The sequence below is a fragment of the Calyptranema fuscum S582 genome, from assembly GCF_055793305.1.
Map to the genome: position 1 here is coordinate 1 of NZ_JBSLYH010000030.1, position 100,574 is coordinate 100,574.

78 protein-coding genes and 2 pseudogenes are annotated in these 100,574 nt (G+C 48.4%); 42 read left to right on the forward strand and 38 right to left on the reverse strand.

Going from position 1 to position 100,574, the window contains the following annotated elements; genetic code table 11:
• On the forward strand, positions 1-2,600 hold a 2,600-nt coding region (locus ACR6Z4_RS19375; RefSeq protein WP_479718959.1), incomplete at its 5' end, for an ATP-binding protein.
• Positions 2,601-2,621: 21 nt separating this feature from the next.
• On the opposite strand, the gene ACR6Z4_RS19380 is transcribed toward ACR6Z4_RS19375, so the two are convergent.
• Positions 2,622-2,987 (reverse strand): response regulator transcription factor, encoded by a 366-nt coding sequence (locus ACR6Z4_RS19380; RefSeq protein ID WP_479718960.1) that lies wholly within the window; start codon positions 2,985-2,987, stop codon positions 2,622-2,624.
• A 980-nt stretch (positions 2,988-3,967) separates the two neighbouring features.
• Between ACR6Z4_RS19380 and ACR6Z4_RS19385 the strand changes: the two genes are divergently transcribed.
• Positions 3,968-4,522 carry a protoglobin domain-containing protein gene (locus ACR6Z4_RS19385; protein ID WP_479718961.1) on the forward strand — a complete coding sequence of 185 codons (555 nt, stop codon included), beginning with the start codon at positions 3,968-3,970 and terminating at the stop codon, positions 4,520-4,522.
• Between the two features lie 6 nt (positions 4,523-4,528).
• Positions 4,529-4,756 carry a hypothetical protein gene (locus ACR6Z4_RS19390; protein ID WP_479718962.1) on the forward strand — a complete coding sequence of 76 codons (228 nt, stop codon included), beginning with the start codon at positions 4,529-4,531 and terminating at the stop codon, positions 4,754-4,756.
• Here ACR6Z4_RS19390 and ACR6Z4_RS19395 read toward each other — a convergent pair.
• Complete coding sequence (locus ACR6Z4_RS19395; protein ID WP_479718963.1) at positions 4,739-4,891, reverse strand: hypothetical protein; 153 nt, start codon at positions 4,889-4,891, stop codon at positions 4,739-4,741. The two genes, ACR6Z4_RS19390 and ACR6Z4_RS19395, sit on opposite strands and share 18 nt — an antisense overlap.
• Before the next feature lie 52 nt (positions 4,892-4,943).
• On the opposite strand from ACR6Z4_RS19395, the gene ACR6Z4_RS19400 reads away from it, so the two are divergent.
• The 9 genes from ACR6Z4_RS19400 to ACR6Z4_RS19440 all read left to right on the forward strand — a co-directional run bounded on the left by ACR6Z4_RS19400 (position 4,944) and on the right by ACR6Z4_RS19440 (position 12,511).
• Positions 4,944-5,315, forward strand: a complete 372-nt coding sequence (locus tag ACR6Z4_RS19400; RefSeq protein WP_479718964.1) for a roadblock/LC7 domain-containing protein — start codon at positions 4,944-4,946, stop codon at positions 5,313-5,315.
• Positions 5,316-5,564: 249 nt separating this feature from the next.
• Positions 5,565-6,125, forward strand: coding sequence for a GTP-binding protein (locus ACR6Z4_RS19405; protein ID WP_479718965.1), 561 nt, complete (start codon positions 5,565-5,567; stop codon positions 6,123-6,125).
• Between the two features lie 66 nt (positions 6,126-6,191).
• Positions 6,192-7,067: a DUF4388 domain-containing protein gene (locus ACR6Z4_RS19410; RefSeq protein ID WP_479718966.1), complete on the forward strand. Its 876-nt coding sequence runs from the start codon at positions 6,192-6,194 to the stop codon at positions 7,065-7,067.
• A gap of 7 nt (positions 7,068-7,074) precedes the next feature.
• On the forward strand, positions 7,075-7,284 hold the full coding sequence (locus ACR6Z4_RS19415; protein WP_479718967.1) for a hypothetical protein: 210 nt from the start codon (positions 7,075-7,077) through the stop codon (positions 7,282-7,284).
• 172 nt (positions 7,285-7,456) lie between these two features.
• Positions 7,457-7,861 carry a bacteriohemerythrin gene (locus ACR6Z4_RS19420; protein ID WP_479718968.1) on the forward strand — a complete coding sequence of 135 codons (405 nt, stop codon included), beginning with the start codon at positions 7,457-7,459 and terminating at the stop codon, positions 7,859-7,861.
• 325 nt (positions 7,862-8,186) lie between these two features.
• On the forward strand, positions 8,187-8,774 hold the full coding sequence (locus ACR6Z4_RS19425; protein WP_479718969.1) for a DUF4129 domain-containing protein: 588 nt from the start codon (positions 8,187-8,189) through the stop codon (positions 8,772-8,774).
• Positions 8,771-9,910, forward strand: a complete 1,140-nt coding sequence (locus ACR6Z4_RS19430) for a DUF4350 domain-containing protein (RefSeq protein ID WP_479718970.1) — start codon at positions 8,771-8,773, stop codon at positions 9,908-9,910. Before ACR6Z4_RS19425 ends, ACR6Z4_RS19430 begins: the two co-directional genes overlap by 4 nt.
• A 20-nt stretch (positions 9,911-9,930) precedes the next feature.
• The gene (locus tag ACR6Z4_RS19435; RefSeq protein WP_479718971.1) at positions 9,931-10,881 is read left to right on the forward strand and encodes an AAA family ATPase; all 951 of its coding nucleotides are present in this window, start codon (positions 9,931-9,933) and stop codon (positions 10,879-10,881) included.
• Positions 10,882-11,191: 310 nt separating this feature from the next.
• Positions 11,192-12,511, forward strand: a complete 1,320-nt coding sequence (locus ACR6Z4_RS19440; RefSeq protein WP_479718972.1) for a DUF58 domain-containing protein — start codon at positions 11,192-11,194, stop codon at positions 12,509-12,511.
• A gap of 288 nt (positions 12,512-12,799) precedes the next feature.
• On the opposite strand, the gene ACR6Z4_RS19445 is transcribed toward ACR6Z4_RS19440, so the two are convergent.
• The 4 genes from ACR6Z4_RS19445 to ACR6Z4_RS19460 all read right to left on the reverse strand — a co-directional run bounded on the left by ACR6Z4_RS19445 (position 12,800) and on the right by ACR6Z4_RS19460 (position 19,549).
• A complete protein-coding gene (locus ACR6Z4_RS19445; RefSeq protein ID WP_479718973.1) occupies positions 12,800-15,214 on the reverse strand; it encodes a transglycosylase domain-containing protein in 2,415 nt (804 codons plus the stop codon).
• A gap of 480 nt (positions 15,215-15,694) precedes the next feature.
• The gene (locus tag ACR6Z4_RS19450; RefSeq protein ID WP_479718974.1) at positions 15,695-17,704 is read right to left on the reverse strand and encodes an amylo-alpha-1,6-glucosidase; all 2,010 of its coding nucleotides are present in this window, start codon (positions 17,702-17,704) and stop codon (positions 15,695-15,697) included.
• Positions 17,705-18,190: 486 nt separating this feature from the next.
• Positions 18,191-18,760 (reverse strand): sugar O-acetyltransferase, encoded by a 570-nt coding sequence (locus ACR6Z4_RS19455; protein ID WP_479718975.1) that lies wholly within the window; start codon positions 18,758-18,760, stop codon positions 18,191-18,193.
• A gap of 612 nt (positions 18,761-19,372) precedes the next feature.
• Complete coding sequence (locus ACR6Z4_RS19460) at positions 19,373-19,549, reverse strand: hypothetical protein (protein ID WP_479718976.1); 177 nt, start codon at positions 19,547-19,549, stop codon at positions 19,373-19,375.
• A gap of 382 nt (positions 19,550-19,931) precedes the next feature.
• Between ACR6Z4_RS19460 and galE the strand changes: the two genes are divergently transcribed.
• Entirely contained in the window at positions 19,932-20,954 is a 1,023-nt protein-coding gene (galE, locus tag ACR6Z4_RS19465) for a UDP-glucose 4-epimerase GalE (RefSeq protein WP_479718977.1), read from the forward strand.
• Between the two features lie 271 nt (positions 20,955-21,225).
• Here the strand turns inward: galE and ACR6Z4_RS19470 are convergent, their stop codons facing one another.
• Positions 21,226-22,140 (reverse strand): MBL fold metallo-hydrolase, encoded by a 915-nt coding sequence (locus ACR6Z4_RS19470; RefSeq protein ID WP_479718978.1) that lies wholly within the window; start codon positions 22,138-22,140, stop codon positions 21,226-21,228.
• A gap of 1,035 nt (positions 22,141-23,175) precedes the next feature.
• Between ACR6Z4_RS19470 and ACR6Z4_RS19475 the strand changes: the two genes are divergently transcribed.
• From ACR6Z4_RS19475 to ACR6Z4_RS19495, 5 genes are all read left to right on the forward strand, one after another.
• A complete protein-coding gene (locus ACR6Z4_RS19475) occupies positions 23,176-23,937 on the forward strand; it encodes a DUF3865 domain-containing protein (protein ID WP_479718979.1) in 762 nt (253 codons plus the stop codon).
• Positions 23,938-24,122: 185 nt separating this feature from the next.
• Positions 24,123-25,235: an aromatic ring-hydroxylating oxygenase subunit alpha gene (locus ACR6Z4_RS19480; RefSeq protein ID WP_479718980.1), complete on the forward strand. Its 1,113-nt coding sequence runs from the start codon at positions 24,123-24,125 to the stop codon at positions 25,233-25,235.
• 294 nt (positions 25,236-25,529) lie between these two features.
• Entirely contained in the window at positions 25,530-27,671 is a 2,142-nt protein-coding gene (locus ACR6Z4_RS19485; protein WP_479718981.1) for a pentapeptide repeat-containing protein, read from the forward strand.
• Positions 27,672-28,181: 510 nt separating this feature from the next.
• The gene (locus ACR6Z4_RS19490) at positions 28,182-29,198 is read left to right on the forward strand and encodes a fatty acid desaturase family protein (RefSeq protein WP_479718982.1); all 1,017 of its coding nucleotides are present in this window, start codon (positions 28,182-28,184) and stop codon (positions 29,196-29,198) included.
• Positions 29,199-29,456: 258 nt separating this feature from the next.
• The gene (locus tag ACR6Z4_RS19495) at positions 29,457-30,764 is read left to right on the forward strand and encodes a tetratricopeptide repeat protein (RefSeq protein ID WP_479718983.1); all 1,308 of its coding nucleotides are present in this window, start codon (positions 29,457-29,459) and stop codon (positions 30,762-30,764) included.
• 303 nt (positions 30,765-31,067) lie between these two features.
• On the opposite strand, the gene ACR6Z4_RS19500 is transcribed toward ACR6Z4_RS19495, so the two are convergent.
• Entirely contained in the window at positions 31,068-31,313 is a 246-nt protein-coding gene (locus ACR6Z4_RS19500) for a hypothetical protein (RefSeq protein ID WP_479718984.1), read from the reverse strand.
• A gap of 682 nt (positions 31,314-31,995) precedes the next feature.
• Here ACR6Z4_RS19500 and ACR6Z4_RS19505 point away from each other — a divergent pair.
• Complete coding sequence (locus ACR6Z4_RS19505; RefSeq protein ID WP_479718985.1) at positions 31,996-33,051, forward strand: ABC transporter substrate-binding protein; 1,056 nt, start codon at positions 31,996-31,998, stop codon at positions 33,049-33,051.
• 525 nt (positions 33,052-33,576) lie between these two features.
• Here the strand turns inward: ACR6Z4_RS19505 and ACR6Z4_RS19510 are convergent.
• The gene (locus ACR6Z4_RS19510; RefSeq protein ID WP_479718986.1) at positions 33,577-33,819 is read right to left on the reverse strand and encodes a DUF6761 family protein; all 243 of its coding nucleotides are present in this window, start codon (positions 33,817-33,819) and stop codon (positions 33,577-33,579) included.
• 507 nt (positions 33,820-34,326) lie between these two features.
• Between ACR6Z4_RS19510 and ACR6Z4_RS19515 the strand changes: the two genes are divergently transcribed.
• Both ACR6Z4_RS19515 and ACR6Z4_RS19520 read left to right on the forward strand, forming a co-directional pair.
• Positions 34,327-35,274: an isopenicillin N synthase family dioxygenase gene (locus tag ACR6Z4_RS19515; RefSeq protein ID WP_479718987.1), complete on the forward strand. Its 948-nt coding sequence runs from the start codon at positions 34,327-34,329 to the stop codon at positions 35,272-35,274.
• Positions 35,275-35,354: 80 nt separating this feature from the next.
• Complete coding sequence (locus ACR6Z4_RS19520) at positions 35,355-35,999, forward strand: hypothetical protein (protein WP_479718988.1); 645 nt, start codon at positions 35,355-35,357, stop codon at positions 35,997-35,999.
• Positions 36,000-36,089: 90 nt separating this feature from the next.
• Here ACR6Z4_RS19520 and ACR6Z4_RS19525 read toward each other — a convergent pair whose 3' ends face one another.
• The gene (locus tag ACR6Z4_RS19525; RefSeq protein ID WP_479718989.1) at positions 36,090-37,787 is read right to left on the reverse strand and encodes a pentapeptide repeat-containing protein; all 1,698 of its coding nucleotides are present in this window, start codon (positions 37,785-37,787) and stop codon (positions 36,090-36,092) included.
• Positions 37,788-38,586: 799 nt separating this feature from the next.
• Here ACR6Z4_RS19525 and ACR6Z4_RS19530 point away from each other — a divergent pair.
• On the forward strand, positions 38,587-38,721 hold the full coding sequence (locus ACR6Z4_RS19530) for a hypothetical protein (RefSeq protein WP_479718990.1): 135 nt from the start codon (positions 38,587-38,589) through the stop codon (positions 38,719-38,721).
• 12 nt (positions 38,722-38,733) lie between these two features.
• Here ACR6Z4_RS19530 and groL read toward each other — a convergent pair whose 3' ends face one another.
• The 3 genes from groL to speA all read right to left on the reverse strand — a co-directional run bounded on the left by groL (position 38,734) and on the right by speA (position 43,586).
• Positions 38,734-40,371, reverse strand: a complete 1,638-nt coding sequence (gene groL, locus ACR6Z4_RS19535; protein ID WP_479718991.1) for a chaperonin GroEL — start codon at positions 40,369-40,371, stop codon at positions 38,734-38,736.
• A gap of 170 nt (positions 40,372-40,541) precedes the next feature.
• Positions 40,542-40,853, reverse strand: coding sequence for a co-chaperone GroES (gene groES, locus ACR6Z4_RS19540; RefSeq protein WP_479718992.1), 312 nt, complete (start codon positions 40,851-40,853; stop codon positions 40,542-40,544).
• Positions 40,854-41,540: 687 nt separating this feature from the next.
• Positions 41,541-43,586, reverse strand: a complete 2,046-nt coding sequence (gene speA, locus ACR6Z4_RS19545; protein ID WP_479718993.1) for a biosynthetic arginine decarboxylase — start codon at positions 43,584-43,586, stop codon at positions 41,541-41,543.
• Between the two features lie 116 nt (positions 43,587-43,702).
• Here speA and ndk point away from each other — a divergent pair, with 116 nt between their 5' ends.
• On the forward strand, positions 43,703-44,152 hold the full coding sequence (gene ndk / locus ACR6Z4_RS19550) for a nucleoside-diphosphate kinase (protein ID WP_479718994.1): 450 nt from the start codon (positions 43,703-43,705) through the stop codon (positions 44,150-44,152).
• Positions 44,153-44,516: 364 nt separating this feature from the next.
• Here ndk and ACR6Z4_RS19555 read toward each other — a convergent pair whose 3' ends face one another.
• Complete coding sequence (locus ACR6Z4_RS19555) at positions 44,517-45,296, reverse strand: TerC family protein (RefSeq protein ID WP_479718995.1); 780 nt, start codon at positions 45,294-45,296, stop codon at positions 44,517-44,519.
• 707 nt (positions 45,297-46,003) lie between these two features.
• On the opposite strand from ACR6Z4_RS19555, the gene ACR6Z4_RS19560 reads away from it, so the two are divergent.
• Positions 46,004-46,882, forward strand: a complete 879-nt coding sequence (locus tag ACR6Z4_RS19560) for a hypothetical protein (RefSeq protein WP_479718996.1) — start codon at positions 46,004-46,006, stop codon at positions 46,880-46,882.
• Between the two features lie 299 nt (positions 46,883-47,181).
• On the opposite strand, the gene ACR6Z4_RS19565 is transcribed toward ACR6Z4_RS19560, so the two are convergent.
• From ACR6Z4_RS19565 to ACR6Z4_RS19575, 3 genes are all read right to left on the reverse strand, one after another.
• Positions 47,182-48,558 carry a pentapeptide repeat-containing protein gene (locus tag ACR6Z4_RS19565; protein WP_479718997.1) on the reverse strand — a complete coding sequence of 459 codons (1,377 nt, stop codon included), beginning with the start codon at positions 48,556-48,558 and terminating at the stop codon, positions 47,182-47,184.
• 393 nt (positions 48,559-48,951) lie between these two features.
• Positions 48,952-49,155, reverse strand: coding sequence for a hypothetical protein (locus ACR6Z4_RS19570; RefSeq protein ID WP_479718998.1), 204 nt, complete (start codon positions 49,153-49,155; stop codon positions 48,952-48,954).
• A 17-nt stretch (positions 49,156-49,172) separates the two neighbouring features.
• Entirely contained in the window at positions 49,173-49,487 is a 315-nt protein-coding gene (locus tag ACR6Z4_RS19575) for a hypothetical protein (protein ID WP_479718999.1), read from the reverse strand.
• A gap of 153 nt (positions 49,488-49,640) precedes the next feature.
• Here ACR6Z4_RS19575 and ACR6Z4_RS19580 point away from each other — a divergent pair, with 153 nt between their 5' ends.
• Positions 49,641-51,260: a hypothetical protein gene (locus ACR6Z4_RS19580; protein ID WP_479719000.1), complete on the forward strand. Its 1,620-nt coding sequence runs from the start codon at positions 49,641-49,643 to the stop codon at positions 51,258-51,260.
• Positions 51,261-52,030: 770 nt separating this feature from the next.
• On the forward strand, positions 52,031-52,609 hold the full coding sequence (locus ACR6Z4_RS19585) for a DUF4347 domain-containing protein (protein WP_479719001.1): 579 nt from the start codon (positions 52,031-52,033) through the stop codon (positions 52,607-52,609).
• 179 nt (positions 52,610-52,788) lie between these two features.
• Here ACR6Z4_RS19585 and ACR6Z4_RS19590 read toward each other — a convergent pair whose 3' ends face one another.
• Positions 52,789-53,946 (reverse strand): histidine kinase, encoded by a 1,158-nt coding sequence (locus ACR6Z4_RS19590; RefSeq protein ID WP_479719002.1) that lies wholly within the window; start codon positions 53,944-53,946, stop codon positions 52,789-52,791.
• 673 nt (positions 53,947-54,619) lie between these two features.
• On the opposite strand from ACR6Z4_RS19590, the gene ACR6Z4_RS19595 reads away from it, so the two are divergent.
• The 3 genes from ACR6Z4_RS19595 to ACR6Z4_RS19605 all read left to right on the forward strand — a co-directional run bounded on the left by ACR6Z4_RS19595 (position 54,620) and on the right by ACR6Z4_RS19605 (position 58,012).
• Positions 54,620-55,807, forward strand: coding sequence for a glycosyltransferase family 4 protein (locus tag ACR6Z4_RS19595; RefSeq protein WP_479719003.1), 1,188 nt, complete (start codon positions 54,620-54,622; stop codon positions 55,805-55,807).
• Positions 55,808-55,869: 62 nt separating this feature from the next.
• The gene (locus ACR6Z4_RS19600) at positions 55,870-56,190 is read left to right on the forward strand and encodes an acylphosphatase (RefSeq protein ID WP_479719004.1); all 321 of its coding nucleotides are present in this window, start codon (positions 55,870-55,872) and stop codon (positions 56,188-56,190) included.
• A 550-nt stretch (positions 56,191-56,740) separates the two neighbouring features.
• The gene (locus ACR6Z4_RS19605) at positions 56,741-58,012 is read left to right on the forward strand and encodes a glycosyltransferase family 4 protein (RefSeq protein ID WP_479719005.1); all 1,272 of its coding nucleotides are present in this window, start codon (positions 56,741-56,743) and stop codon (positions 58,010-58,012) included.
• A gap of 259 nt (positions 58,013-58,271) precedes the next feature.
• Here ACR6Z4_RS19605 and secA read toward each other — a convergent pair whose 3' ends face one another.
• Complete coding sequence (gene secA / locus ACR6Z4_RS19610) at positions 58,272-61,085, reverse strand: preprotein translocase subunit SecA (protein WP_479719006.1); 2,814 nt, start codon at positions 61,083-61,085, stop codon at positions 58,272-58,274.
• Positions 61,086-61,876: 791 nt separating this feature from the next.
• On the opposite strand from secA, the gene ACR6Z4_RS19615 reads away from it, so the two are divergent.
• Positions 61,877-62,749 carry an MBL fold metallo-hydrolase gene (locus tag ACR6Z4_RS19615; protein WP_479719007.1) on the forward strand — a complete coding sequence of 291 codons (873 nt, stop codon included), beginning with the start codon at positions 61,877-61,879 and terminating at the stop codon, positions 62,747-62,749.
• A 487-nt stretch (positions 62,750-63,236) separates the two neighbouring features.
• Here ACR6Z4_RS19615 and ACR6Z4_RS19620 read toward each other — a convergent pair whose 3' ends face one another.
• Entirely contained in the window at positions 63,237-63,422 is a 186-nt protein-coding gene (locus ACR6Z4_RS19620) for a hypothetical protein (protein WP_479719008.1), read from the reverse strand.
• Positions 63,423-63,581: 159 nt separating this feature from the next.
• On the opposite strand from ACR6Z4_RS19620, the gene ACR6Z4_RS19625 reads away from it, so the two are divergent.
• Positions 63,582-64,484 carry a metallophosphoesterase gene (locus tag ACR6Z4_RS19625; protein ID WP_479719009.1) on the forward strand — a complete coding sequence of 301 codons (903 nt, stop codon included), beginning with the start codon at positions 63,582-63,584 and terminating at the stop codon, positions 64,482-64,484.
• A gap of 311 nt (positions 64,485-64,795) precedes the next feature.
• Here ACR6Z4_RS19625 and ACR6Z4_RS19630 read toward each other — a convergent pair whose 3' ends face one another.
• A complete protein-coding gene (locus ACR6Z4_RS19630; protein ID WP_479719010.1) occupies positions 64,796-66,106 on the reverse strand; it encodes a HetZ-related protein in 1,311 nt (436 codons plus the stop codon).
• 565 nt (positions 66,107-66,671) lie between these two features.
• Positions 66,672-67,352, reverse strand: a complete 681-nt coding sequence (locus tag ACR6Z4_RS19635; protein WP_479719011.1) for an L-threonylcarbamoyladenylate synthase — start codon at positions 67,350-67,352, stop codon at positions 66,672-66,674.
• 558 nt (positions 67,353-67,910) lie between these two features.
• Here ACR6Z4_RS19635 and larC point away from each other — a divergent pair.
• A complete protein-coding gene (gene larC, locus ACR6Z4_RS19640; protein WP_479719012.1) occupies positions 67,911-69,434 on the forward strand; it encodes a nickel pincer cofactor biosynthesis protein LarC in 1,524 nt (507 codons plus the stop codon).
• A gap of 159 nt (positions 69,435-69,593) precedes the next feature.
• Here the strand turns inward: larC and ACR6Z4_RS19645 are convergent, their stop codons facing one another.
• The 6 genes from ACR6Z4_RS19645 to thiL form a co-directional block, all read right to left on the reverse strand.
• Positions 69,594-70,043, reverse strand: a complete 450-nt coding sequence (locus ACR6Z4_RS19645) for an ATP-binding protein (RefSeq protein ID WP_479719013.1) — start codon at positions 70,041-70,043, stop codon at positions 69,594-69,596.
• Positions 70,044-70,555: 512 nt separating this feature from the next.
• The gene (locus tag ACR6Z4_RS19650) at positions 70,556-71,200 is read right to left on the reverse strand and encodes a PEP-CTERM sorting domain-containing protein (protein ID WP_479719014.1); all 645 of its coding nucleotides are present in this window, start codon (positions 71,198-71,200) and stop codon (positions 70,556-70,558) included.
• A 158-nt stretch (positions 71,201-71,358) separates the two neighbouring features.
• Complete coding sequence (locus ACR6Z4_RS19655; RefSeq protein WP_479719015.1) at positions 71,359-71,538, reverse strand: hypothetical protein; 180 nt, start codon at positions 71,536-71,538, stop codon at positions 71,359-71,361.
• Positions 71,539-72,503: 965 nt separating this feature from the next.
• Entirely contained in the window at positions 72,504-73,166 is a 663-nt protein-coding gene (gene nblB, locus ACR6Z4_RS19660) for a phycobilisome degradation protein NblB (protein WP_479719016.1), read from the reverse strand.
• Between the two features lie 49 nt (positions 73,167-73,215).
• Positions 73,216-73,680 carry a CBS domain-containing protein gene (locus ACR6Z4_RS19665; protein WP_479719017.1) on the reverse strand — a complete coding sequence of 155 codons (465 nt, stop codon included), beginning with the start codon at positions 73,678-73,680 and terminating at the stop codon, positions 73,216-73,218.
• Positions 73,681-74,063: 383 nt separating this feature from the next.
• Positions 74,064-75,122 (reverse strand): thiamine-phosphate kinase, encoded by a 1,059-nt coding sequence (gene thiL / locus ACR6Z4_RS19670; RefSeq protein ID WP_479719018.1) that lies wholly within the window; start codon positions 75,120-75,122, stop codon positions 74,064-74,066.
• Positions 75,123-75,243: 121 nt separating this feature from the next.
• Between thiL and clpP the strand changes: the two are divergent.
• Positions 75,244-75,855: pseudogene (gene clpP, locus ACR6Z4_RS19675) on the forward strand (ATP-dependent Clp endopeptidase proteolytic subunit ClpP); the annotation flags it as partial.
• Positions 75,856-76,147: 292 nt separating this feature from the next.
• Here the strand turns inward: clpP and ACR6Z4_RS19680 are convergent.
• Positions 76,148-77,407: a GTP cyclohydrolase II gene (locus ACR6Z4_RS19680; RefSeq protein WP_479719019.1), complete on the reverse strand. Its 1,260-nt coding sequence runs from the start codon at positions 77,405-77,407 to the stop codon at positions 76,148-76,150.
• Positions 77,408-78,152: 745 nt separating this feature from the next.
• On the opposite strand from ACR6Z4_RS19680, the gene upp reads away from it, so the two are divergent.
• The 3 genes from upp (at position 78,153) to ACR6Z4_RS19695 (ending at position 81,790) form a co-directional block, all read left to right on the forward strand.
• The gene (gene upp / locus ACR6Z4_RS19685; protein WP_479719020.1) at positions 78,153-78,788 is read left to right on the forward strand and encodes a uracil phosphoribosyltransferase; all 636 of its coding nucleotides are present in this window, start codon (positions 78,153-78,155) and stop codon (positions 78,786-78,788) included.
• 39 nt (positions 78,789-78,827) lie between these two features.
• On the forward strand, positions 78,828-80,114 hold the full coding sequence (locus ACR6Z4_RS19690) for a URC4/urg3 family protein (protein ID WP_479719021.1): 1,287 nt from the start codon (positions 78,828-78,830) through the stop codon (positions 80,112-80,114).
• A gap of 308 nt (positions 80,115-80,422) precedes the next feature.
• Positions 80,423-81,790 (forward strand): NAD(P)/FAD-dependent oxidoreductase, encoded by a 1,368-nt coding sequence (locus ACR6Z4_RS19695; RefSeq protein WP_479719022.1) that lies wholly within the window; start codon positions 80,423-80,425, stop codon positions 81,788-81,790.
• A gap of 179 nt (positions 81,791-81,969) precedes the next feature.
• On the opposite strand, the gene ACR6Z4_RS19700 is transcribed toward ACR6Z4_RS19695, so the two are convergent.
• Positions 81,970-83,556 carry a DICT sensory domain-containing protein gene (locus ACR6Z4_RS19700; protein WP_479719023.1) on the reverse strand — a complete coding sequence of 529 codons (1,587 nt, stop codon included), beginning with the start codon at positions 83,554-83,556 and terminating at the stop codon, positions 81,970-81,972.
• Between the two features lie 590 nt (positions 83,557-84,146).
• On the opposite strand from ACR6Z4_RS19700, the gene ACR6Z4_RS19705 reads away from it, so the two are divergent.
• From ACR6Z4_RS19705 to ACR6Z4_RS19720, 4 genes are all read left to right on the forward strand, one after another.
• Positions 84,147-84,407, forward strand: coding sequence for a Precorrin-3B methylase (locus ACR6Z4_RS19705; RefSeq protein WP_479719024.1), 261 nt, complete (start codon positions 84,147-84,149; stop codon positions 84,405-84,407).
• A gap of 311 nt (positions 84,408-84,718) precedes the next feature.
• Positions 84,719-87,004, forward strand: coding sequence for a CapA family protein (locus ACR6Z4_RS19710; RefSeq protein ID WP_479719025.1), 2,286 nt, complete (start codon positions 84,719-84,721; stop codon positions 87,002-87,004).
• Positions 87,005-87,113: 109 nt separating this feature from the next.
• Positions 87,114-89,054: a hypothetical protein gene (locus ACR6Z4_RS19715; protein ID WP_479719026.1), complete on the forward strand. Its 1,941-nt coding sequence runs from the start codon at positions 87,114-87,116 to the stop codon at positions 89,052-89,054.
• A 36-nt stretch (positions 89,055-89,090) separates the two neighbouring features.
• A complete protein-coding gene (locus ACR6Z4_RS19720) occupies positions 89,091-90,953 on the forward strand; it encodes a DUF3685 domain-containing protein (protein ID WP_479719027.1) in 1,863 nt (620 codons plus the stop codon).
• 264 nt (positions 90,954-91,217) lie between these two features.
• On the opposite strand, the gene grxD is transcribed toward ACR6Z4_RS19720, so the two are convergent.
• The 3 genes from grxD to ACR6Z4_RS19735 all read right to left on the reverse strand — a co-directional run bounded on the left by grxD (position 91,218) and on the right by ACR6Z4_RS19735 (position 92,908).
• A complete protein-coding gene (grxD, locus tag ACR6Z4_RS19725; protein ID WP_479719028.1) occupies positions 91,218-91,541 on the reverse strand; it encodes a Grx4 family monothiol glutaredoxin in 324 nt (107 codons plus the stop codon).
• A 90-nt stretch (positions 91,542-91,631) separates the two neighbouring features.
• Positions 91,632-91,895 carry a BolA family protein gene (locus ACR6Z4_RS19730; RefSeq protein WP_479719029.1) on the reverse strand — a complete coding sequence of 88 codons (264 nt, stop codon included), beginning with the start codon at positions 91,893-91,895 and terminating at the stop codon, positions 91,632-91,634.
• 362 nt (positions 91,896-92,257) lie between these two features.
• Entirely contained in the window at positions 92,258-92,908 is a 651-nt protein-coding gene (locus tag ACR6Z4_RS19735; protein WP_479719030.1) for a hypothetical protein, read from the reverse strand.
• Positions 92,909-93,065: 157 nt separating this feature from the next.
• On the opposite strand from ACR6Z4_RS19735, the gene ACR6Z4_RS19740 reads away from it, so the two are divergent.
• The gene (locus tag ACR6Z4_RS19740; protein ID WP_479719031.1) at positions 93,066-95,183 is read left to right on the forward strand and encodes a S8 family serine peptidase; all 2,118 of its coding nucleotides are present in this window, start codon (positions 93,066-93,068) and stop codon (positions 95,181-95,183) included.
• Positions 95,184-95,264: 81 nt separating this feature from the next.
• On the opposite strand, the gene ACR6Z4_RS19745 is transcribed toward ACR6Z4_RS19740, so the two are convergent.
• The 5 genes from ACR6Z4_RS19745 to serA form a co-directional block, all read right to left on the reverse strand.
• A complete protein-coding gene (locus tag ACR6Z4_RS19745; RefSeq protein ID WP_479719032.1) occupies positions 95,265-95,519 on the reverse strand; it encodes a SemiSWEET transporter in 255 nt (84 codons plus the stop codon).
• 33 nt (positions 95,520-95,552) lie between these two features.
• Complete coding sequence (locus ACR6Z4_RS19750; RefSeq protein ID WP_479719033.1) at positions 95,553-96,260, reverse strand: DUF502 domain-containing protein; 708 nt, start codon at positions 96,258-96,260, stop codon at positions 95,553-95,555.
• Positions 96,261-96,839: 579 nt separating this feature from the next.
• Entirely contained in the window at positions 96,840-97,736 is an 897-nt protein-coding gene (gene prmA, locus ACR6Z4_RS19755; protein WP_479719034.1) for a 50S ribosomal protein L11 methyltransferase, read from the reverse strand.
• Positions 97,737-97,800: 64 nt separating this feature from the next.
• Positions 97,801-97,923, reverse strand: coding sequence for a hypothetical protein (locus ACR6Z4_RS19760; protein ID WP_479719035.1), 123 nt, complete (start codon positions 97,921-97,923; stop codon positions 97,801-97,803).
• A gap of 143 nt (positions 97,924-98,066) precedes the next feature.
• Positions 98,067-99,653 carry a phosphoglycerate dehydrogenase gene (serA, locus tag ACR6Z4_RS19765; protein ID WP_479719036.1) on the reverse strand — a complete coding sequence of 529 codons (1,587 nt, stop codon included), beginning with the start codon at positions 99,651-99,653 and terminating at the stop codon, positions 98,067-98,069.
• A gap of 518 nt (positions 99,654-100,171) precedes the next feature.
• Here serA and ACR6Z4_RS19770 point away from each other — a divergent pair.
• A pseudogene (locus tag ACR6Z4_RS19770) lies at positions 100,172-100,574 on the forward strand (hypothetical protein); the annotation flags it as partial.

Sequence of the window (100,574 nt, forward strand, 5' to 3'; positions counted from 1 at the left end):
CTTCGAAAGGAGCAGCGGTCGTTGCCATTCCGATTACCTGCCTTGTGACGACGTTGATGGCATTTGCTCTCTTACAACAACAGCTGAATCAGGCTGAACGGTGGGTTACACATACACAAGAAGTTCAGCTAACTGCCGAACGGATTTCCCATACATTGAGCGATGTAAATATCGGAATTAAAGGTTATTTCGCAACTCAAGAACTGGAATTTTTGCAGCTTTATTATCAGTCACTCTCTAATTTGCCGGATTCCTTAAAAGAATTGTCATTTTTAGTGGATGACAACCCAACTCAAACTGCAAGATTACAAAAGATCAAAACTTTAGTTGAACAAGAACTGGCGATCGCCCATCAAATTGTGCAGATAGATAGAACTCTGGAGCCGTCTATAAATGCAGCTCAACTGAATGAATTGCTCAAACGAAATCAAATAGAAACTGAAGTCATCCGACAACAATTAAATGATTTCATTCAGAGTGAAAACCAACTCTTGCGGCAACGCAATTACACCGTCCAAAGCTACAAAAAAATCGCTACATTTGTTTTCTGGCTAGCCGGGCTAATTGGTGTTGCGGGAGGTTTTATCGCACATCGTCTCTATAGTGTTGGTATTGTTCGCCGGATACAACACTTGCAAATCAATGCCTATCGCTTAGCCGAAGGACAACCGTTACTAGATTTATCGGCTGAAGAAGATGAAATCAGCCAACTGGATCGCGCGCTTCACATGACTGCCGAACAAATTGTGAAACGAGAAAGGCAACTCCACCATGCCAACCGTTTACTCGAAGAAGCTGCCAAGAAAGAAAAAGCGCTGATTACTAATTCTCTTGATACGATTTGCTCTATCAATGCAGAGGGTCAGTTTGTCGATGTCAGCCCTGCCTGTTTTAAGCTTTGGGGATATGAGGTTGAAGAATTAATTGGTCGCCGCTACATGGATCTGGTTGTGCCTGAAGATCTGGAAAAAAGTCTGGCTGCGGCATCCGATGTTATTGCAGGCAAAGCTGTTTCAAGCTTTGAGAATCGCTATCGCCGGAAGGATGGGACAGATGTCGATTTGATGTGGTCTGCCATCTGGTCGGAGCCTGAGCAGCTAATATTTTGTGTAGCGCGAGATATCACAGAACGAAAAGAAGTCGAACAACTTAAAAATGAATTTATTTCTACTGTCAATCACGAGTTACGAACGCCGCTCACTAGTTTACGAGGGTTTACTGAATTATTACTTCGAAAAAAATTATCTCCTGAGAAACAACAGAAGTATCTAACCATTATTTTTAATGAAACACTACGACTAACCAATCTGATTAATGACTTTCTTGATATTCAACGGATTGAGTCAGGCAGTCAAACGTATTACTTTGAGGCAATTGATATTTCATCCCTGTTGCACGAAGTTGTTTTGTTGTTTGCTCCCAACCATCGGCAACATGCTTTTGATGTAGATATACCTGCGTCACTACCTCTGGTTCGGGCAGATGCCGATCGCATTCGTCAGGTATTGTCTAATCTGATTTCCAATGCTGTGAAGTATTCTCCTGACTCTGGCAAAATTCAAGTTTCTGTCTGTGAGCAGGAAGAAGACATCCAAGTTCGTGTGACCGATGAAGGGATTGGAATTCCGGCAACCGCAATCGCGCAATTGTTTACCAAGTTCTATCGAGCGGATAATGCGACAACTCGTAAAATCGGCGGAACAGGGTTGGGGCTTTCTCTGGTAAAAGCGATCGTTGAAGCCCATAGCGGTACGATTACGGTAGAAAGTGAACCTGGTGTAGGTAGTACATTTTCCTTTACCTTACCCAAAGCTCAATTGCCAACTTTTATCGATTTTCAAGAGCGATCGCCAACTCAATCACTCGATATTTTGATTGTCGAAGATGATTCGAGTTTTGCCCAACTCTTGCAAGATCAATTGGAAGCGATCGGTTTAACCACACATGTTACAGCGCATGCAGAAGAAGCCCTCAAAGTCTTGGAACAGGTTTTACCTCGTTCAATCATTTTAGATATTCATCTGGCAGGAGATATGGATGGGTGGGATTTTTTGATTGCTCTCAGGAGCCGTAGCAATCCCAAAATATTTTCCATCCCTGTAATGGTAATTACACTGTCAACAGAACCCAACCTTCGAGGACTGGCCTTTAAGGGTGCAGATTACTTACCTAAGTCCATTTCTTTTGATTTATTGTCCCACACTATCTCATATCACTTGTCTGATCTATCGGGTAAGACCATATTAATCGCCGATGATAATGCCGATTTTCGCCACCAGGTCATTGAAGGGTTTGCTTGTGACGGTAATTTAAGTTTTGTGGAAGCTGAAAATGGCAGGCAAGCCCTAGCACTCATGTCTGAGGAAATGCCCGATTTACTGATCCTTGATTTGCTCATGCCTGATTTAGATGGTTTTGAAGTCATTAAACAACTAAGAATGAACAAATCAGCTTTGGACTTACCTGTTCTGGTTGTCACAGGAGCCAGTTTATCGGTTGATGAAAAGAAATATTTGAAAGATCGAATGGCTCTGTTAGTTCATAAGGAAAAGGCGAATGTGGAAACCCTAATCCAAATGATTGTCCAAACTTTGGTTTAGCACTTTCAAGTGAGCCCTGTTTTAGGTAAGTAATTTTTCAACCAATAGGGTCAGATCTGTCAGACTAAAGGGCTTGATGAGGTAGGAGCTAACTCCAAATTTTTTGCCTAACACAATGTCTGACTGCTGAGTCTTTGCCGTCAGCATGATGATGGGGCGATCGCTAAACGTAGGATGGGCACGCAGGATCTTGCAAACAGCGATACCATCTAACTTTGGCATCATATAATCCAGGAGAAACAAATCAGGTTCGACTTGCTCGATTAAATCTAAAACCTGCTGACCATCCTCTGCCTCATAAATTTCATACCCCTCATCTTCAATCGCACTTCTTACCAATAACCGTAGTTGAGGCTCATCATCAGCAATCAAAACAACTTTCGCCATTATTATTCCCCCGTTGCACCAATTCTCTAAAGACTGTGGGAAACATAGCAATCCTGAATGGATTACAAGAGATGCACCCTGTCGGGGTGCACCTCTTGCAACCCGCTTATCTTACAACTCATTTAAGACTGCTATAGCAATCCTATTTGATCTGTGAAAATGATCCGGTGTGAAAGCGCCCGCCCTTCGGGCGGGCGCTTTCACACCGGATTTAGGATCGCTATATAGCATGATGCCAACTTCTTTAAATCGATAACCAATATTAAATAGCAAATCTCAAAGAGCCTGTGCCGTAGGGTAAGCAAAATACGGAGATCCGTTTACGCCTTAATGCGCAAAGCACTTCGCTCATTTGACGAATTACATCAGACAAAATACCCTAAATCTCCTTTAAACCAACTTTAAAGTCGAATTTTTAAGGAAGTTATAGCAAATCATCAGTAGATTTACGACTCCAAAAAAGCGTTCGCAGAGTTTTTTGGTTAATAAAAATGAAATCAACCTCTGATCCGACCTAAAAAAGTTAACGGTTCCGTCAGAGAATGGACGCTGAAAAAACAACAAAAAGTAAATACGTCTTAATCTTTCAACATGAAGATATGTTGAGTTTCGCAATCAAGATATATAAACAATAGTGTGATTGTTATACCGTGGGCGTGTTTGCTCGTCCTGTCTGTAGCAATTTGTTGCTCCAGGCTGGGCGTTGGGGATCAGTCAATGCGTTTATGTTCCTTAAAGAAAGTGTCTCTAATTTGATGCGTTTGTCTTAAAAATCTGCTCACTCAGTCTGTGGAGTTTTAGCAAGGTGGTATGACATTATTCGCAAAACTTGATCACAAAACCGGACTGTTTTCAGCCATTCAACCATGAAAGCTGATTTTAGGTATTCATCCCATACTGAAGCCGTCTATAGGTTGCTACAAATAGGCTAAGCAAACAAGCGAACACGCAACTAAATCTTTACTAAGGAGCTTAAACCTATGGCGTTAGAACCGCATACATTCATGTCTAAGATGGCGAAGCGAATCGATTTTAGTGCTGAAGACAAATCTCTTTTACAAGCTAATGCAGATTGGGGTTTGCAAATTGCATCAGAGATGGCAGATCACTTTTACGGCTATTTAGGGCGTGATGAAGAAATGAGTGCGATTCTCAATGCTTCTGAAGGACGAATTCATCGTTTGCATGAAACGTTTATCAAATGGTTTCATGAAATGTTTACTGGCATTGATGCTTGGAATAATAATTATGCTGATTGTCGCTGGAAAATCGGTCTGATTCATGTTCGCATTGGTATTGGACCTCAACATGTTGTGCCTGCAATGGCAATTGTCGTTCAAGAAATGAGTCGGCGATCGCAAACGGATGGTAAACCGGAAGCTCTCCGCGATGCCCTCAGTAAAATTTGTATGATTGATCTAGCCTTTATCGAGCAAGCCTATATCGAAGTTTCTTCAGCCGCCGTATTGCGGGAAACCGGCTGGACAGAGGGCTTGTTTAGACGCTTGATCTCATCGGGTGCAGGAGCCATGTAAGGGGTCATGCCTATTTCTCATCTTGCATCCCTGAAGCAGCCCGTTTGTCCACAGTTAACCGTTTTTTGTAGCCGTCCTTATTTTCAAGACTTTGTTGCTGGAGTTGAAGCAGAACTCAAAGAGAGACTCACCGAACTGTCTGCTATTGCAAGTAGTCGAGCCAACGCAGACATTACCAAAAATTTATGTGATCTGGCATTTCATTCTTTACTAGAGTCACAGAAACCCATCTAGCGATCGCAATCCTCCTTTTTGTTCAGCCAAATCGCATGAAGCAGGTAGAGAAAGCTTCATTGCCGTCTGGAAAAAAAGTATCCGTGACCGGGCAAGCGTCAGGCGAATTAAAAAGTGATAGCTCACATGACTCATCTCGCATTACTTGTTTCGCATTACTCACTCGTATTCTAAGAAGGAAATTCAAATGGCAATTAGCACTGAAAAACTGAGTAGCATCCTGCAAAACTTCGTCACCTCTACCAATGATGTGCAAGGTGCAGCACTGGTAACACCCGATGGTTTACCATTGGCTGCCAGCATTCCGGGTGGAATGGACGAAGAACGGGTGTCTGCTATGTCTGCGGCAATGTTATCCCTGGGAGAGCGCATTGGCTCCGAATTGGCTAGAGGCAGCATTGACCGAATTTTTGTAGAAGGAGATAAGGGCTATGGTATTTTGACCAGTTGTGGCGAAGATGCCGTATTTTTGGTACTTGCTAATCAATCTGCGAAACAGGGTTTACTGATGCTAGAGATCAAACGGGCTCTTTCTGAACTCAAGCAGATTTTGGCTTAACCCATAAGCTTCTATCCCAAACTATTCATGCGTAGCCACTCAACTTCTATCGTAAGGCTCCTTGCAAGACGGGTTCACGTAAAACTCCTGTTTATCAAAGGCAATCTTACTGAATCAAAGAGGTATTAAGCCCATTCATCGCGTTACTAATTTCAGGGATATTTTGGTATTTGAAAGCTTCACTTTCATCTTCCACTACATTCCGTTATTGAAAACGCCCATCCATTAATAATTACTGAGTGAAGCTCAATGGAAATTATGCGTTTGGTCGTGACTGGACCTGTAGGAGCCGGAAAATCTACCTTTATTCGTACCATCAGTGAGATTGAAGTTGTCGATACCGATCGCTGTGCCACCGATGAAACCCAGCTACTCAAAAAGAAAACAACTGTTGCTTTTGATTTCGGGCGTTTGCAATTTGGTCCACACATGGCACTGCATCTCTATGGCACCCCCGGTCAATCTCGATTTGATTTTATGTGGGATATTTTGATTCGCAAAGCCCATGCCTATGTTTTGTTAGTTGCTGCCCATCGTCCTAGCGAGTTCCGCTATGCTCGACGCATCCTGACGTTTATGAAGCAGCGATCGCAAGTTCCCATGATTATTGGGTTAACCCATGTCGATTGTCCAGGTGCCTGGGAAGCGGTTAATGTCGGCGTTGCTTTAGGGTATCCTAATCCCTTTGACAGTCCCCCCATTGTCAGCGTCGATCCCAATGAAGCGGCTTCTGTTGCTCAAACTATTATTCACCTGATCGAACACTCTGCTCAAGAAAAGAAAGCTCAATGTAGTACGTTATATTCTTAGGGCTAAATCACTCGCTACTCACTCAACATTTTGTAAGTCATCGGTCGAATACAGGGAGATAAGGATATGACGATTACTGGATACTTGGCAGAGTTCTCTTTGGCAGAACTGTTTCAATTTTTAGAGCAAGGCAACAAGGTTGGGTTACTCAGCATTTGTAGTTTGGGAGATACTGATGCGGGAGACAGACACAATCACAACATTTGGTTTAACAGCGGTCGCATTGTAGCTGCCAGCAGCTTGCTTGATCACCAGGGGTTACTGCGGTTGATCAATCGCCGGGGGTGGTTGGGCGATCGCGCAGCATCTCGACTGGCACAGTCTTGTGCGACAGATACCCCCATGGGGTTGTGTCTCAAGTCTCAAGGTGTGTTGAATGCCGAGCAATTAAAGCTGTTGTTTTATGCCCAAGTTATGCAACAGGTGTGTGCCTTGTTTGCCCTCAAAGATGGCTGGTTTCAGTTTGATGCCAAAGCACCCTTGCCGATTGCAGAAATGACGGGGTTAAGTGCCCCTGCTACCGAAGTCACCCTGGCGGGACTTAGAGCCCTCAAAGATTGGTCTGCATTAGCGGATAAGTTGCCCGATCCAGCATCCGCATTAATCAGTGCCATTGATGGCAAACCGCAACTCCGCCTCAATCAGACCGAATGGCAAGTTTGGGAATATACAAGTGGCACCGTTTCGATCAGTGCGATCGCTAAACAACTTCAGCTACCGATTGATAAAGTGCAGCAGATTGCTTTTCGGTTAATGGTGTCGGGGTTGGCAGAAGAAATGCCATTGATTACCGAAGCACCGAAAATGTCAATTGATTTAGAAACCATGACAGAAACTGCCTCTCCTCAGAGCATGAGTCAAAGCACTGAAAATGCGGCGACGGCGCAAATGAGTCAATCATTTTTGCATAACCTTGTTGGCTTTTTGAAAGGGAAGGTTTAAATCGCCCATGTATGGATCAACCGTTGCCAGGGTGCTGCTAACTATTTTGGAATTGCTGGAGTTTCTCACAGAACCACTGATTCTGATCTTTGGAATTTGGCTAACATCTTACTGTTTGCTGATACAAGTTATGAACTATAACGTTTGGATGGCGACCTTGCTACCCATTGTATTAATTGTCGAGTTTACCAATCTGCCCAATCAATCGTCTAAATAAAATTATTAGTCCCAAAAGTAGTACGAATGAACGATACACCTCTGTACTACAGTTCAACGCGGTTATCCAAATCAGGGTGGTGAGACATAGCCCACAGGTAAGGATACAATCATGCGCCACGCTTACATCTCAAGCCGGACGCTAACCATAAACTTAGTAAGGAAGCTTAACTATGCAGCCATTTGTATGGGATGATTCACTCAGTACTGGTGTACGAATGATTGATACGCACCATAAAGAGTTAATTGCTGCAACTAATGATTTAGGTGAAGCAATCGAACATCAACAAGGCGCAACTGCGATCAAAAAGCTTTTAGTATTTCTTAAATACTATGCAGAATGGCATTTTGACCATGAAGAAAAATGTGCTGCAAAACATCAATGTCCGATCGCAGAAACAAACCAAAAAGCACATACCCACTTTATTGAAACATTTGGGAAATTGCATGATCAGTATCGCCAAAGCGATGCTAGCGAAGAAGTCGCTCGACAGATTTATCAGGAGCTGTGCGATTGGTTGGTAAGCCACATTCTCAAAATTGATACTCAAATTGGGCAGTGCATTCGATCGCATTAAATATAGAATCCATGACAGATGTAGAGGGTAGTATCTCCTGCACCTGCGATTCCAAAAACGAATTTATGTCCGAATAGAAACGGTTGTGAGAGCCGCACCCCTTCGGGGTGCGGCTCTCACAACCGTTTCTATATGAAGATGTGACCCATGATTCGTGAAAATGATCAGTTGTGAAAGCGACCGCCCTTTGGGCGGTCGCTTTCACAACTGACTTAGGATCGCTATATTCATATCCAAACTCGCTCATGCTATGAATAAAACAGCAAAGCTCCGATTATCATTGGGGTTAAGCTGACTGTGATTCAGCCCTATTGGTTCTCACCGGATGCCGAAAGCGTCATACCAAAAAACTAATTTAGACTGGCAATTGCAGCAGTTTGGGCGGCAGATCAACGAATGGATCGAGCTACAGTTTAGCAGTACCGATCCGGCGGAAAGACTTGATATGTCGCTTCCTCCGTGGTTACTCCAAACCTTATTTTGGGTCTTATTGATCGGTGTTTCGAGTTGGCTGCTCTGGCAATTGGTGCAGTTGCTCAGACCTTATATGTCTCAGTTTTCCAATCAACAGCGTAACTCTACCCAGCCAACGCGATCGCAACCCAAAAAGTCGATTACCGTATCAGAATGGCTACGGCGAGCCCAGGATTTGCAGCGACAGGGAAACTATGCGCAGGCGTGCCGAGTGCTATATATGGCAATGGTGCAACGCTTAAACGACACAAAACGGTTGCCCCATCAGCCCAGCCTGACCGATCGGGAATTTCTACAGCTTATCCAAACATTTCCTAAACCCAGTCCTTACCAAGTGCTGATCACCACCCATGAGCGCTTGTGTTTTAGTGATGCAGCCATTTCTGCCGAGATGTTTCAACGGTGTCAGCAGGCTTATCAGGAGATTGAAGCAGAATGACGATCAGCGATCGCCTACTCAGGTTCAACAATCCCTGGTTGCGCAATAGTGCGATCGCATTGGTCGCCCTCATCCTCATAACCCTATTTTTGGCACCCAATACCGAACGCGGAGTTGGTTCTACCTACAGCCGTGCCCCCGATGGGTATGGTGCCTGGTATGCCTTTATGCAAGACCAGGGCACACCTGTACAACGATGGCAACGTCCGATCGAGGATCTGTTCCAACCAGATCCGGCAACTGTCCAAAAACCGATCACCTTACTGCGAGTCTTTAGCACCCAAGTCTCACCCGTTTTGACAGCTGCCGAAAAAGACTGGCTCAGTCAGGGAAATCGTCTGGTGATAGTAGGGCTGGATGCCCCCGTCAGTAAAGCTAACTTCAGGACAACTCATGATACCGATGTTGGCATGGTCAAGGTCGAAACTCGGCGACGGCTTTCCGATCCAGATGGTGCCAAAACGCTTTTAGGAGATGACTTTGGAGCGATCGCCCAGCATATTCCTCAAGACAACGGTGCCGTCATTTACATTGTGCCTTACTATTTTGCTGCCAATGCGTATCAGGATGAACCTGGAAATTTCAAGTTTCTAGCGCAGATCGTCGCCCAAGATGGCACCGAACTGTGGGTTGATGAATATATTCACGGTTACACCCAACCCGATGACGACGACCAGTCCGATCCGTTAGCGGATCAGCAAAACTGGATTGGGTATCTAGCGAAAACTCCACTGCTGCTTGTCGCCATCCAACTCAGTCTCTTATTTACAGTAGTGTTGATTGCCGAAAATCAACGGTTGGGTTCCCCTGCACCGCTCACGACCCCTACGCCCAATAACAGTCGAGCCTATATAGATGCCCTGGCAACGGTTCTCCATAAAGCGGAGAGTAGCGAATTTGTTGTAGATCTGCTTGGCAAAGAAGAACAACTCCATATCCAAAAAGCTTTAGGCTTAGGTTCTAGCCTGCTCGAACCCCAACCCTTGCTAGACGCCTGGGTCAGACAAACAGGTCGCCCTGCCGCAGAATTAGAACAATTGCTACGTCCTTACTGGCGCAAGCAACGCATGAGTGAAACAGACCTGCTAGGCTGGATTGGGAAAATCCAGACCGTCCACCAACACCTGCCCCACTAACGTATTCATTACCCGTTGTTATGACAGAATCAAATCCTGTTTTTGGTCGTCTTACCCAAGCTCTCAATCAAGTCATTGTGGGGCAGTCTAGCCTGGTGCAGCAACTATTGGTTGCCCTGTTGTCGGGTGGTCATGTGATTGTCGAGGGGGTACCGGGTACGGGTAAAACGCTATTGGTTAAGGTTATGGCACGTCTGGTGCAAGCTGATTTTCGACGCATTCAGCTGACTCCCGATATTCTGCCTGCCGACATTTTGGGAACCAACATTTTTGACCTGAATAGTCGTAGCTTTACCCTCAAAAAAGGACCCATCTTCACTCAAATCTTGCTAGCGGACGAAATTAATCGCACTCCGCCCAAAACCCAGGCAGCTTTGCTCGAAGCCATGGAAGAACAGCAGGTGACGCTGGACGGGGAAAGTATGCCATTGTCGGATTTATTTTGGGTGATTGCGACGCAAAATTCACTCGAATTTGAAGGTACCTATCCCCTCCCCGAAGCTCAACTCGATCGCTTTTTATTCAAACTCCTGGTGGACTATCCTGATCCCACTGCCGAAAAACAAATGCTGTTAAATAGCCAATCTGGCTTTCAAGCAAAACGGCTCGATCTATCCAAACTCACCCCCTTGACCTCGGTCGAGCAAATTCTTCAGGCACGCCAACAGGTCAAGCAGATCACGGTAAAAGACAGCATTCTGGACTACATTCTGGATCTGGTTCACCGTACTCGTAAACATCCCGATTTATCTCTAGGTGCATCTCCGCGATCGGCTGTGGCATGGTTGCAAACCAGTAAAGCCTACGCGTGGCTTGCCGGACGCGATCACGTTATCCCAGATGATGTCAAAGCGATTGCTCCACCGTTGCTTCGCCATCGCCTTATCCTCCGACCGGAAGCTCAGTTAGATGGTGTGCGAATTGAATCCGTAATTAGTGCTTTGCTGAATCAGGTGGCAGTACCGAGGTAGGGGGAGTGGGGAGGTGAAGGGGTGAAGGGGTGAAGGGATGAAGGGGTGAAGGGGTGAAGGGGTGAAGGGGTGAAGGGGTGAAGGGAGTGGGGGAGGTGGGGGAGATGGGCGTTGCCGTGAGCGTAGTCGAACGGGAGATAGGGGAGATGAGGAGGTGAAGGGGTAAAGAGGTGAAGGGATGAAGGCAAACTAATGTTAGTAGGGGTTTGTCAGCAAAATATCCCTATTCGTAGGGTGTGTTAGGCGATCGCCGTAACGCATCTCAGGTATTTTATTTTCACGCAAGTTCCTTATCTATTAGCCTTTAACCATGATTCCGTCCCGTCGAGTTTACTGGCTACTATTGCTGGGTTTGGCGATCGCCCCTATCTCTGCGTGGGTGTTACAAGACAATGCCTATTTATATGCCATAGCAGCGGCGCTGGTGTTGTTTGATTGTTTTGTTTTAGCTTTAGCAGTGATCGATGGTATACGGGGTAAGGCATATCGGGTACAGGTTTCTCGCCATCCTTTGGAGCGATTATCGATTGGTCGAGATAACCCGGTAACTCTGTTGGTACAGGCAGGGCACTATCCAGCAGAGGTGATCATTTGCGATCGCTATCCTGTGGAGATGAGCGTTTCGACCAGTCAACTGCGAACAGTATTATCTGCCGACAGCACCGAGGAACTGACCTATACGATTCACCCAACGCAACGGGGCGAATTTCAGTGGGGCACTATTCAAGTGCGGCAACTCAGTCCCTGGGGTTTGGTTTGGAGCAACTGGACGATTCCGCAACACCAAACTGTTGCTGTCTATCCAGATCTATTGGGGTTACGCGCATTGTCGATCCGGCTGACGCTACAATCGGCGGGCAGTATGCGTCAGGCAAAACGATTGGGGATTGGCACTGAATTTACAGAATTGCGAGAATATGCCACTGGAGATGACCCACGGCTGATTGATTGGAAGGCAACGGCGCGGCGCAGTCGTCCGTTAATTCGGGTGTTAGAACCAGAGCAAGAGCAAACAATGATTATCTTGCTCGATCGAGGGCGTTTGATGACGGCTCAAGTGCAAGGACTAAAACGATTTGACTGGGGGCTGAATGCAACACTGTCGCTGGCATTGGCAGGGCTTAGTCGTGGCGATCGCGTTGGGGTTGCCGTTTTCGATCGCCAAATTCATACCTGGATTCCACCCGAACGCGGTCAACTCCAGTTACCCAAACTCCTGGAGCGTCTCACCCCCATTCAACCCGACTTGTTAGAACCCGACTATTTTGGTGCGATCACGACTCTGGTGAACCAACAAACCCGCAGAGCCCTGGTCGTAATGATTACCGATATTATTGATGTCACTGCCTCCGCAGAACTCCTGGCAGCATTGGGACGATTAACACCTCGCTATTTACCTTTCTGCGTCACCTTACGCGATCCAGAAATCGATCGCATTGCTCACAATCCTACTGAAGACGTTGCGTCTACGTATGCCCGCGCTGTTGCATTAGATTTAATAGCTCAGCGGCAGGAAGCCTTCGCCAAGTTAAAGCAAAAAGGTGCATTAGTACTGGATGCCCCTGCTAACCAGATCACAGAACAATTGGTCGATCAGTACCTGCGGCTGAAAGCCAGAGGATTACTGTAATACCAGTCCTCCAGAATCTCATACTCAATTTAAATTAACTTAGGGGAAGATATTTTTTGAGCGGCGCGCGCCGCGCGCCGCTCAAAAAATATCTTCCCTATTTGGTTTTTAAATCGGTGTCAGTACCAGCCTGATGCAATTTATTGGGACAAGATGATGTGTTGAAAAGTGGCGCTCCGCGCCACTTTTCAACACATCATCTTGTTTCAGATACCGTTTATGGTGAAAGGAGCAGCGCCCCCTTCACCCCTTTTTAAAAAGTTGAGACGCTGAAACGTAGGAAGTTGATTATCCTTCTGAGGGGGGTGGGGCTGGATCGGGTGGCGGTGGAGCCGCTGGGGGTGGAGCTGGGGCTGGGGGTGGCGGCGGTGGTGCGGGTTCCGGCGGCGGTGGGGGTGGTTCCGGTGGGGGTGGTGGGGCTGCATTTTCGGGTGGTGCAGCAGGTTCGTTATTGCCTGAGCCGCTATTGCCATTGCCCGACCCGTTGGAGTCGTCGTTGTTAGAACGGCTTCTAGGCTCATCCTCATTCGAAGGCGACGGTCTATTCTCTTCAGACCGCTCTTGGGACGAAGATGTCCCACGTTCTTCTTGACGTGAACTCGATGCAGAGGAAGCACTAACACGTCTAGGTCTGATGGGCTGTGCTTCAATGGAGCCTTCCCGACCTTGTAGACGTGGCATATCAGGAAATTCTTCAACCGGCATTCCTTCAACCGCCTGACTCATAAAGTCGTACCACGTCCGAGCCGCGGTGCTACTGGCTCCCCAGGTGGGTCGGCTGTCATCGTTGCCTAGCCAAACTCCTGTTACCACTTGAGGGATATAACCAATAAACCAGAGATCGCGGCGATGTTCGGATGTACCCGTTTTGCCTGCAACTTGTCTGCCACTCAGTCGGGCACGAGTTCCCGTTCCCCCTTGGACAACCCCCTGTAGCATGGAGGTCATAATGGCAGCCGTATCTTCGTCTACGGCACGCTCTGGCTTCGTGTCTGCCTCGTAGATGACTTCGCCGTAGCGGTTGAGGATGCGGACAATGCCGTGGGGTTTCACATGGTTGCCCCGGTTTGCCAACGTCCCATAAGCGCTAGTTATCTCTAGTAGGTTCACTTCTGATGCCCCTAATGCCATAGAGTAGGCGGGAACCAACTCAGATTCGATGCCCATGCGCTTTGCCATATCGATGACGGGTTGAAATCCGACATCAATTAGGGTCTTGACTGCCACAATATTGACTGATGAAACCAATGCATCTCGAATGCTAACAGTACCGCGATAGCCTCGCCCATAGTTTTGGGGTTCATAGCCATCGACAACAAATTTAGCATCGACATAGGTTTTGTTAGGAGAAAATCCTGCTGCGATCGCCGTTGTATAGACAAACGTCTTAAACGTTGAACCGGGCTGGCGTTGCGCCTGCACCACTCGGTTAAATTGACTTTCATTAAAGTCATTTCCACCGACCATTGCCTTAATTTCGCCCGTCCGCGGATCGATGGCAACTATCGCCGCCTGTTTGAAACTTTGACCCGGACCGTATTTTTCGATCGCGTTTCTGATCGTATCTTGAGCCAGTTGCTGCCATTTCAGATTCAACGTCGTTTCGACGGTCAACCCACCAATTTCGAGGTCTTCCGGCGAAATATGCTCTGGCAATTGTTGCTGGATGTAAGACGTAAAGTAAGGGACATCGCTGTATAAATTGCGAGGCTGGCTGGGCTTGAGCGTAATTGCTTCGGCGATCGCCCGATCCATTTCAGCCTGAGTAATGTACCCGACTTCCAACATCCGACTCAATACAATATTGCGCCGTTGGCGAGCCGCTTCCAGATCGACCAATGGCGAATACGCACTGGGGGCAGGTGGCATCCCCGCAATCATCGCCATTTCTGACAGGGTTAATTGATCAACGGGCTTACTGAAATAAATCCAGGCAGCATCTGCTACCCCATATGCCCCCGAACCTAGATACACCAGGTTGAGGTATCGCTCCAATACCTTGTCTTTGCTGAGATCTCGTTCGATTTTTTGGGCGAGCAAGGCTTCCCGCAATTTTCGTTCTAGACTGCGGTCTTGGTCTAAAAACACAATCCGAGCCAGCTGTTGGGTGATCGTACTGGCACCTTCTACCACTTCACCTGCGGTCAGGTTGGCGCGGATTGCCCGGACGATCGCGTAATAGTCAACCCCGTTATGCTCGTAGAACTTTTTATCTTCAGACGCAATAAATGCATCAATTAACTGATCTGGAATTTGATCAAGGTTTAACTTATCGCGTGTGGCTGGCCCCAACTGCTGCAAAATGGTGCCATCAGCAGCTTTGATCGTCAGGGTTCCATCCCGAACATAGGTCAACACTTCTGAGCTATCGGGCAGCTCACTTTCAACCCTATCAATCAGCCCAACCGTTGCAATAGTTCCACCAGCGGCGGCGGCACCAACACTAATAACGACCCAAGCCCACCACTGACGGTAGAGCGGGATCCATTGCGGTGGCTTTGCGGACTGGACGGGTTTTCCCTTTGTTTTGGCAGGTTGTGTCGTCTGTGGCTTGGGTAAAACCGTCTCAGCCCTGGTGGTATCAGAAGCAAGTGGCGACGGCTCTGAGCTAACAACGTCTGCTTTCTCAGAAGCAGGATTAGCCGACCGAGAAGCGTCCAACCCATGCGTTATGGTCTTGAGCTTAGAAAAAAAGTCTGTCACTTCAGCCCCTCACACACAAAAAGCCAAGCCATTGCATACTCCTAGCTTCGGGGTCAATCAGCCCAGATCTGAGATCTGGAATCTATCAACCAGGTTACAAACGTATCCAAAACTAGTGTCATCGTCAGGTCAGGAATAGTGATATTCCTTAATCGTTTCCTATCAAACCATCGGAACGGTCTACACCCTCAGTTGCGGAAATCTCAGTTGCCTGTCGATGAGCTTTGTTATTAACGAGGCGATCGCCTATGATCAATTCTCTCTGATTCTGAGCCTTTAGTAGAAGTCTAGAAACTCTTCCCCCAAAGGGATAGCTCCTCGACCTACTTGAATAGGCTCAGGGTGACAAAAGAATGGGATAACTACAGGTTTATTCAAATCGCGATCGCCGTAAACAAAGTTTTAGCAGATTTAGTTAAATAGCTTAAAACAAAGTAAAGCTTAGCGCACTCTCTCGTCAATTATCATTAGGTTTGCTTATCAATTTGATTCTGATAGTAGATGCCACACTCGCAGCACTTCAGCTACCGTCCATGCCTGGGCAAATGCACCTTTAGGTGTGATCGGTGAATCGCCATCAAAAATTTCGCTGAGATGACCGACACACGCTGCCTGGAGGTGCTGAGCCATAGGGTCTAAAAACGAACGAGCGATCGCGGTATTGTTATACACCCGGAGATGCGCCTGCACAAATGCACCCAACAGCCACCCCCAAACAGTGCCTTGATGGTAAGCACCATCTCGATGTAAGGGGTCACCGCTGTAGACCCCCCGGTACTGTGGGTCTCCTGGATCGAGCGATCGCAACCCATAGGAGGTGAGCAAGACGCGCCCACAGACATCGACGATGGCACGCCGTTGCTCTGGGGCTAGCAATGGAATGGCGTGTTGAATGCCAATGTTGGGAAGAGAGACGGCAAAAATTTGATTGGGTCTAAACGATGGATCATTGCCTGCCGGATCATCTAACACATCATAGCAATAGCCAACGGACGGATTCCAGAATCGATTAAACCCATTGACTGCCTGCTCTGCCATCTGCTTGTAATCGCCATCGGGTTGGTCTAAGAGGCGAGCAAATTGCGCCATAATCACCAGTGCGTTGTACCACAGGGCATTGACTTCGATTGGCTTGCCAATACGAGGGGTAATCACCCAGTCGCCGACTTTCGCATCCATCCAGGTGAGTTGCACATCGGGTTCTCCGGCATAGATGAGACCATCACTGGGGTCAAGCTGGATATTGTAACGAGTGCCGCGACGGTGCCAGTCAATTACCTCTTGCAACGCGGGGAATAGATCGTGAACTAAATCGCGATCGCCAGTAGCCGCGTGATATGCCCGAATGGCTTCGAAATACCAGAGGATCGCATCAACGGTGTTGTAGTGAGGTGTTTCTCCGGCATCGGGAAACAGGTTGGGTAGCATCCCTTGGTCTAAATAGCGAGCAAAGGTGCGCAAAATCGGTCGGGCGATTTCAGGTCGCCCTGTGACCAGGGTCAGACCGGGCAGGCTGATCATCGTGTCGCGCCCCCAATCCCCAAACCAGGGATAGCCAGCAATCACGGTTTTGCCGTCTGGTTCGTCTGCCAACGGACGATCCACAATAAATTGATCGGCAGCAAGTACCAGTTGCTGAATCCAAGCCGGGGCAGTTTCAGCCGTTTGTGGATGGTGCGATCGCCAGTGGTGTAATAGGGCATGTTCGTGCTGACGACGGGTCTCCAGGGAAGATTTGCTATCTAAGTTTGCATCTGCATGGGTGCTGGCAACAACGGTTAGCGATTCACCGGGTTCTAAAACAGCTTCGATCGTAGCCGCATGGAGATGATCTTCGCGATCGCTCAAGCCCCGCTCTCGTTCACACGACAACTCAAAGCCGTAATACCAGTCGCTTACGGCAGAAATTTTGCCCCAGTCAGTTAATAAATAAAACGGGGTGGCGTCTGGAAATGCAGTGATTTGAAGACCTTGCTCAACGGGGTGAATGTCCATATTCCACCCCATGGATTGCGTATTGTTGTGATGATCACGATAATTAACCAGAGCTTTCAGCTTTAACTGCAATGGTAATGTCGCTCGTTTCAGCGTATACGAAACGTAGGTCGTGTTGGCTCCTGGTTGCATCCAGATGCGTTTTTCAAGTAAAGCATCGGCACAAGCAAACGTCCAAACAGGCACCGTGCCTTCTAGGCGAAATTGTTCGATAGTTTGATACCCATAGGGGTCTACAATGTCGTCTGTCCAACGGTTGGCATACAGAGGATAGGCACGTTGGTTATAACGTACCGTTTCATCGAGCTTGGCAAGCATCAAAGTCCGCCCCAAAGGTGGCTTTAGTGCAGCAATGAGTAAGCCGTGATAGCGTCGGGTGAGCAACCCTGAAATCGTGCCACAGGCATACCCTCCGATACCATTGCTGACTAACCACTCTTTTGATTCAGCCGTGTGGAGATTGCCACAAATTTCTCGCCCAAATTCAATAGTCATATTTCTGTTGGATAACACGTGAATGTTGTGGATCACCCATGAAATAAAATCCGGGATATTTTCTAGAAAACGCAGTATTGCCGCGTTTTTAGAAATATAGTGCTACGCGTTCAGAACCAGGAGGGTAATAGTTTGAAAAACGGCACGGAGCAACGGTTTTCAAACTATTACCTGTCCTAAGGCGTGTTTTAAAATTCGCCAGGAGGGTTGTTTTTTCGTGCGCTTCGCGCACGAAAAAACAACTTTTAAAACAGACCCTAACATAATCGCGTAAAGCTATAAATCTTCGATTTTATTCAATCCACAATTCTGCTATTTATACCGGAGGTTTCTGAAACCAGCCTAAACGGCAACTGATGGCAACCTGAGGATCGTGGATTTAATAAAACCGGATTCTTGCGTAGGATGTGTTAGCGCAGCGTAATGCATCGATTCTGGGGCTTGTGATGCGTTACGGCGATCGCCTAACACATCCTACAAAAAACCTTAAGGCAGCTCTCGCAAAACCCGACAGGGATTTCCGACCGCAACCACATTGGCAGGAATATCTTTAGTGACCACACTACCTGCCCCAATGGTCGTATTATCACCAATGGTGACGCCGGGACAGATGATTACTCCGCCCCCTATCCAGACGTTGTTGCCGATGGTAATCGGGGCAGCCAATTCTCGACCTGTGAGCCGCACTGCCGGATCAACTGGGTGATAAGCCGTATAAATTTGCACATAGGGCGCACACATGACATTATCGCCAATCCGCACTTCGTTGCAATCTAAAATTACACCCCCAAAATTCATGTAGAAATTGTCACCGACGTAAATATTGCGCCCATAATCGCAATAAAACGTGGGAACAATTTGCGGATGGGCACCCACCTGCCCCAACAATTCCTGCAAAATGTGTTGCCGTTGCTCAGTTTCTTCTTCGGTTGTGGCATTGTACGTGCGTAAGAGCCGACAGGCAACTTGATGGTCGGCAACCAACTCGGCATCTGATGCCAGATAAAGCTGACCTGCCAGCATTTTTTGCTTTTCTGTTTGCATTGGAACATTCATGCCTAATTTTTTTCAACAGGTCTGCACGGTGTTTCCCTGATCTCTAGCTCAGGCGAGGCTGGTTTTGGGCGTGAATGTGAACAGGAAACCGAAGTTTTCCCACCCAAATTCATACCAGAATTCAGCCATATCTGGCTTAACGGGCGCAGAGAAAAAAAATCTACTTAGGATCGTAGATTGAATAAAACCCCAATTCTTTTTGAGAGAGCGACGGCTCCGCCGTCGCTCTCTCAAAAAGAATTACAGGTTATTTAATTTGTGATCCTTAAGACTTGTTGTACGGACGAACGACCGTTCGCCCCTGCCAACAATTTCAATATAGCGATCCTAAATCCGGTGTGAAAGCGCCCGCCCTTCGGGCGGGCGCTTTCACACCGAATCATTTTCACAGATCAAATAGGATTGCTATATTTGATCTAATTTAATTCATAATCCTTAATTAAAACCCAGGGGATCAGGTTGAGAAATGCAGCGTTGTTGCACGTTCCAACTTCATCAAAAAACTCTAGGGTTTGCTTTAAATGTTTTTCGTGCGCGAAGCGTATGAAAAAACAACTTTTAGCGAGTTTTTAAAACACGCCCCAGGTTGATGCGATTTGAAAGTCTTTGACTTTAATTCTCTAGATGGTTCCAGAAGTCGTCATTATCTTGTTCCTCTGATTTTGTCTCATCTGCTGGAGACGATGAACGATGGTCTAACTCAGTGTTTAATTCTGCTAACCGAGTAAAAAGTTCCTGTAGACGACGAGAAGACTTCCGCATCCCTTTCAGGTCTTTTGCAAGAGCCATATCAAAGCCTGGAGGTGCTTTCTCATTAAATCCTGCGGGATCTATAAATTCTTCGAGACGCGAACCAAGGCGCGATTCCATCAGTAGCCTCCCCTGAAAGCCTTGAATTTCTAAACCAACCAGTGTAGGTCAAATCTTTGAGAACTGCAAAGATTCACCTTGTTCATTCCATCAAGACACACCTTTAAACATAGCGCCAAATCGGCACCATATCATCCGCACGGCTTAATCCTGCCTCACACAGGTAAAGACTTGGCTAAAGTCGTTAAATTTTACGCGGGTTAGGTGACAGGGTTGAGGTCTCAACTGTTATAAATCGTTACAGCGGCAATTCTAATTGATAAAACGCAGTTCCACGGGTTTTAGTAGAGAGGATCTCTTGATGTCACAAGCAACGCTACAACCGCAACCAACCGTTAAACCAATTGTTTTAGTGACTGGAGGCGCAGGCTACATTGGTTCCCACGCCGTCTTAGCACTTCAGCAATCGGGATATCAGCCTCTGGTGCTCGATAACCTGGTTTATGGTCATCGAGATTTGGTAGAAGAGGTGCTAAACGTAGAACTAATTGTCGGTGATACGAGCGATCGCCTGTTATTAGACCAGATTTTTGCGACGCATAACATCGCCGCTGTCATGCACTTTGCCGCATATGCCTATGTGGGCGAGTCGGTTTCTGATCCCGCTAAGTATTATCACAACAATGTAGTTGGCACGCTGACGCTACTAGAGGCGATGCTGGCAGCCCAGGTCAAGACGTTCGTGTTTTCGTCAACCTGTGCCACCTATGGTGTCCCGAAAACAGTGCCGATCCCGGAAGATCACTCCCAGTTTCCGATCAACCCCTATGGCACCACAAAGCTCATGGTCGAACGAATCCTGACGGACTTTACGACGGCTTACGATTTTCGCTCGGTTTACTTTCGCTATTTCAACGCCGCAGGGGCTGATCCACAGGGGCAATTGGGCGAAGACCACAATCCTGAAACCCATTTGATTCCGTTAGTGTTGCAAGCGGCATTGGGCAAACGCGACTCTATTTCTGTTTTTGGAACCGATTACCCCACCCCTGATGGCACCTGCATTCGGGACTATATTCACGTCACCGATCTGGCAAAGGCGCATGTGTTAGGCGTCGATTATTTGCTCAAGGGCGGCAGCACAGACGTCTTTAACCTGGGTAATGGCAGTGGGTTTTCGGTAAAACAGGTGATTGAAGCAGCTCAGCAAGTGACGGGGCAACCCATTAAGGTTGTCGAGTGCGATCGCCGTCCGGGTGATCCACCGGCACTGGTGGGCAGTAGCGATAAAGCCAGACGTATTTTGGGTTGGCACCCTCAATATTCTGATCTCACTCAAATTTTGACTCATGCCTGGAACTGGCATCAAAAACGGCACGGCTAACGCTAGATCGTCACCATGGTCAGGCAGCCGGAATGATAATAGGTGGGAAAGCGCCATTCTGTGCCGCTTTCCCACTAGTATTACAAACACGAAATTTTGCAACATGGGGGTGGGGGCTGCGCCCCCAAGAGGGGGTTTCACCCCCTCCACCCCCTCTAAAACTTTTAAGTGGATGTACGAGTGGTCTATCAATCAAAAATTGACGGTTAAAACGGGTGATGTGCCGCGCGAAGCGCGGCACATCACCCGTCAGAAAATACTTGGCAAAGCACTAGTCTTCAAAGTAGCCATCGGGAATGCCATTGAAGATGATGTAATCGCTAAAGGCATGAATTCCAAACTGCCCATTAATTTCTGCGATCGCCTTTCGCACTGACTTTAACTGAGCAACGCTCATTTGCGGTGGTACTTCATTGGGTTGGTAGGTAGTCATGCGTTTGTAGTCTTTGCCAGGGGTGCGGGTCATTTCTACATGACACCCCATGACATGGCTAATGGGATGGGTTTCTGTAAACGCAATCAATCGCTCAATGCTATCTTGAAATGCCTGCCAATCCTGGATATACAATCGACCTGGATAAAAGATATCCCCTGTCACTAAAATGCCGGTGTAGGTATCGTAGATCGAGACTTCTGCCTCCTCATGTCCTGGACTGCCCATCACCTTGACGATGCGATCGCCCAGATCAAAATCAATGATTTCAGTTGGCCACTGGGTAAATCCATAAAAAGCCTGAGTGGCTTCCAGGCTTAACCCAACAATTTGAATGCCGGGGCGATCGCTAAATTGCGGATCTGCTTTGACGTGATCCTCATGCAAATGGGTATGGGCTACCACCAATTCATACTGCTCTCTGGGATGCTGGAGCAACCATTGGTCAATGATGCGATCGATCGTTGTTCGCAGGGGAAAAAACTCTGGTGATTCTGTTGCTCCTGTATCAATCAACAGGGCACGATCATTACCTAAAAACAAGTACATAAATGGGGCTTCAAAACTCACCGCTTTGTTTTGCCGCAAGATGTAGGTGTGCTCGTTGTAAGCATGAACTTGAATGTCTGGATCGGTATTGTGTTTGGCAGATATCGATCCATGAATCCACTGAACATTCAAACAGCCTGGAGCCAGATGATCCAAATGAAAATCAATCTGCTCTCGAAGGAGATTTGGAGTGGAGGGGGTCATAATCATAGCTGGGGGATAGAGGTAAATGGAGCTACGGGGGTAGTATCTATCGCATGACTTAGAGCCTATCCGAAACATTGATTGTTCGGCAGTCTTAGAAGTGTAGTGATTTTTTGTGGTGCGGGCGTCGCCCGCGCCACAAAAAATCATGACATGAATCCCACCGCCAATTGTTCGAATAGAGGCTTAAGAAGCATCATATCAGCGACTATTCCAGAAATCGTTAGTTATCGATATTGAACCAGGATTTGATCCCGAAATAGATGATGTTTTTGCAAACCCTAACTCAGATTTAAGCCAGTCTTTTGATAAGGTTTGCGATCGCTCTAATTGTCTTGAAAAAATGACATAGGAGTGTTTGGACGAACCTTGTTTTAGTCGGCAGACGATTTCAAATGGAATAGCATTAGCGAACTCTGTGGAAATATATTCTGTGCTTTTAATATCATTATATCGCGAATTTTCGATATTGCAATCCCGATAGTTACTTTTGCAAACTTCTTAGGATCCTTACAAAATTAAAAGCCACAACTTTTTTGGGAGAGTGCGGCGGAGCCGCACTCTCCCAAAAAAGTTAGTCAAATTATTTTTATGAGGATCCTTAGGATCTGCGAGTTGATAAAATCCCAATTTTGTTGTGCCTCGCCACGCTAGAGCAAAACCTCGGTTTTGCTGCATTGCTAGTCCCTGATTTTGGTGTGGACTTGGTGTTCAGGACTACAAACTGTCAATGCTCCAGTGCTTTTACAGAATATTTCTAAATCTATTTTGAAGTTTACATATATTTACGACTGTATCTTAAAGATTCAAAGAAGTTTAATTTGCTAAGTGCAAAACAGAGTGTGTTCAATATGGGTTACCTGGCTATCAGCAGGTCGTAAGTTGTCGTAAGTTGTCGTGAGTGTTCCCTGTGTTCGATTGGTTTTGATTCACGTTGAGTTCAAAACGTTAGTTCAAAACGTTAGTTCAAATTGCTATCCGGCGTTTTGACGCGATCAGCCTCAAGCAAATTAAATCAGTTGGAGAATTCAGGGTATGGACGAATTTCAGCATCTAGCCCAATCCCTCACAGACTCGATGCGGCATGACTATGCCGCTGTTAATGAGCGCAGAAATCCAGTCGCAGGCATCATGACTCGTGCCACCTTTGACCAGTTGGCTTATATTCTTCGGCAATATTCCATTTTCCCTAAAGCGATCGTTTTGTGGATGGAAGTCGCTCAACACCAAGTACTCGAAGCGAAATGGATGGATCTTGCCCATGCTCTGGCAGAAAATGTTGCCGACGAAATGGGCAAATATACAGATGGTATTTCTCACTACACCATTCTGGCAGAGGGCTTAGAGATGGGTTTAGGCATTCCCATCCAATCCGCAAACCCATCAGCAGCGACCGCAAAACTATTGACCACCATGGATACTATTTTTGCTCGGCAACCTGCCTGCGTCTTGGGAGCCATCTATGCGATCGAGGCAACATCCATTCCTGAGCTAACCCTGGTGATGCAAGTGCTGGAATTGGCGGTAGAAGGTGCCCTGCCTGAAAAACTTCACTATTTTTTCGATATGCATCTGAATCAATGGGAACCAAAGCATGAAGCAGAACTTAAAGTAAATATTGCCAAATACATTACCCCGAAAGATTTTGATGCTTTTGAATCAGGATTTAGAGCCGTTATGATGGCGATGGATAATTGGTGGAGTGATTTAGTTGCAGAGGCAATATTCTTTAGGAGTTTGTCTGGGTCTGGTGTCAAGCAACATTCACACCCAACGGTATTGATATCAAACTGTTAGGGTCTGCTTGAAAAGTTATTTTTTCGTGCGCGAAGCGCACGAAAAAATAACCTTCTTAGCGAGTTTTAAAACACGCCCCAGCACAGCAATTGTTAGGACGGCAAGATTGTGAAGGTGATGCGTTGCTGGTAGAAGCAATGCATTTGTCCCCAACGCCAGCAACGCTTTTTGGAGAGGGAAGTGAGATGATGGAAACGGTATTTGAATGTTCGGTAGTCGATGGTAATGAATCAGTTTTGATTAACAAACCGCAAGTAGGTTTATCTGGAGAGTGTTACTTTAGTGATGCTATTTTTACTCAAGAATTGCGATCGCTGTGGTGTAATACGTGGCAGATGGTGGGTCGAGAATCGGATGTGCCCCATCCAGGTGACTATCTGACCTGCACCGTGGGCAATCAGTCCTTATTTGTGATTCGGGATAACACCGGCAAATTGCTTGCTCTGCATAATGTTTGCCCTCATCGCAGTGCCCGCTTGCTGGAAGGGCAGGGTCATTGCGATCAACACATCCGTTGCCCCTATCATGCCTGGCGATTTGATTGGCAGGGCAATCTGCTGGGATTACCGCAAGCACAATCGTTTCCAGGGTTGGACAAAGCTAAGGTACATCTGCTCAATGCTCAAGTCGATACCTGGGGAGGCTTCATTTTTGTCAATCTAGCGACTGAGAGTGAGTCTCTAAAGATCTATTTAGCCGGGTTCTCAGCGTATTTAGAGCAATATGAACAGGATTGGGCAGCGTTGCAGAAAGTCGATCGCTGGGTTTATCAAGAGCCGGTGAATTGGAAATTCCCGATTGAAAATTATTTAGAGTGCTATCATTTGCCGATTGTGCATGGTAAAAGTTTGCCTTGCTTCAATCCTACTGATATCCACCAAACCCCAACAGGGCGACACTTTCAGATTTTTGTTCCGTTCTCAAAACAAGCATCGGTTGATGAAGCATCCGTTTTTGCAGGAGACCCTCACAGTTGGTCTTATCAGGGATTCATCTTCCCAAATTGGATGGTGAATACGGCGAAAGATAAGGTGTCTGTGTTTCGGGTGATGCCGCTAACTCCCACAACGACTCAGTTTGAAGTTTTTATGTATCAAACCCCAGCCCAGATGGCAGCTTTTCCCTATCATGCTGATGATTGTCGCCCGGAGTTTGATCGGTTGCTGCGAGAGGATTTTACTGCCGTGCGATCGCTTCAAGCCAACGTTCATTCCACTGCGTATGGGGTGCTACAACTGGCGGAGATTGAATTGGGTATTGCCCACTTTCATCAAGCCTGGTTTGAGTACATGCTGTAGCTTAGAATCACAAATTAATTAAAACCCGAAGATTTATGTTTGGAAGCGCGGCGGAGCCGCGCTTCCAAACATAAATCTTCGGGTTTATTAAATTCACAATCCTTAGTACCCCTTAAAACTATCGGACTCGGCGATACCGTCAGACTTCCGAGGTTTTCAAAACTTTGGAGGGCTTGGGGAGCGCAGTCATAGTCGCGTAAAGCTATAGTTTCTGCAAGAGAGAATTCCTGTGAAGTTGATGCTGGCAACACCCTAAAGAGTGATAGGGTTGGATTCGAGCGTTGGTGCGATCGCATGGTTCGATGGCTGATCTGTTGGTTGGCTCTGGTTTTGCTATGGCTGCCGCAACCCGCATGGGGGGCGCTGGCTCAAACAGAGCGAATTCCTTTAACCCTGTCCTTATTACAAGAGCGAATTAAATCGCCGATTCAAAGTGATGGCGTGCGAACGCTTGATCTAAAACGTATGGTGATTGATCTGCGGCCTGAAAATGGCGAATTTCGCAATCAGTTTTATCGCTTGGTGCAGGAGCAATTGCGCTCTAAATCAGCATTGGGGCTAGATCTAAGCTATTCCATTATTTTGGGTGATTGGCAGATTAGTGAATTGGGGTTACGTGCTCCCCTCTATGGGCAAACCCTTGCACCGTTGCTATCTGATGCGGAACAAGAACAGTTACAGCGCGATCGCCGCCGCTTGTCGCAACTCAGTCAACTCTCGCGATCGCTGCTGATCCAAACCCAACCTGTAACGCTACAACTGACGTTGTTTCGGGGACCCCTGCATCTAGTGCAAACGCGGTTTGAAGGGTTTAGCAACTTCACCCATGCGTTTTTCTTAGGACAAGTTGATGCTCAGGGGGCTACCTTTGCCCAGGATACCGATTGGTCTGAGTCGCGCTTTAGCCAGACCGTCAACTTTGCAGGAACGAGCTTTCGACGGGAAGCACGATTTCGTAATACGCTTTTCTTTAAAGCAGCCCGATTTAATCAAGCTCAATTTCAAGCCGCAGTCAATTTACAAAGTAGCGAATTTCGAGGCACTGCCAACTTCAGTCAGGCTCTTTTTCAACAAGCTGCCAATCTCAGTCGCATTCATTGGCAAGGCAATGCCGATTTTGCCCAAACCCGCTGGCAAGATCAAGCGATTTTTAACGCCAGTCAGTTTGCCCAATCTTTATTTCTCACCGAAGCTATATTTGAAAAATTAGTGACCTTTCGGCAGGTGCAGTTTGGTCAGCCGCTCAATTTACGGGGAGCCAATATTCTTGACCAGGCAGACTTTGGGGATGCCAGTTTTAGCAAAACTGCCTATTTGAATGTGGCTGGATTGCAATTTAGTGCCGAAAAATCGCGGATTTTGGGCAGTCCGGGGCAACTGGGGCAAGTCCTGTCTGTGCCAACCTTACAGGGCAATGAAACCTTGATTCGCAATCTGGTGCGCAACTTTCGCTTACAAGAACAAATCCCCGATGCGAATCAGCTGGAATATACCCGCGAAAAATTGCGATTTCGGCAACTGCAACAACACCTGACGGGGACTAATTTGAATACGGCATCCATTACGCGCCTGCGGCAGGTGGGTTTTTCTGAAGTGCAGGCACTGGCGATCGCCCAAATTCGGACACAGCAACCCTTTCGTAATCTGACCGATCTGCTGAAGCTGAATGGCGTTGATCTGGCAACGTATGTCAAAGTCAAAGATGCCGTTTTTGCCCAAACATCCTTGTCTACATCCGCCTGGTTGGGGGATGGTTTGCACTGGCTGAGTTTATCGCTATTGCTATCGTTAAGCCGCTATGGCACCAGTTTTGGGCTGGTATTTGGGGTGGGGTTGGTGGCGATCGCCTACTTTGGCGTCGTGTTTTGGCTGATCGATCGGTTTCGGCGGCTGCATCCCCAACCGATTATTCCGAAACCGGACGAAATGGTCTGGATGCTGGTGGGGTCTGGGTTATTGGCACTCTCGGGCATCTCTGCAATCTTTCGGACTGCCGAAAATCCCTGGTTGACGCTGATCTGTTTGGGGTTGGTAACGGTGCCGTTGCCTGCGATTTTGTTGGGGCGACTCTATCAACAAGGGCGGTATCACGACCTAATGAATGTCAGCTATTTTGTCGAAGACAGCAGTATGCGGCAGTTGCGCCTGTTGATTGGTCGATTGCCCAATATTCCTGGATTTCCGTTTTTTCGCGATCGCTACACCCCGATTTTGTGGGATCGGCGCTGGAGTTGGCTCAACTACCTCGACTTTAGTCTCAACAATTTGTTCAAGTTTGGTTTCAATGACATTCGCCTGCGAGACGAACACATCCCCGGACTGATCACCGCCCTTGCCTGGTATCAATGGAGTTTGGGGTTGTTATATCTGGCGCTGCTGTTGTGGACTCTATCGCGTACGATTCCGGGACTCAATCTATTAATTTATTTCAAGTAAGGAATTTGCGGTTGAACAACGTCCTTGTTTTGCTGGGGTGACAACGGTACGTTAGACCTCGGAGGTTTGAAACCTCCGAGGTCTTGGGGAGGGCATAGACCTAAGCACTAAATCTAAAACCCTGCGTCACAGCTTGATGCTGATAGATTTTGCCCTACCCTAATTGCGTCAGGCTATAGAGTTTGCCCACACCTAAAAGCAAATTCGGTAAGCTTAGAAATATAGCAATTCTCAAGTGCGTAACGCATAAGTTGTTGTGTGAGAGCCGCGCTCCGCGCGGCTCTCACACAACACTCGTGATCTATTCAAGCGTGAAGCGCGGTATAGTTGCTTTCCTAGCTGCCCATTCGGGGTGGAACTTACACCGTAACCCCTCTGTTTGGAAGCCATAGGCTGTGAGGGCAACTTAAACGTGACTGTCCGGATCAGCGTTTAGAGACGTCGTAGTGAATGCGTAATATCACCCATTGAATCTGTTGCATGGCGGTGAGGTCGTAAGGAGGACACGTCATGATGTCAGAAACTTTGACACAAGGGTTGCAAGCCGCAACCGCCGATTTGCGTCAGGTAAATCCTGGGATAGGTCTTTTTCGGTTTTGCAGCCTGGGGACGATTTTCCTCAGCCTCGTGGCGATCGCCTGGTCAAGTCATTCGATGCCAGTTTTTATCGGCATAACCGCGATCGCAGGTGTTTTTTATGCATTCTGGCTGATCTGCACCCATGATATGGTGCATTTCACCTTGACCGGATGGGCATGGTTTGAAACCGTGATGCCTCGACTGATCAGTTGGATGATGTTGTGGCCCTTTGGGTTGTATACCGAAGTTCATCGCTTACATCATGGCTGGAATGGCGTCGATCTGCGCGATCCAGAACGGCTGCAATGGACAATGGCAGACTATCAACAGGCATACCCGCTGCTGCGCTGGTATGTACGGCATCAGTGGATTGTTGATATTTTTCTGCTGGGAGGAATCGGGCTGATTCTTAAAACGTTTTACCAGGCGTTGCGCTTTCAGGCACTTGTGCCTCGCATCCGCTGGCAATTGTGGCTGGATGTGTTTGGGATGCTGGTGATCCAGGGTATCCTGGTGGCGATCGCCCTTCAGTTTGGTGAAATTGTACGGTATTTGCTGTTTTGGTTGGTGTTAGAACGCGTCATTGGCATGATTGCCCAAACCCGCGACCATCTAGAACACTACGCCCTATGGGGCAAAGCCAAAGGCGGCTACCAACTGACCCAACTCTATGCCTGTCGCAATCTCAAAACCAGTCCGCTGGTCGGTTGGCTCATGGGTGGGCTGAATTATCATGCCATTCACCATGCTTTTCCTGATATTCCGTTTAACCGTTTACCAGAAGCGTTTGAGCGAATTCAAGCTGTGTTACAAACCCACCACTTACCGCCAATGACATTGGGCAACGGGTATTTGCAAGAAACGGCTTATTACAGCCTTCATCCTTCGGTAATTGGAGACCCTGATTCGGAGGATGTCACGGGACGCGATCGCATGATCTCGATCTAATCATTAACCTGTCTATAGCAATCTGAAATGGTTTGTGAAAGTTGGGGCGGGCGAAGCCCGCCCCAACTTTCACAAACCATTTCACGAATCAAATAGGATCGCTATATAGGGCAGATGATGGCTGAGAGCCTCGCTTCGCGAGGCTCTCAGCCATCATCTGCCCTGTTTGGTTTTCAACAATGTATAAGTTATGGTGGGACAGATGTTTGTTGCAACACTATGAAGGGTCATTTTCGCAGCGTATTCTCCACCCTTGTTATGTCAGCCCTTGTTGGTTTTGGGGTTTCTATCCAGGTTGCGATCGCCCAAAGCCCGAGTCTACCACCCCCGTTGTCTGATTCAGAACGACAAGAGCTGGAGAGATTACGCCAAGAAAAACACATGCAAGAGTTGATCCAGGAAAGCTTGCGTAATGATGCCGGTATTCGCAAATTAGTTGCAGATGAAGTCGATCATGCCTTTGACTTCAATACCAATTTACTCAATGTGTTGATTACCGTCTTAACGCTAATGCCGATTTTTGTAGCATTAGCACTGATCTTGATGCGCCGCAGTGTGATCAATCAAGTTGCCGCCGAGGTCAGAACTCAACTACAGGATGAAGTAGAGAAGCAGCTATCAGAAGAAGTGCGCCACAGTGTGGTCGATAAACTGGTTTCTGAGACGATTCGCCGATTGCAAACTGATTTGGCGAAGCAATCCAGTCAAACCGTTTTAGAAATCAGACAACACATTGAACAATTGCAAAGCCAATTTGAAACCAAGCTAGCTGCACTACAACTTCAAACCGCTGAAGCGTTAGAACGGCAAGCTGAAAAAGCACAGCTGATTGAAGCCATCGACGAGTTGACCCCTTCCCCGGCACAAGAAGATTCTGTTTCATCCGATATTCAACGCCGGATTCAAGAACTCACCGAGCAACTGGAGCTGCTTAAGTCGGCTACCCCTCATCTGTTATTAACAGCCAGTGATTATTTTAAGCAAGGTGAAGCCTTTTATTTTGAAGGTCGTTACGAAGATGCCTTGCGTTCTTACGACGAAGCCATTCGCCTCAAACCCGATGATTCCACCACCTGGATCAATCGTGCCATTACCCTACGACGCATCGAACGGTTTGAAGAAGCGATCGCCTCTCATGACCGAGCTATCGAACTTGCACCAGACTATCCAAGGGTTTGGTATAGCAAGGGGTATACCCTCAGACGTTGCCAGCGGTATGCCGAAGCGATCGCCTGTTATGACCGTTCCATTGAGCTAGACCCCTGCGCCTATCGCAGCTGGGATAATCGTGGGAGTGCGTTTAAAGAAATGGGAGACTATGAAGCGGCGATCGACTCTTACGATCGTGCCATTCAGATTCAACCCACGTATGCCAATGTCTGGAACCATAAAGCCCGCTGTTATGCGCTGTGGGGAAAATTTAGTTTAGCGATCGACTGTCTCAAAAAATCAATTGAACTGAAACCCGATTATCAAACTTGCGCTTTAACCGAAACAGACTTTGACAGCCTTCGAGAAACGGAACTATTTCAAGAGCTAATCTTCAATTCACAGGCTAACTCATGACTTATAGCGTTGCTCACTTGGGTTAGGACGGGGTGCAGGGGTAAAACCCCTGCGTGGGGCGCCGCCCCACACCCCAACATCCTAACGTGACTATGTAAGGCTAAATAATTAATTAAGGAATCGAAAGTTATTAAGCGTTGCTGAATACAGAGATGAGCTGTGGCGATGCTAATAGTCCCCTAAATCCCCTAAATCCCCGATCCTAAGGATCAGGGATTTAGTAAAATTGAAGATCTATGTTTGGAAGCGCGGCGGAGCCGCGCTTCCAAACATAAACGTCCGGGGTTTAATTAATTTGTAATCCTAAGACACCATAGGTTCGGGGAACCTACTCGTTTGAGCAGCATTAGAAGGTACTAACGTCCAGCCTGCCTGTCTCAGCTTTTGATAAGTTGCCCAGCCTTTAGAACCCCCCGGCACTTTATAATCAGGAACGGCGTAGGGGCTAGAATTATAAGCTCTCCACGGCTCATGGGAGGCAAGGCGCAAGTGTAAAACTTTTTCGCCACTAGAGCCAAGCCTGGGTAGCCAACACATTTCTTTTTGCATGGGATGTCCCTCCCTTGATCGGGAAATCAGATAACTGTGAGCGATCGCCACTTCTCCGACTCATCTTTTCCGACTGATGTGGAAGAGGACGATTTAAAAACTAGTGTTGCAACGACTAAAGCTTGCAATGTGGGAGGTGGAGGCACTGCCTCACGCAGGGATTTTGCCCCTGCATCCCAGTGCAAAATTTTGGGTTGAGTCCACTAGCTAGTTTTAAACAACTTATTCAAAAACGAACGGATAGGATGTTTTATCTATTGGTTTGAGCACTCTGCACGGCAAAGCTCTCAAAACTCGTTATGCGTACATATTGGCAAACTCTAATAGATTTCTAAAAGTACCCTGGAAGGTACTTTTGTAGGCGATCGCCTCTGACTCCGGAAAGACATCCCCCCAACTTACAGCGCTTCGCGCCTGGATCTGTTTAGATTTTTTGTTGTGTGCCGCGCTCCGCAAGGCACACAACAAAAAATCTGTAGCTTATGCAATTGAAAATTGCTGTAAGACAACTCTGTAGCCGTATGCGTCTGTAATTCGGTTTGGGTGTTGCTGATTTGAGCTAAGGCGATTTCTAGAAAAGTTAGAGAATGCTGAGGTTCATTCCAGACACAATCGTTGGGCAGTAGACTATGAGCATCTGAGCTATTGCCCCCCCATCAGCAAGACCAAGAAGGAAAACCCTATGTGGCAGCGTCTTTTAATAGCGATTTTGATTGGTGTATGGAGTCTCACAGCCGCCTTTTTACCCACACCCGCAGCCCACGCAGCCGATTGCACATTAACGGCGATCGTGTGGGAAGGGTACACCGATGCATCGTTTGCTAAAGAATTTGAACAGCAAACGGGCTGTAGCATCAAAGCTACTTACGCCGGATCGAGTGACGAAATGTTCGCCAAGTTTCGTACAGGGGGCGGGCGCACCTATGATCTGATTTCAGCATCGGGTGACATTACCGAACGCTTGTATAAAGCCGGGTTAGTTCGCCCCATCGATACCAGCAAACTCAGCCATTACAGCACTATTTTTGAGTCGTTTCAGGGCGGAAAATGGAACACCTTTGAGGGTACGCCCTATGGTGTCACCTTTGCCTGGGGACCCAATGTGCTAATTTACAACACCAAAGCCGTTAAACCTGCACCCAGTTCTTGGGATATTCTGTTTGACCCAGACTATGCCGGAAAAATCGCCATTCCCGACAATCCCATGACGATCGCCGATGTCGCCCTCTGGCTAGGTAAATCTGACCCTTACGATTTAACCGAGAGCGACCTGGCAGAGGTCAAAACCAAACTTTTAGAACTGCGTCCCAACATTCGCAAATTTTGGACCACCGCTGGAGAACTAGCCAATTTATTCCAATCGGGTGAAGTGGTCATGGCGCACGCCTGGCCCCTCACCTACACCCAACTCAACAGCGAAGGGTATCCCATCGGCTCTGTTAATCCCAAGGGCAAGCTGACCGGATGGACGGACTCCTGGATGATTTCCAAAAATTCTCGCAATGCAGATGCCGCGTATAAATGGATCGACTTTATCCTCAGCGGCGACGGGCAGAAAGGGGTCATGGATGTGACAGGGTATTCTGGTGCAACCACACTCGGAGCAGAGGCGATCGGTACAGAACGCGCCCATGCCTTATTTATGGATGATCTCTCTCTGCACGCCCAGATCAATATGTGGCAAAGCGTCAAGAACTACGACCAATGGGTTCAACTCTGGAATGAAATTCGTAGTTAAGCTTCAAAGCACGTTTTAATCTAGTGGTCTGTCAATTAAGAATTGACGGTTAAAACGGGTAATGTGCTGCGCGAAGCGCAGCACATTACCCGTCAGAAAACAAGTGCTCTGTAGGGGCGCACCGCTGTGCGCCCTTACCCAAGAATTACGGGTTATTACAGCGCTTCGCGCTTAAATATGTTTAGATTTTTTGTTGTGTGCCGCGCGGAGCGCGGCACACAACAAAAAATCTGTGGCTTAATCAATTGAAAATGGCTATAAATCCATGATTCTAAGGAGGGGCACTGCTCTTCCACCCCATCCCTGACACAATCCAATGGGATTGCTATATTTTTCCAGAAAATAACCGCAGAGGGGCAGCACATTCGTGCTGCCCCTCTGCGGTTGTGAAGTAAATTTGTGAGATTGAAACGCAGGCTAAAATTCACACACTCTGGCGCTGGGGAAGCTCGAAGGGACACTTCCTTAAAGCAGGGCATTATTCTCTGCCCATGATGCCGCCAATACAGGGTAGATGCGACTGAATTAGCGATAGTCTGGCTCTGTCTGAGTCATGATGAAGCTGGAGGGGTCATATAGATAGCGGGTTGCCTCTTCTTCTAATCGGTGGATCTGAAAAGGCTCCATGACATTGCTATGACGGAGTGCAGCCAAATATCCATCGAGATAGAGGCGCAGTTCATCAAAGCGATAACCTCGATTCCACTGCTCATTCAGAGCGTCTGTGACTCTTTGGTAATAACGAATGGTTTGAGGGTCCAGAAGCATATGTAACAATCCTGCAATGTACTCACCAAACTTGACTCTAGTATTTGACTACAAGAATTTCGGGAGAATTTACCGAATAGCCAGTAGCAGTTCAATCAAGATGAATTTCTTACATTACTGTATTTGAGTCATCCACCTAGAGGATCGAAGGTCTGCTTTAGCTATTTTTCCCAAATTGCGGCTAGAAAGATGAAGCACGCGTAAATTTGCAATTAGGTTTTACGTAAATGCACCGCTACAGCGAACAGCGAACTCATGAAAGGAGTAAATAATTAGACTGCTAATTGACCAAAGAAGCTGGAGTAGCCAGTGTTACTAAATCCATACATTCGGGGAAATTGAACGTAAAAGTTTGGATACGTTCGGATAAGTTTATGTTGTTATACTTAACCTTACATTCATTGTAATTTCAAGAGGGTTTTAGTTTCTAGTCCTTGGGTTACATCGGCTGGTAACTCGACAGATAGTAACTCGACAGGTAACTTCCATCCGTGATTCCGACGCAATATGGTATCCCAGACCATCCCTGTGCTGAATTTGCACGATTTCTTAACCGACTCTGCTAAGCGCCAGCGAGCGTTTGTCACCACGATGGGAGCGGCACTACAAGACATTGGATTTTTTGCGCTGACGAATCACAACATTGATGCAGACTTAATTCGAGCAGCATATCGTGTATCTGAAGCTTTTTTTGCGTTGCCCACTGAGATCAAGCAACAGTACGAAGATCCGCAAAACAAAGGGCAGCGTGGGTTTACTCGGTTTGGTAAAGAACATGCCAAAGACCATCCTGTTGCCGACCTCAAAGAATTTTGGCACATAGGTCGAGAAATACCTGCCGATGCATCGGCAGAGCAGATGTGCCCTAATCTTTGGATGGCAGAAGTGCCCGAGTTTAAACCAATCATGACAGCACTGTATCAGCAACTGGAAGCCTGTGCCGCTGTGTTGCTCGAAGCATGTGCCCTGTATTTAGACCTACCAAGGTCATACTTGCGAGACATGATTGACAGGAGTGATACCTTGCTACGGGTTATTCACTATCCGCCCATTCCAGCAGAGGCACCCCCTGCCAGCCTGCGGGCAGCCGCCCACGAAGACATTAATTTAATTACTCTGTTATGTGAAGCAACTGCACCAGGACTGGAATTGAGGCAACGCGATCGCACCTGGTTGCCGATTCATGCCTTACCCGGTCAGATTATTGTCGATACGGGAGATATGTTGCAAAACCTGACCAATGGACTGCTCCGCAGCACGACCCATCGCGTGACCAATCCCACTAACGATCGCGATCGCCGGTTTTCGATGCCATTTTTTGTTCATCCGCGCAAAGAAGTTGATCTCACTCCCCTGCCCAACTGTGTAGCGAAAACCGGAGGTCAGCCGTGTTATCCTGCCTGGACAGCGGGTGACTATCTCAATCACCGTTTAAAAGAAATTGGTTTAGCATAGGCGATCGCCCAATCCTACTCATTCGGCTTTTGCCAACCGGCGATCGGCACAAAAAATAGTTATCGACGAATAATCAACTTATGGCTGCATCAGCACTATCCAAAAAAATTTCCACCCTAGCCCAAATTGCTCAAGAGCTACGACAGGGTCAGTACTTTAACATCACTCGCTTAACGAGCCTTAAAAGCCTTTGTGCCGAGCCAGAGGCAGCCAACCAATTTTGCTTTTATCTGGTTCAGATGACGCAGAAAAGAATGGCAGGGAAAACAAAACCAAGTCATCTTGACGAAGAAACCTGGATACATTGTCAGCAGATCGTTGATGAAGCGAGCCTTGACATAGAAAATTATTTAGCAGACCCTACCCCAGACCAGAAAAATTCATTGCGACAACTTTTTTCCCGAGTCAAAGACGTCAACAATAAGTACGAGAATCAGGCATGGGGTCCTGTGCGCATTATTCAAAGCAAAGAAGTGTTGTTGGTTGAAAATGCCTTAAATTGCATCCTCCGCCCTTCGGAATCAAGCTACTGGGGATATTATATTGCCAGAGAATATGCCGAATCCTACACCACAAGCCATGGCAGTGGCTTGACGCCAGGGTCAGCCCCCATGGTTGAAGAGATTGCTAACTTTTGGTGCCAATACCACTTTGGTAAACCTCTGAATGAGTGGTTGAATCAGCCGAAACGTAGGTCTAAACCCGTGTCTCAAGGCGATTGGTAAATAGTTCCGTATAGAAAAGAGGCGATCGCCCAATCCTACTCATTTGGCTTTTGCCAACCTGCGATCGCCTATATCTATGTCGAAATCAACTCACAGATCTCTAACTTCTGCACTTTCAGGGTGAATGGGTAAGGTTTTCTGGGAAGTTTTAGGCTGGATTTGTTCGATCGGAATATCCAACTTCTCAGAAAGCTCCAGAACATTGTTGGTAAAGTCTGTGGCAGTTGCGACAGCGCCACTGATTGCAATAGCAACAGCCAGTAAACCAGTAAGACGACGCTTAATTCGAGATGGTTGTCGCTTTTCAGGAGATCGAAGATCGTCTTCCAAATCATCCAAATGCATTTCAACTTCTTCGCGGTGTTCCACTGCAAAGGTTTGAGCTATGCTGCGAAGATTTTGAATGATCGTGCTAATTTCGTTGATATTTTGAGAATAGTCATAAAATATGTTGCCACTTTGAGTTGCATTATCTCCAATTACTACTCCAGCAAACTTGGAATGGCTAAAGTGAAGATTGTTGATTGTGGAACTTTGTTTTGATGGCAATAAAGAATCTGGATCGGTTGCAGCGACTTTCCCTTTATTAGTCAATTCCCAGGCTTTGCCATCATTAGTATTGCTAACACATTGTACGTACTCATTTTCCATCTCTTCCAAATAATATTTAACGATGTCATCAGGCAAACTTAGCTTTTGAGAAATCTTCTTGATAGTCTGAAGCCTTTGATTAATAGCTTGTAAGATCTTGATTTGATTGGGATGGAGCGTCACCGTAGGTTCCTCTACTCGAATGGGTCTACTCGCTAAAAGCTTTGTAATTTCTACAATGTTGATATTTTCGCGTTTATAGCCTTCGATTTCTTTATCTTTTGCGTGGAGTTCGGCTCGATATTGCGTTTCTATCCGTTGCAATTGGATTTCGTATTTTTGCAAAGCATTGCGCTCGATTTCGGCTTTGTTAAGCTTAGGAGAAACCGCAAGACGCACTTCAAATCCATTGCCTTTACGTTCAAATCCCTGAACGGTTAGGTTCTCGTCGCCATACTGGGTTTGCAATTCCTTAAATGAAGCGAGGAACGCTTTCCAGTCGATGCCATCGGCAAAGAATAGATCAACGGTGTCTAAAACTTTCTGGAACCGTTCAGTAAACTCTCCTGGCGCAAAGATCTTGTTTGGATCATGAGGGCGGCGATCTCCTTCTCCCTCCAAAAGAAAAATATAATTACAAATAACTTCGCTCAAATTTGTTGACGGGCTAATATTCCATTCTTGGATAGAGGCTCCAGTCAAATCAGCTTTATTAAAATTGGCTTCCAACGCGGATGCTCTAGTGAGATTAGAGTGTCTCAAGCAGGATTTTATAAATCGTGTTCTTATCAGGATAGAATGCCCAAGATAAGCATTACTCAAGTCTGCTTCAGTAAAGTCAGCATAAGTCAAATTGGCAGCAGGCAAAAAAGTATAGTTAAGTTTTGCCTTATTTAAATTAGCTCCATTTAAACGAATATCTGGAAGATGAGCGTAATTTAAGTTGGCTCCTTGAAGATTTGCTTTCTCACAATTTGCATTAGTGAGATCAGCGTGGCTGAGATCGATTTTACTAAGATCAGCTTGGACAAGACTAGCGTCCTTGAGGATAGTCTGGCGGAAATTCACCATGCTAAGGTTAGCGTGATTGAGATCTACACTACTGAGATCTGGATTAATAGTTGGATTTTCTTCTCTCCAGCGATTCCATGCGTCAATGCCTTGTCTCAAAATTGCCAGATGTTCATTGTTTGCCATCGCACTGCCTAATTTCTCTTCTGCACAAGCTTTTGTCTATTTTGGCTGAAAGCATGGGCAGCGTCACCGTATCCACGTTTATGTAGGGAGACATGGCATTTGCGCTGAGATTCACGGTTCCCAGCCCAGATCTTCGGGCAAATGCTACGCCCGTATAGCCATTTCCATGATTCAGCGATCGCATAGGAAAAAGGCGATCGCCCGTTGTTAGGGTAGGGGCGTGGCATTTGCGTTAAGATTCACGGTTCCTAGCCCAGATCTTCGAGCAAATGCTACGCCCGTACAGCCATTGCAATCATTTGGCGATCGCACAGGAAAAAGGCGATCGCCTATTGTTAGGGTAGGGGCGTGGCATTTGCGTTGAGATTCATGCTTCCCAGCCAAAATCTTCGGGCAAATGCTACGCCCGTACAGCCATTGCAATCATTTGGCGATCGCACAGGAAAAAGGCGATCGCCTGTTGTGTGGGTAGGGGCGTGGCATTTGCGTTGAGATTCATGCTTCCCAGCCCAGATCTTCGGGCAAATGCTACGCCCGTACAGCCATTGCAATCATTTGGCGATCGCACAGGAAAAAGGCGATCGCACAGAAAAAAGGCGATCGCCTATTGTTAGGGTAGGGGCGTGGCATTTGCGTTGAGATTCATGCTTCCCAGCCAAAATCTTCGGGCAAATGCTACGCCCGTACGGCTATTGCAATCATTCAGCGATCGCATAGAAAAAGGCGATCGCCCTGTGTTTGGGTAGGGGCGTGGCATTTGCGTTGAGCTTCACGGTTCCTAGCCAGAATCTTCGGGCAAATGCTACGCCCGTACAGCCATTGCAATCATTTGGCGATCGCACAAGAAAAAGGCGATCGCCTGTTGAGAAGCGATCGCCCGTTGATTAATGGTAGGGATATGGCATTGCCATATCCCGATGGCTGTGTCGATTAGTAACCGTATCGATTAGTAATCGAAGTCGCCGCCGCCCATGCCGCCGCCGCCAGCGGGAGCAGCTTCCTTAGGTTCTGGCTTATCAACCACGATACACTCGGTGGTCAACACCATGCCTGCAATAGACGCAGCATTTTGCAATGCCGAACGGGTGACTTTAGCGGGGTCAACGATACCTGCTTCAAACAAGTCAACGAACTCGTTGGTGGCTGCGTTGTAGCCGACGTTAAAGTCTTTTTCTTTAACGCGCTCAGCAATCACCGCGCCATTTTGTCCAGCATTTTCAGCAATCCGCTTCAGAGGAGCTGCCAATGCGCGAGCCACGATGTTTGCACCGATCAACTCTTCGCCGGTGAGCTTGTCTTTTGCCCAAGTTTCTAGCTGAGGAGACAGGTGAGCCAGTGTGGTACCACCACCGGGGACAATGCCTTCTTCAACGGCTGCTTTAGTGGCGTTGATGGCATCTTCCAGACGCAGCTTACGGTCTTTCATTTCGGTTTCAGTTGCCGCACCGACTTTGACGACCGCAACACCACCGGAAAGCTTAGCCAGGCGTTCTTGTAGCTTTTCTTTGTCGTAGGAAGACTCAGTTTCTTCGATCTGACGACGAATCTGGTCGCAACGGGTCTTGACTGCCTTTTCGTTGCCTTCAGCCACTAAGGTGGTGCTGTCTTTGGTGATGGTAATGCGGCGAGCCTTACCCAGCATGTCTAGTTTGACTGCATCCAGCTTCAGACCCGTATCTTCGGTGATCACTTGACCGCCGGTGAGAACAGCGATGTCTTCCAACATGGCTTTACGGCGATCGCCAAAGCCAGGAGCTTTGATAGCCGCAACATTCAGCACACCGCGCAGACGGTTAACCACCAGGGTAGCCAATGCTTCTTTTTCGATGTCTTCTGCAATGATCAGCAGCGGACGACCGGAACGAGCAACTTGCTCAAGCACGGGCACCAGGTCTTGTACCAGGGTGATTTTCTTGTCGGTCAACAGGATGAATGGCTCATCCAGAATAGCTTCCATCCGCTCGGTATCGGTAGCGAAGTAAGGAGAGATATAGCCTTTGTCAAAGCGCATCCCTTCAGTTACTTCTAGCTCGGTGGTCATCGACTTCCCTTCTTCCAGAGAAATCACACCTTCACGACCCACTTTTTCCATCGCTTCAGCAATCATGGCACCGACTTCTTCGTCGTTACCGGCGGAGATGGAACCGACTTGAGCGATCGCCTTAGAATCTTCTACGGGGCGAGCATGTTCAGCAATTTTTTCGACCAGGAAAGCAGTCGCTTTGTCGATGCCGCGCTTCAGAGAGATAGCATTGGCACCCGCTGCAACGTTACGCAGACCTTCTTTAACCATGGCATGAGCCAAAACGGTTGCGGTAGTTGTACCGTCACCAGCGGCATCATTGGTTTTAGAAGCTGCCTGACGGATCAGAGCAACACCTGTGTTTTCGATATGATCTTCGAGTTCGATTTCTTTTGCGATGGTGACGCCGTCATTGACGATTTGGGGCGCACCAAACTTTTTCTCTAGAACGACGTTGCGTCCTTTAGGACCCAAAGTGACTGCAACGGCTTCCGCTAGAATATCGATGCCTTTTTCGAGAGCACGACGAGCGTTTTCGTTGTAGATAATACGTTTAGCCATAGGTGTTTGATTCTCTGTGAACGTTGGATCTAAGGGATGAATTGAGCTGTGGGGAATAGAAATTAAACGATAGTGATCGGAAATAAACTCATTCGACTCATGCCGTCCGTAAAGCGGGTCATGATGAATGAGGGGTAACCATTACCCCTGACCGATCACGCGATCGCCAACTAGTCAACGATGGCTAGAATGTCTTTTTCGGAGAGTAGAACATACTCTTCGGTGCCTAACTTGATATCGGTTCCGGCATATTTGGAATAGAGAACTTTATCGCCGACCTTCACATCCATCTCTTGACGAACACCGTCGTCAGTGCGCTTACCAGGACCTACTGCGGCAATTTCCCCAACTTGAGGCTTTTCTTTTGCACTGTCAGGCAACAAGATGCCACCAGCGGTCTTCTCTTCAGAAGCGCTTACCTTTACAAAAACGCGATCGCCCAAGGGTTTAACAGTGGAAACGCTCAGAGATACTGCTGCCATACAAAATTCTCCAGACAACTTGAATTAAAATGGGTTCAGAGATGAGCTACTAATCAGTTGCGATTAGCTAAGGGTCAGCGGGTCAGCACGACTCGTAGGCAAGAGTAACGTTGGTCGCTCTAAACCTACCCGCTAAACACACAGAGACAGACTAATAGCTAACAGCCAACAGCCAGTAGCTAATAACCAGACACATTTGGAGTTAGCACTCTCAACTCCTGAGTGCTAATTTAACGAAGGATGGGGTCAACTGCAACTTATTTCTGAGTACGGTTTCCCGAACTGTTGCGGAAATTTGCTGAGTTTCAGTCGGTGCGATCGCCCAATCTTTTCTGGCGCAATCTCTTCTGCCACAAGCGTTTCTATGCCTTTTGATTGCCCTAAAAATACGTAAGACGGTTGCAGGATAGATGACAATCTGTGAGAAGAGGTTGACATCATAAATTCCCGTCTAAAACTTTACAATCTTTAACAATACAGCCCACGGGCACCGCTGATTTAGACAGCGCTGATTCTGGAAATGAATTTGGAGGTTCCACCTCCAAATTCATCCTGCTATAGAGCAATGCTTTGATTTGGGCTGTGGGATTTGATGAGACGACAGGTGATGAGCTGAAACGCGGCACGCCGCGTTTCAGCTCATCACCCTCCGGGTGCTAAATTCGTAGCGCTCGGTTTGGATCGGGCTTACGGGGATAGGTAGGTATAGCGACTGAGCGAGCGTTCGTAGTTCTGCAATAGCAACTGCGACTCCTGGATGGTGATCCGCTTGTCTTGCAACGCTTGCTCGGTGCGGCGACGAATACTTTCCACCAGATCTTCGCAGTCATATTGCACATAGCCCAACACCTCATTTAAGGTGTCGCCTTTGACCACATGTTCGATCTGATAGCCCGTGGGCGTCAGTTTGATGTGGACTGCATTGGTATCGCCAAACAAGTTGTGCAAATTGCCCATAATTTCCTGGTAAGCCCCACCGAGAAACAAGCCCAGGTAGTAGGGTTTATAGGATGGATGCAGACCCAACGCTGCAAGCGGAGTGTCCGATGCTGCCGGGATCGGTTTACTATCCTCGTTCGGCTCCAGGGGATGCAACTCCATCACATATTTGACATCGCGCAGATCGATAAACTGGTCAATTTTGCCATCGCTGTCGCAGGTCAGGTCGGCTAAGGTGCCCCGTTGAGTCGGTTCTTCATCAAGGCGATGGATGGGCATGATCGGAAATAGTTGGTCGATCGCCCAGGAGTCGGGCGCAGATTGGAAGACAGAGAGGTTGATATAGTAGATCGATGCCATGATCTTTTCTAGATCTTCCAGGTCATCCGGGACATATTCTTGTTGACGTGCGATCGCCAAAATTTTGCCACAACACGCCCAATACAACCGCTCTGCCCGTGCCCGTTCGGTCAGGCTGAGGTAGCCAAAACCAAATAGACTAATGGCTTCTTCTTTGAATTGAGTGGCATCGTGGTATGCCTCTTGATAATTTTCAGCCGTGAGAGATTGGTAGGTTTCGTAGAGATTGCGAATGATCAGGTGCTCTTTTTCCTGCAAAGGGGCAGGTGGCTCAATCACCACATCACTCGTTCCCAAAACATCAAACACCAATACCGACTGATGGGAGGCGATCGCCCGACCACTTTCGCTGATCAGGGTAGGGGTAGGCAAGCCGCGTTCTTCGCAGGTTTCCTTAACCTCTGCCACCACATCATTGGCATAATTCTGCATGTTGTAGTTTTTGGATGCATAGAAATTGGTTTTGGAGCCGTCATAATCAACGCCCAAACCGCCGCCCACATCCAAATACTGCATTGCCGCACCGAGTCGAGCCAGTTCGACATAAATCTGGCTGGCTTCGCGAATGGCATCTTTAACCACGGCAATTGAAGAAATTTGGGAGCCAATGTGATAGTGCAGCAGTTGCAGACACCCCAACATATCTGCTGCCCGCAGTTGTTCCACTGCTTGAATAATTTCGGGCACAGTTAAGCCAAATTTAGCGCGATCGCCTGCCGAGGTGCCCCAGCGGCCCACCCCTTTGCTGCTGAGCTTGGCACGTACCCCGAGAATCGGTTCAATACCCAACTTGCGGCTGGCTTCAATCACCAAGCCCACTTCCTCAAGCTGCTCCAGCACAATAATCGGCGTTTGCCCCATGCGTCGTGCCAACATTGCCGTTTCCACATACTCCCGATCTTTGTAGCCATTGCAGATCATTAAGGCTCCGGGTGTATCGAGCAATGCCAGCCCGATCATTAACTCGGGTTTAGAACCGGCTTCCAAACCAAATTGATGGGGCTTGCCAAACCGTACCAAATCTTCGACCAGGTGCCGTTGTTGGTTGCATTTCACCGGAAAAACGCCGCGATACACGCCCTGATAGTTATATCGGGCGATCGCCTTCGCAAAACACGCATTCAACCGTTCAATTCGGTCTTCCAAAATATCGGAAAATCGGATGAGCAACGGCAATCCTAGATTCCGTAACTTCAGCGCATTCACCAGTTCATACAAATCTAACGAACCGCCGCGATCGCCCTTCGGAGATACGGTGACATGCCCCGCCGCATTGATCGAAAAATAGGGTTCTCCCCATCCCTTGATGCGGTATAGCTCTTCACTATCTTCGATCGTCCAGATATCGGGTTTAGCTGGCTCTGGCACCGCATTGAGATTGAGCGCAAGCAATTTTTCAGCTTCTAGCGGCGTTCCTCTTGACTGACCCCCCATGTTTCACCTCCAAGGCGAACGACAAACCATCAAACAATCAAATTTACCCAATTACTTTACAAACGATCTTATTTTTCTGAGCATAGATGAGGGACATTAATTAGGAGTAACAATCTGTGGAACGGACTTTTTTAGCGATCAAACCCGATGGTGTGCAACGCGGTTTAGTAGGTGAAATTATTCGTCGCTTCGAAGCCAAAGGGTTTACGCTGGTTGGGCTAAAACTCATGAGCGTCAGCCGAGAATTGGCAGAACAGCATTACGATGTTCACAAAGAGAAGCCCTTTTTCGCAGGACTGGTCAATTTCATCACCTCTGGTCCAGTTGTGGCGATGGTTTGGCAAGGTGAAGGGGTGGTGGCTTCTGCCCGTAAAATCATTGGTGCGACCAACCCACTCACCTCTGAACCCGGAACCTTACGAGGAGATTTTGGTGTCAGCATTGGGCGCAATATCATCCACGGTTCCGATGCCGTCGAAACGGCTCAACGGGAAATCAGCCTTTGGTTTTCGGATGCAGACCTGGTGGACTGGCAACCTGTGACTACACCCTGGCTTTACGAATAAGACCTTAATCTCTCTGGGTTAAGGTTGGATGATCATTGAGGATCGTTCATGAGCGAGGCGCAATTCGCCTCGCTCAAATTTTAGGGTTGCGGCTATGGCAAACGCATTCTCTGCTGGTTTCGACTCCGCTCAACCAGCCCGCGCCCTGAGCGAAGCCGAAGGGCAACTGCACCGTTAACCTCTGTATGCAAAATCGCCCCCATAGCCTGTCGTGGACATCGTGGCGTTGCGGCGACGCCAACCATAAACCTGCGAGTTATTCAAATCACGCTTCTGCGCCTTTCCTAGACTCGTAGATTGAATAAAACTCAGAGTTGTTTTTTCGTGCGCGAAGCGCACGAAAAAACAACTTTTAGAACAGACCCTAGTCAACGGAGACTTCTTGGATTTCTTTGGGTTTGAGTTCCGTGTCGAGAGAACCAGGAGACGATACGGATGTTAAATGGTCGTCTGTCTCATCGGGTTGCGATCGCTTGGAAAATCCCCAGGTAAATAAGGCTACGATCGCGACCACCATCAACCATTCGGGTGGCACAAAACTTTCATTCACCACTCGAATTAACAGACGAATGCCAACCAGGGCAACGGTGATGTATCCGGCATCTTCCAGATGCACATATTTATCGAGCCAGCGAATAAATAACCCTGCCATCAGCCGCAAGGTTAAGATGCCGATGGCACCGCCCGTTAACACCAACCAGGTTTCCTGAGAAATGGCGATCGCAGTCGTCACACTATCCAACGAAAACGCCAGATCAGTAATGGCGATCATAGGAATTGCTTGCCAGAGCGAGGAAAACCGGGGACCGTGGTGGTGATGATGGTGTTCAGTATCTTCTTCGTCAGAGGTAAAGTACTGAAATACCAACCACAGTAAATAAGCAGCTCCTGCCAACTCAAACTGCCAATATTTTGCTACCCAGGTTGCCGTCAAAATCAAGGAAACTCTCAAGACAAACGCAACAACCAACCCAAGATTAAGGGCGCGCCGCTGCATATTGCTGTTTTCCATGCCTTGAGCCAGGGCGGCAAGAGCGATCGCATTGTCTGCTGATAGCACTACTTCCAGGGCTATCAAGACAGGTAGAAGCAGGAGCGTATCCACCCCAACATGAGGAGACAGATCTAGCAGTTTATCTAGCATTAATCAAAGGCTTATCAGCTAAAAAGAACAAACTTTGTACAAGGGATAAAGCATTCGCCATAAGACGCTGGATAAAGAATAAAGAGCGACACCTTTGCCGGGAGGTTCAACCCCTTACCCTGTCTGGATCACTGATTCAATAAAATCTGAAAGTTTGGGGTTGGCAGTGCGGCAACGCCGTGTTTCCAAACCGCAATCTTCGGGTTTATGAACGTCACGATCCCATCCTGATCGATTTGCCGATTGCTCTAACCATAAAAAGACCCTACATTCCTTAACCTAGCTTAATCTTGATCTTTACAGAATTCTAATACCAATCTTTCCTCAGGAGGTTTCTGAAAAAGATGTTACCCCCTATGAGAGCAAAGCGTTCGTTAGATCGTTTTTAGTAAGCGGCGAAAATCTCGGTTTGAATGCTTCGTTCCTACGATTTGCTGGGATGCCCTTTTCTAGAAATCGCCCAAGGATCGTGGATTTAATAAAACCCGATTCTTTTTGAGATTTTGAGAGAGCGACGGCGGAGCCGTCGCTCTCTCAAAAAGAATTACAGGTTATTTAATTTGGGATCCTGAGAAGTTGAGGGTGCTTTGCACGCTCCAGGTTTTCAGAAGGATTGCCAGGAGTTGCCGTTCAAACAGTTGCCGTCTAAAACATAGAATAGAGGTTTGCCAAAGCCAGATTTCCTAATCTTCCTGGACTATTGACCCGTGAGCTATTCCCAGATTCATAGCCTATTAACCCAATTTCGAACACGCTATCCCATGGGTAGCCTCGTCTCAGAATTGCTGATGATCCATGACGGTAATTACATTGTGCGGGCATCTGTGCAGATGGGCGGGACGACACTCGCTACCGGATTGGCGTCTGTTGCTGATGTTGAAGCGGCGGAAGACCGAGCTAAAGTACGAGCGTTGGAAGCCTTGGGTATTCAAACTTCGAGTTTATTGCTGGGCACTGCCTCACCTGTGCCATCTGAGTCTGAACCGATGATGCGGCTAAGCTCAGAGCCACCGCTGGGTACCGTAACACCAGGCGTGACGCCAGCCGTAGCGCCAACGGTAACACCAGAGGTGCCAACGCCCGTTAAGTCTGCTAACGTGATTCCGTTAACAGAGCATCGCTCAATGCCGCCTGCTCTGACGGAACTGCCTCCGATACCAGCTGTTGCCACCCCCAAAAAGAGTATTCCCAAAACTACGCCTGTTGTTGCGGATCTCTATGCCCACACGATTTTGGACGAAGACCCGGATGCTGCCCTCACCGCTGACCCAACGGTGTTGATGGATGATGTGTTGCCATCCCTTTCGACAGGCGATCGCCTTTTTCATCAAGAAGTTGAATCGAGCGATCGCCCGAAATCCACCCCGTCGGCACCTGCCCCTGTGACTAACGACATCACCATTGATTTGTCGGAAGAAATCGCCCAAATCGATGTAGAAATCAAGCGTCTGGGCTGGACGAAAAAGCGAGGCAGCGACCACTTGAAAAAAATGTATGGAAAAGCAACGCGCCGAGAATTAACCCCCGAAGAGTTGTTTGATTTTCTGGATTACCTTAAAGATCAACCTGCCAACCCGGATCGTTAGATTTGGCAATTTAATGAGCGATTGCACCAGATACCGCAGGGGCGCATCGCGATGCGCCCTTACAGAGGATGAATGTGCCGTGCAGTCTGTCTAAATCGGTAATCTAGCAATTCTCAACGGTGTGATACCGATATAAACGAATGGATGGGCACATAGAAGTTCAGGAGGGGCTTGGCACTGCCAAGCCCTGTAGAGAATCTGTCGTTCTCTTAATTTAATTGGTATGACCTACAAATTGTTGTGAGAGCCGCGCTCTGCGCGGCTCCCATACCAGATTTCATCGCTGGATGAAGCAATGCCTATCGTCCTAATAAATTGGGGATACCGTCGCATCCTCCGGGGATCGTTTTTCGAGTTTTAGAACCGCCCCAGGCACAGCAATAGTGCCGTTGTTCTTCAGATAGGCGTTTTACCCCTTTTAAGTTTGCCCCTTCCAGCACTGCGCCTGTGTATTCCCCTGTTTCGTAATTGGGGACTTCAGTACGGCTACGAGGCGACGCTTTTTCTACGGAACCATAAAATAACCGTGCGCCCATCATATCGGAGCCTGCCAGCGTCGTATCACACAGGATGGTGCGTGCCAGGTTGGCTTTGACCAGGTCGCAGTTGAGCAGGTTGGCTCGAATTAAATTGACATCACTCAAATCCGTCCAGCGCAGATCTGTGCCCGATAGATCGGCAGCCGCCAGCATCACCCCCAGGTCGATGACTCGGATGCCAAAGTCGCGATCTTCTTGATAGCCGCCCATGCCATCTAAAATCGCGCGCCCCAAATGGCGATCGCGCCTCAGGGGTGACAATAACCGCGATCGCGATAGAAACCGAATCACTTTCGCCTTACCCGTGGCGTCGATGCTACTGAGAATGGCTGCCGTTCGTCCTTCTGCAATCGCCCGTTCCTGGGGCCAATCTTCCAGTAAGCCCGCTGCATCTAACACCAGATCAGAAATGCCCTGAAAGTAGGAGTCAATGGTTTGCTGTTGGGTGATCAGATTTTGCTGAATTGTCAGATCCTTGGAAATAACATATTGTCTCCAGGCGACATAAACTGCCAGTACCGCAATTAAAATTTGCCCTACCGCACCAATCACCTCGCCCGTCGCGCCAACCGCTTCCCAGGGCAACTGGCTATACCAAACGCCAATAGACTGCTGCACCCCGCTAAAGTGCAATAGGCTGATGATAGAAAAAATACAGGCGATCAGGCTAAGGGTTAGCAGCCGTTGTTCTGGCGATAGCAACTCTGTTAATGCCCGACTGACATCTCGCCAAAGCACTCTCCCCGAAACCACCAGGGCAACCATGGCAGCAGCAATGCCGATCCACATACTATCGAGCAGCAAGCCAAATATCAGTAGGGCGATCGCCACCAGCAAAATCACCGACGTTGCTGATTGCCCCACCCCTTGATAGACCGGGAAGGCAAATTTACGGGTTGATAATGGCAGTGATTTATCGGGACTGCGCGTCGCTTCTAGACTCTGGGTATCGGTCTTCGTCTCAGCGGCGGTAGCAGTGGTCAGGGCAGTGGCTTGACCCTGCACAGATTCTACTGACGGCTGACCAGCACGGTTGTCCATGTCCACAGTCGATGCGGCTTGGGACGGTGTTGCAGCACCGTTAGCGGATGTGTTGGATGAAAGATCGCCAGGAGCTGGATCGGGCTTGGAGGTCATGGGCTATGGATGAAGAATGCCGAGGGTAATTGCGGTCTGTTGGAGTTCACAATTATATCTTCTTGTAAAAAATCATAAAAATCAGGAGAAATATAGCTATAGCGATCCTAAATCTGTTGTGAGAGCGTCCGCCCGAAGGGCGGGCGCTCTCACAACTAATCAGGTTCACGAATCAAATAGGATCGCTATAGTGAGGCTGATTGAGTGTACGGTTCCCTGACTATTGGAACACAATTTCACCCATAGAGCCTACCTCCAAAAAGGGCAATTTGGGTCTAAAGGGTTTGAAAATGGTGGTATTGGTTAATTCAGCTATGAAAACTGGTGTGGGTGCGACACGAAGTGCCGCACCCACACCAGTTTTCATAGCCCAAATCAGCAACGCTGTAATTTCTATCGAGTCAGAGGAACCAGGACTAAGGCATTGCGCCCTTCTCTACGAATTTTTCCCTCCGCGATCGCTTGTTGCAATTTTTCTAGAGCGGCTAAATCATCAGAGCGATAGCCTCGCATCATAACCACTTGCCGAATCAGACCTTCTGACTCGACGCTGAGCCATCCTGTGTTGAGAGCAGATTGCACAAGCTTATCTAGCATGATGTCCTGTCGCCATGTTAACTGCCAGTCTCCATACCTAAATATCGGCGATCGCAGCCCCTGAGGTGTTGACAGAGATCAGAAAACCATGTGATGTAAAAGACCCAATCACTGTGATAAATATCACTGATCACGCCGCCTATTTCTGCGTTGGGGTGGATAGGCAACAGAATTCCATGGATTTTTCCTGCGTCAATCGCTCCACAATTCATCAAGGACTCGCCACGAAAATATAGATCCTGTGTTGTGATGGTGTGGCTCTGCCGCGCCATCACAACACGGGGATTTATCAACTTGCAGATCCCTAACGTCGAGTCAAGAGCTTGGCTCATGCGGCGTGTCGCCATACACTACTATTTTGTTGGTTGGTGGATCTCACTTCAGTGGCACAGGGCGCGATGCTGATTAATTTTTTGAACCGAGCTGCAAAACCGACACAACCCGGAGAAAGACATTCTCAACATTGGTTTTGGCTGAGTCTCAGCTTGACATTTGCTATTGTGTACGGCTTAGTTGCCCTCAAAACGGCTTTTAGCAGTGATTATGTGGTGCATGACGATGCCCGACAGCATGTTTTTTGGATGCGGCGGTTTCTTGACCCTGACTTGTTTCCCAATGATCTGATTGCCGATTACTTTCAGTCGGTTGCGCCTTTGGGGTTTGTCGCGGTCTACCGATTTTTTGCCCTGTTTGGCATTGACCCCATCTGGCTCCACAAGGTATTGCCGATGGCGTTGGGCTTGGTGATGACGGCATATTGCTATGGGGTCAGCATTCAGATTTTGCCTGTCCCAGCCGTGGGGTTTGTATCATCGCTGTTGCTCAACCAGGTAAGCTGGTCGGAGGATAATTTGCCCTCTGGTACCCCCAGAGCCTTTGTTTATCCGCTGTTTCTGGCGTTTTTGTATTACCTCCAACGGCGATCGCTATTTCCCTGTTTAGGGGCGATCGCGCTCCTGAGTTTGTTTTATCCTCACTACACCTTGATTGCTATTGTGGTTCTGGCACTGCAACTGGTGCAATGGCAAAACGGACGCCCCAGACTGACGCAAGACTGGCAAGAGTATCGATTTTGTACAGCCGCGATTGGTATGGCAATTCTGACGATGTTGCCTTACGTGCTGGCTGATTCGCCTTACAGTCCAGTCGTCACCCTGGCGCAGGCGCAGCAAATGCCCGAATTTGCTGACTATGGGAGAACAGCTTTTTTTAGCGATAATGCCTGGGAGTTTTGGGTTACAGGTCCCCGCAGTGGCATTGCTCCGCCCACCTTTCCACCGCTAATGTGGGCGAGTGTGCTGCTGCCCGTGGTAATGGTATACGCCAGATTTTTCCCTCTAACGCAACAAATGACCCGACAGGTCTGGGTACTGGCTCACGCCTGCGTTGCAGCCTTTGTTCTATTTTTGATGGCTCATGGGGCGTTATTTGAGCTGCATTTGCCAAATCGGTATACCAGCCATAGTTTGCGTATGGTGATGGCGATCGCTGCCGGGGTTGTCATCGTCAGTCTTTTGGAGGTGTTAATCCGCGCGATCGCCACGGGCACCCGGCAGGTATGGGCGAAACAACTGTTACTCGGCGGCTTACTGCTATTTTTAGTGTTAGCCCCTCTGTTGGATGGCAGGTTTGGGGAACGCGCCTACATTATTGGCGAAGAACCTGAGGTCTATGAATTTTTTGCGCAGCAACCGAAAGATATCCTGGTCGCGTCAGTTGCCATGGAAGCCCGCAACATTCCAACGTTTTCGAAGCGCTCTGTACTCGTCAGTCGTGAACATGCGATCCCATTTCACCTGGGCTATTATCAAAAATTTCGCCAGCGGGTGCTCGATCTGCTGGAAGCTCAATACAGCCCTGATATCAACACCCTGCGCGATTTTACCCAAAAATATGGGATTGATTTTTGGTTACTGGACAAAGATACGTTTGCGCCAAAATATCCGCTGAGAAACTGGATTACCCAATATCGACCGCTGGTGCGTCAGATTAGCCGTCAGCTCGACAGGGGCAGCAAACCTGTGCTGGCAGAGGCGATCGCCCGGTGTACGATTTTGACCGGAAACGAAGTCGTGGTCTTGAAAGCAGACTGTCCGATTCAATAAAACCCGATCAATCAAAAATTTTGCCAGCGGTCTTGGTCGCTGCTGATTGAGGCGATGAAATGGGGCGTGAGTGCCGCGCTTTGCGCGGCACTCACGCCCATTTCATGGCTGGATTAATCGATGCCACGGTTTCGAGATTAGGCGATCGCTACCTACGTCTTGCCTGTTGGCAACGTCTCGGTGAATACCTTACGTAATATTCATAAAACAGCCAGAATCTTATGCAATATGCAAAAAATCCAAGAAATTACTGGGTAAATTTGTGTACCTCAGGACGTTTCAGGGAATGATTAAAAATAAATCCGTAAGACTGCCGAAGCCAATTCAGCCTATCTGCCTACGTGTTGCACGTATAAATTGATACAATTAGTCTATGGACGTTTGTTTTCAGGTGCCGCACTGCTGCCTCCTGAACCAAGGATCAAGCCTCAGACTATCGTGCCGACAACGTCTACATAGACTCGTTCTGCAAGTGACATAGAAGAGTTGCGGTAGCGAATTGCAGGGTTAGAGGCTCCATAGTTTGCCGTTCGGACTGCAACGAAGGGTTAATACAGGAGTTGTCGAGCCTGGCTACCTGGATCTCTGCTGGGGGCGTATAGCCCCATGTCTGGGGTAAATTGTGTTTCCGTCCGCGTACGTGACGATTCAGGGCTGAACGCGAGCCATGGTTGTCTTAGAAACCCTTCGACTGGCGCATACTGCCACCTTGCCCGTCTATCAACTGTTGCATAGGCGCTGCATTGATATTGCATTGATCAGATTTGTCAGTGACCTCTGCTCAAGCATCTCTTCTGAATCGTTTGTTTAGAACCACCACCATGACGAAAGCGATCGCCTTTATCGACTCAGCCGTACCCGACTATCAGCGACTCATTGCTGGTGTTCAATCAGGAACAGAAGTCCATATTCTCGACTCTAACGAAGATGGCATCGTTCAGATTACTCAACGGCTGGACACCCGCAAGGATGTAGAGACCGTGCATATCGTCTCTCACGGTTCTCCTGGTTGCCTGTATCTAGGTAGCAGCACCCTCAGTCTCGATACCCTCGATCGCTACGCCTGGGATCTCCAGGGTTGGTTTCCCTACATCCCCACTCCAACCCCTTATAAATTGCTGATCTATGGCTGCAATGTTGCGGCTGGAGATGCCGGAACCGATTTTCTCAAACGCCTGTCTCAACTCACTGGAGCAAATATTGCCGCTTCTGCTAAACCCACCGGGAGCAGTGCCCTGGGAGGTGACTGGAACCTGGAATTTACCATCGGCAAAATTGAGCCAGCGCTGGCTTTTTCTCCTGAAGTGATGCAAGCTTACGACCATGTGCTTTTCTCAGATAGATTGTGAAAGGCGCACCCCTTTCGGAGTGCGCCTTTCACAATCTGCTGATGCTTACACCTGATTTGAGACTGCTATATCCACAATTCTAAGGATCGCAAATGAAATAACCTGTAATTCTTTTTGAGAGAGCGACAGCGGAGCCGTCGCTCTCTCAAAAAGAAGTGAGTTTTATTAAATCCACGACCCTAAGGACGGTAAACGGGCAACGTAAAGTTGAAACAGCTGCCATGATTCGGCACAGAATCAACCCAAATTTGACCGTAATGTGCCTGCACAATTCGCTGGCAAAGAGACAACCCAATCCCATACCCATCCTGAGCGACATCCCGTTCCAGGCGGAATCGATCTTCAAAAATTCGCTCTTGATTTTCTTTCGGAATGCCAGGTCCTGTATCGCAAATGCTGACCTGCACTTTTTGCGTGGTGCGATGCAAAATAGAAAGCTGAATTTCGCCATGTTCGGGCGTATATTTAGCTGCATTGTCTAACAAATTGGCTAACACTTGCCGCACCCGCTCTGGATCTGCATAGACACTCGGCAAGTCACTCGGAATGTCAGTATTGACAACCTGAGTTTTAATGTGAAATTGATTTTTGAGCTGCTGAAGGACTTCCAGACACAACTCGCCTAAATCTAGTTTGCGTGGATAAATCTGAATTTCAACACCCGTTCCTCTGGCTGCTTGCAAAATATCGGTGATCATCCGATCAATAGCTTTCGTCTGCGTCCGGGCATGTTTGAGTAACTGCGACATCATTTCTGGTGTCAGCCGTGAGGCAACCTGCTTATTGTGTTTTTGATCAACGCCAAATTCCATGGTCTCTAACGCGATCGAGGTGGCCGTCAAAGGATTCCGCAAATCGTGCGCTAGCATGGCAATGAGCCGATCTTTAAAGCGCACTTGCTCTTGTAGTGCTTCTTTTTCTTGTTTCAGACGAAAAATTTCATCCGATAACCTCATTAATTCTGCGGAATGAGTAATCGAACGAATCGTCGTGTTGTCGATCGCTTCTTGAGGGATCTCTACATCTTGATATAACCCTGATTGATATTCCTCAACGGCTTGTTGCCAGCGCCCCCACCAGGTTTTGACTTGCTCTACCAAATTGCTGCCTGCCAACGTTTGTCGAGGTTCAGGATGCAGTTTGATCAGCGTCGGAGTTGCAACCAGTTTGAAGTGCTCAGCTAAATGAGGCTGTTCACCCACATCTACAATTTGTAGATCAAAGACGTAGTCTGCTCTCAATTCCTTAAGATGATCACGAATTTGACGGATTTTTGCATTGGAATTTGGACGCTTGTCTACAAATAGCAGGAGTTGCAAAATAGCTTCAGAACTCATGATCTGGATTAAAAATGCCTTTATATAAACTTGTTATATCGGTTCAGAGAAGTCAGGAAGGGGTCTTATCGGTTTAGTATTGACAAATAAAGCAGGTATTAATGCTTAACTAATTGAGGATAGCCTTTAACTCCAGTCAATACCTTTGTCTAGATGGGTTCATCTTAGCCTTTTCTTTATTATCTATATTTATTTTTAGTCCTGCTGGATGAATGGATTTTAGACAAAGTCCAATGGATTGAGGCGTATCCGTCCGTATTGCGTCCCATTGGTTGCACAGGCTGATGGGAACAACCCTCCAGTACAGGCTCACTCCATCGGATCGCGATCGCCATAAAACCCAAATATTTATGGTTGGTAGTGCGACGTTGCTGCGCCATCGGTTATGAACCTCCGGTGTTATCAAACCCTGATCGTTAGGATCGGAGAAGTAATATAACGGTGTCCGCTGGGGTGAAGGATTACGAATTAAATAAAATCCGGACGTTTATGTTTGGAAGCGCGGCGACGCCGCGCTTCCAAAAAATCTTCGGTTTTATTTAATCTACAATCTGACGTCTGGAGGGTGGGGGTGAAATCCCTACACAGGGGCGCAGCCCCCTCATTCTGCTCAACTTTAAAGAGCACTGGGATGAGATTAAGAAACTGACTTGAAATTGACAGGATCGCAGGAATGAAAATTTTGGTGTTGACGTGGGAGTTTCCCCCTCGCATTGTGGGTGGCATCGCTCGCCATGTGTCAGAACTGTATCCTGAGATAGTCAAACTTGGTCATGATGTTCATCTGATCACGATTGAGTTTGGTCAGGCTCCTCGTTATGAGGTTGTAGATGGGGTTAAAGTCCATCGGGTTGGCGTTGGCAATAGCCATAATTTCTTCCACTGGGTGACGCATATGAATGAGAGTATGCAGCACTACGCAGAAGAGTTGTTTGCCAACGGTCATCAGTTTGACTTAATTCATGCCCATGATTGGCTAGTCGGAGATGCGGCGATCGCCTTGCAAACCATCTTTAATATTCCCTTAGTCGCAACCATTCACGCGACTGAGTTTGGGCGGCACAATGGTCTACACAACCCCACCCACTACTACATCAACGATAAAGAATGTACGCTGATCAATCGGGCAGCCCGTCTGATCGTTTGCACCAACTATATGCGCTACGAAGTGACCCATGCACTTCATGCCGCCTGGGAAAAAGTGGATGTCATTTATAACGGCATCCGCTCAGACAAAAAACCCCATCGGCATGATTTTGACTACTGGCAATTTCGGCGTCGGTTTGCGGACGACTACGAACGAATCGTCTACTATGTTGGGCGCATGACCTTTGAGAAGGGGGTTCATGTGTTGCTGAGTGCAGCGCCAAAAGTCCTATGGGAAACAGGAGGAGCCGTTAAATTTGTCATCGTTGGTAGTGGCACCACCGACTATCTCAAGCATCAGGCATGGGATTTAGGAATTTGGGAAAAGTGTTATTTTACCGGCTTTATGCCTGACGAAGACCTCAACCGTTTCCAAACCATTGCCGATTGTGCGGTTTTCCCTAGCCTATATGAGCCTTTTGGCATCGTCGCATTAGAAAGTTTTGCAGCGCGGGTTCCAGTTGTGGTTTCGGATACAGGAGGGTTCTCTGAGGTTGTGCATCATACCAAAACAGGCATTGTGACCCAGACAAATAATGTAGACTCCCTTGCCTGGGGTATTTTAGATGTCCTCAAAAATCCAGGGTATGCCAAATGGTTGATCGATAATGCCTATGCCGATCTCGATCGGCGATTTGACTGGTCAAAACTTGCCATCCAAACGGAACAGGTTTATAAACACGTGCTGTGCGATCGCGTCTTTGCAATTAACTAAACCCTGCCCACCCTGGATGAACGATAGCTTAGGTCTTAATGGCTCTTCAACCGATCCCCATCATGACAAACTCTTTATCTGCAAATGATTTATCTGCAACCAATAACAGCCCTACGACTCGGGCTCATGTTTTTATTTCTGGAAAAGTTCAGGGGGTAGGTTATCGGGCATCCACCGTAGACACGGCTATGTTGCTAAAGCTCAATGGTTGGGTTCGTAATCTCAAGGATGGGCGAGTAGAAGCTGTGTTTGAAGGAACCCGCCAGCAGGTAGAAGAAATGGTGCGATGGTGCTATCAAGGTCCGCCTACTGCAAGGGTTCAGGATGTGGCAATTACTTACGAAACCCCTCAAGGTCTGAAAGGATTTCGAGTACAAGGATAGATGAAGGGGAGTGGGCGGCTCTGTCCTCAGGCATAAGTTTTTCCTCCCCTGCAATCCTTGATTTCCAAGTGGGTATGATAAATGAAACAATTTTTTATCGATAAAACTTAATTTACAAATTCCTCACAATTTTGTTTACAACCTTTATGAATGGGATAGATTTTATGGTTTATCACGTACAAATACGCTTTACGAATCCTATCTTTTTTATGTAAAAGTGGGCTTTCAATTTGGATGGAGCTTTTCTGGAAAAAAAGCGTCTGTTTAGTTAAATCTTTAAGCACGCTAACAAAGCCATAAAGATTATCCAGAATCAATGCTTTCAGCTATTCAGAAAAACCCGAAAGTCGTTATGGTTTTAATTGAGATGCTCTTACACTGTCCTAAGTAAAGCCACTGAGGTTTCTACTTAAGAATTATTACGATAATTCTTAAAGAGCAGATGGTACGCCCTCAACCTGACCCTTCCAATTAAATTGATGCGACTTGCTTGATTTCATTCTCTCTGTAAAAAATACTACGCCATATCCTGGCTAATCCGGCTTTTTCTATGCGCATCCTCATATACTCTTACAACTACCATCCTGAACCAATTGGCATTGCTCCGTTGATGACTGAGTTGGCAGAAGGTCTAGTAAAGCGCGGGCATGAAGTACGTGTTGTGACAGGTATGCCCAACTATCCGCAACGGCGTGTCTACGATGAGTATCGTGATAAGTTCTACATGACCGAAGTTTGCAATGGCGTATTGGTACAGCGGAGTTATGTCTGGATTCGTCCCAAGCTAACGTTAGCCACTCGCTTGTTGTTAGATAGTAGCTTTGTCGTAACGAGTTTATTTCAGGCAATGAAAGGATGGCGACCTGATGTCATTTTATTGACTGTGCCGCCGTTGCCTGTGTGCTTACCTGCTGCATTGATTGGCTTACTGCGATCGTGTCCTGTGGTTTTAAACCTGCAAGATATATTGCCGGAAGCAGCCATTCATGTAGGGTTGATTACTAACAAATGGGCAATTCGCGTGTTTGAAGCTCTCGAAAAGTTTGCTTACCGAACAGCTACGCGGATTAGTGTCATTACCGATGGATTCGTTGAAAATTTGGTAGGGAAAGGTGTTCCACAGGATAAAATCACCTGCATTCCTAACTGGGTAGATACTAACTTCGTTCGACCTTTGCCTAAAACTAATAACTCGTTCCGCGAAGAAAATCATCTTCAGGACAAGTTTGTGGTGCTTTACTCTGGCAATATTGCGTTGACCCAGGGTTTGGAAACCGTGATTGAGGCAGCGACTCGTCTACGTCACATCCCTGAAATTGTGTTTGTAATTGTGGGCGAAACAAAGGCGTTACAAAAGCTTGAAAAGTGTTGTCAGTCTTGGAAAACCGATAATGTTCTACTGCTGCCCTTCCAGCCCCGCGAACAGTTGCCTGAAATGTTGGCAGCGGCAGATATCGGGTTGATTGTTCAGAAAAGTAATGTCATTGGCTTTAACATGCCGTCTAAAACACAGGTGTTGTTAGCGAGTGGTCGTCCGATTGTGGCATCTGTGCCGTCGGTGGGTACAGCTGCAAGAGCAGTCCGCAAGAGTGGGGGTGGCGTTGTGGTTGAACCCGAACATCCTGATAAACTGGCGGATGCCATTTTGGATTTATACAACAATCCAGACAAGGCAGAACTGTTAGGCAAGCGAGGAAGGCGGCACGCCGTGGAGCACTACTCGTTTGAGCATGCTTTAAACCGATATGAAACGTTATTTTCGGAAGTTACCAAACGGTCTGTACGGGTGGAGCTGAAACCCGATTTGGTCACGAAGAATTGAGCCAAGATAACCGTATTGAGGAAATTGGGTTTAATAAAAACCAATTTCCTCTCAAAAGTTGCAGGTTAATTCATCTATAGCGCTGTGCGGGTTGATTCAGTACGGTGTGTAGGGGCGCTCTGCGCCCCCACACACCGTTTCTGTATTTAGCGAATTGTGGCTGGAGTACAAACAATAGGGTGAGAACCGCGTGGAACGCAGCTCTCACCCTAAACTTCAATCTATCCAGGCGCAAAGCGCCCTCGTTTTGAGAATGAGACTAAACTACCTCAGAAGAGCGTTGCACCGTCGGTTGTGGCTGAGGCTGGAACTGGAATAGCGAGTAAACCACGTTCCGACGAATATTCGTCATCATGTCTAAGAATAATTCGTAGCCCTCGCTCTTATATTCGATCAACGGGTCTTTTTGCCCATAGCCTCGCAACCCAACGGATTCACGTAAAGCATCCATCTGTTGTAAATGCTCTCGCCAGAGGGTATCAATTTGCTGCAAGATGAAAAATCGCTCTGCCTGCCGCATCAGGTCAGGTTTGAGCTGATCAACCTGGGCTTCTTTGATGTCATAGGCAATACGCACCTGTTCGTAGAGGAAGGTTTTAATCTCGCTCATGCTCAGGTCTTCTAATTGAATCGGTTCTAAATCTTGCAGAAGATAGACAAACTCTTTGACTTTAGACACAAGCTTATCCAGTTCCCATTCTTCGGATGGCAAATCAGGATTGATGTAGGCATCGACGATGTCATCCATCGTTAGCTCGGCATATTTGATCACTTGTTCCTTAAGGTCTTGACCTTCTAAAACACGACGACGTTCGGCATAGATGGCACGCCGTTGGTTATTCATAACCTCGTCGTATTCAAAGACTTGCTTACGAATGTCGTAGTAGTACGTCTCAACCTTTTTCTGCGCGCCTTCTAAAGAGCGTGTCAGCATTCCCGATTCGATGGGCATGTCTTCTTCAACTCGGAAAGCATTCATTAAGCCGGCAACGCGATCGCCACCAAAGATTCGTAGAAGGTTATCTTGCAAGCTAAGGAAGAACTTAGTAGATCCGGGGTCGCCCTGGCGTCCGGCTCGACCTCTGAGTTGGTTATCAATCCGGCGCGATTCATGGCGTTCTGTGCCAATCACATGTAAACCGCCGAACTGAACCACCTCTTCGTGTTCTGCCTTAGTGAACTTTTCATATTCTTTGCGGATTAAGTTGTAAACTTCCCGCAGTTTCAAAATCACCTGGTCGTCAGAGGGTGCTTTTTCGGCGGCGGTGGCAATAATGTCTTCGGCTTGCAACTCTGGTAGCGATCGCTCTCCATACTGCTTGACCGCAACCTCTACCGCTGCCTTGAGCATCGTTTCTGATTCTTTAGACAACTCAGTGGGATAGATTTTAGGCGACACTTTCCAGGTTTTTACCTTTTTGCCCGGAACGAACCCCTGCCCTCCGCTGCGTTCACCGCCACCGCTCAACACCTGAGCCGCAGACACTTCGCTTTCATCTTCAGGTTGAACAATGCGGGGCATGAAATATTCCCGCACCTTCAGGCGAGCCATGTAGTCGGCATTGCCTCCCAAAATAATGTCGGTTCCACGACCTGCCATATTAGTGGCGATCGTCACCGCGCCTTTACGACCTGCCTGCGCGATAATCTCTGATTCTCGCTCGACGTTCTCAGGCTTGGCGTTAAGCAAATTATGGGGAACACCCAGATTATGCAGCAGTTGAGAAAGGACTTCCGACTTTTCTACACTGGTCGTTCCGACCAACACCGGACGCCCCTTTTCATGCATTTCTGCGCATTCTTTAGCGAGCGCTTGCCATTTGGCATCTTCTGTTTTGTACACCACATCCGGCACATCACGTCGTCCGGTCGTGCGATTAGTCGGGACGATGGTTACTTCTAGCTTATAGATTTTCTCAAATTCAGCTTCTTCTGTCTTCGCCGTACCCGTCATGCCGGCGAGTTTGGGGTAGATCAGGAAGAAGTTTTGGTAGGTAATGGTTGCCAGGGTTTGGGTTTCTGGCTGAATTTCGACACTTTCTTTCGCTTCGATCGCCTGGTGCAGCCCATCACTCCAACGCCGACCGGGCATAACTCGCCCTGTAAATTCGTCAACGATAACGATCTCGTTGTTGCGAACGATGTAGTTGACATCTTTAATAAACAGTTCTTTCGCCTTGATGGCATTAAAAATGTAATGCGCCCATGGGTCTTTGGGATCAAATAAGTCTTTGACCCCCAGCATTTGTTCGGAGGCAATAAAGCCTTCATCCGACAGCAGCACGTTACGAGCCTTCTCGTCTACTTCGTAGTGCCCGTTGGGATCATCTTCGTCTTCTTTCTTCTGCAACCGCGCCGCAATTTCGGCTGCCCGCATATATTTCTCGCTCGGGCGTTCGACCTGTCCAGAAATAATCAGTGGAGTACGGGCTTCGTCGATCAGGACGGAATCTACCTCGTCGATGATGCAATAGTTAAACGGACGTTGGACAACATCTTCCATCGACGTTGCCATGTTGTCGCGCAGATAATCGAACCCTAGCTCACTATTAGTGCTGTAGGTAATGTCGCAGCTATAGTTCTTTTTCCGTTCATGAAAATTCATGCCTTGCTGGATCAAGCCCACACTTAACCCCAGAAAGCGATGAACTTGCCCCATCCATTCGGCATCGCGGCGTGCCAGATAATCGTTGACCGTGACAACGTGAACTCCCTTACCTTCCAGTGCATTCAGGTAGGCAGGTAGGGTGGCAACCAGGGTTTTACCTTCCCCCGTTTTCATTTCGGCAATCTGACCGTCATGCAGAACCATGCCGCCGATGAGCTGTACATCGAAATGCCGCATTCCTAAAACTCGTTTGCTGGCTTCTCGCACCACGGCAAACGCTTCGGGCAGAATGTCATCTAAACTTTCGCTCTTCGCTAGACGCTGTTTAAATTCTGCCGTTTTACCAATTAATTGCTCATCTGACAATGCCTGCATCTCTTCTTCTAGAAGGTTGATTTCGACAACATCAGGCTTGTACTTTTTGAGCTTACGTGCGTTTGGATCGCCGAGCAGAGTTTTGAGCATGGCAGGGGTGCGCTATTAGAAAGTGAAATAAAAGGTTTGGAACTAAAAGATATCGCTTTTTTATTGCAGCTAACCAGGCGAGAAAACCGCACAGAACAATTGGGTAGTTGCTCTTCACTAAATTTTCTAAACCGCCTAATAAATCATAGACGCAAGTTTGTGACCAACGCCTTCTCGTTGAAGGTTGGGTTGACTTCTTAAGAAATGCTCGATGCCGTTCTTAAAAAGAAACGAGAAGTCTTGATTCTTAAAGCCTAGCCGGAAAGCGGTCAGAAAACCTGGTCTTGTGTAGCCGCAGGGTACGCAAAATCAAGTTTTTTGCAGAGGCTTGGGATTAACCTGTATCCCTTCATCCTATCACTTGGCTACTAGTAGAGGATGGAAGAGATGGGCGACAGAGCCAGACTTTGAACCCATAAGTTGATTGTGCCGCTCCACAATAGGAGTATCTGTCCTTTTGAAAGAGGATGGTGATGCATTGAAACGCAGCGTTCTGCGCCACTTTTCGACATACCCGTTATCCCAACGGGATACCAACTCGATGGTGTGAGGCTATATGGCAGCTAAGGGGTTGATCAGGACAAAGGTTGTGTGAGAACCCGCGCTCCGCGCGGGTTCTCACACAACCTCCTGATTTAATTGTCTCGACGGTTGCTACAAAATCTCAATCGCCTATTGTTGCCTTGGCGTTGCTGATTTTGGGGACGACTTTGGATGTGAAACCTTTGGTTTCACATCCAAAGTCATCCCGTTATTAGGCAATGCCTCCTCTACCTCTGATCCCTGAAATCATGGCTCACTTTAATCAACGTCGGTCTCAAAATGTCAGCGGAGAATTTTATGTCGATCGCAGTTGCATCGATTGCGATACATGCCGCTGGATGGCTCCCGAAATCTTTCAGGCACAAGCCGGTCAATCGGCAGTCTACCATCAGCCGATCACCGATTTAGAGCGACTGCGAGCAATGCAGGCGCTGCTCTCCTGTCCGACCGCTTCTATTGGTACGGTCGAGAAACCTGCGGATGTCAAGGCTGTGCAGCATAGTTTTCCCATTGCGATCGCCGATTCGGTCTACCATTGCGGTTATCATGCCGAGTCGTCGTATGGTGCCGCGAGTTATTTGATTGTTCGTCCTGAGGGCAATGTACTGGTCGATTCGCCCCGCTATACGCCCCCTCTGGTGAAGCAACTCGAAAAAATGGGTGGGATTCGTTACCTATATCTGACCCATCGCGATGACGTTGCCGATCATGAGAAATTTCATCAGCACTTTGGCTGCGATCGCATTCTTCATAGCGCAGATATAACCCATAGCACCCAGTCCGTAGAGATACCCCTGTCTGGGACTGAACCCATTTCTCTGGCGACGGATCTGTTAATTGTGCCCACCCCCGGACACACCCAAGGGCATACGGTTTTGATCTATGCTGAGAAATTTTTGTTCAGCGGCGATCACCTGGCATGGTCTGAGCACCTGGGGCAGCTGAGCGCGTTTCGCAACACCTGCTGGTATTCCTGGACAGAGCTAACCCGCTCGATGCAACGATTAGCGACCTATTCATTTGAGTGGGTGCTGCCGGGGCATGGTCGTCGGTATGCTGCCGATCGTGACACCATGCAGCAACAGATGCAGATATGTCTGGAGTGGCTCAAAACTCAGTAGCGTCTGGCGCTCAGAACCGCAGGTTAATGAATCTGTCTCCGTTTGAGAGAGCGACGGCTCTGCCGTCGCTCTCCTAAACGAATTGGGTTGAATTAAATCTAAGATTCTCAGGAGCATCTGATTGACTGACAGATCTTTGTAAGGGCAGGTTTAGCAAATTCTTGATCGGTTCACAGTCAGCGTTTCGGCAAAACCTGCCCCTACAGTGGAATACACCTTCTGGCACTTTTGTTAGTCAAGCAGCAGGATCGTTGTGGACTGGAAACCGAAGGTTTCCAGTCCACAACGATCCTGATCAGAAAGCGAAAAATATCTGCCTTAATTTGTATTTTAAATCGGTACTCTGGGGTCAGTAATAGTAACGAAAGATTTTAAGGGTTTATATTTTGCGGCGAAATATTAAGCAAAACTCAGGGTGATGTTGAGGAGTTGAGGCGATCGGGTTGAGTCTGCGTTGATCACCCGTTGGGAGAGGCATCGCCAGGATTCAGACCATAATTCCACATTGGTTCATGCGTTGGTGATAGGCTAATGCCTTTTCTGCCTCTGCCTGAGATGGATGAATCGATTTGATTTTATAGAGGAAGGGTAGAGTGCGATCGCCGACGGGGGGAGAAGGTTCCCAGATTTTTAAGAGCCAGCCATTGCCAGTGTCAGTGATGGTATGTCTCATAACGCTGGTCACTGTATAGAGAGCATTCAGTTTTTCGGTGAAATTACAGGGGTTTCCGGAAACTTTACCGATCGATGTTTTCTACGACACAGGATTGACGGGTTGCCTCGGAGACTTTGATAAGCTTAGGGTGCTGAATTGGATTAAGGTATCAAACTGATGCACAGGTTGCTAACTGGTCCGTTAAGTGTTGAACCGTTAACAATCGAAATCCCTGGATTACCCCAACATCTTGAGGGATCTAAGATTACTCAATTGTCTGATTTACACTTTGATGGGCTGAGACTATCGGAAAAATTGCTATCTGAGGCGATCGCTCGCAGCAACGCTGCCCAACCCGATCTCGTTGCCCTAACGGGAGATCTAGTAACCGATGATCCAATGCCGATCTATAGTCTGGTAAGCCATCTAAAACGTCTTGAAAGTCGTTCGGGCGTTTATGCCGTGTTAGGCAATCACGATATCCACTTCCCCGACTCAAAAGCACGCATGACTGAGGCGCTGGAGTCTGCTGGTATACGGGTATTGTGGAATCAAATTGACTATCCGCTGGGCAAAGAGTTGCCAATTGTTGGGTTAGCTGACTTTTGGTCAAAAGAGTTTGATCCAGCCCCTGTGATGTCTCAACTTCACGATGCTCTGCCGCGAATTGTGCTGTCTCATAACCCCGACAGTGCCGTAAAACTGCAACCCTGGCGAGTTGATTTGCAACTTTCTGGGCACACCCATGGCGGACAAATCGTTGTTCCAGGTCTGGGTCCCTTTCCATCCTGGTATCAACAAGTGCGTCGTTATGTGCCAAAATCCCTTCGCCCCTGGATTCCCTATATGCGAGAAGATCGCTATAAGGTCGTCAGGCATTGGGAATGGGCACAGGGTCTACATCAGGTTGGGGCAAATGTCCTTTACGTCAATCGGGGGTTAGGAACGTTCCCACCGGGTAGATTTTTCTGCCCTCCCGAACTCACCGTAATTACACTGATGTCTGCGATCGATCGACCCAAAACGATGTCTTCTGTAACCGATTGGAAACTTCGCCAATTGGCAGGAGCCGGAACCTGATAGTCATGAACCTGACACTCATGACATTGTGAATTTAGTTAACTTTATGCAGTTTTCCTATGGGTAGCGCAGGAGCGGCGGATCAACAGCCTCACCCCAGCGACACTCAGTCGATGAGACTGGATCGGTTCAAGCCGCTAATCTGGCTCAGCATAATCGATGAAATAGCACCCGTTTACATCTGTGCGGGCGAAGCATTCGGCAGATAGTCTCCTCTCTATTGGGCAGGCTTTTGGCCGAATGCTCCACCCCTACAATCCATGTCTATTCCCAAGGTGCCTGTTGGCTGGCTGATGCAGTGTTTCACTGGCTCAACCCTCTTTGCCTTGATTGCGGAATTGCCATGCCATTTCCAATAATTTGACCCAGCGTTTTTGCACTTGTTTGGGGGTGCAGTTGAGCGCTTTGGCAATGTCTTGGTCAGACCGTTGGGCGATCGCTTTTTCACCCACCTGCTCGTATTTGAGTTGCAGCAATAACCGTTGATCGGGTGTCAGTTGCAGCAAAAAGGTTTCCCACTGACTTTGCGACATTCCCAAATTTTGATCCAGGTCTGCGCCCAGCCATTGATGCACCAGTTGCCAGCGATGCGACCGGGCAAATTTTTCTACATGGTATTTAAACCGTTGCTGCAAATAGTCGCGTTCACGCGGTTTTAAACCGAGAATATCGTCGATTTCAGGAACCGATAAATCTTGCAACTTCAGGGTCAAATAATCTACACAGTCTGATTGTCCCTGAACTTCCAGATACGCCATTAGCTCCTGGATCACGCGATCGCGCAAAACTGATTCAGCGGGATCGGTGGCATCCGACACCATTTGATCGCGAACCTGCTGCATCAGGGGCGACCGAGCATGAATATCGGCATCATCACCTTTAGAGGCTTCCATTGCCAATTCAATATCCATCGTCGTTTCTTGGGGCTGACGATTGGCAAACCCCTGTGCCCTCAATACGACCAACTGTTGGCTGCGGCGACCGGGTAAGGCAATCCGGCGTTTGGCATATTGGTCGGCAAATGCCATGTATTCGGCTAGCTCAATGCGCGTGCGGGGCGTGTAGGTCTCTATTAAGCCATTCTCTTTGCGGAAGTTTTTCATCACTTCAATGTAAAACCCTTGCAAAAAGTCTTCGATCAAGGCGTAGCGAGCCTGAAACCCTAGATTGGCTCTAGCAGGAGCAATCTGACGGTAGACCATGGCACTAAGACGGCTATGCAGTTCCACCCGTCCTCGGCGAGAACCAAGACGATAGTACGTCAGGCACTTTTGCATCCGGTGCCGTGCTAAGGTCAATTGCCAGGTTTGGATCTGTCCTGAGGTCTGGATGCGATCGCTCTTGGTGCAAATCCGCTCCACTTCAGCAGCGATACGGCGAACCACCGTTTTTACGCTGGTTGATGGATCAGGTAGATCTGCCTGAAACTCGACTAATAAAAATTTGGCAAGATTTTCAATTTGGCTTTCAGCCTGTTCTGCGGCTGCTACGTCGTCCAGGTCGGGTTCCGTTTGACCCAACGTTGCAGGCGTAGAATTTTCCAGGCTGACTGAAGACAAAGAAAAGGCATGATTTCCGTTTGGCGCAGAGGAGCCAGAAGAATTAACAGGTTCAGCGTTCATAGCAGTTGTCTTATGGTAGAGCACGGAATTTAAGGGGTAGGTGAGGGAGGGTTTGCAGCTTGAACTTTGAGCGTTGAGTTTTGCAGTGACTGATAGCCGTTAACCCGCTTGGCAGTCCTCAAAACTCGTTGTCTTGTTCAATGCTCTCTACACCTTGATCTTTTAGGAATACGGGGATTTCTAGCCTTGCTTATGTCACTTCTTAAGCTGGTCTGCTACCCCTTACGCATTTACCTCCCAGTGCGATCGCCCGTTCGCTCTCACAAGACTAACCAACCCAAGATTTTACTTGAGGAAAAAGCAGATATTCTTCACAACCTGATCACTGCTTTGATACAGGACAATCTCAGATCTGGATCATCTACACTAAGGACGATTTTTAGATATCTTAAGTTGCCTTAGCCTCCGATCAACCTCATACGCTTAAAAAAATATCTGAGGATTGTGACTTTAATGAACCCGTAGATTTGTTGTTGGCAGCGCGGCATCGCCGCGCTGCCAACAACAAATCTACGGGTTTTATTTAATGTGTGTGATATTAACCAGTCAGAGAGGTTTCAAGACACTAAACGTCTGCTCCGACCTTTCCCACCCAGGCTGCCGCATCTTCCCAGCCCAGCCCTTTACGCACAACCACCGGGTCGTCTTCCGTCAAATCCAAAATTGTGGAGACTTGATATTGAGGTTCTGAGCCGTCGTCAATAATGACATCGACCAACTTATCAAAACAGTCAAACAACTCGGCTTGCGAAATACTTCCCTGCGCTTTCATGCCGTTTTTCAAACCGATCATGTCTTCATTTAAGACATGGGCTGATGTAGAAATCACAGGATTTTCAAGCGCGTTTAATAAGGCTAGACAGATGGGAGAATCAGGAACCCGAATTCCGGTCGTTTTACGTTTTGGGTTCATTACCAATTTGGGTACCAACTTAGTTGCCGGCAGCAAGAAAGTAAAAGGTCCCGGTACTAAATGCCGCATGATCCGATATGCCGTATCAGTCACGTAAGCATATTGAGTGATATTGGACAGTGAAGAACACAAAAAGGTGAGGGGTTTGTCATTGGACAACTGCTTAATCTGTCTAACCCGCTCGACTGCCGACTTAGAATTGAGGTCGCAACCAATTGCATAGACTGTATCTGTGGGATAGAGCATGACAGCTCCAGCCCTCAGCAAGTCTCTAATTTGTTCTATTCCGCGAACTTGAGGTGTATCCGGATGAATTTTGTAGATAGTTGCCATGACGATCTACACCCATTTAAAAAATAATGTTTTCAACGGTCGTTTTTAAGTTGGTTTTAAACAGATCCCAACTTGCTTTGTGCTGTAGAAAAGCTACACGACAAAACAACGGGATGTTTTTTGCAATTGAGGAATTGCGGAACGCTAAATTAAACGTTTTGCAGAGGGCGGAGAGAGTAAAACTCCCGGTTGGGGGCGCAGTCTCCCCTCCTCCCGGTTGCAAAATTTAGTAGTTGTATCACCCGTGATGATGAACAAGAGGCTGTAAAGGGTTGATGCTGAAATGCGCAATCAACCCAAGCTATTGCGAGAATGAACGGCTTCCTGATTGCAAGCCTCCAATTCTCAGGGTGGATGAGGAACACCGGATTTGAGCGCAAGGGACTCATTCAACCCATAGGATTGCTATAGGATGTCAATGGCACGTGTGCGTTGCCGATCGACAACGTCAGCCTCTAGATGTGTTGTTTATTTTTGAAACGCACGCCAAGCGTACGTTTCAAAAATAAACAACACCGTTGAAACCCAACCATTGACTCAATCCATTGGCTGAAATGTATGCCCAAGTTTGCTTATTTAGAGTGTCCGACTGGTTTGTCTGGGGATATGTGTTTAGGTGCTCTTGTTCATGCTGGAGTACCTCTAGACTATCTTATTGAGATGCTCAATCGTCTTGATATTCATCATGAGTACCAACTTTGGGCAGAATTGGTTCAGCGCAATGGTCAGCAAGCAACAAAAGTGCATGTGGATTTGCTCAAGCCTGAGCCACCCAATGCTGCTTCTGTACCCTCAGAAGCGAAGGGCGATCGCCCTTCTTCTACTCCCCATTCCCACTCTCACCCTCATCCCCACTCTCACTCTCAACCTCATCCCCACTCTCACTCTCATCCCCATTCCCACGCCCAGGCTCCTGATCCCGTAGCGTCTGATCGATCGCATTTAGTTGGCTTAGAGGCGATCGCCACGACCCAGCCGACGCACACTTCAGAACAAGGGCATACCGTCCGCCACCTGCCTGAGATCGAACAGTTGATCCAGTCAGCCCAATTGCCACCAAGAGCCGCCGCCTGGAGTTTAGCTATCTTTCGGCAGCTAGCCGCCGCAGAAGGTGCGGTCCATGGCATTCCCCCCGAACAGGTGCATTTTCATGAGGTCGGTGCCACCGATGCGATCGTCGATATTGTGGGCACTTGCCTGGGGTTAGATTGGTTAGAGATCGAAGCCCTCTACTGTTCGGCACTACCCATCGGCGGTGGAACGGTGAGAGCCGCTCATGGGCTATTACCAGTTCCGGCACCCGCCGTACTCAAGCTGTGGGAAATGCGCCAGGTTCCGGTTTACTACAATGGCATCGATCGCGAATTAGTTACCCCTACCGGAGCGGCGATCGCCACGACGCTGGCAACTCAGTTTGGTCCCCCTCCACCGATGACATTACAAAAAGTGGGGTTAGGAGCAGGTGCGCAAGAGCTTTTACTGCCCAATATCTTACGGCTATGGTTGGGAACGGATACGACCTCATCTACTCATGCCAACGCTAAGCGGACGTCTGTTCATATCGTCACCCCTACTGCGTTGACGGTTGCCTCTCCATCTGCCGACATTCCTCAAGAAACGGTCGCTGTTCTAGAAACTCAAATTGATGATTTAAACCCGCAAGCAATTGGCTATTTATTTGAAGTGCTACTGGCAGCGGGAGCGCTTGATGTATTTACTCAGGCGATCGGCATGAAGAAGTCTCGACCGGGGATTTTAATCACTGTGATTTGTCGGTTGCCGGATCAAGCAACCTGTGAAGCGATCCTGTTTCGAGAAACGACCACGCTGGGGATTCGGCACACCCTGCAACACAGGTCGGCGTTACATCGAGAGATTCAAACCGTGCAGACGGAATATGGCGCAGTCCGCATCAAAGTGGCTATGTTAAATGTCAATGGGGCGATCGCCAATGTTCAGCCTGAATATGAAGACTGTGCCAAACTTGCCCGACAATTTGACCAACCTTGGCGCAAAATCCATCGCTTAGCTGTTAGCCATTGGTACCGTCAGCAAACGAATGGCGCAGGTGACCCAGCGTAAGAACTCGCCTGAACCGAATACTAACTGTAGTGCCCCGAGGCTGGATAGAGTGCGGTTTTGAGAGAGCTGCGCTCCGCGCAGCTCTCTCAAAACCAATGACAGATTGATGAATTTGTGATCCTAAGGACGTATTCCAAACCCAGAATCATGCTTTAAACTTCAGAGAAGTAATGGTAATCTAGAGCGGCTGTTGACCTGCTTACAGAGGCGTAACTCCGTACCCTGATCATTCCAGAGAACCTGGTCAAAAATCTGATGTAATATATAGAGCCCTCGACCACATTCTTCAACGTCATCGATATGGCGATCGGAAGAATCAACCGAACAACAATATGGCGGGGAAAATCCTTGACCCTGGTCAGAAATGATCCACCAATACTGCCCTTCAAGGATAAAAAACTCTACGAGAACGGTTTTGTTCGGGTCTAGATTGTTACCGTGTTTAGCAGCATTCACTAAAGCTTCTTGCAAACCGAGGCGAACCTCTGCTCTCCATCTAGTAGGCACATCTGCCATCAGCAAGTCTAAAACAGGGCAGAGATGAAGCGTAGAGGCAAAGCTAATGGTACACCACTTGCGCCCAGCCGGACGCAGTGAGATGGCAATCACTCAGTAAACCTCACAACTTTCAAGCGAACAGTTGGTACCAATTTAGTGATTAAACGTATTCAAAGGTCAATCTCTCTAGATTCAGCTAGATAGTAGGAATCTTTAGAGATAAAAGTGAATCTAAATCAGGTCGTTTAAAGATAATGATTAGGATACTTTTTGCTTAGATGACCTAAGAGGTATCTTTTATTATGATAGCACACTCATATTGCCTTCTGTTAAGCTCCCCAACGACGAATAGGACTAAGACTTCTCATAGAAATCTCAGTCCTATTTAAAGGTGATTAAATGCTGTCACAGCAGTTTGAGTGCGATGGCGTGTTAATGAAGGGTTACTTAGGATCACAAATTAATTAACCTGCAATTCTTTTTGAGAGAGCGGCGGAGCCGCCGCTCTCTCAAAAAGAATTGGGTTTTATTAAATCCACGGTCCTTAGTAACGGGGTGAATTTGAATATGAATCCTTTGGGTTGACGTTCAAATTCACCCCCGAAATCAGCAACACCAGTCGATTAAGCAACGGTTTCCGACTTACGTGTCTTACGACGAGAGAAGAAGAAACCACCACCGACGAGGCTCAGCCCGAGCAACGATGCAGGTTCCGGCACAGACTCAGGTTCTACAGTTGCTTTAATGGTCCAGTCTTGGTAGTCATGCCAGTACTGACCATTAGAACGAAAATAACCTTTATCTTCAAACCCTAGGATGTATGAACCAGGGGCACTAACGGTTGTAAACGTCGGCTTCATTTCGTCAGACTTTGTTGAGAAGGTGTAAGAGCCTTCTTGGGCAACGCCGAACGCCGTAAATTTATTGCCAGTTAGTAGTCCTAGCGTATAGTTAACTCCTTGTTGGAAGGTAAAGCTGGTTTTGCAGGTGGTGATAGCGACCCCGCAGGTACCTAGCCAATCATTGCTTGTATTCGATCCAGGGTTATAAGCGGAGGTTTCTTCTAATAGAGAGGTGAAGGTACCGCCCGACATAAACCCAACTTTAGATTGCAGCTTTCCACGGCTACCCAGACCTAAGTCTTCGACGCTAAATGTAACGGTTGTGTTTTTGGTGGGAGTAAAAACACTATTAGAGAAAGGCATGGTAGCAGCGTATCCTTTGATGCCACTGGCAGCAGATGAATCAGTGACGACGGGAACGCCCAAGAAAGATGCTGCCTGAGCTGGAGCACTAAAACCAACCAGAGCAGATGCAGCGGCCGTAGCAAAAAGGCATTGACGGAAATTCATCGCTATTTTCCTTAAGATTCCAGTAACCGAATGTCAGCTAAAAAACTATGAATATGTAGTGCAGAGTGCGACTCTTATTCACCGGCAGGTGTGGGCGGAGTAAAAACACTCAGGGAGGCATCAGCATCAATCGTTGCAGACTCAGTCAACGGTTTATTGGAGGCACAAGAACACACGTTGGTCTGGAGAATGAACAATTTACCTTGGGCAAAGAGAGTAAGAGATGACCAGAGAGCTTCTTTAAGTACCATCATCTAGGGGTGCATCAAGATTTAAGTGAAGTCCGCTCTCTATGTCTTCTAATTTACGCACTACTTACAGAGGAAGTCATTAGCTTAGAAGGAGTATTCACCGATTCTTTACAGATATCCCCTTAAATACGAAAGCTTTATATTCCTTGTTGGATAAGCCTTTGGAATTGTCTACTTTAAGCGACTTGTGAAGAAAAGAGGGGTTTGATGCCCATTGAAACAACCCTTAGTCTATAGAGAACATACTGAATTTTAAGTACGCTTTTTGACGCAAAAACAGTAGTTTCACGGTGAATAGCGTCTTGCAGATTGACTAGCCTGCATGATTCACGATGGTCTGCCAAAACATCAAAAAACATCGCTTCACAAGAATTTTGGTCGTCCGCCCCAAAAACAACGGATTCTATAGCGCTCTGTACCTGGATAAATTGCATTCGTTGAGAGAGAGTCGCGCTCCGTGCGGCTCTCTCTCAACGGATTTAGGATCGCTATATGGGTATTGCAGCTAGCATTTTTTCGTAGAAAACATCCCTGCTGCGCGGGCAGATTTACTGAGAGTCTCTAGCAAGGACTTGTGGAAGTTTGGAGGGGGTGCAACGCCCTGCCTGTCTTCATGTCAGATCAGCGAGTTGTGAGAGGCACACCCCGAAGGGGTGTGCCTCTCACAAGCCATTTGAGATTGCCATAGCAAGGCTTGAATGTCTCATCCCGATTTGACACCCCAATCAGACAGATGATCGGTTTGATATAGCAGCCGAGAGGCTGGTTGAACGGGGTGCAGGGGTGGAACCCCTGGCTGGGGGCGCAGCCCCCACACCCTCACCGTCCTAACCATCTATTCAATTGCTATAGCCTTAATTAAATTGGCAGCACGACGGATCATAGAAAGCAGGGGTTTGAAGACTTAGTCCCCAAACCCCTGCTTTTATCTAAAATTTTGTTTAAATCACTATCAGCTGAGGTGAGTATTATTCACTCAGATGTTTTTTGGCTTCTTGCGCCACGGACTCAACCTCATCTTGAGCTAGCGTTTCCAGGATTGCCCGAGACTCTGGATCGGCTAGTCGTCCCAAGGCTTGTACGACTCGATAACGAATTTGCCAGTCTGGATCGGTTGCATAGGGACTTAACAGGGCTAAAACTCGGCGATCGCCCAATTCAGCAAGGGAACCGATCGCAGCTGTTTTAATCAGCTCATTGTCGGATTGCAACGCAATTTCTAACAACTCCAGGGCGCGTGGATCTCCTAACTCTCCCAGAGTTGCGATGATGCTGAATTGCACTAACCATTGATCGGTTTCATGGTAGAGCGCTTGCAATTCTTCAAATGCGGCAGTGAGTTGGAGTGCGCCAATGGCATCAGCCGCAGCCGCTTGAACATCGGGTTCTGGATCTTTGAGGAGCTGCTCGCGCAGGAGCACCGATGAGGTTTCCAGATCGTGCTTGCCCAACGTTCCTAGTTGACTCACGGCGGCGTAACGAACGCGGACATTTTCATCGGCGATCGCAGTTTGAATCAATTCAAACCCCGTTGCCAGGTCGAGTTCACGAATCAAATTAACCGCTTTTAGGCGATCGCCATAATCGTCTGACTGCAATAGTTCTTTTACAGCTTCAGGTGTAACACTCATTAGGACTTATCTCAGTTTTAAGGACATGGTTGAGCGCGTGTTCAGACCCCTAATTTTGGTGGGCTGCCATAAACCGAATGATGTCGCCTCGGGTCAATATGCCAATGACTTTACCTGCCGCATCCAGTACGGGCAAGCGATGAACCTGGCGTTCGTGCATCAGTTGAGCTGCTTCGCGCAACGGTTTTTCTGGTTTCACCGTAATCGGGTCTTTGGACATCACTTCTCCGACCGTTTGCCCCAGCGCTTTATGTAAATCTCGTTCGTAATGGCTCAGATTTTCTAGATAAATAACGCTGTCGAGCAGCATGATGTAGGCGGGAGGAGTGACACCTGTTTCTTGCCACATTAGGTCTGTTTCAGAAATAACCCCAACTAGATTTCCGTCTGGATCAACGACGGGTAAACCACTGATATGTCGTTCAGCCAAGAGTTTGATTGCCTCATTTAAAGGTGTTTCTGGACGAACTACGATGGGGTCATGACTCATGACATCGCCAACAGTTGGGATCATAAAACTCAATGAATTGATGAAGGTCTCTAGGCTCATTGTAGGAAATTGAGGTGCTCAACCTGTCGGGATTCACAGGTTGTTACACGAGTGCCACCCGGTTTGGGTGTAGTGCGTCGCCATCGAACCGGGGTTTTATATAGCGATCTTATTTGATTTGTGAACCTGATCAGTTGTGAAAGCGCCCGCCCTTCGGGCGGGCGCTTTCACAACTGATTTAGGATTGCTATAGCAATTCTCAAGGGTGTGACGTGCGAGTGGTTGAGAGAGAGCCGCGCTCCGCGCGGCTCTCTCAACCGTAATGTAAACAACAGTAGATCTCTTGATGGACGAGTTTTATCGGTTGGGATGCTGTGCAATTCCAGTTGATGGCATCCCCTGATTGCCTAAAAATGTTGAAAGCCTTTTGAAAAATCGAGGATTTCGTCGGCATACGTCCCTGTGCCATCGTGCAGGCAAATGTCCAGTTGTTCCGTTACGCTGCCAATGATAAACGCTGTATCTCTTAGTTGCGTTGGCAATGCCTCAACACCCGTAGCCGGTAGGCATAGGACTAACTCAAAATCTTCGCCGCCGTATAATGCCCAGGCTAAGGCTTGGTCTGCGCCCACCCAGTCGCTGAGGGCGGGGGAAACAGGAATCTGATTGCGATCGAGAATAGCCCCGACCTTACTGGCACGACAAATTTGGAGAACAGCATCTGCCAAGCCATCGCTGCTATCCATTCCAGCTACTCTGGGTGTGAGTGGAGCAGTGAGATGTGGATTGAGATCTGTCAAATCTGTCAAATCTGCGTTGAATAGGGTGCGAAGCTGGGCAATAACATCCAGCCGAGGACGGGGGCGTTGGTGAGCCTGGATCAGGCGATCGCGATCGCTTGCTGCTAAACGTTGCCCCTGATCGGGATGGAGCAATAGTTCTAACCCTGCCCGTGAAGCGCCATGAACCCCTGTGACCAGAATGACATCTCCTGGTTGTGCCGTCGAACGAAGAATAGCGAATTGTGGATCGACCTGTCCAAAAGCCGCGATCGCCACGGTGATGACTGTTGAGCGACACACATCACCCCCAACAATGGGCACGGCAAATGGGTGTAGGCAATCGGTCATGCCTTGATAAAGCTGGAGAACCCAATCGACCGGCGTGTTGCCGGGTAATCCCAAACAGACGGTCAGACCCAGTGGCTCAGCCCCCATGGCTGCAAGATCTGAGAGATTAGCAGCGATCGCTCGCCAGCCAACATCCATAGCAGATGTCGTGCGATCGCTAAAATGCACCCCATCCACCAACATATCGGTCGTGACGACTAACGATTGCCCTGGTTGCGTGGGCAAAACAGCCGCATCATCGCCAATCACTTCAGGAGGGCAAAATTGTTGCAGTAACGCGATTAACCCTTGCTCTCCCAGGTCTTGAAGTTGCACATTGTGAGTATTCATCGGCATCGTAACCGCGCTGCGCGCTTTTCCAAAAAAAATAACACCCGATCTAGGACATCACCCACCATACCTGTATCAGGTAAATCGATAGAATAGGAACAGTTAAGGTTCAGAGAAGACGAGAAACCCCATGATTCCAACCGTCATAGAACAATCTGGTCGCGGTGAACGCGCATTTGACATCTACTCCCGTCTCTTGAGAGAGCGCATTGTTTTCTTGGGGCAACAGGTTGACTCTGATGTTGCCAATTTGATCGTGGCTCAACTGCTGTATTTAGAAGCTGAAGATCCCGAAAAAGATATTTACCTCTATATCAATTCTCCGGGTGGCTCAGTCATGGCAGGTTTGGGTATTTTTGATGCCATGAACCATGTGCGCCCAGACATCTGCACTATTTGTGTGGGCTTAGCTGCCAGCATGGGTGCTTTTTTGCTGAGTGCCGGAACCAAAGGAAAGCGCATGAGCCTGCCGCATTCCCGGATTATGATTCACCAACCGTTGGGTGGGGCACAAGGGCAAGCCGCTGATATCGAAATCCAGGCAAAGGAGATTTTATACCACAAACAACGCTTAAATGAGTGGTTGGCAAAGCATACAGGGCAGCCTTTAGAACGGATTGAACAAGATACAGAGCGTGACTTTTTTATGTCGGCTAAGGAAGCGCTGGACTACGGTCTGATCGATCAGGTGATTGATCGGCGTGCGGTGGGTAGTCGTCCGGCAGCCGTTCCAGACTAAGGCGATTTTTACAAAAGTCATCCCAGCAATCGTAGGGGCGCACCGCTGTGTGCCCCTACAGAGAACTTAACTGATAGGAATTATTTGATTTGCGATCCAGAGGGGAGAGTGCGGCGGAGCCGCCCTCTCCCCTCTGGACATTTTTAATTGGGCAAGGCTTTTGAGAGGAGATTCTAGATTCTATAGCGGTGTGCACGTTTGTTAAATGCAGAAATAGTGTTGTGGGGCGCTCTGCGCCCCACAACACTATGCCGAATGAACCCGCACGGTGCTACAGACATTATTCTAGAGATTAATAATTGCGCCCTTTGACTTGAGACAGTGCCACGTCTCCCAAGACCTCATCTTCGGAGTAGTAGCCGGATGCTTTTTTCGCTTCAATTTCCACCTGGGCATCTGCCGGAATCAGCTCAGGCGGAATCGGAATCCGGTTGACGACCTCAATGCCTGCATTGGTGATGGCGTTGTATTTCATGTTGCTCATAGACACCAGGCGATCGATTTTGGTGATGCCTAGCCAATGCAGCACGTCTGGCATCAGTTCCTGGAAGCGCATATCTTGCACCCCAGCCACGCATTCAGTGCGCATGAAATAGGCATCGGCGCGATCGCCCCCTTCTTGCCGTTTGCGGGCGTTGTAGACCAAAAATTTGGTGACTTCACCCAATGCCCGACCTTCTTTGCGGCAATAGACAATGACGCCAGCTCCCCCTTCCTGTGCTGTCTGAATGCAGACCTCAATGCCGTGTACCAGATACGGGCGGCAGGTGCAAATGTCAGAGCCAAAGACATCCGACCCATTGCATTCATCATGGACGCGTACTGCTAACGGTCTGGTTGGGTCGGCAATGCTGGTTTCATCGCCAATCATATAAACGGTCATGCCGCCAATGGGTGGCAAAAAGACATGCAAATCTGGGCGCGTCACCAATTCGGGAAACATCCCTCCAGTTTGCTGAAATAAAGCTCGTCGCAAATCCCATTCATCAATACCCAAACGCTTGGCAATTCCAGGTAGATACCAGACCGGATCAATGGCAGCTTTCGTAACAACCAGATTGCCATCTTTTTTCAAAATTTTGCCATCTGCCTGCAAGCGACCTTTAGCAATTTCATCATTAATTTCAGGGATATTAATGTGGGCTTTGGTGATGGCAATGGTGGGTAAAATGTCGCAGTCTTTATCGGCAAACGATGAAAAAATATCACCGGCGATCGCACCAAAAGGATCGAGAGACACAATCCGATCCGGTTCATACCAGCTGGGATGGGGTCCGATATTGACAATCGGTGCCGTGTTGGTGAGATCGGCTCTGTGGGTTGGATCTAACACTCCACTGGCAACGGCTAAAGCGCGATAAACGCCATACGAACCCGAGTAAGTCCCAATCACATTGCGATGGCTCTGACTTCTAAGAGAGCCAATCACGGGACCCCGTTCTTTGGGGTCAGACGCTCCCCATTTCAACGGCACAATTTTTTGGTTTCCACCATTCTGATGAGACGTGAGAATGATGTGACTCGGCTTGCTTTTTGGTTGACTATCATTCATATTGAATCGTTGCACCCCATGCACAATGCTTGTTTGCTTTGACGCAGATTAGAAAAAGCTAAAAACAGCTTTCCATGTTGCGATGGAAAACTCACACGTTGTATAAATGTCCCTCCAGGATCAGCAAATTGCTCGAAACGAAAGCCTTTAGCAGCAGGAGAAAACGTCAGGAAAAACTATGGCATGCCTCTGTTTAATTAAAGCCAGAATGGTATGGCTGTCACCCCCGTAAAACTAGGGATAAACAGTGTTTCAGGCTTTGAGTTTAATTAAGTTAGTCTACAGTAAATATGCCAATTTTTTCAGTTTTATCAAGATCAATAAAACGACTGAGGATAGGCATTAATCTATGGTCAAATAATCCTATGGATAAGTAGATAAACAGAAATAATTACATCCCTTATTGTTTGGAAGTGTGCGCCGAAGGCGCACACTTCCAAACACTGGATCCTTTATTTTGTCTAAGTACTGTTATTCATAAGATAGGGTTTGGAAATGAAACCAGGGGGTTTGGAGGCTGCGCCCCCAGCCAGGGGTTCCATTCCTGCACCCCGAATTTCATTCCCTAATTTATGGTGCGATGTACTCAGTACTTACAGATTATTCTGACAAAAAGAACGGCTTTGTTGTTTAGATCTGAATCTACCAGTAAGACGACGGATGGGGTAGTGGGTGATAACCACTCTTCTATCCCCTGGCTGAAACCCCTATACTGCAAAACCAAAGCTCGTGGTGTGAACAATTGATGACGAAAGCCGTAATTTTAATTAATCATCCCCTGGTGCAGCACAAGCTGACGCTGATGCGCAGGGTTGAGACCCATACGCAGGATTTTCGCAGGCTGTTGAAAGAAATTTCGATGCTGCTTGCCTATGAGGTGACACGCGATCTGCCCCTGAAATACGAAACCATCCAAACCCCGATGACTGAGATGGAAGCGCCGATGCTGGCAGCCGATAAGAAGATGGTGATTGTCTCAATTTTGCGGGCTGGACAGGGGTTGTTGGATGGCATGATTGAACTGATTCCCACCGCCAAAGTCGGGCATATTGGTCTATATCGTGAACCCAGTACATTAACGGCAGTGGAATATTATCTGAAACTGCCGCCTGACATTGGGCAGCGAGATATGTTGGTGGTAGACCCAATGCTGGCAACGGGCAATTCAGCGGTGGCAGCGGTCGATCGCCTGAAAGAAACGAATCCTGCGTCGATCAAGTTTGTCTGCTTGCTGGCAGTTCCCGAAGGTCTAGAACGGTTTCACGAACAGCATCCCGATGTCCCTGTGTACACCGCCGCGATCGATCGGGGGCTAGATGATCATGGATACATTGTGCCTGGGTTAGGTGATGCAGGCGATCGCCTCTATGGCACCAAATAACGGGCACCAAATAACGTCTGTTGCAAAAAAGGGGGGTGCGTGTCGAATTCAACCCGTGTGCCATCGGTCGCAGAACAACAGGCGATCGCCTATCTTCGGTCTCCCCAGGCAATTCGCGATCGCTGTGGGCAACTGTTTAACCTGGCATGTGCCGATCAACTCCAGCATTTTCGCTGTGATCTGAGCCAACTAGACACCGTTGCTGCCTATGTGTTGCAAGTCATTCGAGACAGCTATCCCGATCTGAATGTGCCGTTTCATAGTCGCTGGCGACATTTTGAAGCAGGGGGATACTCCCGTCTCCGCCAACTCGATGCCCAGATCCAGGCTCTAGCTGGGGTTGAACGCGCCAGAATCAAGTTCGACTTAGCGATTATCAGCGTCTTGCTCGATGCTGGAGCCGGAGCCGACTGGCGCTATTGTGAACCCCAAACAGTGCAAACCTGGCACCGTTCTGAAGGGTTAGCCGTTGCGAGCTTTCATGCTTTTTTACACGGCACATTTTCTAGCAATCCAGCTCAACCGTTGCAGGCAGATGCGATGGGGTTGCAGGAATTAACTGCCGCAAAGCTAGCAGACGCGTTTCAGGTCAGTGACAACAATCCCCTCGTAGGGCTAGAGGGACGACTGGCATTGTTGCAACAATTGGGGCACGTGCTGACCCGGCACCCCGATTTATTTGGATCGCCCGAGTTAAACCAGAGCCAGTTGGGACAGTCCCAGCCCCGTCCCGGTTATCTGGTCGATTATTTGCTCACCCACGTTCAGGATCACTGTTTGCCTGCACCGGCGGTCTTACAAGCCGTTCTGACGGGATTGGGTGACATTTGGGCAGGACGGATGGCGATCGCTCAGGTCAATTTGGGCGATGTCTGGCAGCATTCTGCGTTACCCGATCAGGGCATTGGTTCCCGCCTTGTCCCGTTTCACAAACTCTCGCAATGGCTCACCTATTCACTATTGGAACCGTTGCAAGACCTGGGGTTAACCATCACTGATCTGGATCAACTCACTGGCTTAGCCGAATATCGCAATGGCGGACTATGTTTTGATTTGGGATTGGTGCAGGCTAAACATCCTGGTGTCTTGAGCGATCGCCATTTACCCAGTTCGGAGGTGATTGTTGAGTGGCGCGCCCTAACGGTGATGTTGCTGGATCAGATTGCCGCTGCGATCCGGCAGCAGTTGGGTATGAGTGCGGTAGATCTGCCGTTGGTCAAAGTTTTGGAAGGGGGCACATGGGCAGCAGGACGACGAATTGCCCAAACGTTACGACCGGGCGGATTGCCCCCGATTCAAATTGAAAGTGACGGCACCGTATTTTGAAATGGGTAGTTCTAAAACTGTGGTGATGTTTTGTGGCGCGGGCGTCGCCCGCGCCACAAAACATACTCAAGCGTCCAATCCAGATCAGAGGTTTATCGCGCCTCTGAAATTCATCGAACCTTTACAAATTCATCCCAAGATGCGGCAATGTCAAAGGCTGAAGCGTCGGAAAAGTAATGCTGACTACCCAAGAGGGGGAGGTAAATCCCCTAAGCTAATAGCTACGATTTCCTTAGGACACGATAAAAAAACTTGTGCTATACCGAAGGTGATTTAATTCCACATCGAAATCAAGGGAGTTTAAAGCGATGGCAGACACTGCTGAGAAACAGGCTCCTCACCAAGTTGTGATTGTGGGTGGCGGCTTTGGTGGGCTATATGCCGCTAAAACATTGGCTCGGTCTCCGGTAAATGTCACATTGATTGACAAGCGCAATTTTCATCTATTTCAACCGTTGCTCTACCAGGTTGCCACGGGCACCCTTTCCCCAGCCGATATCTCTTCACCACTGCGGGGTATTCTCAGCGACAACCGTAATGTCCAGGTGTTGATGGATGAAGTCATTGACCTGGATCCCCAGGCTCAGCAGTTGATTACCCGCAGCCAAACGCTCAACTACGACACCTTGATTGTGGCAACAGGGGTGAGCCATCACTACTTTGGCAATGAGCACTGGAAACCTACCGCACCCGGTCTAAAAACGGTAGAAGATGCCCTGGAGATGCGCCGTCGAATTTTTATGGCATTCGAAGCGGCAGAAAAAGAAACAGATTTTGCTAAGCGTCAGGCGTGGCTTACGTTTGTGATTGTGGGGGGGGGACCCACCGGGGTAGAACTGGCAGGGGCGATCGCCGAACTCGCTTATAACACGCTCAAAAGTGACTTTCGCAATATCAATACCAGCGAAGCCAAAATTTTGCTGCTAGAGGGAATGGATCGAATTTTGCCGCCCTATCCCCCAGATCTCTCCGTCAAAGCACAGGATTCTCTCGAACGACTGGGGGTAACCGTTCGCACCCAAACCTTAGTCACCAATATTGCTGACGACATCGTTACGGCTCGGCAAGGCGATGTGACAGAGCAAATTTCTACCAAGACGGTGCTCTGGGCTGCCGGAGTCAAAGCATCGGAGATGGGCAATGTTTTGCAGACTCGTGCGAATGTAGAGTTAGATCGGGTCGGACGAGTCATGGTAGAACCTGACTTAAGTATTCGCGACTATCCCAACATTTTTGTCATCGGGGATCTGGCAAATTTTACCCACCAGGACGGCAAACTGTTACCCGGCATTGCACCCGTCGCCATGCAAGAAGGGGAGTATGTTGCCAAGTTGGTGAAACAACGGCTGCAAGCAAAAACCGTACCCGCTTTTAAGTATGTAGATACGGGTAGTTTGGCGGTGATTGGGCAAAATGAAGCCGTAGCTAACTTAGGATTTGCCAAATTTTCTGGTCCTCTTGCCTGGTTTGTCTGGGTCTTCGCTCACATCTACTACCTGATCGAATACGACAATAAGTTAATCGTCATGCTCCAGTGGGGCTGGAACTATTTCACCCGCAAACGCGGCGCAAGGCTGATTACCGGGGAAGAGTCATTAGTCCAGGTAGAAATCAACAGCAATGGAGATTTCCAAACTCCCAAAGGCAGTCCGGAGAAGTCACCTGTTGAGGTGTAATACCGATTTAATGTGAAGCTGCGCCTTATTCAACCCCCGGCTGTCGCCGTTCCCCTTGGCAAGGGGGACTACAGGGGGTTCTAGTTTGGCACAACTTCATAAAAGATTGGTGTAAGGATGGGGTGGTCTTAGAACTATTGTGATGTTTTGGCGCGTGGGCGTCGCCCGCGCCCCAGTCTCTAATGATAAATTGGCAGCAATACGTTGAAGGTGGAGCCTTCGCCCGGTCTGCTTTTCACAGAAATCGAGCCGCTACAGCGGAGCAGCAGCTGTTGCACGATCGATAGCCCTAATCCTGCTCCACTGGTCTCTTCACTGCCTGTAAACCGAATGCGGTAAAAGCGATCGAAAATTCTAGGAATTTCGGCGGAGTCAATGCCAATGCCGGTATCCCGAAACTCCAGTTGGATATAGTCGCCTTGTTGTTTTGCTCGAACCCAGACTTGCCCACCTTTGGGGGTAAATTTGATGCCGTTGTGCAGCAGGTTAATCACGATCTGGCGCAGAGAGTTGGGCATACAGGCAACAGCAGGCAATTCTTCGGGAATGGTGTATGCCAACATTACTCCCTTTTCCTGGGCAAGCGGTTGGTAGGTGCTGACAACACCGGGAACCACGTCAGTCAACCGCAGGGGTTGCATGGGGGTTTGCTCGGTCGCACTTTCGAGTTGCAATAAGTCCAGCACACTGGTAATCAACCCACTTTGGCGATCGCATTCTTGACTCAGCATGTCCATATACCGCTGGCGCTGAGCTGGTTTCAGGTTAGGTGAGTTGAGCAGTGAGAGAGCCGTTTTCATCGTGGCGAGAGGTGCGCGTAATTCTTGCCCAACATTCTTTAAAAACTCGTCTTTGAGTCGGGTGGAATTTAACAGTTCCTCATTTTCCATGCGCAAGACAGACGCCGTTTCAGCCTGCTTTCGATAAATGGCGCTGCTATGCCAGACTTCTTCCTGGCGTTGGATTTGTTTGGTCAGTAAGGTGCTGATTAATTGCGCCTGCAAGGGATTGGAAGCAACATCAATCTGCAACGCTTCCCATTGTTCTAACAAGGCTTCTGTTTCCGGGTTGGGGTTGGTTTCCGATAGCCCAAACCGAACCGCCTGAAGAATGCCCTCAAATACCCGCTGTATTGTTTGCCGCTCAACCGTACAAAACCCTAGCAAGGGGTGTTTTCGCTCTGACTCGTCATCAACCACCATGCTGATCCGCACACTGCCCATATCAAACGAGGAAGAGGTATCGGGTTTGGGTTGCCGTACGCTACGGGGACGATGTGCCAACACCATGCCAGAAAATTCTTCGGAAAGCACTAATAAAAAATATTCTCGTTTTAGATGGCTTTCTGTCGATAAAGGCAGATGCACCGTATGGGCATAATTGCTGACCACAGGCGTAATAATTCCCTGGTCATCGATTAAATCTAGCTCGCCAAAATTTTCTACATCGATATCAGTGTCATTGGCACCCATGACATTGTCCAACTCAACTTTCGGGCTAGAGCCTTCGCGAAAGGATTGGAGAATATAAAGAAACTGAAGCACACTAGCTGATTTGCGATAGCGATCGATCTCAGATTGCCAAATGTCTCCTTTTGGCATCTTCAAAATTAAGGTGGCAGAAATTTTCTGCTCGATCAGCAGATCCAGCACGGTGCTAACGATGGATTTGAAGGTTGTCGGGCTGATTTGCAGAGAGTGCGGGGGATCTTCAGAACTGAGGGCTAATTCGTAAAGAGACGCGTCTTGCAGGCGTGAGGAAGTCATAGACAATGGGTACGGTTAAGGATCGTCTTCTCTTAAGAGTAGTGGTTCCAATGCGCTGATCGTTCCAACAGCAGAATTCATGCTGGGTAATTTTCAGAATCTACCGATAACTTACGAGAATTTCCATATATTTTTACTGTTTCTCAAGTTCTGCGGAACGTGAAGGAATTTTTCTGAGGATCGTGGACTAAATAAAACCAAAAATAAACGTCCAGTTTTTATTGAACGTGTGATCCTTAAAGATCACAAATTAATTAATCTGTCTTCTTTTTGATAGAGTGGCGGCGGAGCCGCCGCTCTATCAAAAAGAATCGGGTTTGATTAAATCCACGATTCTTAGAATCAAATGTGCTCAGGATCTATAGATTACTTGACCTGTCATTTTTTTTATAGATGGCGACAGCTCTGCTGTCGCCATCTATAAAAAAAATGGATGTGATTAAACCCTTAATTTTAGGGACTGGCGTGCGAATACCCTACTCAGAACTGGGTTGATTCTGTGTTGAAAAGCGGTGCGAAGCGCCGCTTTTCAACATAGGATCTGCTCTAACGTAATTGCAGAAGACTATAGCAATTGACCCCGATAAAACATGGCAAAGAAAAAGAAAGATGAACCTCTCTCTGAGCAAGATTTAGTAAAAGAGGTGTGCCGCCGCATTCGTGTTGCCCGCTCTTATTGGGATGCCCATAACAATTCGGCGTGCCGTCACGAACGGGAACGGGCACTGGAACTTTACAACCAATTGACACCGGAGCAAAAAAAACAAATTCCGGAAGTCTTAAAAGTGTGGTTGCGATATCGCAGTGAGAAATATTTTGGGTCACATCGCACCCCACCAGGTGGGCGGTAAATCCGTACGATTTACGAATTTCTGATGACGAATCTCGACAAATGGCTATTGAAAATATAGATTAATCAGCAAGTAGCGTGCGATCGCAACTGTAAGCAGTAAGGTTTAACCAGGTGTCTGGGGTTTGGATCAGTTGCCCTGGACACCATTCATCGCCACAATAGGGGTGCAATCGTGTTGGTTTGGGGTGAGGGCTGAAATAGAGTGGTAATTTTTGAACAAAAAATTATCATTACAGTTGAACCGCAGCGTTTTTTGAGTCGATCAATTAGGTGCTACGTGTAGGTCTTGAGGCTGTAAGGAGTGAGTGAATGACTGTGAGTGAATCGATGGTTGATCTAGAAAGTTTGTCTCAACCTTCTGTGATGCAGTTAGCACAGAAAGGAAATTGTCAGGCGATCGCTCATTGGCTCAATGCTTATTTGATGTCTCAAGGGGTTTACTCACGCGTATCACTCGACCGACCGGGTTGTTTGCTGATCATCGTGGAATTTCATCGCCTACCCGATCGCGATCGCTTAATTCGGTTTGTCTGCCATCGCTTGCATAAGTTAAATACCAATGCTTTTGCTGCTGTCCGCATCGTTGCTCGATTTATTGGCACTGCCTTTGTGCTGTGGGATCAAACGGTACGATTAACCGCTCAGCCCAAGCGCCAACACCGCATCCTCAATCCGGCTCCGGCGCAAATGCGATCGCAACGGGGTGGGGCGATCGCATTTGCGCCTGCGGCAAGACCCAAGACACCTGCCCCCACTCGGACTCCTGCACCATTAAAACGTCAGCGTCCTGTCAACGTCGTTCGCCCCTCTCAAATCGAACGGCGTCCAGCTTATTTGTTGCCTGCAAGTCCGTCAGCACATTGGCGATTGCCCCCGTCCACTAAGCTCAAACATCCGGTTTTAGTGGGGTCTGCATTGGCTGCATTTCTGGTCGGGTCTGGGTATGAAACCTTTACAGATTTTTCCTTTACTGCCTGGTTAGAACAGGCTCAATTTCAAGCCTTTGGGCAAATGACGGCGGGTTCCAGTCCCCTGCGACCGAGTAAGGTGCAGACCGCTCTGGGGTTAGTCACCGTGAAGCAACAGGCGATCGCCCATAACCCTAATGACCCAACAGTTACGCTCACGTTTAGCAATGATTTCGTTTTAGAACCGGGTGCGATCGCTGCAACTGAGCCGATTTCAGACGGATTCAATTCCAACCAATCCCGTTCAACCCCATCTGAATCAGACCCATTTTCCTCAGATTCATCCAGCTCAGACGCAGTCAGTTCAGACGCAATCGGGTCAGACCGATCCCATTCAGACTCTCCGTTTACCGCTCAATCTCGGACAGAGTCACCGACTGGGACAAACCATGCCGTTGCGACAGCGACGACCAACCCCTACACCCAGGCAGACATTGCGCTTGCCAACCTCGATGCGCCCCTGACCCACCAAGCCAATACCCGCTCTGCCACCGGGTCAACCCATGCGTCTGTAGAACAACTGGTCGAACAGGGGGTTGATGTGGTCAATCTCGCCAGCAGCCAGATTGTGGAACATGGCAAAACGGGCTTAACCCAGACGCTACAGGAATTAGAAACAGCCGGGATCGAGTCCATTGGTGCAGGGCACAATCGCCGTGAAGCCCGTCAACCTGAAATTATTGACGTACGCGGACAACGCATCGCTTACCTGGGCTATTCGGACTCGCAGTCAGGAGCGGCAAAACCCTGGTCGGCTGGCGTCAATGCGGCGATCGACAAACAGGTCATTGACGATATCAAAGCCATCCGTGATCAGGTGGATTGGGTGATTGTGAACTATCGCTGGAGTGGCGCATTGGCAGACTACCCCGCCGATTGGCAGGTGCGATTGGCACATCTAGCCATTGACCAGGGTGCTGATTTAGTGGTCGGGCATCATCCCGATGTGTTGCAAGGAGCGGAAATTTATAAAGGACGGGCGATCGCCTATTCTTTAGGAGATTTTGTGTTTGGGGATAGCCAAACTTCAAAATCTAACTACAACACCGCCATGCTCAAAGTCTCGATTCGCGATCGGCAGATGCAGGTCGAGTTTCTGCCCGTGCAGGTGCGCGATTCCAAACCCGAATTGGTCGATGCCGAGCGAGGCAAAACTATCCTGCGATATTTGCAGCAAGCATCGGGTTTATTCGAACAGCCGATGCAATCTCCGATGGTGCTGAACACACGCTCATCGGATACCTCTGAACCAAATGCCTCTCCCAGCCTTCCTCCCCCGTTGGTACTGCCGACCTCATCTGAAACGGCACCTGCCCCAGAGAATGCTGCTGATCCCAATAACACATCTGACTCGTTTGTCACCTATCCAGATATGCAACCTGACGCTGCTGCACCCGATCCATCTATCACAGACCCCCTGGAGGAGAATGGGACGGATGAACCCAAACCAGCGGCTTTAGACGAACCTGCTGCCCTAGACGAACCAGCGGCTCTGGATACTGAAGAGACGGTTCCAGAGGAAGTATCCGACGATCAAGCGATGGGTGCAGTAAGCAGCGATCAGATGGCGATCGCCAAAGCGACTCCACACCCCGCAGAATCGGGAAAACTCAAACCGCATTTTTAAACAGAAAACCTGCGGTAAATGTCCCCACGAATGAAAGTAGGCATTACACTTGCAGTAAGGTTATTTCAGGATTTGCATTTGAAACCCTTGGCAAGCAAAAGAGCGATTTGTGAATACCAGTTCTAAGCAAGTCAAACTTCCCCAATTTCCCCAACCCGACCCTCAGGCAACGGTTGAGGAACCGATTGTGGTGCCTGCACCTCCCGTCGAAGCAACTCTGCCGCCCCCTCCTGTTCCTCGGCGTCCCCCAAAACGGCGCACGGCAATGTCTCAAGCGGTGCAGTGGTCTCAGCTGTGGTTGGGCACGATTGTTGCCTGTGGGGCAGTGGGTCTGGGTGCGGTGGTGTGGCTGACTCGTCTGCCGCCGCCGATTGACTGCCAGAGCATTTCGCCCCTGCCTACAGATGCCGAACGGCTTTACTGCGCCCGTGAAGCTGCCCAGTCGGGTGATATCTCGGCAGTATTGGCAGGGTTAGATCTGGTCGGCAAATGGAACTCAGATCATCCTCTTTATGGAGAAGCCCATGAGTTATTAGAAGTTTGGTCGCATTCCATTCTTCAGCTTGCCTATACCAAGTTTGACCAGAGTGATTTGCAAGGGGCGATTGATCTGGCAAACCATGTTCCAAAAACCAGCAGTGTTTATCAAGAAGCGCAAGCAGCGATCGCTTCCTGGAACGACCAATGGCAACAGGGCGATCGCATTTATGCGGCTGCGCAAGCGGCTCTGAAAAATCGCGATTGGGATGGAGCCTCTAACCAAATTTTTGAACTGGCAAATTTGGATAACGACCACTGGCGCGTTGATAAGGTGAATGAATTAACCCAGTTGGTGTTGCAAGAAAAGGAAGCGCATCAACTTTTGCGGCAGGCACAGGAGTTAGCTAAAGGAGAGCGTCCTGAGAAACTGGCAGAGGCGATCGCTCTGGTGCAACAGATTGATCCCAAGCGCTATATCTGGGAAGAAGCTAAAACTGACCTGGAAACCTGGGGTCAAATGCTGATCAAAATTGGGTTAGAACGTTGGCAGTCGGGTAATTGGGACGAAGCAATGGCGATCGCCCAAACTATTCCAGTGGCGTTGATCGACAATCCCCTGGGCAAAGATCTGGTGCAGATCAGTCAGGCGCACCAATTGGCAACCCAGAGCGAATCTGCCTGGGAACCGTCGTTGGGGCAAATGTTTAACCTGATGGAAGCGATCGGAGCTGCCCAGCAGATCGAATCGTCCAGCCCGTTTTACGCCGCCGCTCAGGCAGACATCCAAAACTGGCAAGCCCAGATTCAAGGTCTTCAGCATTTACAATTTGCCAATCTGACAGCAAGTTTAGGTCAGCGATTCACCTTCCAATTGGGAATGGCACAAGCCCAAATGATTGCGCCCGACCATCCCCGACGGCTTCAGGCACAAACCCTGGCAGCCCACTGGGGGCAGCAAATCCAACGGATCGAAGATCGCCCTTATATCGATCGGGCGCGAGATTTAGCCCAGTCGGGTAACATCCCCGATTTGCAACAGGCGATAGGGGTCGCGAGTCAGGTACCGACGGGGCGCGCCCTGTGGCAAGAAGCTCAAGATGCGATCGCCCAATGGCAAGACCAGATTGAAACTATTGAAGATAAACCGTTGCTCGAAGAAGCCCAACAGTTGGCAGAAGCCGGTAAGCTCAGATCGGCGATCCGGTCGGCATCGCGGATTGGCTCTGACCGCGCCCTCTATGACCAGGCACAGGTGGCAGTCCGGATCTGGCGCAATAAAATTCAAGAAACTGAAATTGCCGAAGATCGACCGATTTTGGATGCTGCCTATGCGTTAGCTGCCCGCGAACGTTATTCGTTAGCCATTGAGCAAGCCTCCCAAATTGGTCGGGGTCGGGCACTTTACAATGAAGCCAGCGGTGCGATCGCCAATTGGCGGGCACAACGGGCAGACTTACGGGCGCGTTGGGCAGCCGAAGCCGAAGCAGAAAGCGAAGCCTATAGTGATGACAGCGATACCTATACCGATGATTCCTATAGTGACGATTCCTATGACGACGGATCGTACTAACCCGTTTGGCATCGTTACTTTTCTCTCTGTGCTGGCATGAGCGATCATGAAATGTCTGCATCGCAGAATCAGCCATTACGGGTCGTGTTAATTGACCGTAACCCCACCTTTCGGTTGGGATTGCGGCTCTGGCTCAACCGACTTTCGGATCTAGATGTCGTGCTAGAGATTGAGGACGACGCTGATGCATTAGAGCGCTTGGCAACCTATTGCCAGACGACATCTCCTGCGTCTGATATACCAGCAGAGGCATCTACTCCCCCGTTAACAACGCCACTTGCCATCGATCTGGTGATCCTGGTGATCCATGAGACACCGACCCAACCCAGTCCGACGGAGGGTTTGGCAATGTGTCAGCCGTTGAGAACGCAGTATCCTACTTTGCCCATTCTGGTACTCAGCGACTTTTCAGAACCGCTGATGGTGGCAGCGGCTCAGCAGGTTGGCGCAAGTGGCTATTGCCTGAAAAATACACCCGTGCCCCAGTTAGAACAAATCATTCGACAGGTGGCAACGGGGCAATCGTATTGGCTCCAGTCGGCATCTGGGTCGGCAGCATTATCGATTTCATCCGACCGCCCGGATCCGCCTTTATCCGTAGGCACGTCAGCCCCATTACCTGGACCTCTGGCGATCGCTCGGCGCAACTTACGACTCTATGGGTTACGGCAGATTGAGGCGGAACTGGGTCATGTGACGGAGCAATTAAAAACCTCAGACTTATCTGTATTGGATCAGGCGATCGCCGCTGGACGCAGACGCGAACTCCGGGCAGCCCGCTGGTTAGTGACACGATTGCTGGCTACCCCCGATTTGCCGGAACCAGAGCCATCTAATCCCGATCTCAAGATCCCAGATGCCACTCAGCCCTCATCTCGCCAACGGTTAGAGTCTGATCGAGGATCAGCGGGATTGGTTGCCGTAACAACTCCCATCGCAGGTGAGTTGACTGCCCAAACGCTCCAGTCGATGTTGTTAGAAGGGCTATTGGCAAAGTTGCAAACCAATCTGCAAAACAAGACCGAAACGCCGTTAGAAATCGACATTTTGCGAGAAGATCGCAAACGCGAATTGCTATATCTAACCCTGCGTAAATTAGAAGAGGTGTTGAGCGATCTGCGCTTTGCTCAGGTGCCGCCCGACCAATTTGCCGAAAAGCGATCGCCCATTTTACTCGACCTCTGGCAAGCTGTTCTGACAGACTTTTTGGGCAAATACTACACGCTGTCCATCGAGGGCAACACGATTGACGTCGTCGATACCTTGTTACAAGAAGCTGAGACGGTGCAAACTTCCATCCTCAGCAAAATTCCCTTGGTCGAAGAATTGCTGACCCATTTACTGTTTCTTACCCCTCTGGTGGTAGATGGTCGCGCCTATGTCGCCGGGAATCCTGAAGCGATGTTCCGAGCGGAGTTGGTGTTAGATAATTTGGTTCTACAGGTTGCTAATGCGGTGATGCAACCCTTACTCAATCGGTTTGCCGATGTCGAAACGATTAAGCAAAATTTTTACGATCGCTTTTTGCTGTCGAGCCGCGAAATCGAGCGCTTTCGTAACAATCTATCCTGGAAATATCGGCTGGCTCGTCTGGTGGGCGAACCCAAAGATATTTTTGAAAGTCAATATCGCCTTTACACATTTCAAGGTCGAGGGATTAAAACCACGTCCATTTATGCACCCCGACGGCAAGAGTTAGAACATCTTTCCGGTTTGCAACTTGCCGTTACCCTGGCACTAGAAACAAGAGATGCGATCGCCCCTCGGATTCGCTCTACGTTATCGATCATTGGCAGCAGTGTTATCTATGTGCTGACCGATGTCGTGGGTCGTGGCATTGGCTTAATCGGTCGCGGCATTCTCAAAGGGCTGGGTAGCGCCTGGCAAGACAAACCTTAAGCAATGGAGCAATTGAATGATTAATTAGGACGGGGTGCAGGGGTGAAACCCCTGTCCGGGGGCACAGCCCCCGCGCCCCCTGTCCTAACCAGCCCTTTGGCTGCTATAACAGAAAACGTTTTGGGTGGAGGGGGCGACGCCCCCTCCACCCAAAACGTTTATAGTACTGTGCGGGTCGATCTAGTACGGTATTGTGGGGCGCTCCGCGCCCCACAATACCGTTTCTGTATTTAACGAACGTGCAAACCGCTACAATCTGATGTACTAGGATGCCAGGGCAACTTCTACCATCTGTTGCAGTTCGCCTTTTTGATATAGCTCAATCAAAATGTCGGAACCACCCAGAAACTCGCCATTAACATACACCTGAGGAATGGTCGGCCAACTTGAATAGGCTTTGATGCCTTCACGAATCTCATTATCTGAGAGCACATCAAAGGTTTCGTAAGGGACACCCAACATGTTGAGAATTTGCACCACATTGTTAGAGAAACCACACTGAGGCATCAGTTTGTTTCCCTTCATGAAGACAAAAATTTTGTTTTGATGGATGAGATCAGTAATACGCGCTTGAACTTCCGGAGTCATAATACTTAATCAATGGTAGTGGAACGAATCGGGCTAATAACTCTATCGTATCGGGTCTATCGTACCTGGAAACCAACAATCTTGAGTCAGCTATGAAACGGTCTGACCCGCTGCTGCCCAGGCTTCAGGGGTATAGGTCTTCAAAGATAAGGCATGAATTGCTTCAGACGACATTGCCTGACGCACTGCGCCATAGACCAACTGATGTTGTTGCACCAGCCCTTTGCCCGCAAACTGAGACGAAACGACGACAACCTGGTAATGATCGCCGCCCCCTGTCAGATCTTGTACCTGGACTTCCGCATCCGGTAGACCCGTTTTAATCATTGCCTCAACTTGACTTGGGCTAACCATCTGACCTCCTCAAACTGAAACCTATACGTATGCGATACCTCGTTCAACTTGAGAACTAGGATTTTCCCGCTGGGAAAGTGTTCGTTCCCAAAAGAGATTAGTTTTAATCTACACTTCAGTGTAAATGCGATCGCTCTAATTTTTTAAGAGATACCCATTTAAATTGGCTATAGAACCAATAGTTTTGAGAATTGCACTTCGCATGACGCTCAAAACTATTTGCCTGATTAAATCTGCAAATCGGCATGAATTGTGCAATTTCCCATCAATGATGAGAGGCGCATCCCACAGGGATGCGCCTCTCATACTCCATCCTTTTGATCAATTCGTTGCCTACCCCAGTGGATAACTCTGGGGCAATCTTAATTCAGCGGTTGGTTGGTTGTAGATTGCACCCTCGATGTCGGTTCACCTGACTGAGCGCGAGGGAATGGAGAGTCAACAAACCCCAATTCATACAACTGCCGATATGCCTGTTGCCCCAGTTCGCGGGTGGGTTGTTGGCTGCGAATAATTTGGATGAGTAAGGGAACTGCTAATTCGGGTTGGTTGCGTGCCCGGTGTACTAATGCCAGTTGATAGGTTGCCTGATCTCGCATTTGCGCAGTATCTAGAGCGGCGCGGCGTTGAGCATCGGCAATGCGGTTGTCAATTCCAGAAAAGCTAGACGCTAAATCTTGATAGAAATTAGATAGCTGGTTGAATAACTGACGGGCCTGGTTGAGCTTATCAACTGCCTGGTCATAGTTTCCGGCAGAAACCGCATTTCCGGCTTCAGACATCAACCGTTGTCCGCCTCGAATGCTAAGAATGCTGCCGTCTTGCGACAAGGGCCGTAAATCTTCGGTGTCTGGAGACTGCTGCAAAGATGGATCAGACGAGTTACCTCCCTGGTCTAGCGCAGGCGTTTGAGCGATTGCTGCATTTAGAGGTAAAAGTGCCAGAGCAGCGGCGGTCGGCACAGCCAGACGGCTGATTAAAGAGAACAAACGAGTAAACTTAGGGGATACCATGAACTAAATCTGCGTAGAGTAGGAGCGTAACAGTTTAACTTTTGAGGATCTTACCATTGCATCCCTACATTTATGCTGAAGGACAATTTTGCACGGATGAGTAGGACTGACTGAAATTGATCCCGGTAAGTTCCTGGCGTAAGGAGAGTGAAATGGCATGAAAGGTTCGGTAAATCCTCCAGACCGGAGTGACGCAGAGGCGTTGGCAGCTGGGGTAGCGGTCGATCAAGAAGGCGCGATCTTACAACGGGGGGGTGAAGAGTTGGCGTTGCAAAAGCGGCGCGATCGCTTTACGGTGCGACTTGTGAAAGGACGTTCCGCCGATGTGCTGGTAGAACAGATCCATCCCCAGTCGGTGCATCCGATTCCGTCGGTGCAATTGATCGAGGTTTTGGTGGCACCGGATCAACTCGATGCCGCCATGGCGATCGCCCGTAATTCTCAAGATGTTGCGTTTGCCAGCCATGTTTATCACCTGTCGAATAGCCCCGAAACCCTGGTCTATGTGACGGATCAGTTAACTATTCAGTTTGCCGATTCAGTTAATCGAGCTACTATTGGCGCAGACATTGCCGCCTTGGGGCTAAAGCCCATTCAGCCGGTTGTAGGAGTGCCCCAGACGTTTGTCTTTCGTGTTACCGATCAAGCCATTGTTAACCCAATCAAACTGGCGAATCAACTGATGCGTCGTTCGGACGTGTTGACAGCAGAACCCAATGTGGCGATCGAAAACCAGACCCATTACCATCCGCGAGATCCGGACTATGCCAAGCAATGGTATCTGCATCACAATGGCGGTCAGAATTTAGCAACGGGGTCGCATATCTCTGCTGAAGCCGCCTGGGAGATTACGCGGGGCGATCGCTCAATTATTGTGGCGATCGCTGATGATGGCTTTGACCTCAACCATCCTGACTTTCAAGGAAAAGGAAAAATTGCTTTTCCCAAAGATTTTCAAGACAATGGCTTTTTGCCGATGCCCGAAGCCAGTCAAGAAAATCATGGAACCGCCTGCGCCGGAGTGGCGATCGCCGAAGAAAATCAAGCAGGGATTGTGGGCGTGGCTCCTGGATGCACCTTCATGCCCGTGCGCACCACAGGTTATCTGGATGACACTACTATAGAAACGTTATTCAACTATTTAATTGAAAAAGGGGCAGCGGTTGCTTCCTGTAGCTGGGGTCCTGCTGCCGTTTATTTTCCCCTGTCACTCCGGCAACGGGCAGTGCTCACGCGGGCAGCGACGACAGGGCGCAATGGCAAGGGCTGCGTCATTGTCTTTGCTGCTGGCAATGCCAACCGTCCGGTGAGTGGCAGCATTAGCGAACGGGGCTGGAATCAAAGCCTGATCAATGGCACCACCAACTGGCTCAATGGTTTTGTCATCCATCCTGATGTGATCACCGTCTCGGCTTGCACCAGTCTGAATAAAAAGTCAGCTTATAGTAACTGGGGCAATGCAATTTCGGTGGCGGCTCCGAGTAACAACGGTTCGCCAGGGTTATGGCTGCCAGAAAAGGGCTATGTCTCGACGGGTCCCGCCATCTCATCACCCTTACCCGGTGAAGGCATCTTTACCAGCGATCGCCTGGGTGCTGCCGGATATTCTCCGGGCGACTTCACTACCGCTTTCGGCGGCACCTCTAGTGCCTGCCCCATTGTGGCTGGCGTTGCCGCATTAGTTCTATCGGCTAATCCCAATCTGACCGCCAGAGAGGTCAAACAAATTCTGCAAGATACTGCCGACAAAATTGTCGATACCTCTGCCGATCCGCAACTGGGCTATCGCTGGGGCACTTACGATGCCAAAGGGTATTCACAATGGTTTGGCTACGGCAAAGTCAATGCCCTTAAAGCTGTGCAAACTGCCCGCCAAAAGATTGCCCCGATGCCACGGGTGTCCCGCTATCTGCAACAACAAAACACCACCGCACTCAACATTCCCGATAACAATCCCCAGGGCATTGCCAGCTCAATTCAAATCACCGATGCTCAACCGATTCTCGATATCCAGGTGAGTGTCGATATCGAACACAGCTTTTTGGGGGATCTAGAAATCAGTCTGGTGCCCCCCAGAGGCAAAGCCATTCTATTACAAAGCCGGACGTTAGGCAGATTGACCCGCCTACAAACCACCTATTCGCTAGAAACAACTCCGATGTTTGGGCAATTGCTCCAGCAATCGACAGCCGGTAAATGGCAGTTAAAGATGATTGACTATGTGGCGATGAACACAGGACGGCTGGTCAGTTGGCAACTGAGTCTGGGAATCTAGTAACGCCCAGATCTTTTCAAGAGAGCGACGGCGGAGCCGTCGCTCTCTCGAAAAGAATGGCAAGTATTTAATATGTGATCCTTAGCGAAACCGTAGCTTAAAGCCCAAAATAATCAAGGTTAAAACCAGGGTTGTGCCATTCGCCAAAATCACGGGCAGTGCGCCAATGGCAAGACCATAGAGCAGCCAGAGAAAGATGCCGCTGATAAACGTACCCAGCCACCCCATTGAGATGTCTTTAGCAGAGCGGGTTTGCCACGTTTTAAACAGTTGCGGTAAAAAGGCAAGGGTGGTTAAACTACCTGCGATCAAACCTAAAAGATTGATCCAATCCATATGATGGCGATCGCCTCCTGCGCGCACACAGCACTATAACTCTGACAACGATGCATCTAAGGGCGGTTGCAATTGCCGAGGTTCAAAATTATCGGGTGGACTGGCAATTAAAGCCGACGTTCCGACAATACCGCCTGATACCACGACCTTAAATGCATCTTCAACCGACACCGAGAGATTCACGACATCTCGTTCCGGGACAATAGCATACCAACCTGTCGTCGGGTTGGGTGTAGTGGGAATGAACAAGCTCAGCATCGGCTCCGAAGTCGCGTGCGTATGCAGATCGATATTCAGTACCCCGGTTACAAACGCAACAGCCCAAACGCCCGGACGAGGATATTCTACTAAAACAACCCGACGGAATTTGCCGCTGGTGTCTTTTAGCAAGGTTTCGAGCAACTGTTTGAGCGTTTTGTAAACCGCTCCTGCCAGGGGAATGGCTTGAAGGATGGTCTCACCAAAATCTAATAGCCAGCGCCCAACAATATTGCGAGCCATCAAGCCAATTAACAGAATACTGAGCAGGGGTACCGACAGACCGACTGCCAAATTCAGCAGATCCCCCAAAATGGGGTTGAGATCGATGAATGGGTTGATTTGTTTGGGAATCTGCGTCAAAAACCTGACAACCCAACTGGCAATAGTCAGCGTTAGCCAAATGGTCGTTGCCAGTGGAATGATGACCAGTAATCCGGCAATCAGGTCATTCTTAAGGTCTTGCTTAAGGCGTTGTAGCACAGAACAATGATTCTCCTTAACCAACGGGAAACACCCTTCGGATTATGAACGATATAGAACCCAATTCTCTTGATTGAGTCTCTATGTCTTTATTGAATTGAGAAGGATGGCTCCAGCCTCTCTCTCATCAAAGAAAGAACCGTTTAATCCATTTGCGATCCGTATCCATTTATTGCTGCTCTAATTCCTCCGTTCTAACGGATGAGTTTTACCGGCATACCCCAAACTAGTCCTGCCGAATGGATGGATAGAGATTCGATCACAAAAATCTGGTGAATTCCAATGTATCAGTTTATTTTGTGACTTTTCTGGCTTGACCTGAAACGGTTTCTTTTCGGGGATCAAGGCGTCAGGACTACCAGCGGTCAACTTTGAAACGTGCAGCAGAGTCATCGCTTCTTCAAATCTTAGAAATGAAAATTAGATAACGTCGATGGTTTGTCGTAGGGCGATCGCCCGTTCGCCCTTACACAAGATTCAATGTTCGGTTTTATTTAATTCACGATCCTTCGCCGACTGCTTATCTAGATTGTAACGAATTGTTTTCTAACTGGGAAAGATGGCGTCTGCCTCAGTGACTCAGGAGCGGCGAATGTTCAAGCAACACCAGTCTTGTCTGCGCCAGAGAGTTGCCACAACCCAACCACTTTGTTCTAAGGTATCGGCGATCGGTTTGACTTGATCGAGCAAGATGCCGCTGAGAATGCCCCAGGTGGTCGGTTTGGCGATCGCCCCCATCATGGGGATCAGATCTAAAATTACTTCTGCCAGAATATTGCACAAAATCCCATCGACCGGCTCTTGCACCAGCTCAATCACTTTGTCTAAGCTACCGACTTCGGCAACCAGGCGTTGCGGGTCAATCAGGTTTAAGTCACGGCTTTCGAGCGTCGCTCTAATTGCCAGAGGGTCTGTATCAACGGCATAGGCACGTTTTGCACCCAACAGCACACTGCCGATCGAAAGAATGCCAGAACCACAGCCAATATCAGCGACAACCATCTCGGAGGTATCGATATCATCGCCCATGCGCATTTCCAGCGATTCCAGGCAAAGCTGAGTAGTGGCATGGTTGCCCGTACCAAAGGCAACACCGGGGTCAAGCCGTAAAATCAGGCGATCGCTCGATTCTGGCATGGGTAACCAGGCAGGGTTAATTAAAAAGCGATCGCCAATTTCCTGGGGATGCCAGTAAGACTTCCAACCACTTGCCCAGTCTTCTTCATCGATCAAATGCCATTGCACTGCCGGAACGGCAACGCCGAAGCACAACGCATCTTGTCGCACCAGTAGCGAAAGGGCTGACAAGTCTAAGAGTTGTGCCTGGAGCTGAGGCAAATACGCTTGAACGAGACAGGCGGATGCCTTCATCTCACTGGAAGTTCCACGGCAACCAAAGTTTTCCAGTCTCCAAAAGATTACCTCTTCTAAGACCGGATCGCATAGGATTTGGATTTCCCACCAGCTATTAGCCAAGGGTATTGTGCCTCACATAAACCAAGTGAATTTTGGGTAATTGTAGAGCATTATCTCTAAGAGCCTATCTCAAAACGCGATGAGGACGGTTGATTTTTCCTGCCCGCAGGGCAGGAAAAATCAACCGTTCAGATAGGGTCTCAAACTCAGGCATTGAATCAACCCCGATGTTATTTGAGAGAGCCATGGCTCTCTCAAACAGAATGACAGGCTAAACCCCGTCCCTTCCTTAGGATCGTGGATTTAATAAAACCGAAGGTTTATTTTTGGAAGCGCGGCGGAGCCGCGCTTCTAAAAATAAACTTCCGGGTTTTAATTAATTTGTGATCCTTAGGTTGAAAGCCTCACCGTGTAGGCATCGCGAATACCCGGAACCTTAAGGATTTCTGCCAAAATCCCTTCGGGCAGAGGGTCGTCCAGGCTCAACACCATCACAGCATCACCCCGAACAATCTTTCGCCCCACCTGCATACTGGCAATGTTGACATTAAAGCTACCCAAGAGCGACCCGATTTTGCCGATGATCCCCGGCATATCGCGGTGCAACGTGAATAGCATAAATCGACTGGGAGGGACGTTGATGGGAAATTCGTCGATATTCGTCACCCGAATTTCATCGTCACCCAAGATGGCACCCGTTACCGAATGTTCGCCCAACGGCCCCTTTGCCTGAATATGGAGTGATCCGGCGTAGTCTTTCACGGTTGCATCCCGTGTTTCGATAACGCGAATTCCCCGTTCTTTGGCTTCGATACTGGCGTTGACGTAGTTGACCCGTTCTTGCAACGCATGGGATAGCAAGCCTTTTAGAGCCGCTACAACCACGGGTTGACTTTCATTTGTGGCGAGTTCACCCTGAAGTCGAACATTAAGCGATTCGACCCGTCCACCGGCTAACTGACTGATGAGATTGCCCAGCGTTTCTGCTAGTTGCAAATAAGGGCGGAGCTTTTCCATCAAGTCAGGACGCAGACCGGGGATATTGACCGCAGAACGAGCGGGCAACCCCAGCAACACGTCGCGAATTTGTTCGGCAACATCGATGGCAACGTTCACCTGCGCTTCTTCGGTCGATGCACCCAAATGGGGGGTTAAGATCATCTCTTTGCCTAACGCCCGTAGAGACGATTCACCCAATGGCTCTGTTTCATAAACATCCAATGCCGCGCCAGCAATTCTGCCGCGTTGGAGGGCTTCAGCCAACGCCGCTTCATCAATGATCCCGCCTCGGGCACAGTTGACAATGCGAGCGGTGGGCTTCATCTTTTCAATCGCTTCGGCATTGATCAGATGGTAGGTTTCTTTGGTTTTGGGGAGATGCAGGGTCATGTAATCGGATTCGCGCAACAGGATGTCTAATTCCACCAATTGACAGCCCATTTGTTCGGCACGTTCGCTGGACAGGAAGGGATCGTACGCTAACAAGCGCATGCCCATGGCTCTGGCGATCGCCGCTACGTGAGAACCAATTTTACCAAGCCCTACAATCCCCAGCGTTTTTTTGTAGACCTCAACGCCAGTGAAACTTTTGCGATCCCACTTGCCACTTTTCACCGATTGATTGGCATCGGGAATGTGACGGGAGATGGCTAACATCATGGCAACCGCATGTTCAGCGGCAGCAACCGTATTTCCTTCGGGCGAATTTACTACCAGGATGCCGCGACGGGTAGCCGCAGGAACATCGACATTATCGACCCCGACCCCAGCACGACCAATGATTTTGAGTTGCGTTCCGGCGTCAATCACTGCTTGAGTGACATGGGTGCCCGAACGAATCATTAAGGCTTCGTAGTCTGGGATAATTTTGACTAATTCTTCGACGGGCAGATTGGTTTTGATATCTACCTGTGCAACCTGAGAAAGGATATCGATACCGACTTGATCGATGGGATCAGAAACAAGAACCTTGGGCATGATTTAGGAGATCAGTTGAATTCAGAGAACAGCGTTCAGAAACCAGATTGAGTCGTTTAGCAACAGCAAGCCATGAAACGGGCAAAGGTCAATTGCTTCACGCTTTGCAAGCGAGAGACGCTACAGAGTTCGCAATGACAAATCTTTAGAAGGTGTAACAAACTTGGCTGCGAAAGGCTTTAAATCAAAGACACTCGGGAGTTTCTACAGAAGGTCATTCTACTGCAAAGCAGGGTATATCATTGTTAACCGCCTAAAAGTTTTTGGCTTTTCCCCCTTGACAGGGCACTTTATCTATCACTATCTGAGGCTAATGGAGTAAAAGCCTTGCAGAGCAAGGCTTTTACTCCATTAACCGTATGCTAATTTAATCCTGTTTTGGGGAGCGCTGGCTCCGCCAGCGCTCCCCAAAACAGGATTAGGTTTATGGCGTGAGAATTATTAAGTCAATTTTCCTGAAGTTCGGTGCGATCGCTAGCAATTAGGAAGATAAAGATGCCACTGGGGAGCCATAGCCCATGAGCGATTTCTATCTGATTGCCGCCAGCCTACTCAACCAGGGACAATTGCCGGGAGAGCCGCCCAAGATCCGGGAACCCTTGCCCAATGCGACGATCACCGCCGTTCGTCCCGCAGATTCTGCCTCTAGCCCATCCGTCAAACCGATCGCCACCCTTGATCCCCACGTGCCAGAGTTTAGTTCAAAACAATCTGTGGCGATCGCCCAACCCCTCATCCCCAAACAGATCGCGAGCGATACTACCCCCATCGGCGTGCCAGTCACCCCCGATCCCCCCCGCATCGATAAAATCACCCACTCCACACCTGCCACTTCTGTTTCCCCCTCAACCTCCCCCACTCCCTCCACCCCTTCATCTCTCCCGAACAATCTTCAACCTTGCAACGACCCCACAAGTAATC

Excerpts from the sequence above, each read along its gene's own strand:
- ACR6Z4_RS19605 (WP_479719005.1), top strand. The coding sequence starts at position 56,741 with ATGCGCATCCTCATATACTCTTACAACTACCATCCTGAACCAATTGGC.
- ACR6Z4_RS19730 (WP_479719029.1), bottom strand. The coding sequence starts at position 91,895 with ATGGTTAGCCCAAGTCAAGTTGAGGCAATGATTAAAACGGGTCTACCG.
- ACR6Z4_RS19665 (WP_479719017.1), bottom strand. The coding sequence starts at position 73,680 with ATGATCCCAACTGTTGGCGATGTCATGAGTCATGACCCCATCGTAGTT.
- groES (WP_479718992.1), bottom strand. The coding sequence starts at position 40,853 with ATGGCAGCAGTATCTCTGAGCGTTTCCACTGTTAAACCCTTGGGCGAT.
- ACR6Z4_RS19530 (WP_479718990.1), top strand. The coding sequence starts at position 38,587 with ATGCTACGCCCGTACAGCCATTGCAATCATTTGGCGATCGCACAAGAA.
- speA (WP_479718993.1), bottom strand. The coding sequence starts at position 43,586 with ATGGGGGGTCAGTCAAGAGGAACGCCGCTAGAAGCTGAAAAATTGCTT.
- ACR6Z4_RS19600 (WP_479719004.1), top strand. The coding sequence starts at position 55,870 with ATGACAAACTCTTTATCTGCAAATGATTTATCTGCAACCAATAACAGC.
- thiL (WP_479719018.1), bottom strand. The coding sequence starts at position 75,122 with ATGCCGATGAATACTCACAATGTGCAACTTCAAGACCTGGGAGAGCAA.
- larC (WP_479719012.1), top strand. The coding sequence starts at position 67,911 with ATGCCCAAGTTTGCTTATTTAGAGTGTCCGACTGGTTTGTCTGGGGAT.
- ACR6Z4_RS19430 (WP_479718970.1), top strand. The coding sequence starts at position 8,771 with ATGACGATCAGCGATCGCCTACTCAGGTTCAACAATCCCTGGTTGCGC.
- ACR6Z4_RS19695 (WP_479719022.1), top strand. The coding sequence starts at position 80,423 with ATGGCAGACACTGCTGAGAAACAGGCTCCTCACCAAGTTGTGATTGTG.
- ACR6Z4_RS19710 (WP_479719025.1), top strand. The coding sequence starts at position 84,719 with ATGACTGTGAGTGAATCGATGGTTGATCTAGAAAGTTTGTCTCAACCT.
- galE (WP_479718977.1), top strand. The coding sequence starts at position 19,932 with ATGTCACAAGCAACGCTACAACCGCAACCAACCGTTAAACCAATTGTT.
- ACR6Z4_RS19390 (WP_479718962.1), top strand. The coding sequence starts at position 4,529 with ATGCCTATTTCTCATCTTGCATCCCTGAAGCAGCCCGTTTGTCCACAG.
- ACR6Z4_RS19680 (WP_479719019.1), bottom strand. The coding sequence starts at position 77,407 with ATGAATGATAGTCAACCAAAAAGCAAGCCGAGTCACATCATTCTCACG.
- ACR6Z4_RS19500 (WP_479718984.1), bottom strand. The coding sequence starts at position 31,313 with ATGCAAAAAGAAATGTGTTGGCTACCCAGGCTTGGCTCTAGTGGCGAA.
- ACR6Z4_RS19400 (WP_479718964.1), top strand. The coding sequence starts at position 4,944 with ATGGCAATTAGCACTGAAAAACTGAGTAGCATCCTGCAAAACTTCGTC.
- ACR6Z4_RS19480 (WP_479718980.1), top strand. The coding sequence starts at position 24,123 with ATGATGGAAACGGTATTTGAATGTTCGGTAGTCGATGGTAATGAATCA.
- ACR6Z4_RS19700 (WP_479719023.1), bottom strand. The coding sequence starts at position 83,556 with ATGACTTCCTCACGCCTGCAAGACGCGTCTCTTTACGAATTAGCCCTC.
- groL (WP_479718991.1), bottom strand. The coding sequence starts at position 40,371 with ATGGCTAAACGTATTATCTACAACGAAAACGCTCGTCGTGCTCTCGAA.
- ACR6Z4_RS19655 (WP_479719015.1), bottom strand. The coding sequence starts at position 71,538 with ATGATGGTACTTAAAGAAGCTCTCTGGTCATCTCTTACTCTCTTTGCC.
- ACR6Z4_RS19735 (WP_479719030.1), bottom strand. The coding sequence starts at position 92,908 with ATGGTATCCCCTAAGTTTACTCGTTTGTTCTCTTTAATCAGCCGTCTG.
- ACR6Z4_RS19460 (WP_479718976.1), bottom strand. The coding sequence starts at position 19,549 with ATGGCTCTTGCAAAAGACCTGAAAGGGATGCGGAAGTCTTCTCGTCGT.
- ACR6Z4_RS19495 (WP_479718983.1), top strand. The coding sequence starts at position 29,457 with ATGTCAGCCCTTGTTGGTTTTGGGGTTTCTATCCAGGTTGCGATCGCC.
- ACR6Z4_RS19415 (WP_479718967.1), top strand. The coding sequence starts at position 7,075 with ATGTATGGATCAACCGTTGCCAGGGTGCTGCTAACTATTTTGGAATTG.
- ACR6Z4_RS19505 (WP_479718985.1), top strand. The coding sequence starts at position 31,996 with ATGTGGCAGCGTCTTTTAATAGCGATTTTGATTGGTGTATGGAGTCTC.
- ACR6Z4_RS19475 (WP_479718979.1), top strand. The coding sequence starts at position 23,176 with ATGGACGAATTTCAGCATCTAGCCCAATCCCTCACAGACTCGATGCGG.
- ACR6Z4_RS19590 (WP_479719002.1), bottom strand. The coding sequence starts at position 53,946 with ATGAGTTCTGAAGCTATTTTGCAACTCCTGCTATTTGTAGACAAGCGT.
- ACR6Z4_RS19455 (WP_479718975.1), bottom strand. The coding sequence starts at position 18,760 with ATGAATGTTCCAATGCAAACAGAAAAGCAAAAAATGCTGGCAGGTCAG.
- ACR6Z4_RS19405 (WP_479718965.1), top strand. The coding sequence starts at position 5,565 with ATGGAAATTATGCGTTTGGTCGTGACTGGACCTGTAGGAGCCGGAAAA.
- ACR6Z4_RS19515 (WP_479718987.1), top strand. The coding sequence starts at position 34,327 with ATGGTATCCCAGACCATCCCTGTGCTGAATTTGCACGATTTCTTAACC.
- ACR6Z4_RS19555 (WP_479718995.1), bottom strand. The coding sequence starts at position 45,296 with ATGCTAGATAAACTGCTAGATCTGTCTCCTCATGTTGGGGTGGATACG.
- ACR6Z4_RS19395 (WP_479718963.1), bottom strand. The coding sequence starts at position 4,891 with ATGAGTCATGTGAGCTATCACTTTTTAATTCGCCTGACGCTTGCCCGG.
- ACR6Z4_RS19425 (WP_479718969.1), top strand. The coding sequence starts at position 8,187 with ATGCCGAAAGCGTCATACCAAAAAACTAATTTAGACTGGCAATTGCAG.
- ACR6Z4_RS19385 (WP_479718961.1), top strand. The coding sequence starts at position 3,968 with ATGGCGTTAGAACCGCATACATTCATGTCTAAGATGGCGAAGCGAATC.
- ACR6Z4_RS19565 (WP_479718997.1), bottom strand. The coding sequence starts at position 48,558 with ATGACCTCCAAGCCCGATCCAGCTCCTGGCGATCTTTCATCCAACACA.
- ACR6Z4_RS19630 (WP_479719010.1), bottom strand. The coding sequence starts at position 66,106 with ATGAACGCTGAACCTGTTAATTCTTCTGGCTCCTCTGCGCCAAACGGA.
- ACR6Z4_RS19485 (WP_479718981.1), top strand. The coding sequence starts at position 25,530 with ATGGTTCGATGGCTGATCTGTTGGTTGGCTCTGGTTTTGCTATGGCTG.
- ACR6Z4_RS19420 (WP_479718968.1), top strand. The coding sequence starts at position 7,457 with ATGCAGCCATTTGTATGGGATGATTCACTCAGTACTGGTGTACGAATG.
- ACR6Z4_RS19740 (WP_479719031.1), top strand. The coding sequence starts at position 93,066 with ATGAAAGGTTCGGTAAATCCTCCAGACCGGAGTGACGCAGAGGCGTTG.
- ACR6Z4_RS19615 (WP_479719007.1), top strand. The coding sequence starts at position 61,877 with ATGGCTCACTTTAATCAACGTCGGTCTCAAAATGTCAGCGGAGAATTT.
- ACR6Z4_RS19760 (WP_479719035.1), bottom strand. The coding sequence starts at position 97,923 with ATGGCTCTCTCAAATAACATCGGGGTTGATTCAATGCCTGAGTTTGAG.
- ACR6Z4_RS19520 (WP_479718988.1), top strand. The coding sequence starts at position 35,355 with ATGGCTGCATCAGCACTATCCAAAAAAATTTCCACCCTAGCCCAAATT.
- ACR6Z4_RS19380 (WP_479718960.1), bottom strand. The coding sequence starts at position 2,987 with ATGGCGAAAGTTGTTTTGATTGCTGATGATGAGCCTCAACTACGGTTA.
- ACR6Z4_RS19720 (WP_479719027.1), top strand. The coding sequence starts at position 89,091 with ATGAGCGATCATGAAATGTCTGCATCGCAGAATCAGCCATTACGGGTC.
- ACR6Z4_RS19620 (WP_479719008.1), bottom strand. The coding sequence starts at position 63,422 with ATGAGACATACCATCACTGACACTGGCAATGGCTGGCTCTTAAAAATC.
- ACR6Z4_RS19410 (WP_479718966.1), top strand. The coding sequence starts at position 6,192 with ATGACGATTACTGGATACTTGGCAGAGTTCTCTTTGGCAGAACTGTTT.
- ACR6Z4_RS19525 (WP_479718989.1), bottom strand. The coding sequence starts at position 37,787 with ATGGCAAACAATGAACATCTGGCAATTTTGAGACAAGGCATTGACGCA.
- ACR6Z4_RS19635 (WP_479719011.1), bottom strand. The coding sequence starts at position 67,352 with ATGGCAACTATCTACAAAATTCATCCGGATACACCTCAAGTTCGCGGA.
- ACR6Z4_RS19450 (WP_479718974.1), bottom strand. The coding sequence starts at position 17,704 with ATGACTATTGAATTTGGGCGAGAAATTTGTGGCAATCTCCACACGGCT.
- ACR6Z4_RS19510 (WP_479718986.1), bottom strand. The coding sequence starts at position 33,819 with ATGCTTCTGGACCCTCAAACCATTCGTTATTACCAAAGAGTCACAGAC.
- nblB (WP_479719016.1), bottom strand. The coding sequence starts at position 73,166 with ATGAGTGTTACACCTGAAGCTGTAAAAGAACTATTGCAGTCAGACGAT.
- ACR6Z4_RS19440 (WP_479718972.1), top strand. The coding sequence starts at position 11,192 with ATGATTCCGTCCCGTCGAGTTTACTGGCTACTATTGCTGGGTTTGGCG.
- ACR6Z4_RS19595 (WP_479719003.1), top strand. The coding sequence starts at position 54,620 with ATGAAAATTTTGGTGTTGACGTGGGAGTTTCCCCCTCGCATTGTGGGT.
- ACR6Z4_RS19435 (WP_479718971.1), top strand. The coding sequence starts at position 9,931 with ATGACAGAATCAAATCCTGTTTTTGGTCGTCTTACCCAAGCTCTCAAT.
- secA (WP_479719006.1), bottom strand. The coding sequence starts at position 61,085 with ATGCTCAAAACTCTGCTCGGCGATCCAAACGCACGTAAGCTCAAAAAG.
- ACR6Z4_RS19575 (WP_479718999.1), bottom strand. The coding sequence starts at position 49,487 with ATGAGCCAAGCTCTTGACTCGACGTTAGGGATCTGCAAGTTGATAAAT.
- ACR6Z4_RS19705 (WP_479719024.1), top strand. The coding sequence starts at position 84,147 with ATGGCAAAGAAAAAGAAAGATGAACCTCTCTCTGAGCAAGATTTAGTA.
- ACR6Z4_RS19470 (WP_479718978.1), bottom strand. The coding sequence starts at position 22,140 with ATGACCCCCTCCACTCCAAATCTCCTTCGAGAGCAGATTGATTTTCAT.
- ACR6Z4_RS19625 (WP_479719009.1), top strand. The coding sequence starts at position 63,582 with ATGCACAGGTTGCTAACTGGTCCGTTAAGTGTTGAACCGTTAACAATC.
- serA (WP_479719036.1), bottom strand. The coding sequence starts at position 99,653 with ATGCCCAAGGTTCTTGTTTCTGATCCCATCGATCAAGTCGGTATCGAT.
- grxD (WP_479719028.1), bottom strand. The coding sequence starts at position 91,541 with ATGACTCCGGAAGTTCAAGCGCGTATTACTGATCTCATCCATCAAAAC.
- ACR6Z4_RS19745 (WP_479719032.1), bottom strand. The coding sequence starts at position 95,519 with ATGGATTGGATCAATCTTTTAGGTTTGATCGCAGGTAGTTTAACCACC.
- ACR6Z4_RS19490 (WP_479718982.1), top strand. The coding sequence starts at position 28,182 with ATGATGTCAGAAACTTTGACACAAGGGTTGCAAGCCGCAACCGCCGAT.
- ACR6Z4_RS19570 (WP_479718998.1), bottom strand. The coding sequence starts at position 49,155 with ATGCTAGATAAGCTTGTGCAATCTGCTCTCAACACAGGATGGCTCAGC.
- upp (WP_479719020.1), top strand. The coding sequence starts at position 78,153 with ATGACGAAAGCCGTAATTTTAATTAATCATCCCCTGGTGCAGCACAAG.